We start from the raw sequence: 115,343 nt of genomic DNA on the forward strand, positions 1-115,343 counted from the left end.
GTTCCCGTTTGCCCACCTGCAGCACAGTGATCACCGACCCCGCCACACAGATCACGACCAGCAACACACCGAGCACCAGGTGCCCAGGAGCTCCCGGTGGCCGAACGCCTGGCAGCCGGAGGCGAAACCCGCCCTCCTGGGGCGGTCCTGCAGCAGGTGCGCGGCCGCGTGCACGTTGAGCAGCGCGGTCTGCTTGTAGTTGCAGTTGCCGTGGATGACGCAGTGCGCGCGACCGAGCGGACCCGAGGCGTGCACGGAGTCCAGCGAGGTGTTGATCCGCGGGTTCTCCCTCGGCGGCATCTCGCTTCGGACCTGCGCCGACGTGGCGTCGATGACCTCGTACTTCTCCTGCTCGGACTTGCCCTCCATCTGCTGCAGGGCGGCCGTGACGATCTGCGGCACGGCCTGCATCAGCTCGCGGTTGAACACCCCGCCCGACGCGCGGGCGTTGGCGACCCGGGGGTCGTTCTTGAACCACACCGGGTGCGAGGTTCCGCCCCACGGCAGCGCGAGCGCGAGCTCGTGCTGGCCCGGAACGACGACCTCGGTCAGGCCACCGTCGGCGGGCCACGCCACGAACTGGTTCTGCTCCAGGTAGAAGGCTTCGGAGAACGCCGCGTTGGTCAGGATCGTGTTGGTCGAGGCGACGGTCGGGTAGCCCTTCCAGAACACCTGGATGTCGAGGGTGTCCAGCCCGGGGGTCTCCAGGCAGATGTTGGCCGCGATCTCGCCGATGGTGTACATCTGCGCCAGACCGGGGGACAGCAGCAGGCCCTGGGCCGCGAAGTCGGCGCCGTAGCGCCGTTCCACGTCGATCATCCAGTTCTGCTCGCCGTTGGGATCGGTGTAGTGCGCACCGATGTCCAGGCACGCCTGCACGACCTCGTAGCCGTAGCGGGCGAAGGGGCCGACGGTGTTGATCACGACCTTCGCGCCGCGGAACTGCTCGGCCAGCGCCGACGCGTCGTGCTCCACCTCGACGATCTCGTGCGGCACGGTCTCCACACCGGGAACCGCCTCGACGGCTTCCTTGACGCGCTGGTGATCGCGGCCGGCGGCAAGGAACGGGATGTTGTACTCGCGCAGGTATTCGCAGATGAGGCGTCCCGTGTAGCCGGAGGCCCCGTAGACGACGACAGGCTTGTCAGTGCTCACGAACTCGTCCTTTCGCAGTGGAGAAGCAGGTCACATGCCCATGCCGCCGTCGACCGGGAGCCCTGCTCCGGTGATGTACTTGGCGGCTCCCGATGCCAGGAACACGACGGCGTCGGCCATGTCGTCGACCTGCCCGAGCCGTCCCTGCGGCGTCAGGTCCACGACCGCCTTGGCGGCTTCCTCGGGGGAGGGGAAGAGCCCGATCTCCGCGCAGTCGACGGCGAGCTGGTTGCCCATCGCGGTAGGGGTCAGGCCGGGGTAGATGCAGTTGACGCGAACCCCGTAGCCGAGCTTTCCGGACTCCGCCGCCGCGACCCTGGTCAGCCGGTCGATCGCGGACTTCGTCGCGGAGTAGATCGAGATCCCGGGGAAGGCGATGGTGGCCGCGACGGAGGCGACGTTGACCACGGCTCCGCCGTTGCCGGCCGGACCGTCCGGGCGCATCGCGCGGAAGGCGTGCTTGAGCCCCAGCGCCGTGCCGAGCACGTTGACGTCGAGCATCTTGCGGACGTCGGCGGGGTCGAGATCGGCGACGAGACTGGTGATCTCGACACCGGCGTTGTTGACCAGCAGGTCGAATCCGCCGAGTGCGGCGATGACCTCCGGGACCGCTGCGGCCCAGCTGTCCTCGTCGGTGATGTCGAGCTTGATGAATTCCGCCGTGGCGCCCTTCGCTCGCAGCGACTCGGCGGTCTGCTTGCCCTCGTCGTCGAGCACGTCGCCGATGGCCACGGCGGCGCCCGCGGCGGCCAGCGCCTCGGCCATTCCGGCTCCGAGACCGCGCGCACCCCCTGTGACCAGTGCTCTTCTTCCGGACAGGTCGTAACTCGTCATGCGGAATCTCCTCCTTGAGATCACTGCTGAGCTCTGCCCTCGAACCTGGAGTGCGAGTTGGGTCACCATAGAAGCGTTCTTTGACAGTCGTCAAGAAATTCTTTGACAAGTGTCAAGGGAAGGGTGAGGGATAGACTGGCGGGCAGCCGCAACGCCGGATCCAGCCAGCCGACAGGGACGAACCCGTGACCGAGGTCGCTGAAACCAAGCAGGAGCGGATCGCTCGCCGCCAGGTCGACAAGTTCGAGACGCGACGCAGAGAGCTCGCCGTCGCGACGCTCCACACCCTCGCCGACCTGGGATACGCGCGCACGAGCCTGCGGGAGATCGCGCAGAACTCGGAGTTCTCGCACGGCGTCCTGCACTACTACTTCGCCGACAAGCGAGACCTGATCACCCAGGCGGTCCGGCAGTACGAAGAGGTCTGCGTGACCCGCTACGACGACGTCGTGGCGAACGCGGGTACCGCCGAGGAGCTCCGGAACGGCTTCGTCGACATGTTCTTCGGGACCCTCAAGGCCGACGCCCACCTGCACCGGCTCTGGTACGACCTGCGCAACCAGAGCCTTTTCGACGAGTCGTTCCGCAACGACGTGCTCGACATCGACGGCCGCAGGCAGGAGATGATCTGGCGCGTCCTGAGCCGCTACGGCGAGCTCTCCGGCACCGAACCGGCCACCTCGCGGGCGGCCGCCTACGCGACCCTCGACGGCGTCTTCCAACTCGCCCTGCTCCACCAGCTGTCCGAAATGGACGAACAGGTCGCCGACCTCGCGGACGAGCTCGCCAGGTTGCTCGACCTCCTGCTCGCTAAATAGCCCCCAGCGCGACGAAACCGGGCCGACCTCCTTCAGGAGGCCGGCCCGTTCTCGTGGGGTTGGTCAGCGGTGGTTGGTTCCTGCAGGGCCGTGTGTGGGCTGAAGATTCACGAATCGGACACTTACGAGAGATCGAAGGGGGCGGGGGAGTGCCCTTCCCAGATCTGGCGGGATGCCTGTTCGGGGTAGGGCAGCGTCTTCGACTCGGTGTCCAGGACGCGGGTGAGGTGCCCGCCGGGCCGGTGGGCGGACCAGCCCGCGTCGCCGGTGGTGACGAAGCGGACCCATGCCTCCTGGAGTTCGTGGGAGAGCGCGACGGCCTCGGGAGTGGGTTCCTCGCCGATGAGCTGGGTGCCGACGGGGCTGTCCAGCGTGCCGAACGCAAGGGGCAGGTCGAGGCTGTGGCAGGCGCCCAGGATGCCGCCGAGGGCCGGGGCGACCCAGCACAGTTCGAACAGGTACGAGGTGCCGCCGGCTGCGGCGTTCGCCTCGGCCAGCTTCTGTGACGGCATGCGGAAGAGGGCGTCGGAGTACACCGTCTCCACCAGCTCCTCCGGGCCTGCCTGCGGGAACGCGGCACGGTAGGCCCGCGCGCCGTCCGGCTGAGGGGCGTGCAGGTCCAGGGCTGCGTGGGCGTTCCCCTCGGTGAAGGTGCCGTACCGTCCGCTCATGACGCTGAAGTAGCGGAATTCGTCCCGGGTGTGGCCGACGAGCAGTTCGGTCCCGCTCGCGCGCGCGCCGGTCAGCGCGGGCCAGGGCGTTTCCGGAAGGACCTCGCCGTCGACGACGGGGCACAGCGCGGTGCCGGTCTCCGTGAGGCGTCCCCAGCTCTCCCGGTGCGCGTGGAGGCCGGCGTTGAAGGAGGTGAGCTCGGCGGCCAGGTGCCATGGGTCGATGGCGCGCAGGGCCTCGGCGGTGGGGGCCGCCGCGCCGAGCCGCTCCGCGAACGTGGCGGTGACCTGCCGTGCCAGCGCGGGGGTGCTGTGCAGCCCCGGCACCGAATGGGCGATGGCCCGCCGGAACAGGCCGCGCGCGGACTTCATCGTCAGCAGGGCGGCGACCGACCCCGCCCCGGCGGACACCCCGCCCACGGTGACCTGGCCGGGGTCGCCTCCGAAGGCGGCGATGTTGCGCTGCACCCACTCCAGCGCCGCGATCTGGTCGAGGAATCCGCGGTTGGGCGGCACGTCGTCGAGGAACGCGAATCCGTCCGCGCCCACGCGGCAGTTGATGGTCACCACGACGACTCCCGCCTCTGCCAGCGCTGCCGGGTCGTACATCGGGTCGCTCGACGCCGCCGAGAGGTAGCCGCCCACGGGGATCCACACCAGCACCGGCAGTCCCGCCGCGCCGGGATCCGGAGTAGCGACGTTGAGCGTCAGCCAGTCGGTGCCCTGCGGGGGCACGTCGATCGGAAGGGACAGCGGGACCACGGGGCCGAAGTCGACCGCCTGCCTCGTCCCCTCCCAGCGGTGTGGCGGCGAGGGCGCGGCGAAGCGGAGCGCTCCGACCGGGGGCTGGGCGTAGGGGATGCCGCGGAACACCGCATGCCCTTGCCTCCGGCGCCCCTGCACCACGCCTTCCGTGGTCCGTACCTTTGGCCGTTCGGACATGACGATCCCTTCCCTCGAGTGGGCCCCAGGGTTATGGGTCAGGTGTATTATGTCAACTGTATTGGAACAGTCCCGGGGTACGAGGGAGAGGCCGGCGATGCCGAAGCAGGTGGATCACCGCGGACGCCGCGAAGCGATCGCCCGCGCACTGTGGCGGGTGGTGGAGCAGCGCGGCGTCACACAGCTGACGATGCGCGTGGTGGCGCAGGAGGCGGGCATGTCACTCGGGCAGCTGCAGCACTACTTCGCCTCCCGGACCGCCATGCTCTCCTTCGCCATGGACTTCGCGTCCGAGCAGACCTCGGTGCGCGTGCACCAGGGGCTCGAAGAGCTCGGTGACCGTCCGCACCCCCGGGACGTGCTGCGACTGACGCTCGCGGAAATGCTCCCCCTGCATGCCGACGCCCGTGCGACCAGCCGGATGAGCGCCGCCTACGTCCTGGAGGCGCTGCACGACGAGGTCGTGCACGAGCAGGCGCGCCGCGGCCTCGTCCAAGGGCGGGACCTCGTCGAGCAGTTGGTCCGCCAGGCGATCGCCGACGGGCACATCGACTCCGGCCGCGACCCGGCGACCGAGACCGACCTGCTCCTCGCCCTCACCGGCTTCACCCCCCTGATCGAACTCGACGTGATCGAGCCCCAGGACGCGCTCGCCGCGATCGACGTGCACCTGGACCGGCTGTTCAGGAGTACGTGACCTGCCCCCGGACATGGGGGCAGGTGGGGACAAGACCAGCTCTGGTCCGGCCGCTTCCCGGCCTGGTGCCACCTGACCGGCCACCTCTGGCACGACGGGCCGACCTCCTTCAGGAGGCCGGCCCGTTCTCGTGGGGTTGGTCAGCGGTGGTTGGACTGCAGGGCTTCTCGCAGGACCGCCGGTTGGCCGTGGGTGGACTGGGTGCCCACCGCTTCCGGGGTGGGTTGCGGCAGCGGCTCGCACGTGGTGTCCGGGCCGTCGCCGGGCTGGCGGGCGGGGAGCTTGCCCGTCAGCAGGTAGTCCGCGATCTGGTCGTCCTCGCAGGCGTTTCCGCTCAGCGAGCCCGAGTGCGTGGTGCCGCCGGGGAGGCTGATCAGGCTGGAGTTCGGGAAGCGCTTGCGGGCTTCCAGGGCTCCCGGGAACGGGGTGGCGGCGTCGAGCTCTTCGCTGATGAGCAGCGCGCTCTCGACCTCGCTGCCGTCGACCTCGACCGGCTTGCCCGCCTTGGCCGGCCAGTTCAGGCACGGGGCGTTGTACCAGGCGTTGCCCCAGGTCTCGAAGGGCGCCTTGGCGTGGGTCTCCCAGTTGTCCTCGCGCCACTGCTCCCAGCTGGTCGGCCACTGGATGTCCGTGCACTGCACGCCCGTGTAGATGGCGTAGCCGTTGTCGTCGCCCGGGGCGTTGGTGTCGTCGTAGAGCGCCTTGGCCGGGGCCCAGTCGCCGTTGTTGACCCACGCCGAGAACGCCTGCGCGCGCTCCGGCCAGACCGACGTCGAGTACCCGGCCTGCAAGAACAGGTCCGTCCACTCCGACGAGCCGATCACGTCACCGGCGGGCTGCTGGTCGAGCCTGGCGAGCTGGTCGTAGTACTGCTTCTCCACGTCGGCCGCGGTGGTGCCCAGGTGGTAGGTCGCGTCGTTGCGGGCGACCCAGTCGAAGAAGATCTTGATGTTGCGGTCGAAGGCCACGTCCTGGTTCAGGTTCGCCTGGTACCAGATGTCCTCGACGTCGACCACGCCGTCCATCACCACGCGCCGCATCCGCTGCGGGTGCAGCGTGCCGTAGACCTGACCGAGGTAGGTGCCGTAGGAGAAGCCGTAGTAGTTGATCTGCTCCTGGCCCAGCGCCTTGCGGATGCTGTCCATGTCCTCGACCGAATCGGTGGTCTTGATGTGGTCGAGGAGCTTGCCCGCGTTGCCGCACGCCTTCGCGTAGCCCTCGGTGCGCTCCAGCCAGGTCTTCTCCAGCTCGGGCGTGGGCACGTAGTGCGGGCGGTCGTAGCCGAAGTAGTTCGGGTCGCACGACAGCGCGGGCTCACTGCTGCCCACGCCGCGCGGGTCGAAGCCGATCCAGTCGTAGGCCGCGCCTGCGTTCTTCGGCACGTACGAACCGAGCACGCTCAAGTTCAGCCCCGAACCGCCCGGGCCACCCGGGTTGACCAGCATGACTCCCTGGTACTGGTCCTCCGGAACGGTGTGCTTGATGCGCGAGACCGCGAGCTTGATCTGCTCGCCCGCCGGGTCGGCGTAGTCCAGCGGAACCGAGACCGCGCCGCACTCGGCACCGGCCTTCTGCAGGGACTCGCTGGCGCACGGACCCCATTGGATCGGCGCCGGGGTGAATTCGGGTGCCGGCGCGGCCGATGCCGAGCCGACCGTCGGCGATAAGCCGATCAGCAGCCCGAGCGCCAGCGCGGTGGTGGCGGCTTTTTTCACGAATCGTCCTCGTCTGTCCGAGTTCTCGCCGGTGACGGCGATGCAGTGTGGACAGTTAACGAGATCGAATCGGTTCAGAGATCGTGATTGGCGAAAAATGGTCGAACCGGCCGCGTTTCCGCTCGGTCACCTGCTCAGCCAGGGGGAGGGCTTGTCGGTGACCGGGCGGGTCGGGTCCTGGTGCAGCGGTGCCTCGGGCTCGTCGATGCGCAGCGGGATCAGGCCCTCGGTGATGGCGCGCATGATGCGGTCGCGGGCGCGCGCGGCGTCACCGACGCGATCGGCGGCCAGGTCGGAGAGGTCCACCGGGGAACCGAAGTGGACCCGCATCGTCGGCCGCCGCACGATCGCCCGCAGCCACGACGAGAGCAGAACCCACAGGTCGCGGGCGCTCTCCACGCGGACCATGCCGTAGCACATGGCCTCGTGCGCACCCCACTGGCTGATCGGGATCACCGGGGTCCCGGCGGCCAGCGCCATGCGCGCCACACCGGTCTTGCCCCGCTCGGGCCACATGTTCGGCTCCAGGGTGAGCCGCCCCTCCGGGTAGACCAGAACCGGATTCGGGTTCTCGGTGAGCGCGTTGACGACCTTGCCCAGCGCCTCGCCCGCGCTCGCCTTGCCCCGGTCGGCGCGGACGTGACGCCCGGCGCGCATGATCGAACCGATCACCGGCGCGTCGAACAGTCCTCCGGTGGCCACGAAGCGCGGCGAGATCTTGCGCTCCCGGCAGGCCGCGATGAGCACCAGAGGATCCAGGTTGCCGATGTGGTTGGCCGCCATCAGCAGCGGCTTCCCGCGCAGGTCATCCGGCACGTCGCCGGTGATGATCAGTCGCCCGGTCAACGCGATCACCGCGCGGTCCACGCCCATCAGCGCACGCCACAGCCTCGGCGTGGTGCCGAACAGGTTCTCGCGGTCGCTTCGGTGTGTCGGCTCCGGGCCGCTGGGCAGGGCAACCATGATGGGCAAGGATCTCATGGCTTGTGCGCCGGAAGGGCGCGAACCCCTGTGGTTGTTGTGACGGGAGAGGCGGGTGCCGATACCGTGTGGGGCATGGCGAGCCGGACAACTAACGGGGGGCGGGGCTCGTCGCGCGGCAAGGCGGCGACGCAGCGTAGCGGCTCCGCCGCGAAGCGTGGCAGCTCCGCTGCGGGGGCGAAGGGCAAGAGCAGCGCCTCCAAGGGGCAGAGCAAGCCGAATCCCCGATCGACGCACGCGCCGCGCAAGACGCCCGCGAAGCGCACCCCCGCCAAGAACACCAAGAAGCAAGGTGGCGGACTCGGCGGCGTGGTCCGCGCGGTCGGCAAGACCCGCGAGCTCGACCCCGCCCACCGCCGCGACGGAATCGCGCTGATCCACCTCGCGCTGGCCGTGATCGTGGCCGCGGGCGTGTGGTGGAAGGCGGGCGGGCCGGTCGGTCACTGGTTCGACTGGGCGCTGCGCTCGGTCATCGGCATCGGCGCGCTCGTGCTCCCCATCGTCCTGCTGATCACCGCGGTGATCCTGATGCGCACCGAGACCAGCCCAGAAGCCCGGCCGCGCGTGGTCATCGGCTCGGTTCTGCTGCTGTTCGCGACGCTGGGAACCATCCACGTCCTGTCGGGTTCCCCGTTGCAGTCCGAAGCATGGCCCGTAGCGGGAGGTGCGCTCGGATTCGTCGCCGGTGGCGCGCTGGCCTACGGCCTGACCGGCTACGTCGCCGTTCCCGTGCTCGTCCTCGCAGGACTGTTCGGGCTGCTCGTGCTCACCGGGTCCTCGGTCCGCGAGGTGCTCGCCAAGCTGCGCGGCGAGGGCCACGACGACGAGGGCGGCTTCGAACCCGCGCCCAGCAAGGCCGAGCTCGAGGGCGATCCGAATGCGGTCAAGCTGCGCCGCCCGTCCCGGCGCCGCCAGTCGGCGATGTCCGAGCAGGACGAGCAGCTCTCCCTCGACGACGTCCCGGACGAGCCGGCCAAACCCGCCAAGCCCAAGGCCGCCGAGGTCCCGGCCGCCAAGCCGGAGAAACCCGAGAAGCCGAAGAAGAGCGATCAGCCGCTGATCAGCCGCGACGTCGAGGGCGACTACCAGCTGCCGCCGCTGGACGTGCTCACCGACGGCGACCCGCCGAAGAGCCGCAGCAAGGTCAACGACTCGATGATCGAGGCCATCACCGCGGTCCTGGAGCAGTTCAACATCGACGCGCAGGTCACCGGCTTCACCCGGGGCCCGACGGTCACCCGCTACGAGGTGGAGCTCGGGCCCGGCGTGAAGGTCGAGAAGATCACCGCGCTGACCAAGAACATCGCCTACGCCGCCGCCACCGACAACGTGCGGCTTCTCGCCCCGATCCCCGGCAAGTCCGCGGTCGGCATCGAGGTGCCCAACAGCGACCGCGAGATGGTGCGGCTCGGCGACGTGCTGCGCTCCAGCGAAGCCGCGAAGGACACCCATCCGCTGGTCATGGGCTTGGGCAAGGACATCGAAGGTCACATGGTGACCGCGAACCTGTCCAAGATGCCGCACCTGCTGTGCGCGGGTTCGACCGGTTCCGGTAAGTCGAGCTTCGTCAACTCGATGCTGGTGTCGTTGCTGGCGCGCGCCACCCCGCAGGAGGTCAGGATGATCCTGATCGACCCGAAGATGGTGGAGCTCACGCCCTACGAGGGCATTCCGCACCTGATCACGCCCATCATCACCCAGCCGAAGAAGGCCGCCGCCGCGCTGGCCTGGCTGGTGGAGGAGATGGAGCAGCGGTATCAGGACATGCAGGCCAACCGGGTCCGGCACATCGACGACTTCAACGCCAAGGTGCGCTCGGGCGAGATCACCGCGCCGCTGGGCAGCGAGCGCGAGTACAAGCCGTACCCGTACATCCTGGCGATCGTCGACGAGCTGGCCGACCTGATGATGACGGCCCCGCGCGACGTCGAGGACGCGATCGTGCGGATCACGCAGAAGGCCCGCGCCGCGGGCATCCACCTGGTGCTGGCCACCCAGCGGCCGTCGGTGGACGTGGTCACCGGCCTGATCAAGACCAACGTGCCCTCGCGGCTGGCGTTCGCGACCTCGTCGCTGACCGACTCCCGGGTCATCCTCGACCAGCCCGGCGCCGAGAAGCTGATCGGCATGGGCGACGCGCTCTACCTGCCGATGGGTGCTTCGCGGCCGGTGCGCGTGCAGGGCTCGTTCGTCGCCGACGACGAGATCCACCGCATCGTCGCCTACACCAAGGACCAGGCCGACCCGGACTACACCGACGGGGTCACCGCGGCCAAGGCGGGGGAGAAGAAGGAGGTCGACTCCGACATCGGCGACGACCTCGACGTCCTGCTGCAGGCGACCGAGCTCGTCGTGACCAGCCAGTTCGGGTCCACTTCGATGTTGCAGCGCAAGCTGCGGGTCGGGTTCGCCAAGGCCGGCCGGTTGATGGACCTGCTCGAATCGCGCGGGGTCGTCGGTCCGTCGGAGGGTTCCAAGGCGCGCGACGTGCTGGTCAAACCGGACGAGCTGGAGAACGCCCTGTACTCGATCCGCGGCGGGCCACCGCCCGGCGAAGAGGAGTGAGCACGGTCCCGCGGCGAGGTTCAAGCCGCGGGACCGTTTCGTTTTCCGCGCTTTTCACATTGTTCATCACCGTTCGTTTCGCATTCTTTCCACTGCTCCGTTTGCGTTCTGCGAATTGCTCTGAACGGAATTTCCAGAGGGCTCGATTCAGATCCTTTCTGCGATAGCCTCTCCGCCGCTGACGGTTGATCCGCCCGCGGGTTGAGGGGTATCGCGCATGGTCTTTCGGAAAGTTCGCGCTTTGTTGGTCCTGTTTTTCTCGGCGGCATTGGTGGTCGCCGGATTGCAGCAAGCGGCGTTATCCGCACCCGCTCCCGGCGATGTCGGGACCCAAGACGTGGACAAGGGCGAGCTGCTGCGCGTCGGCGGCTCCAGCTATCCGCGGCTGGTGCGGCTGGAGAACTCCGGCGAGGCCAACGGTCGCGTGCTGTCGAGCATGACGACCTACCGGGACAACGCCGGTTTCGCGGTGATCTTCGAGAGCCGCGACGACGGGAAGACCTTCCAGCCGCTCTCCGAGATCCACGATCCCGCAGGTGAGGACACTAAGGGGATGTGCTGCTCGACGCTGTACGAGCTTCCGCAGCAGGTCGGCGACATGCCTGCCGGGACGCTGCTGTGGGCTGGTTCCGCGGGCATCGGTTCCGACGAGGACGAGCGGCGGACCAGCATCCGCGTGTGGCGCAGCGACGACCACGGCAAGACCTGGAGCTACCTCTCCGACGTCGTGCAGGCCCCGGTCGGGCCCGGCGTGTGGGAACCCGAGTTCACCGTTTCCGAGCAGGGCGACCTGGTCGCGTTCTATTCCGATGACAGCGACCCGAAGCACGATCAAAAACTGGTGCAGGTGCGTTCCTCGGACGGTCGTAATTGGACCGATGCGAAGGACATGCTGAAGAACGACGAGTTCACGGTGCGCCCCGGAATGTCGGGAGTTCGCAAACTCCCGGACGGCACCTACCTGATGGTCTACGAGGTCTGCAATTACGACCCGGTGCACACCTGCACGGTCTGGATCCGCAAATCCTCCGACGGCTGGGACTGGGGCGACTCCTACGACCTCGGCACCGAGATCGTCTCAGACACCGGCGGGCAGCCTCTCGGCACGCCGACCATCGCTCTCGCGCCCGGTCCGAACCCCAACGGACGACTGCTGCTGGGCTACCAGATGCTCGGCGGTGACAACGGCGGCTGGGCGCCCGGCAACGGCAAGACCGTGATGGTCAACGACGACCCGAAGGACCTCGACGGGCCGTGGAAGGAGATCCCGTCCCCGGTGCAGATCAGCTACAACCAGGGCAGCTCCTGCCGGAACTTCAGCCCCAGCCTGCTGGCCGGCGAGGACGGCAAGTCCATGATCCACGTGGCCACGGACTTCGAGCACTACATCGGCGGGCCGTGCGAGGCGTTCTACGGGGTCGGCCCGATCGACGGCGGGACCGCTGCGGCGAAGTCCGAACCCCGTCCGATGGACACCCGGATCGGCCGCTGACGGCCGACCAGCGGGAAAAAGACGGCCCTCACCCGGCGAGACGGTCCTCCCGTCGGGTGAGGGCTTTTCGAATTTCGCGCGAAATTTGAATCCGCCCACGCGGCCGGGCGTGTCTGCGCAGGTCAGTGGGGTGCGGTTGGTTTGGTTGTCAAACTTCGCGCGAAATTCGAGTCGGAACTTCGGGGCTCGAATTTCGCGCGAAATTCGAACAGGGCCGCTCAGCGCTGGGCGGCGCGCTCCGGGACGTTGGCCATCTCCACGGCTTCGGCGAGCGACGAGGCGGAGCCGCCGAACTGGCGAACGGCCTGGTAGTACAGGTCCGCGGTGGCCTCGCAGGCGTCCTCGCCGTCGCACGCCGAGTACATGTCGTCGCGGAAGTTGTCGTCGATCTTCAGCCGGTGGTCCTCGGTGAACCGGTCCTGCGACTTGTAGTTGCGGTAGCCGAAGTCGTGCCGGTCGCAGCTCTCCAGGAACTCGTAGCCGAACGGCGAATCCGGGGAATAGGAGCAGCCGTCGGAGGACCAGTCGAGCTGGTCGGGGTGGGGCTGCTCGGAGCGGGTCTGGGTGAACTCGTCGAGCGAGTACTCGTAGAGGTAGTTGTCGGTGGTCTTCTGCAGCTCTTCCGGCGTGAGGTCGGCGGCGAGCGCCGTTCCGCCGGTCAGCAGCAGGGCACCGGTGGCGGCCACGGTGGCGATCAGGCCACGGCGACGGTTGCGTTCCAAGGCAGGCTCCTCTGGGGGGAACGGATGACCACAGTTGTTTATAACCGGTACCAGAGGGGCTCGTGAGAAAGTTGCGAACTTACGAACGCGAACGGTTGATGAACGACGACAGGTGGAGTTCGGGCTCACGCGGAGCGGGGAGCGGAAACCCCGAAGCGGCTCCGTCGCGGCGTGTCGCCGTCACACCGGCAGTTCGAGGAGCATCCGGGTGTTGCCCAGGGTGTTGGGCTTGATGTTGGCCAGGTCCAGGAACTCCGCGACTCCGGCGTCGACCGACCGCCGCATCTCCTCGTAGACCTCGGGGCTCACCGGAGCGCCGTCGATGGTGCGGAAGCCGTGCCGCCCGAAGAACTCCGTCTCGAAGGTCAGGACGAACACGCGCGTCAGGCCCAGCTCGGTGGCCAGTTCGACGAGCCGCCGGACGACGCGGTGCCCGATGCCGCGCCCCTTGACCACCGGATCGATCGCCACCGTGCGGATCTCGGCGAGGTCCTCCCACAGCACGTGCAGCGCGCCGCAACCGACCACGCGACCGTCGTCCTCGGCCACCCAGAACTCCTGGATGTCCTCGTAGAGCGTGACGAGTTCCTTCTCCAGGAGCACTTCTCCCGCGTAGGTGTCGACCAGCGCCTTGATCGTCGGGACGTCGGCGATCCGAGCACGTCGAATCACTATCTCCGACGGCGCATAACCATTCATGCATCCATCGTAACTCCGCGCCCTCGGCGGAGCGCGCGAATATCAGGCCAGCTGCAACAGCATCCGCGTGTTGCCCAAGGTGTTCGGCTTGACGTGCGCCAGGTCCAGGAACTGGGCGACGCCCTCGTCCGGCGAGCGGCGGATCTCGTCGTAGACGTCCGGCGGGACGGGCGTGTCGGCGATCGGCCGGAAGCCGTGCCCGGCGAAGAACTCCGTCTCGAAGGTCAGCACGAAGATCCGGGACAGCCCCAGCTCCGCGGCGCGCTCGATCAGCCGGTCGACGATGAGGTGGCCGACCCCACGCCCCTTCTCCATCGGGTCGACGGCCACGGTGCGGATCTCGGCGAGGTCTTCCCACAGCACGTGCAGCGCGCCGCAGCCCACGATGTGCCCCTCGTCCTCGGCGACGCGGAACTCCTGGATGTCCTCGTAGAGGGCGACCAGTTCCTTGCCGAGGACCACCTTTCCCGCGTAGTGGTCGATCAAGGACTTGATCGCTCGCGCGTCGCGGACTCGGGCCGGTCGCACCTCGATGGCATTCACGTTAGGTAAGCCTAACCATTGCAACAGGACGATGGTCGTCCGGACAGTCGTAATCTTGGCCACCACTCGGAGGTATTCTGCGGTGGCAGGCTCGTTGCCGAGGGTCGACGGCAGGGACGTTAGGCTCGGCGTATGTCAACCGAGCAGCAACACCACCGAGTCGCCATGGTCACGCTCGGTTGCGCCCGCAATGAGGTCGATTCCGAGGAGCTCGCCGGCAACCTGCACGGCCGGGGCTGGGACCTCGTCGAACCCGACGACGCCGAAGTGGTCGTGGTCAACACCTGCGGCTTCGTCGAGTCCGCCAAGAAGGACTCCGTGGACACGCTGCTGGCCGCCTCCGACACCGGCGCGAAGGTCGTCGCCGTCGGCTGCATGGCCGAGCGCTACGGCGCCGAACTCGCCGAGCAGATGCCCGAAGCCGATGCCGTCCTGGGCTTCGACCACTACGACAACCTCGCCGACCGGCTCGATGACGTGCTCGCCGGTCGCGCCGTGCAGCCCCACCAGCCGCAGGACCGGCGCACGATGCTGCCGATCAGCCCGGTCTCGCGCCCGGCCGCCGCGGCCGAGGTCGCCGTCCCCGGTCACGGCTGGGTCCCCGCCGCGCGGGAGGTCTCCCGCCGCAGGCTCGACGACTCTCCGGTCGCCGCGCTCAAGCTCGCGTCGGGATGCGACCGCCGCTGCTCGTTCTGCGCCATCCCCTCGTTCCGGGGCTCCTTCCTGTCCCGCCCGCCGGAGGAGATCCTCGGCGAAGGCGCCTGGTTGGCCCGCAACGGCGCCAAGGAGCTGTTCCTGGTCAGCGAGAACTCCACCTCCTACGGCAAGGACCTCTCCGACCAGCGCGCGCTGGAAACCCTGCTGCCGAGGCTTGCCGAGCTCGACGGCGTCGAGCGGGTGCGGGTGTCCTACCTGCAGCCCGCCGAGACCCGTCCGGGCCTGGTGCGCACCATCGCCTCCGCGCCCGGCGTGGCGCGCTACTTCGACCTCTCCTTCCAGCACTCCAGCGAGTCCGTGCTGCGCCGGATGCGCCGGTTCGGCTCCACCGAGTCGTTCCTGCAGCTCATCGAGCAGATCCGGGAACTGTCCCCGGAAGCGGGCATCCGCAGCAACTTCATCGTCGGCTTCCCCGGTGAGACCGAGGAGGACTTCGCCGAGCTGCAGGACTTCCTCACCCGGGCCCGGCTCGACGCCATCGGCGTGTTCGGCTACTCCGACGAGGACGGCACCGAGGCCGCGGGCTTCGACGACAAGCTCGACCCGGACGTGGTCGCCAAGCGCGTCGAGCAGCTGACCGCCCTGGCCGACGAGCTGATCGCGCAGCGCGCCGAGGACCGCATCGGCACCGAGGTCAGCGTCATCGTCGAGCGCTTCGACGATGACGACGTCATCGGCCGCGCCGACCACCAGGGTCCCGAGGTCGACGGCGAATGCCTGATCGTCGAGTGCGACGAGCTCGCGGTCGGTGAGCTGGTGCGCTGCGAGGTCATCGACAGCGAAGGCGTGGACCTGGTGGTGCGACCGCTGGAGAAGTCCGGGGAGCAGCCATGACGGCAGAAGGCCAGGCGCCGCAGGCGCCCGTCCTCAACATCGCCAACGTGCTGACCATGTCCCGGCTGCTGCTGGTGCCGGTCTTCCTGGTCGCGCTGTTCTGGGGCGACGGGCACGACGAGCTGTGGCGCTGGGTCGCCACCGGTGTGTTCGCGCTGGCCTCCATCACCGACCGCATCGACGGCGAGATCGCCCGCAAGCGCGGGCTGGTCACCGACTTCGGCAAGATCGCCGACCCGATCGCCGACAAGGCGCTCACCGGCGCCGCGCTGGTCGGGCTGAGCCTGCTCGGCGACCTGTGGTGGTGGGCGACCTGGGTGATCATCGTTCGCGAGCTGGGCGTGACCCTGCTGCGGTTCTGGGTGATCCGGCACGGCGTGATCGCGGCCAGCCACGGCGGGAAGATCAAGACGCTGCTGCAGGCCATCGCCATCGGGCTCTACCTGCTGCCGCTGGGCTCCTGGATGGACATCCCGCGCTGGATCGTGCTCGCCGCCGCGCTGATCGCCACCGTCGTGACCGGCCTGGACTACGTGATCCGCGCGCTGCGGCTGCGGGCCGCGGGCGACGCGAGGGCCGGCGCATGATCCTCGAACCCATCGGCCTGCCGTTCTCGCAGGTCGCGGCGTTGATCGAGGCCCTGCGGCAGCGCGGTGAGACGGTCGCGACCGCGGAATCGCTCACCGCGGGACTCGTCGCGGCGGCGCTGACCGAGGTGCCCGGCGCCAGCGCCGTGGTGCGCGGCGGTCTCGTCGTCTACGCCACCGACCTCAAGGACCGGCTCGCCGGGGTGGACCCCGACCTGCTCGCCGAGCACGGTGCGGTTCACCCGGACGTGGCAGCCCAACTCGCCGTCGGCGCGTCGCGTCGGTGCGGAGCGGATTGGGGCATCGGGCTCACCGGCGTGGCGGGCCCGGATCCGCAGGACGGAGTCGCTCCCGGCACCGTTCACCTGGGCTTTACCGGTCCGCGAGGAACGCAGGTGCGCACGGTGGTGCTCGACGGTGATCGCCACGCGGTGCGCGCGGCGGCCGTTCGGGTGGCTCTGGAACACTTCGCCGCGCTGCTGCGTTGAACAATTTGCAGGAGGGGTCGTCATGTGTTCGCGTGCGCTGTGCGCTGCGTAAACATGGCCCAACGAGGACTAGGCCGATCGATCATGGACCGTTCGCCCTGGGCGGACTTCCGCTCGATCGTTCTCGTTCCGGCCCATCGATGAGTAACGTAGGGGGCGTTCACGCGTAGTGCACGCGGAAGGCGACGAAGGAAGGGAGGCGCGCGATGACCGTATTGTTGCGGGAGGCGGTCGGTGAACGGCTGCGCCGCGCCCGGACCGCACAGTCTCGGACGTTGCGGGACGTTTCGCGCGCTGCCCGGGTGAGTCTCGGATACCTGTCCGAGGTCGAACGGGGCCGCAAGGAGGCGTCCAGTGAGCTGCTGTCCTCGATCTGTGATGCCTTGGACCTGCCGCTGCCAGAGCTGTTGGTGACCGTGGCCGGTGACCTCGACGGGACGATGGTCGTGCCATCCGTCGTCGAGCAGCCGGCGACCGCGGACCTCGACGGTGGTCAGCTGGTGCCGAGCCTCATCGGTGCCGAGCTCGCCGACGCCGAGCAGCAGTTCGCCGATGCCGGTGACGCCCGCGCGGGGCTTCAGCCGGTGCTCAGCCAGCGCATCAGCGCTCCTGTGCGCAAGCAGGTAGTGGCCGCCTGAACGACTATGAGCTTTTGAGGAGTTGCTTCGCGCAGCGGTGCGGGTAGCAGAACCTGCGGCGGTGCGAGTTGAGTCCCACAACTGAAACAGCGGCTCCGCCGCAGTCCTCAACAGGGTCTTGACGAGACGACACACCCGACCGCCCCGCGTGCCACCGGCCCGCGGGGCGGTCTGGTTTTAGTTGATCACGGTTCAATGTCCGTTATGCCCCCGGAGCGGCGGCGGTCGGACGGGGCTGGTTCGATCAACGTTGAGCGGTCCGGGAAATACCCGGAGATCTGCCGTGTTTGGTGGAAGCGGACACAACTACCTGACACGATGGAACCAGCCGAGGCTCTTGATGCGTTGTATCGGCGAGAGATCGGCTGGGGGCAGCCGGCAAGCGGAGAGAAGGCAGGCGGAGGAGATGGCCAACCCGTTCGTGAAGGCCTGGAAGTACCTGATGGCGTCGTTCTCGTCGAAGGTCGACGAGCACGCCGACCCGAAGGTGCAGATCCAGCAGGCCATCGAAGAGGCCCAGCGGCAGCACCAGAGCCTCTCCCAGCAGGCCGCGTCGGTGATCGGCAACCAGCGCCAGCTGGAGATGAAGCTGAACCGCCAGCTCGGCGAGGTCGAGAAGCTGCAGGCCTCGGCCAAGCAGGCGCTGGTGATGGCCGACCAGGCTCGCACCGAAGGGGACGAGGCCAAGGCCCAGAAGTACGAGGAGACCGCGACGCAGCTGGCCAGCCAGCTGGTCACCGCGGAGCAGGGCGTCGAGGACCTCAAGACGCTGCACGACCAGTCGCTGGGTGCCGCCGAGCAGGCCAAGCAGGCCGTCGAGCGCAACGCGCAGGTCCTGCAGCAGAAGATCGCCGAGCGCACCAAGCTGCTCAGCCAGCTGGAGCAGGCCAAGATGCAGGAGCAGGTCTCGGCGTCGATGAAGTCGATGACCGAGGTGTCCGCTCCCGGCAACACGCCCTCGCTGGACGAGGTCCGGGACAAGATCGAGCGCCGCTACACCACCGCGCTCGGCGAGGCGGAGCTCGCGCAGAACAGCGTGCAGGGCCGGATGATGGAGGTCGAGCAGGCCTCCGTGGACGCGGCCGGCGCCAGCCGCCTCGCCCAGCTGCGCGCCTCCATGGGTGGCGGCGAGCAGCAGCAGGTCACCGGCGGTGCGCAGCAGCAGCTCTCCAGCGGCGGTGAGCAGACCCCCGCCGAGACGAAGAAGCAGGAGAAGCCGCAGGCTGACCAGGCCTGATCGAGGCGGAGGCGCCATGTCCCGGAAACAGGAGCTCGCGCAACTGGGCGAGGCGGCCCTGGAGACCCTGCGCGGGCCGGTGGCGACCGAGGTCCGGCGCAAGTGGGCCGACTGGCGCGATCCGCGTGCCCGCCTGGTCCGCCGGCGCAAGGCGGCCAAGCGGATCGCGGGCACCAGCGGCGCCACCGCCGGTGTCTTCGGGCTGGGTGCCGTCGCTTCGTGGATGACGCCGATCGTGGATTCGGTCTTCCTCTGGCAGTGGGCCGGGGAGACCGCCGCGGTCGGTCTCGGCGGTGTCGCCGTGGCCGGTGGTGTGGGCGCGGTCAGCGCCGGCTTGAAGTACCGGAAGTTGAAGAACACGCCGCTGCCGGAGTCCACCGCCGGCGAGCCCCTGCCGGCTCCGGGTTCGGCCGCGCGACCGCCGATGCAGCGGTTGCGGGAGGCGGAGCAGACGCTCAACAACGCGCTGGTCGAGCTCACCTCGGCCGGTGCGGGTGCTTCGGCGGCCGAGGCGCGGGCGACGGCGGACACGGCTGCGGCGGAGCTGCGCCGGGGCGCCAAGCGGCTGGTGGCGGTGGAGTCGGCGATGCGCTACGCGCCGCCCGCCGAGCAGCAGGAGCTCCGCGCGGACGTCGACCGCCTGCGGGCGGAGCTGGACGAGGGCGTGTCGGGCTACGGCGGCGTGGTGGCCGCGGCCGGGCGCGCGGTGGCCGCGAGCGGTTCGGGTGAGCAGCGGCACCTGCTGCAGGACGCCACGGACCGGTTGGCCGGTCTTGCCGCCGGGATGCGCGAGGTCTTCGGCGAAGTGGACGGGTCCAGTCAGCACTGATCTTCACCACGCGCTGCATGCGCATCACTAGTGGTAGTCGATAATTTCTCACATTCGACGGACCGGGTGCCTTGATTGCGTGATGCCGAATAGTAATCTTTCCCCAGTCATCACATGCCGTGACAGTAGTTCCACCTGAACGGTGGCTCGGGGAGGCCAATGTGGCGTTGTGGGCCGTGCACGGCAACGGTCGACGACTGCTGCGCGATTCCGTCGTTTCCTCCGAGGAGCGCCTGAGCTGGCCGCTCACGATCGGCTTCGGCGTGCAGCACCTGCTCGCGATGTTCGGCACCACCACTCTCGTGCCGCTGCTGACCGGATTCCCGGTCGCCACCACCCTGCTGCTGTCCGGTGTGGGCACGCTGCTGTTCCTGGTGATCACCCGCAACCGGGTGCCGAGCTACCTGGGTTCCTCGGTGGCGTTCGTGGTGCCGATGAGCGCCGCGGTCAGCGAGGTCGGCGCCGGTCCGGCGGCCCTGCTCGGCGGGATCATGGTGGTCGGACTGGTGGTGCTGGCCTTCGGCGTCGCCGTCAAGGCGCTGGGCGTGCGCCTGCTGGAGACCGCGATGCCGCCCGTGGTCACCGGCGCGATCGTGCTCATGATCGGGCTCAGCCTCGCCCCGCAGTCCGTCTCGTCCTTCGACCAGCAGCGGGTTCCCGCCGCTCTGACGCTGGGAACCGTCGTGCTGCTGACGGTGATCAGCCGCGGCATGGCGGGACGAGCGGCGGTGCTGATCGGCGTCCTGGTGGGGTGGCTGTACGCGGCCGGGATGGGGCAGCTGGTGCCCGAGCGGGTCGCCGAGCTGGCCGCGGCGCCGTGGATCGGCTTCCCGGAGATGATCACGCCGCAGGTGCACGTCTCGGTGGTGCCGTTCGTGCTTCCGCTGGCGATAGTGCTGGTCGCCGAGCACGTCGCGCACCTCAAGGCGGTCGCCGCCGTGTCGGGCCGCGATCTCGACCCCTACGTCGGTGACGCGCTCATCGGCGGTGGGCTGGCCACGATGCTGTCGGGTTCGGCCGGTGGCTCGGCGGTGAGCAGCTACGCGGCCAACATCGGCGTCATGGCCGCGACGCGCGTCTACTCCACGGCGTCCTGCTTCGTCGCGGCGCTGTCGGCGATCGTGCTGTCGTTCTCCCCGAAGCTCGCCGCCCTGATCAACACGGTGCCGATGGGCGTCCTCGGCGGAGCGACGCTCGTCCTGTTCGGGATGCTCGCGCTGGTCGGGGTCCGGATCTGGCTCGACGCCCGCGTCGACTTCGCCGACCCCGTCAACCTCGCGGTCCTCGGCACGGCCGTCATCGCCGGCGTCGGCGATCTGACGCTCAGCGTCGGCGACCTCCGCATCACCGGTCTCGTCTGGGGCTCCATCGGGATCGTCATCGTCTACCCCCTCCTGCGGAACCTCGCAGACCTCCGCAACGTCCCCTGACCAGCACCCCACCCTTGGTTCCTCGGCCCCGGGGACACACCCCTCGCGCACCCGTTTTCCCGATTTCAGTGGAAACCGGGGTTCCGATTTCCACTGAAGTCCATGTCCTGATTTCCACTGAAATCTGGGGGTGTCCGATTTCCACTGAAATCCGTGTCCTGATTTCCACTGAAATCCGGGGGTCAGGGTTGGCAGCGGGGGCAGTGGTAGGTGACGCGGTGGTCCGGGGGTTGGCCCTGGGATCCTCTTCGGACCGGGTTTCCGCAGCGCAGGCAGGCCCTTCTGGCGTAGACCCAGTGCTGATCGCCGCGGCGGAGGCTCTTGGTCGTGGTCTGCTCCGGGTGCCAGGCGTTGCGCAGGAGGAGGTCGTGGCTGAGCCGGACCGCCGCGCGGGCGTCGATCTCGCCCACCGGGGTCCGGGGGGAGCGGCCGAGGAGGAAGCAGACCTCGGTCTTGTAGAGGTTCCCGACGCCGGCCATGATCCGCTGATCCATCAGGGCCAGGCCGATCTCGCGGTCCGGGTCGGCGGTGAGCCTGCGCAGCGCCTCGTCCTCCTGCTCAGGACCCCAGTCCGGGGACAGCAGATCCGGGCCCAGGTGCCCGATGAGCTCCGACTCGCGCGAGGTGGGCAGCCAACGCAGGTCGTGCAGGGCGAAGCCGACCGCGACCCGGTCGGCCGTCGCCAGGATCGCGCGCGCCTGATGTCCGGGACGCCGCCACCGGCCGCTCGGCGGGTACAGGTGCCAGGCGCCGTCCATCCTCAGGTGGTTGTGCAGCGTGCGGCCGTGCTCGAAGCGGATCAGCAGGTGCTTGCCCGCCGGGCGGACCTCGTTCACCACCCGGCCCTTCAGCTCCACAGTGGACAGGCGGGGGTGCCGGATCTCGCCGCGGATCAGCTCCCGCCCGGCCAGGGCCTCGTTCAGCCGGTGGCAGGCGAGGAAGACCGTGTCGCCCTCGGGCACCGGGTCACTCGGCTTCCTCGGCGAAGTCCTCGTCCTCGGGCTCCGGACGGCGGGTCCGGCCCGCGCGCAGCGTGCGGGCGAGGATGAGGTTGAACGCCAGCGCGACCTCGCGAGCGCCCGGCGTGCCCCACTGGTGGATCGGCATGCACGCGCCCTGGGCCTGCTGAACCGCGAGCCGGTCCGGCAGCGCGACCGGCATCACCAGCGGGCCGAAGATGTCCCGGAGCTCGTCGATGCGGTACTGGTGCTCGTGCGACCTCGGCCGCACCCGGTTGACCACCACGCCCAGCGGCTGGAGGTCCGGGTTGGTGGCGCGCTCGGCCTGGACCGCCTCGAAAGCGCGCTGAACACCGGACACCGCGAAGATCGTCGGCTCGGTCACCAGCAGCGCTCGGTCGGCCGCCACCAGCGCGGACCGGGTCAGCCGGCCCAGCGACGGCGGGCAGTCCAGCAGCACCAGCTGGTAGGGGAGCTCGCCCTCGGCGATCAGATCGTCCAATTCGGACAGCGCGTCGTCGAGCCGGGACAGGTGGTCGCCGTCGGCGTGCCCGTTGAGGCTCTCGGCGTCCTCCGAACCCACCAGCACGTCGACCTCGTCGCCCCACGAACTGCCGGTCACCGCGGCCCGCAACACCTCCGGGCCGGGATCGGCGAGGACATCGCTCAGACCCTTCGCGGTCTTCTCCGGTTCCAGGGCGGCCGTGGCGTTGCACTGCGGGTCGAGATCGACCACCAGCGTCCGAACCCCGCGCCGCATGGCGGCCGAGGCAAGCCCGAGCACCACGGTCGTCTTGCCCACGCCACCCTTGAGACTCAGCACCGCAACCGTCTGCACGCGGTCAGCCTACGGAACCGACGTCGACATGAGCAGTGCTGGCCGTGTTTTGCCCAGGCGGTCCTGGTGCGGCACGCCGTTGCGGATCTCGGCTCGCCCGGCATTACGCTTTTGGCATGAGATCGGACGCCGTCCACCAGGTGCTGGAAACCGAGATCGCCGACGCGGCGCAGCGGCTCGGCCGCCGACCGCGCGTGCTCGACGTCGGCGGCGGCAGCGGCGTGTGGGCGGTGCCGCTGGCCGAAGCGGGCTGCGCGGTGACCGTCATCGATCCCAGCCCCAACGCTCTGGCGACTCTGCAGCGCCGCGCCGAGGACGCCGGGGTCGCCGATCGCGTCACCCCGCTGCAAGGGGACACCGAAGCCCTCGCCGCGCTCAGCCCCGACGGTGGTGCGGACCTCGTCCTCGCCCACGGTCTGCTGGAGGTCGTCGACGACGTCGACGCCGCCATCGCGGCGCTGGCCTCCTCCACCGCCCCCGGCGGAGCGGTGTCGGTGCTGGTCGCCAACCGCTACGCGGCGGTCCTCGGCCGGGCGCTGGCGGGCCGCGTCGGGGAGGCGCTGCGGCTGCTCAACGATGCCGACGGCGTCCTGGACGCCGGATCGGAGACCCTGCAGCGCCGGTTCGACACCGACGGGCTCCAGCGGTCGCTGAGCGCAGGCGGGTTCACCGTCGAGCTCGTCCAGGGCCAGGGGGCGCTGAGCGACCTCGTGCCGGGCTCGGTCACCGACGACAACCCGCGCACCGCCGACGCCGTCGCGGAGCTGGAGCAGGCCGCGGCCACCCGCTCGCCGCTGCGCGACATCGCCACCCGGCTGCACGCGATCGCTCGGAAGCCCGGCTGAGACCAGGGCGGACCGTGCGGTTTCGGAAATTTCGAAGATCGGCCGTACAGGTGACAAAATGATCACTGACCGCGACTACCCTGGGTGCCTCGGCTGATTACCGCTGGTCGTTGACCTCGTGGAAGATGTCGATCACAGCCCCGAACCGACGATGTCCGCAATGTCGCAGGTTTCCGGTGGCCGGACCGGGTAGTCGTCGCGTCTCTGGAACCGTATCCTCAGTGGTGACGCCCCCAAGCGTTCGCCGGTCGGCAAGCCCGGCGCCACCGAGAACCTGTGCCGGAGGAGGAGTCATGCCACTCTCCGAGCACGAGCAGCGACAGCTCGAGCAGATCGAGCGCGCGCTCTACGCCGAGGACCCCAAGTTCGCCTCCACCGTGCGCGGAGGACGGCTACAACGCCCATCCCGACGTCGGCGTTTGCAGGGCATCGCCGTCTTCGTGCTGGGCCTTGCTCTGCTGGTCGTCGGCGCGGTGATCCCCGCCCTCCGACCGGCGGAGATCCCGGTGTTGAGCGTGGTCGGCTTCCTCGTGATGTTCGGCGGAGCCGTGATCGTCCTGTCCGCGTTGCGCGGTGGCGGCGATGACGCCGAGGCCACGGATGACAAGAGCGGCGGCGGGGACAAGCCGAAGCGTGGTTCCGGCCGTGCCTCCGGGCGCGGATCGCTGGCCCAACGCATGGAGGAGCGCTTCCGCAAGCGCTTCGAGCAGTAGAACCCCACATCGACGATCGCCGCCGGGCCCCATGAGGACCCGGCGGCGATCTTCGTGCGTGCGGGCAGCGGTTCCGGCCGGCCCTCAGGAGGTGCGCCACGGGGGCAGCGCCGAGCGCGGGAAGAGGCGGGAGCGCAGGTCCAGGGGAGCGTTCTGCCGGAGGCTCGCGCTGATCGCCTTCAGCGTCTCCGGCAGGGTGCCGTCCGCCTGGGAGGCGGGCGCGTACCACTCCCGCTCGACGGCCTTGACCAGCTGTTTCAGCGCGTCGGCCCCCGTCGCGTCCAGGTCGTGGTCCTTGGCCAGCCGGTCGGCGAGCTGCCGGGCCGTGTGCGTGTCGCGCGGCTGGTAGCCGCGATCCCGGAACTCGTCCAGCACCTCCCGCCACGCGGTGTCCGCCGCACCCGCGCGGCCCTCGGTGATCGCCTGGAGGCGCTGGCCGCGGCGGATCTCGCGCACCGCCAACGGCGTCGCCGCGCCCGCGCAGGCCCCCAGCGCGATCAGCACCAGCACCACCACCGACCAGCTGCGATCGGCCGGCTCGCGGCGCTGCTCGGGCACGTCGCGGGCGTCGGGCTGGTCGGGCTGCGGCCCGGCCGCGGGCGGAACCGGTGCTCCCTGTTCGGGGGCGGGCTGCGGCTGACCGGGCAGCGGGGCGGGCGCCTGCGGCGGGTGCAGCGCGGTGTCGAGGAACTGCGGCAGCGCGGTGCGGCCGTCGCTGAGCGGCGTCGGGTCGAAGGTCTGCCAGCCCCAGCCGGGGAAGTACGCCTCCACCCAGGCGTGCGCGTCCTCGGTGGTGATGACCTGCTCGGTGCCGTCCTGGTAGCCGGCGGTGAAGCCGACCGCCACGCGCGACGGGATGCCGATCGAGCGCAGCAGCACCGCCATCGACGAGGCGTACTGCTCGCAGAACCCGCGCTTGCCCCGGAACAGGAAGTCGCTCAGCGCGTCCTGCCCGGTCGCGGGGGCCGTGGTCAGGTCGTAGCGAAACCCGTTGGCGGGGTCGGTGAAGTACCGGTTGACCGCCACGGCCTTGTCGAACTCGGTGGGCGCGTTCTCGGTCAGCCGCCGCGCGAGATCGGCGACCCCCGGCGCGATGCCCGAGGCGTCGACGTAGGTGGGGTCGATCGGCATCGGCCCGCGCGCGGCGCGCAGCTCCTCCGGCGAGGGATCCGGGACGATCACCTGCTGCGTGTAGGGCCGGGTCTCCTGGTTGGTCTGGGTGAACACGATCCCCGCGGCCGGGTCGTACCGCCAGTTCCGGCCCATGCCCGACACCGCGACCGGCGTGCCGAACACCGGTAGCCACGGGTCGCGGTATCCGATCGGCTGCACCTCGATCCGCTCGGGCCTGCCGCGTCCGATGGTGGTGCCCTCCGGCAGCGGCAGCGGGGCGTTCGCGTCGACGCCCTGCGTCAGGCCGTCGAGCTGCCAGCCGGAACGCGGGTCGAACTTGCGCAGCGTCATCGCGCGCAGGTAGCTGTCCTGCTGCAACCCCCGGACGCGGAAGAGCTCGACCACCTGGTCGCGGTTGAGCTGTCCGCGCAGCGAGGTGAACGGCTGCAGCCCGATCCCGTCGGTCCCGCCGAACTCCTCGGGGACCGAACCCGGCAGCCGGCCCTCGGTGCCGACCCCGGTGAACACCGAACCGGCCAGCACCGCGATCACCCCGGCCGTGCCCGCGACCACGGAGGTGGTCCGGCCGAACAGCGCGTAGGCGACCCGGTCCGGCTCCTCGTAACGCCGCCACCTGCGGTGATGGCCACCGGAGGCGAGCAGCAGCGCGTATCCGGCACCGCCCAGCGCGAACGACCACCACGGCAGCATCCGGTCCGACAACGACGCCGGGATCGCGAACACGCACAGCAGCACCAGGCCCGTCACCGCGGGCGTGCCGATGCCCACCGCGATCAGATCCACCAGCAGCGCCACCACGCCCAGGCCGAGGCACACCAGCGCCTGCAGCGGCGGTTCGGCCGCCACCGGCGGCACCCCGGTGCTGATCAGCTCCCTGGTGCCGCCCAGCAGCCGGGCCAGCTCGCCGAGCGCGGCGGGTCCCGGCAGCACCCCGAGGAACGCGCTGGACCCCGCGAACAGAACGGTCAACGTCACCAGCAGCACGGTCAGCTGCCCGGCCGCGATGCCCACGTTCGGCCAGCTCAGGTGCCTGCCCAGCACGCCGGCGCCCACGACGGCCGCGACCGTGATCAGCGCGGGCAGCAGCCAGCGCAGGTCCGCGAGCACCCCGGCGAACGCCGCCGAGGCGCACATGACGGCCACCGCTCCCGCCGCAGCGGCGACCAGCGAGGTGTCGAGGGAACCGGTCTCGTCGGTGCTCACTGCATCATTCCCGCGGTGTCGCCTGCCTTGGTCTGCCCGCACAGCTCCCGCCACACCTCGCTGATCGGCGTGCGCGGGCCGTCGGCCACCACGACGGTCCAGCCCGCCGCGCGCAGCCTGCGCGCGGCGTCGTCCACGTCGTTGCCCGCGCCGTCGCCGTTCCACGACCGGACCGCGAGCAGCACCGCGATGCTGCGGGTCTCCTGCGGGCGCAGCTTGGTCAGCTCCGCGACGGCGGCGGTGGTGGTCTCGCCGAGCACCGCGATGAGCTCGTGCCCGTCGCCGGGGTCGCGGCTGCACTCCAGATCGCGTTGCGGGGACGGGCGCACGGCGGCCAGCGAGTCCAGCAGCGCTTCGTCCCGCCCGCCGTCGTCGCCGCCGATGTTGCGGGTCAGCGGATGCCCGTCCTCGGTGACCAGCCGGACCTGCTGGCCGTGCTGGGCCAGGTGCAGGCAGATGCTGGCGACCGCGGAGATCGCCCACTCGACGCTGTTGCCCGCGCCGTTGCCCCGGTGCGCGGCCGAACGCCGGTCCAGCAGCACCGTGACGCCACCGTGCCAGGGTCGTTCCTCCACCCGCACCATGAGCTCGTCGCGTCGCGCGGTCGACTTCCAGTGCACCCGGCGGATGTCGTCGCCCTGCCGGTACTGGCGGACCATCGCGTCGTCCTCGCCGTGCCCGGCGCGCAGCCGCGCGGTGCCGTCCTCGCCGGTGCCCAGCCCGGATCCGGCGGGCAGCCCGGCCAGCTGGACGACCTGCGGCGTGGCCACCAGCCGGGAGCGCCCTGCCAGCTCGCGGTCGAACAGGGCCAGTCCGAACGGATCGCCGATCCAGGTGCGCAGCGGTCCGATGTGGTGGATGCCGCGCAGCGCCGGGATCACCGAGTAGGTCAGCACCTGGCCGCCGTGGCGGGGCACGATCGGCAGCCGGAACCGGGGGCGGCCGCCCAGCGCGTGCGGGGTGCCGTCCTCCAGGACCAGCCCGTCGGCGGGCAACCGGCCGCTGCCGCTGATGTGCAGCTGCACGTCAGCCCGCGATCCGACCTCCACGCGCGGTGGATCGATCACCCGCCGGGCCGCCACCCCGAACCTGACCTGGCCGGACAGCGCCAGGGCCAGCAGCGGCAAGGCGATCACGAACGCCGAGACCCGCAGCAGGTCCCGCTCGTCGAGGACCAGCGCGCAGATCCCGGCTGCCACGCCCGCGGCCAGCAGGCAGCGACCGCGGATGGTCAGCCCGGAAAGCATGTCAGCCTCGTTCGTCGTGCGTGTCGCCGCGCGGCACCGGGATGCGCTCCAGCAGCTGCCGCACCAGGTCGGTCGCCGAGCGGCGGGCGGCGCGGGCTTCGCTCGTCAGCACCAGCCGGTGCGCCAGGACCGGGACGGCCACGGCCTGCAGGTCGTCGGGGATGACGAAGTCGCGGCCGGCCAGCGCGGCCTGCGCGCGGGCGGCCCGCACGAGTTGCAGCGTCGAGCGCGGCGAGGCGCCCAGCCGCAGCTCGGCGAGGTTGCGGGTCGCGGTGACCAGCTCGATCGCGTAGCGGCGGATGTCGGTGGAGGTGTGCACCTGGGAGACCACGCGCAGCAGCTCCTGCACCTCTGCGGCGTCGGCGGCCGGGCGCAGCTGGCTCAGCGGGTCGTGCCCGGAGTGCTCGTCGACCATCGCCAGCTCGGCCTTGGCGTCGGGGTAGCCGATCGACACCCGCGCGGTGAACCGGTCGCGCTGGGCTTCCGGGAGGGCGTAGGTGCCCTCCATCTCGACCGGGTTCTGCGTCGCGATGACCATGAACGGCGAGCCGAGCGCGTAGGTGTCGCCGTCGACGGTGACCTGCTGCTCCTCCATGCACTCCAGCAGCGCCGACTGGGTCTTCGGCGAGGCGCGGTTGATCTCGTCGCCCACCACGATGTTGGCGAACACCGGGCCCGGCCGAAACTCGAAGCTCTCGGTCTGCCGGTTGTAGATGGACACGCCGGTGATGTCGCTGGGCAACAGGTCCGGGGTGAACTGGATGCGGCTGACGGTGCAGTCGATCGAGCGCGCGAGGGCCTTGGCCAGCGAGGTCTTGCCCACCCCGGGGACGTCCTCGACCAGCAGGTGGCCCTCGGCGAGCATGGTGACCAGCGCGATCCGGACCACCTCGGGCTTGCCGACGAGGACCTGCTCGACGTTGGCGGCGATGCGCTGGATGGTCCCGTGCACGTGATCGATGCCGGGCGCGGCGGCGACGGGCCCATCGGTCGTTGGTCCGACGGCACCGGTCAGCTGGGTTTTCGGCGTCACGCCACCTCCTGGATTGCGCCCTCCCGGTCATGTCTGGCCCGCAGACCGGGGGTGCCGGGAGGACACCCGGACCGGGCTGGCGGAGCGGGAGGCGGCACTGCCCCCACTTCACCCCACCACCGATGCCCGGCGGCTGCCGAACATCGAACGGACCTGAGCATAACCGCCTGCCCGACTAGTTGATCTACACGCGTGCTGACCGGCGGTTTTCGCGAATTTCCCACTCATCGTGGCTGGTGGACCGGCGGTGGTGCGTGGTGGGGTGGGGGCACAGCGGCGCCCCCGTTTTCCCCCACTCCGCCCCCACGGCGTGCTACCTGCGAAAACAGTCGCGACCTCGCCAGGGTGAAGGGGGCGTTTCGTGTTGACGGTGGAGCGAAGTGGGGTACTGTGGGGCGCGGTGGGGCAAAAGGGGGTCCTGCTGCCTTCGTCGGCAGTTGACTCCGCGTCGGATCGGCGTGGGGACCAGTCGTCGGCAGGGGCGATCCGGGCCGGGGGAGGTGGACCGGGATGTTTCTCGGCACCCATCACCCCAAGCTCGACGACAAGGGGCGCTTGACGCTGCCGGCGAAGTTCCGGGACGCACTGGCTGGGGGTCTGATGGTCACCAAAGGTCAGGACCACTGCCTCTACGTCTTCCCGCGCGACGAGTTCGAGCAGATGGCGCGCAAGGTCGCCGAGGCTCCGTTCACCAACGAGGCGGTTCGCGCCTACCAGCGGTACCTGTTCGCCGGAACCGACGAGCAGCGGCCCGACGGGCAGGGGCGGATCTCCATCGCGCCGGAGCTGCGGCGCTACGCGGAGCTGAACAAGGAGTGCGTGGTCATCGGCGCGATCACCCGCCTGGAGATCTGGGAGGCGGAGAGGTGGCAGAGCTACCTCGACGAGCACGAGGAGGGCTACGCCCAGGCTCGCGAGGAGGTGCTGCCCGGCGTGTTCTGAGCGCGACGGTCGGGTTTCGTGAGGCCTCGGTCCGCTCGGCTTTCGCCTCCTGGTGCATCTTCCCCGGTACCAGGAAGCGACGGGCGGGCGGGGACCTGACGGGATCCGGCGCAAGAGGGGGATCAACGCTGCGACGGTCGGTGCGCACTGCTGAGTGCGCGCCGATCGCTGGTTATGAGCAAGAACGGCACGCGGGAGGGAGGGACCGCAGTGGCCGACAAGCCGCATGAGACGGGCGGTTCCGCCCGCGACAGGCACGTGCCGGTGCTGTTGGAGCGCACGCTGGAGCTGCTCGCGCCTGCGCTGTCCCGGGACGGGGCGGTGGTCGTCGACGCCACGCTGGGCATGGGCGGGCACTCCGAGGCGATGCTCGCCGCGCACCCGGGGTTGACGCTGGTCGGGCTCGACCGCGACCCGGACGCGCTGCGCCTGGCGGGCGAGCGGCTGGCGCCGTACGCCGACCGGATCCACCTAATGCACGCGGTCTACGACGAGTGGGACCGGGTGCTCGACGAGCTCGGACTGTCCGCTGTGGACGCTGCGCTGTTCGACCTGGGCGTGTCCTCGTTGCAGCTGGACGAGGCCGACCGCGGTTTCGCCTACTCGCAGGACGCGCCCCTGGACATGCGGATGGATCCCGGTGCGCCGCGCACCGCCGCCGACGTCCTCAACACCTACGCGCACGAGGACCTGGCGCGGGTGCTGCGGGTCTACGGCGAGGAGAAGTTCGCGGGCAAGATCGCCTCGGCGATCCTGCGCGAGCGCGACAAGGAACCGTTCAGCAACAGCGCACGGCTGGTCGAGCTGCTCTACAACGCGGTCCCGGCCGCCAGCCGGCGCACCGGAGGGCACCCGGCCAAGCGCACCTTCCAGGCGCTGCGCATCGAGGTCAACGCCGAGCTCGACGTGCTGGAGCGGGCGCTGCCCGCGGCTCTGGAGTCGCTGGCCGTGGGCGGTCGGATCGCGGTCATGTCCTACCACTCGCTGGAGGACAAGATCACCAAGCGGGAGCTCGCCGATCGCGTGAAGTCCCGCACCCCGGTCGACCTGCCGGTCGAACTCCCCGGGCACGGGCCGGAATTCCGGCTGCTCACCCGGGGTTCCGAGCAGGCCGGTGAGGACGAGAGAGAAACCAACCCCAGGGCGGCTTCGGTGCGGCTGCGCGCCGCCGAGCGGATCCGCGGGGGCAACGGCGAGGAGGCGACATGACTGCACCTGCACGTGCCAACGCGGCTTCACGGACCGACAGCGCCCAGGCCGAGACCGTCGAGAAGACCCGCACGGCACCTCAGCCGACGGGGCTGAAGCCGCCGCCCAAGAAGGCTGACAAGCGCCGCACCCGCTCGGCCGCCGCCGAGCGCGCCTACGCGCGTCGCGAGGAGCGCCGCGAGCAGTCGGCCCGGCGTCCGCGCCAGGTCCGGCAGGGCATCGAGGAACGACGTCCCGTCGCGGCCATGCCGCGCGCCAAGCAGCTGGTGCACGACCGGGTCTCGACGCTGGCCCGGCTGCCGCTGGTCGTGGTCGTGATGGTCGTGCTGGCCACCGGCCTGGCGGCGACGCTGTGGCTGTCGATCTCGGCGGTCAGCGGCAGCTACCAGCTGCAGGAGGGCGAATCCCGGGTCAACGCGCTCAACGAGCGCAAGGAGCAGCTGCAGCGCGACGTCAGCACGATGGGTTCGACGCCGGAGATCCAGCGCCGCGCCGAGCAGGAGCTCGGCATGGTCAAGGCCCCGGCGCCGGCGCACCTGGTGCCGCAGCCGGACGGTTCGGTCGTGGTCGTCGGTGAGCCGGAGAAGGCCACCGCACCGCCGCCGCCCGCCCCGCCCGCGCCGCCGGCCGCGCAGGGTCAGGCGGTCGTGCCCGGTCAGCCGGTTCCGCCGGCGGCCCCGCAGACCGCGCCGCAGAACGACCCGGCCCAAGCGCAGGCGATGGGGCGCTGATGCCGCGCAGGCCCCAAGCACGAGGTCGCACCGCCCGCACCAACGTCGCCGGAAGCAACCGGCGGTTGTTGGTCGGGCGGTTGCTCATGGTGATCGCGTTGCTGGTCACCGGGGCCAAGCTGGTCCAGGTGCAGGGCGTGGAAGCCGGTGAGCTGTCCAGCCAGGCCGAGAAGCAGCGGATCACCAAGGACGCGATCCCCGCCGAACGCGGGTCCATCGTGGACCGCAACTCCAACGTGCTCGCCTTCTCCAGCGAAGCGCGCCAGCTCTACGCCAACCCGCGCCAGCTCACGCAGGCTTTCGACGAGCAGCACGCCAAGGATCCGAGCAAGCCGACCTCGGTGCAGCACAAGCAGGACATCGCCCGGTTCATCGCCAAGACGTTGCCCGGCCAGATCACCGAGCAGGAGGTGCTGGACGCGCTGTTCAAGGACGCCGCGTTCACCTACTTCGGCCCCGAGATCGATCCCAGCCAAGCCAACCTGATCACCGAGAAGTACCCGCACATCGGCGCCGAGTACCGCGCCACCCGCGAGTACCCGGCGGGCAACCTGGCGGCCAACGTCATAGGCGCGGCGAACTGGCGGATGGACGAGCGCAAGGTCCAGGGCCAGATCGGCCTGGAACTGGCGATGAACAAGGTCCTCGCCGGTCGCAACGGCACCAAGGTCTCCGACACCGCGATGGGGTCGAGCCTGGTCATCCCCGGCACCGAGCGAGAGCTGGAACCGGCCACCCCCGGTTCGGACGTGCAGTTGACGCTGGACTCCGACCTGCAGCACATGGTGCAGCAGGCGGTCTCCGACTACGCCGTCCGCGCGGGTGCCAAGAGCGCGAGCGCGGTGGTCCTCGACGCCAAGACCGGTGAGGTCTACGCGCTGGCCAACGACAAGACCTTCGACCCGCGCGGCCCGTGGGTCGGCAACCTCGGCAACCCGGCGGTCACCACGCCCTTCGAGCCCGGCTCGGTCAACAAGCTGATCACCGCGGCGGGCGCGATCGAGCAGGGCGTGGTCAAGCCCGAGACGGTGCTGCAGGTGCCGGGCAGCATCGAGGTCGCCGACCGCACGGTGGGTGACGCGTGGGAGCACGGCACCATCGGGCTGACCTTCGCCGGCGTGCTCGGCAAGTCCTCCAACGTGGGGACGCTGATGGTCGCCCAGCAGCTCGGCGAGCAGCGGTGGTACGACCTGGCCAAGGCGTTCGGGCTCGGCAAGCTGACCGGCATCGGCCTGCCCGGCGAGAGCGGGGGCAGCCTGCTCCCGCGCGAGAAGTGGTCGGGCTCGACCTTCGCGAACCTGCCCATCGGGCAGGGGCTCTCGATGACCGTGCTGCAGATGGCGGGCATGTACCAGGCGATCGCCAACGACGGCGTCCGCATGCCGCCGCGCATCATCGAGGCCGAGATCGGTCCGGACGGAACGAGGATCGAACGGCCGCGTCCGGAACCGGTCCGGGTCGTGAGCCCGCAGACCGCGCACACCGTCAAGGACATGCTGCGCTCGGTGGTGCAGAACGGTCCTGGCAGCGCCGACGACGGCACCGGCCCCGCCGCCGCGATGCCGGGCTACCAGGTGTCGGGCAAGACCGGTACGGCGCAGCAGATCGATCCCGCGTGCCGCTGCTACAGCCAGTCCAAGTACTGGATCACGTTCGCAGGCATGGTTCCGGCGGACGATCCGCGGTTCGTGGTCGGTCTGATGCTCGACGCCCCGTCCGGTTCCCGCGAATCCAGCTCGGCGGCACCGCTGTTCAACACCATCGCCAGTTCCCTCACCCAGCGCTACCAGATCCCGCTGTCCAAGGAGCAGGCCCCGATGCAGACGCTCCAGCTCCCTGAGTGAACCTCCAACCGGCTCTCCCCCTTCGGGGAGGGCGGTTCGGTGGTGTGGTGTGTTGGCAGGGGGCAGTTTTGGTCCGAACCGACACATGATCATGTCTGCTGTGCACGGTCAGTTCGGACCAGAACCGCCCACCGCGGGTCAGTTCGGCTCGAGGTTCTTCGGGCTTCGGGCGTTCTGCGGGGTCGTGGACCTCGTCGTGGTGGGGTCTTCGGACTTGGTGAGGGTGAGGAAGAGGGCTGCTGCGGCGAAACCGCAGAGGGCGAGGAGGTAGAGGCCTGCCGCGTCGGAGTCGAGGGTGGATTCGACCCAGGTCTTGGCGACCGGGGCGACGAAGCCGCCCAGGTTGCCCAGCGAGTTGATGAGGCCGATGCCGGCCGCCGCGGCGGTTCCCGTCAGGTAGGCGGCCGGGAAGGTCCAGAAGACCGGCTGAACTGTGATGTAGCCGGCCGCGGCCACCGACAGGCCCGCGATGGCCAGGACCGGGTTGCTGAAGGCCGCGGAGGCCGCGATGCCGACCGAGCCGACGGCGACGCAGGCGGCCGCGACGAAGCGCTTCTTCGGCTGGGCCAGGCGGTCCGCGGCCGTGTTGACCACGATGTTGACCACCAGCGCCACGGTCCACGGGATCGCCGTGACCAGCCCGACCAGCAGTCCGACCTCGCTGCCCACGGCTTCGGACACCTGCGTCGGCAGGTAGAAGGTCATGCCGTAGACGCTGCACTGGATCAGGAAGTAGATCAGGCAGAAGTACAGCACCCGGAGGTCCACCAGGGCCGAGAGCAGCCGGTGCGGTCCTCGCTTCGCCTCGTCCTCGGCGTCCAGCGCGGCTTGCAGGGTGGTGCGCTGCTCCTCGGTGAGCCACTTGGCGTGGGCGGGGGAGTCGTCGAGGTAGAAGAACGCCCACACGCCCACGACGCAGGCGATCAGGCCCTCGACGGCGAACATCCACTGCCAGCCCAGGAACCCGGCCGCGCCGTCGAGCTCCAGCAGTGCGCCCGACAGCGGTGCGCCGAGCACGGAGGCCAGCGGGATGCCGAAGTAGAACAGCGCGTTGCAGCGGGCGCGGTAGGCGTGCGGAACCCAGTAGGTGATGTAGAGGATCACGCCAGGGAAGAACCCGGCTTCGGCCACGCCGAGCAGGAAGCGCAGCAGGTAGAACAGGAACTCGCTGTTGACCAGCGACATCGCCGCCGAGATGAGTCCCCAGGTGACCATGATCCGGCACATCCACCAGCGGGCACCCACCCGCGTCATGATCAGGTTGCTGGGGACTTCGAACAGCGCGTAGCCGATGAAGAACAGGCCCGCGCCGAGCGCGTACGCGGCCTCGGAGATGCCGGCGTGCGCCTGGAACTCCTCCTTGGCGAAGCCGATGTTGACGCGGTCCAGGAACGCGATGACGTACATCAGGAACAGGAACGGGATCAGTCGGACCATGACTCGCCGTACCGCTGCGCGCAGCGCCGGGGCGTCGGATCGCACCGTGCCTCCTCGTCGAGGTTCGGTATGTCGAACGTTGTTCGTGATTTGGATCACGAGCGTAGGAGCGCCGCTCGGCGGCGTCAACGGTCCCGTTCGAAATGGCAACCACTGTTCGGTATTGCGGATGGGCTATTGCGCGCTGCCGCACGAGCTGGTTACGTCCCTTCCATCCGCTGGAAACCACAGCTCGGGAGGACGCGATGAGCACGCCGCGGCGCAGCGCCAGCTGGTTCGGGGCCTACGGGCGAGCAGGCATGACCGCTCGTTCCTGGGTGAAGAACCAGGGCTACAGCGACGAGGTGTTCGACGGGCGGCCGGTCATCGGCATCGGCACGACCTGGTCGGAGCTGGCCCCGTGCAACGCCCACCAGCAGCGCATCGCCGAATCGGTGAAGCGCGGGGTGTGGCAGGCGGGTGGATTCCCCCTGGAATTCCCCAACATGGCGCTCGGCGAGACGCTGATGCGGCCGACCACCATGCTCTACCGCAACCTGCTGGCCATGCAGGCCGAGGAGACCATCCGCGCCAACCCGCTCGACGGCCTGGTGCTGCTGTCCGGTTGCGACAAGACCACTCCGGGGCTGCTGATGGCGGCCTCCAGCGTCGACCTGCCCGCCGTGATGCTCACCGGCGGACCGATGCTCAACGGCAAGTACCGGGGAACCGACATCGGCTCCGGCACCGCCGTGTGGCAGGCCGAGGCCGACCTGGTCGCGGGTCGCATCGACCAGGAGGAGTGCTACTTCATCGAGGGCTGCATGTCCCGCTCCAACGGGCACTGCATGACGATGGGCACCGCCTCGACCATGGCCTGCGTCGTCGAGGCGCTGGGCATGCAGCTGCCCTACGCCGCGTCCTGGCCCGCCGTGGACGCCCGCCGCTACGCCACCGCCCAGCAGACCGGGCAGCGGATCGTGGAGATGGTTTCCGAGGACCTCAAGCCCTCCGACATCCTCACCCGCGAGGCGTTCCGCAACGCCATCCGCGCCAACGCCGCCATCGGCGGCTCCACCAACGCCGTGGTGCACCTGATCGCGATCGCCAAGCGGGTCGGCGTGGAGCTCACCGTCGACGACTTCGACCTCGACACCCGCGAGGTGCCGACGCTGGTGAACCTGCAGCCCAGCGGCAAGTTCCTGATGGAGGACTTCTGCTACGCGGGCGGGCTGCCCGCCGTCCTCAAGGAGCTCGGCGGACTGGTGGATCGCGAGGCGATCACCGTCAACGGCAAGACGATGGGCGAGAACATCGCCGACGCCGAGGTGCACAACCGCGAGGTCATCACCTCCTTCGACGAGCCGTTCCAGGCCGTGGGCACCGGCACCGCGGTGCTGCGCGGATCGCTCGCGCCCGGTGGTGCCGTGATCAAGCAGTCCGCAGCCTCGCCCCGGCTGCTGGTGCACCGGGGCACGGCGATGGTGTTCGAGGACGTCGACGAGTACTACGCGGTGTGCAAGGACGACGATCTCGACGTCGACGAGAACACCGTGCTGGTGGTCCGCAACGCCGGGCCGAAGGGCTACCCGGGGATGCCCGAGGTCGCCAACGTCCCGGTGCCGAAGAAGGTGCAGGACGCCGGGTTCGACGACATCGTCCGCATCTCCGACGGCCGGATGAGCGGTACCGCCTACGGCACCGTCGTCCTGCACGTCACGCCCGAGGCCGCGGCCGGAGGACCGCTGGCCTTCGTCCGCACCGGCGACACCATCAGCATCGACGTGCCCAACCGGCGGCTGGACCTGGAGATCCCGGACGAGGAGCTCCAGCGCCGCCAGGCCGAGTGGAAGGACCCGGACAACCCCTACGAGCGCGGTTGGCAGCGGCTCTACTACGACCACGTCCTGCAGGCGTCCGACGGTGCCGACCTGGACTTCCTCGTCGGCAAGTCCGGCAGCTACGTCCCCCGCGACGGCCACTGACCGAGCGACGAACCGCGCTGAGCGACCTACCCGGACGCTCAGCGCGGTCAGGCGCGTGGCGTTCGAATTTCGCGCGAATTTCGAGTCCGAACTTCAGCCCCCGAATTTCGGGCGAAGTTCAAATCCTCCGGTCGCCCGGACGTCCGCGCGAAGTCCCAGCGCGCCTCCGTCTCGGCGGGAAGTGCGTGGTCAGGAGGGGTGCCTTACGAATTTCGCGCGAAATTTGAGTCGGAACTTCGGCGTTCGAATTTCGCGCGAAATTCGAAGGGGCTGGTGGTGTCAGAGGCCGGCGGGGACCTGCGGGTCGCTCCAGCCGAGGTAGTCGCTGAAGTAGGAGGTGCTGTCGGCGTGGCCGATGGCGCCGTTGACGCTGCTGCTGTGGAAGCCGCCGTTGCCGTCGGCGATGCCGACGTGGCCGTACTCGCTGATGTTCCAGTAGACGAAGGCGCCGGCCGGGGGAGTGGAGCCGTCGGTGTGGGCCTTGCCCGCGGCGACCGCGCCGTTCCAGTGGTCGATGGCGGAGGGCCAGACGCCGGTGACGCCCCAGGCGTTCTCGGCGGCCATCTCGCACATGCCCTCGTAGGAGGTGTCTCCCGCGTGGGCCTCGTACCACTCGACGGCGCCCTGGGCGGTGCCGTCGCCGGCGTCGAGCGGGGTGACGGCGGCCGGTGCGGTGGCGGCGGGTTCGGCGGTCGGCGCGGGCGCGGCCGACGCGCTCTGGGCGGTCAGCGGAGCGAGGAGCAGTGCGGCGGCGAGACCGGTGGCGGCCACGCGGCCGGGACGATGGTTTCTCACGACTTCCTCCAGAGACTGGTGAATCTCCAACGGGCATCGGAACGTTATAGGTCCGGAATGTCGTGAGCCAGGGGTGCGTCCACTTCTCGCCACGGCGCCTGCCGAGCCTGAAAGCGGACAACCTGCCCGGCGTCCGTCACGCTTCGGAACGGGCGTGCACGGGGCGTCGAAACGCGCGTCCCGAACCGCGCAGCGCCCGGAGCGCCACTGCTCGGTTCAGCGCAACGGTCGTGCCGCCGAACGGGTGGGCGACCATGGAGATGCGGCCGACAGTGCTACCGGTAGCCTTGCGCGACGTGCCTTCCGCGGTCGCGACTGCCCCGCCTCGACCCACCCGCGTCGAGCCGGTGCAGATCAACAAGCTCGCCGATGAAATCGGCGCGCGCGTGGTGCGCGTACCTGGTCATCCCGCCTTCGAAACGGCGGTCACCGGTGCCACACTCCGCGCTCAACACGTGCGTCCCGGCGACCTCTTCGCCGCCCTACCCGGCATCCGCGTGCACGGCGCCGACTTCGCCGAGCAGGCGCTCGACGCGGGCGCGCACGCGGTGCTCACCGACGCCGACGGAATCCTCCGCGCGAACCTGACCGAGCATCCCGCGGTCCGCGCGGGCCGCGTGGTGCTGCTGGAGCACGACGACCCGCGCGGCGTCCTGGGCAGGGCGTCGGCGCTGATCTACGGGGACCCGTCCAGCAAGCTGAAGATCCTCGGCGTCACCGGCACCTCCGGCAAGACGACCACCAGCTACCTGCTGGAATCCGCGCTCAACGCCGCCGGCCTCACCACCGGCCAGATCGGCACGGTGGAGACCCGGATCGCCGGTGAGCGCCTGGACAGCGCGTTCACCACGCCCGAGGCCCCCGACCTGCAGGCGCTGCTGGCGGTGATGGTCGAGCACGACGTGACCACGGTCGCCATGGAGGTCTCCAGCCACGCGCTGGCCATGGGCCGCGTGTCGGGCACCCGCTTCGCCGTCGGGGCCTTCAGCAACCTCTCCCAGGACCACCTGGACTTCCACCGCGACCTGGAGGACTACTTCCAGGCCAAGGCGCTGCTGTTCGACGGGCGCGCCGAGCGCGAGGTGGTCTGCGTGGACGGCGACTGGGGTCGCAGGCTGGTCACCGCCGGCACGGTCACCGTCTCCACCGAGAGCACCGGCGCCGACTGGACCGCCACCGACGTCACCGCCTACCCGACCGGTGAGCAGACCTTCACCGCGCACGGTCCCGGCGGCATCGAGATGCCGATCCGGCTGCGCCTTCCCGGCCCGTTCAACGTCGCGAACGCGCTGCTGGCGATCGGTGTGCTGCACGCCGCCGACGTCCCGCTGGTCGCGATCGAGAAGGGCCTCGCCGAGGTCGACGTGCCCGGTCGGATGGAGCGTGTCGCGCTGGGGCAGGACTTCACCGCTGTGGTGGACTACTCGCACAAACCTGGTGCGGTTTCGGCCGTGCTGGACGCCGCGCGAGCGCAGGTCGACGGCGACGTCGTCGTCGTGCTCGGCTGCGGAGGTGACCGGGACACCGCCAAGCGCCCGCTGATGGGCGAGGCCGCCGCACGGCGGTCGGAACTGCTGATCGTCACCGACGACAATCCGCGGAGCGAGGACCCGGCCGACATCCGGGCCGCGATGCTGGCGGGGGCCCAGGAGGTGCCCACCGGCGAGCGTGGTGAGGTGATCGAGATCGGCGACCGCCGAGCGGCCATCATCGCGGCGGTCGAACGTGCCAAGCCCGGCGACATCGTGGTCGTCGCGGGCAAGGGCCACGAGACAGGACAGGATGTGGCGGGCGTGGTGCACCCCTTCTCGGACCGGGAGGAGCTGGCCGCCGCGCTGCGCCATAGGCTTGGCCACAACGAAGAAACCCAAGATCGTCGGGGGCGGGACACGACAGCGGGCGCGTGAGCGCCGAAACGCTGGCGAAGCAGCAGATCAGGAGGCCGGGTGACAACCCGGCCTGCCGGACGCGGATGTCCCGCAAGAACACCGAGGAGGCAGGTTGATCCGGCTCAGCCTTGCTGACATCGCTTCGGCGGTGGACGGCAGGCTTCACCGTGCGGAAGGTTCGGAGATCGTCAGCGCCGGGGTCGAGTTCGACTCGCGCAAGATCACCGACGGCGGGCTTTTCGTGGCCGTGCCGGGAGAACGCGTCGACGGGCACGACTTCGCCGCGCAGTCCATCACCGACGGCGCGACCGGCGTGCTCGCCGCGCGCGAGGTGGACGCCCCCGCAGTGCTGGTGCCGACGGTGCCGGTCGAGGAGCGCTCCAGCGCCATGGCGCTGGCCGGCGACACCGACGGCACCGGAGCGGCCGTGCTGGCCGGGCTGGCGAAGCTGGCCCGCCACGTCGTGGACCGGCTGCCGGAGCTCGCCGTCGTCGGCGTGACCGGCTCGTCCGGCAAGACGTCCACCAAGGACCTGATCGCGCAGCTGCTGGCCCCGATGGGGCCGACGGTCGCGCCGCCCGGCTCGTTCAACAACGAGCTCGGCCACCCGTGGACGGTGCTGCGCGCCGACGAGCAGACCCGGCACCTCGTGCTGGAGCTGTCGGCTCGCGGTGTCGGCCACATCGCGAGCCTCTGCGAGGTCGCCCCGCCGCGCATCGGCGTGGTCCTCAACGTCGGTCACGCCCACCTGGGCGAGTTCGGCTCGCAGGAGGCGGTCGCGCAGGCCAAGGGCGAGCTCGTGGAGTCGCTGCCCGCCGACGGAGTCGCGGTGCTCAACGCCGACGACCCGCTGGTGGCGGCGATGGCCGAGCGCACCCGGGCGCGGGTGGTCTTCGTAGGCGAGTCCCCGAAAGCCCACGTGCGCGCCGAGGACGTCGAGGTCGACGAGCTCGCGCGGCCGACGTTCACGCTGGTCACCGGAGAGGGAACCCCGGCCGGGCGGACCACGGCGCGCGTGACGCTGCCGCTGTTCGGCGAGCACCACGTCGGCAACGCCCTGTCGGCCGCGGCCGTGGCGCTTGAGCTGGGCGCGACGCTGCCGCAGGTCGCCGAACGGCTGGGCTCCATCCAGCGGGTCTCCGCGCGACGCATGGAGGTCGCCGAGACCCCGAACGGCGTCACCGTGGTCAACGACGCCTACAACGCCAACCCCGAGTCGGTGCGCGCCGCGCTGAAGACGCTGGCCGCGATGACCAGGGGCCGCCCCGCGCGGGCGTGGGCCGTGCTCGGGCCGATGGCCGAGCTCGGCGACGCCGACGTGGAGGCGCATGACGAGATCGGGCGGCTGGCCGTCCGGCTGAACATCGACCGGCTCGTGGTGGTCGGCGAACAGGCCCAGGCGATGCACCAGGCCGCATCGCTGGAAGGGTCGTGGGGAGAGGAATCGGTGCTCGTTGCGGACATCGACGAGGCCGTCGCGCTGCTGCGCGCCGAGCTGCGTCCGGGTGATGTGGTCTTGACCAAGGCGTCCAACTCGGCCGGGCTGTGGCGAGTCGCGGAAGCCTTGTTCGCCGATGGCGGTAATGGAGAGCAGCAGCAGTGAAGCCGATTCTGATTTCCGCCGCGGTGGCGCTGGTGGTCTCGATCCTGTTCACGCCCTACCTGATCCGGGTGTTCTCCCGGCAGGGCTTCGGTCAGGAGATCCGCGAAGAGGTGCAGGGCCAGCACGCCGCCAAGCGCGGCACGCCGACGATGGGCGGCATGGCCATCCTGGTCGCGATGTGGTGCGGCTACCTGGTCACCCACCTGGTGATGGGCGAGCCGCCCACCGCCACCGGGCTGCTGGTGCTGGGGCTGACCACGGCGCTGGGCATCGTCGGGTTCCTCGACGACTTCATCAAGATCCGCAAGCAGCGCAACCTGGGTCTGAACAAGACCGCGAAGCTGGTCGGCCAGCTGGTCGCCTCGGTGCTTTTCGCGATCCTGGCGATCCAGTTCCCGAACCAGAACGACGTCACCCCGGCGTCGGTGGACCTGTCGTTCCTGCGGGACATCACGGTGATCTCGTTCGGCGCGGTCGGGTTCGTGATCTTCGCCTACATCGCGATCAGCGGCTGGTCCAACGCGGTCAACTTCACCGACGGCATGGACGGCCTTGCCGGCGGCACGGCGGCGATGGTGCTGGCGACCTACGTGCTCATCGCGTTCTGGCAGCTGCGCAACGACTGCTTCGGCGCCGGCCCGGCCCCGGGCTGCTACACGGTGCGCGACCCGCTGGACATCGCGGTGGTCGCGGCGGCGGCGATGGCCGCCTGCGTCGGGTTCCTGTGGTGGAACGCCGCGCCCGCGAAGATCTTCATGGGTGACACCGGCTCGCTGGCGCTGGGCGGTCTGCTGGCGGGCCTGTCGATGGCGACCCGCACCGAACTGCTGATGATCATCATCGGTGGCGTGTTCGTCGTCGAGGCGCTGTCGGTGGTGCTGCAGATCGTGGTGTTCCGCACGACTCGCCGCCGCCTGTTCCGGATGGCCCCGTTCCACCACCACTTCGAGCTGGCGGGCTGGGCCGAGACCACGGTCATCATCCGGTTCTGGGTGCTGGCGGGCATCAGCTGCATGTTCGGCGTGGGGCTCTTCTACGCCGACTGGCTGGCGCTGGCGCGGTAGGGATCTCCGCGTGGCGGAAACCTGAGGGCTCCGCGGACCGCGGGCGCCGCTGTCCCACGCACGGCGGAGTGGCCGTCCTCGCCACGAAGCCGCTCAGGACCCGCGGCGGTGCCGGTGCCTAGGGTGGGCTGAGCGGCTTCGCCGCTCGAAGACGATGAATCGCACGACGACGAGGCAGGGAGGCGGGCCGTGAGCCGGTACCGAGGGTTGCGGGTGCTGGTCGCCGGTGCCGGGGTGTCCGGGCGGTCGGCGGCGGAGGCGCTGCTGGCGGCGGGTGCCGAGGTGACGGTCACCGACGGTTCGGCGGACCGGCTCGCCGCGCTCGCCTCGCTGGAATCCCAGGGCGCGCGGCTCGTTCCCGGGCTCAACACCCCGCCGGAGGGAACCGACCTGGTGGTCACCAGCCCCGGCTGGCGGCCCGACGCACCGCTGCCCGCCGCGGCCGCCGCCGGCGGGATCGAGGTGATCGGTGAGGTCGAGCTCGCCTGGTGGCTGGACCAGGAGCGGCCCGAGGGCCCCGCGACGTGGCTCGCGGTGACCGGCACGAACGGCAAGACGACCACGGTGAGCATGCTGGAGTCGATCCTGCGCGCCGCCGGTGCCGACGTCGTGGCCTGCGGGAACGTCGGGCTGCCCGTGGTGGACGCGGTCCGCGCTGGGCACCGGGTGCTGGCGGTGGAGCTCTCCAGCTTCCAGCTGCACTGGCAGCGGGCGCTGCGCCCGAAGGCCGGTGCGGTGCTCAACCTCGCCGACGACCACCTCGACTGGCACGGCTCGCTGGAGTCCTACGGCGAGGCGAAGGCGAAGGTGTTCGCGGGCAACGACGTCGCGGTGTTCAACGCCGACGACGAGTGGTCCCCCCGGCTCGTCGAGGCCGCCGGGGGACGGCGCGTGTCGTTCACCCTCGGTGTCCCGCAGGCCGGTCAGCTCGGCGTCGACGAGGACCGGCTGGTCGACCGCGCTTTCGGTGATGACGTGGAACTCGCCCGGCTGTCCGAGGTCCGCCCGGCGGGCCCGCACAACGTGGCGAACGCGCTGGCCGCGGCGGCGCTGGCCCGCGCGCACGGCGTCGAACCGGCGGCCGTCGCGGCGGGCCTGCGCGACTTCGAGCCCGGAGCGCACCGCTCGGTGCTCATCGCCGAAGCCGACGGTGTGTCCTATGTGGACGACTCCAAGGCCACCAACCCGCACGCCGCCGACGCCGCCCTGCGCGCCCACGACTCCGTCGTGTGGATCGCGGGTGGCCTGCTCAAGGGCGCCGACGTCGACGAGCTGGTCCGCGCCAACGCCGGACGGCTCGCGACCGCGGTGCTGATCGGCCGGGACCAGGGCGAGTTCTCCGCCGCACTCGGCCGACACGCCCCGGATGTGCCCGTGCACGAGGTCGCATCGGGGGACGATGCGGGCATGCTCGAAGCGGTTCGCCTGGCGCACGACAGCGCGCGGCCCGGCTCGGTGGTGCTGCTCGCCCCCGCGGCAGCGTCGATGGACATGTTCACCGACTACGCCCACCGCGGCAGGGCTTTCGCCGACGCGGTGCGCGACGTGCTGTCCGAAACCCCGGCGGCGACGACGCGCGGTGGGTGATCCGGTGACCACCGCTGCGACGAAGGGCGCTGCCGCGCGAGATCCACGCAGGCGAGCCGGGGTGACGGTGCTGTCCACGCTGACCGCCTGGCTGACCCGCCCGCTGGCCTCGTTCCACCTGCTGCTGGCCGTCTTCGGCCTGCTCACGGTGTTCGGCCTGGTGATGGTGCTCTCGGCGTCCAGCGTCGACTCGTTCAACCGGGACGGCTCGTCCTACAGCGTGTTCGTCAAGCAGGTCATGTACTGCGGCGCGGGGCTCGTGCTGTTCTACGTCGCGCTACGCGCCCCGGTGCGCCTGCTGCGCCGCTACAGCCTCGGCATCCTGGCCTTCTGCCTCGGACTCCTGGTGCTCGTGCTGATCCCCGGCGTGGGCACCGAGCTCAACGGCGCCCGGAGCTGGTTCTTCGTCGCCGGCGTGTCGTTCCAGCCCGTCGAGTTCGCCAAGATCGCCTTCGCGCTGTGGGGCGGGCACGTGCTGGTCACCAAGCGCGGCCTGATGACCCAGTACCGCCACCTGCTGGTCCCCGTGGTGCCCGCCGCGCTGCTGATGTTCACGCTCGTGATGATGCAGCCCGACCTCGGCTCGACGATCACGCTGTTCGTCGTGCTGCTGGCGCTGCTGTGGTTCGCCGGAGCGCCGCTGCGCCTGTTCCTCGTGATGGCGCTGGGCGCGGTCACCGGCGGCATCGTGCTGGCGATGATCGCCGAATACCGGATGGCGCGGCTGACGTCCTTCCTCGACCCGGCATCGGACCCCTCCGGCAACGGCTACCAGGCCATGCAGGCGCTGTTCGCGCTGGCCGATGGCGGACTGGTGGGCCGCGGCCTCGGCCAGGGCTGGTCGAAGTGGCAGTACCTGCCCAACGTGCACAACGACTACATCTTCGCGGTCATCGGCGAGGAGCTCGGGTTCATCGGCTGCGCCATAGTGCTGATGCTGTACGCCACCACGGCCTACGTGGGCATGCGCATCGCCTTCCGCAACACCGACCCCTTCATCCGGCTGGTCGCGGCGACCCTGACCACCTGGCTGGTCGGCCAGGCCGTGATCAACATCGGCTACGTGGTCGGCCTGCTGCCCACCACCGGCCTGCCGCTGCCGCTGATCTCCTCGGGCGGGTCCTCGGTGGTGACCAGCATGCTGGTGTTCGGCCTGCTCGCGAACTTCGCCCGGCACGAACCCGAAGCCATCGCCGCGCTACGGTCTCTGGGACCGGGACGGGTCGGCAAGCTGCTGCGACTGCCCACCCCGGCGCCCTACCGCCCGCCGGCGAGGCGGAAGACTTCCCGGCCCGTTCCCCGGACCCGGCCCGGCGCCAAGAGCTCCGGCGCGTCCGGAACGCGCCGGAGCGGAGCAGAACCCCGCGCACGAGGTGCGCGCAGCGGGCCCGGCTCCCGGGCTCAGACACGAGGAGGACACCGTTGAGCGGGGACGAGACGGTCCGCATCCAGCACCTGGGCGGACCGCAGGGCGCTGCGATGGGCATGCGCCGGCTGTCGGTGGTGGTCGCCGGAGGCGGCACTGCGGGGCACATCGAACCGGCCCTGGCGCTGGCCGACGCGGTACGACGCATCCGCCCCGACGCCCAGATCACCGCGTTGGGCACCGAACGAGGACTGGAGAACCGGCTGGTCCCGGCTCGCGGATATCCGCTGGAGCTGATCCCGCCGGTGCCCATGCCCCGCAAGCCCAACGCCGACCTGCTCAAGCTGCCGCTGAAGGTGCGCGAATCGGTGCACCAGACCCGCGACGTGCTCGACAAGGTCGGCGCTCACGTCGTCGTCGGCTTCGGCGGCTACGTCTCGCTGCCCGCCTACCTGGCCGCCCGCGGCCGGGTGCCGATCGTGGTGCACGAGGCCAACGCCCGCGCCGGACTCGCCAACAAGGTCGGCGCCAAGCTCGCCGCCCGGGTGCTGGCGGCGACGCCGGACAGCGGCCTGCCCGGTGCCCAGGCCATCGGCATCCCGCTGCGCGAATCGATCACCCGGCTGGACCGCTGGAAGCTGCGGATGCAGGCCCGCCAGCACTTCGGGCTGCACCCGCACGCCCCGACGATCCTGGTCTTCGGCGGTTCGCAGGGCGCGCAGACGCTCAACACCGCCTTCTCCGGTGCCGCGCAGGCGCTCGGCCGCGCCGGCATCGGCGTGCTGCACGCGCACGGACCCAAGAACAGCGTCGCCATCCAGCAGGTCATGGGCGCGCCGATCTACCGGACCGTGCCGTACCTGGAGAAGATGGACCTCGCCTACGCCGCCGCCGACCTGGTCGTGTGCCGGTCCGGTGCGATGACCGTCGCCGAGGTCTCGGCCGTCGGCCTGCCCGCCGTGTTCGTGCCGCTGCCGCACGGCAACGGTGAACAGGCGCTCAACGCTCAGCCGGTGGTCAGCGCCGGGGGAGCCCGGCTGGTCGCCGACGCAGAGCTGACGCCGCAGCGGGTCATCGACGAGATCATCCCGATGGCGCTGGACGCGCAGCGCCTGCAGATGATGAGCCAGGCCACCATGGGCAGCGGCCACCGCGAGGCCGACCAGGTGCTCGCCCGCATCGTGATGGAGGTGGCGGGTCAATGACCGCCGACATGGACCGACTGCTCGATCGGGTTCACCTGGTGGGCATCGGTGGGGCCGGGATGAGCGGCATCGCCCGCATCCTGCTCGCCCGCGGCCGCCAGGTCTCCGGCTCGGACGCGCGCGACTCGCGCACCGTCATGGCGCTGCGCGCCCAGGGCGCGAGCATCGGGATCGGGCACCACGCCGAGAACCTCGACCTGCTCGACCAGGAGCCGACGGCCGTGGTGGTCTCCACCGCGATCCGCCCGGACAACGCCGAGCTGGTCGCCGCGCAGGAACGCGGCATCACCGTGCTGCGGCGGGCCGAAGCGCTGGCCGGGCTGATGTCCGACCACCGCGTCGCCTGCGTCGCGGGCACGCACGGCAAGACCTCGACCACCTCGATGCTCACCGTGGCGTTGCAGCACTGCCGGATCGACCCGTCGTTCGCCATCGGCGGCGACCTCAACGAGTCCGGCGCCAACGCCCACCACGGCGACGGCGGGGTCTTCGTCGCCGAGGCCGACGAGAGCGACGGATCGTTCCTGGTGTTCGCGCCGTCGGTGGCGGTGGTGACCAACGTCGAACCCGACCACCTGGACCACCACGGCACCGCCGAGGCCTACACCAAGGTCTTCGAGGACTTCATCGGCCGCATCGAACCGGGCGGCGTGCTCATCGCCTGCTCCGACGACCCCGGCGCGGAAGCCCTTGCGGTGCAGGCGGAATCCGCCGGCGTGCGGGTCCGCCGCTACGGCGCGAACGCGACCGCCGGCGGCGACGCCCGGCTGGCCGGCTACCGCGCCACCCAGGGCATCGGCGTGGTGTCGGTGGAGCTGGTGGGCGTGTCCGGCGAGCTGGTCGACGTGCAGGTCGCCGTCCCCGGCGAGCACATGGCGGGCAACGCCGTCGCGGCCCTGCTGGCCGGTCTGGAGCTCGGCGCCCCGCTGGAGGGGATGCTGGAAGGTCTGGCCGCGTTCGGCGGTGTGCGGCGCCGCTTCGAGTTCAAGGGCCGGGTCAACGGCATTCGCGTCTACGACGACTACGCGCACCACCCGACCGAGGTCGCCGCACAGCTGCGCGCGGCCCGCCCGGTCGTCGGTGCGGGCCGGTTGATCGTGGTGTTCCAGCCGCACCTGTTCTCCCGGACCGCGACGTTCGCCGCCGAGTTCGCCGAGGCCCTGGGCATGGCCGACGAGGTCGTCGTGCTCGACGTCTACGGCGCGCGGGAGGACCCGCAGCCGGGCGTGACCGGCAAGCTGATCTCCGACGCGATCCCGCTGTCCGCCGAGAACGTGCACTTCGAGCCGTCCTTCACCGACGCGGGCCCGCGCGTCGCGGGCCTGGTGCGTCCCGGCGACCTGGTGCTGACCATGGGTGCGGGTGACGTGACGATGCTCGGTCCGGAGATCCTCGGCGAGCTCGACCGGGCCCTCGCTTCCGGCGGCAACGGCAACGGGGAGGACCACGGGTGACGGACCGGAGCGCGGCGGAGCGAGCGCGGCGCCGTCCGGTGCGCCGGAGCGCGCCGCCCGCTCCGGCCTGGCGGCGCTTCCTGCTGCCGGGCGTGCTGGCGGTGGCGACCATCGGTTTCCTGGTCGTCTACTTCTCGCCGCTGCTGGGCGTGCGCGCGGTGCGCGTGGAGGGCAACGAGGGTCTGCCCTCCGACGCGGTGGTCCAGGCCGCCGGGGTCGCCGAGGGCACGCCGATGCTGCGGGTGGATCCGGGGCAGATCCGGGAGCACCTGCGCGGCTTGCCGAAGGTCGCCGACGCGACGGCGGTGCTGGACTGGCCGTCGACCGTGATCATCCAGGTCACCGAGCGGACCCCGGCGGCGTACTTCCGCGCCACCGACGGGATCCGGGTGCTCGACCTGGCAGGGGTGCCGTTCGAGACGGTCGCCCAACCGCCCGCCGGTGTGCCGGAACTGCGCGCGCCGAAGGCCGCCGCCGACGACCCCACCACCCGAGCCGCGCTGTCGGTGCTGGTGGCACTGCCGGTCCCGGTGCGGGGCGAGGTGACCGCGGTGGTGGCGGGCAGCCCGAGCGACGTGCGGCTGGAGCTCACCGGCGGTCGCACCGTCGACTGGGGTTCGTTGAAGGACACCCAGCGCAAGGCGCTGATCCTGACGCCGCTGCTGACCCGCCCCGGCAAGGTCTACGACGTTACGACACCCGCGCTGCCCACGGTCGCCTGAACGGCCGTCAACGAACGGCACCGGATCAAGATCGTTTCCGTCGCGCTAACGTGGCGGCGTGTTCAGGGTGAGTGGTGAAGCGCCGGAGGCGGTCTTCTCCGGGGGATCCGGTGCGGCGGAACGGACCCGCCGATTACGACCCGTCCCACCGCCACCCGCGCCCAGAGCACCCGCGATCGACCTCGCCGAGGCCGAGGAGTTCCTGCGGCTGTTCCACGCCGAGAACCGCGTCGAGGCCCCGATCCAGCAGCGGCTGGCGCGGATGCGCTACGAGGTCGAGACGACCGGCACCTACCGGCACACCCCCGACGAGCTCTCCTACGGCGCGAAGGTCGCCTGGCGCAACAGCGCCCGCTGCATCGGCCGGTTGTACTGGCGCAGCCTCAAGGTCCGCGACCTGCGCGACGTGCACACGGTCTCCGGGGTGGCCGCGCACTGCGTCGAGCACCTGCGGATGGCCACCAACGGCGGCAAGATCCGCCCGGTGATCAGCGTCTTCCCGCCGGAAACCCCGCAGCGGCCCGCGCCGCGGATCTGGAACGAGCAGCTCATCCGCTACGCCGGTTACCGCGACCAGGACGGCAAGGTGCTCGGCGACCCGCGCTACGCCCGGTTCACCGAGACCGTCACCGGTTTCGGCTGGCGGGCACCGGCCCGCCGCACGGGGTTCGATCCGCTGCCGCTGGTGGTGGAGACCCGCGAGGAGGGGGCGCACATGTTCGCGCTGCCCCCGGACGTGGTGCACGAGGTCCCGATGACCCATCCCGAGCTGCCGTGGTTCGCCGAGCTCGGGCTGCGCTGGCACGCGGTTCCGGTCATCAGCAACATGCGGCTGAGCATCGGCGGCGTCTCGTACCCGGCCGCGCCGTTCAACGGCTGGTACATGGGCACCGAGATCGGCGCCCGCAACTTCGCCGACACCGACCGCTACAACCTCGTCCCGGTCGTCGCCGAGCGCCTGGGCCTGGACACCTCGCGCGAGGACACCCTGTGGCGGGACCGCGCGCTGGTCGAGCTCAACCGCGCCGTCCTGCACTCCTACCAGCGGGCCGGCGTGACGATCACCGATCACCACACCGAATCGCACCGCTTCCTGACCCACCTGGAGAGGGAGGAGTCGGCGGGGCGCAAGTGCCCGGTCGACTGGTCGTGGATCGTCCCGCCGATGTCGGGCGCCCAGACCCCGGTCTTCCACCGCTACTACGACGAGGAAGCCCCGGGCCCGAACTACTACGCCGACGACGAGGCCACCCAACGCGCCCTCACCGGAGGCCCACCCCACTTCGCCTGAGCCGCCGGGTTTCAGCGCAGGTATGAAGGGTTCTTCATTGGCCTGCGCAGTTGCGACCGGAGTGGGTGACGCAGAACGGTGATCGCAGGGGCTCTGGGTTCATCTTGCTGACTGAGCGTTGTGGATTTGCAGTGAAATCACTTTCGTGCGGTGTGTAGCGAAAGTGGTTTTCCTGCAACAGAACATCGATCCGATTGATGCATGAAGCTCCGGTACAAGTTCCGCTCGTACCCGAATCCTGGTCAGCAGGCGCCGTTGGCCCGGAGGTTCAACAGCCGGAACACCCCGGTAGCAGGGACCCGGATTGCCGCGGTATTCGGTGGCCTGATCACGGCGGTAATCCGGGTCCACGAGTCGCGGCGCGGTCGGGTTGTCGGGGTGCGGTCGTAGGCTCCGGGGGTGCGGGCTGCTCGGTTGGTGTCGTTGTTGTGCTTGTTGCAGGTCCGGGGGTCGATGAACGGGCCTGAGCTGGCGCGCGAGCTGGAGGTCTCCGAGCGGACGGTGGCGCGCGACGTGCTGGCGCTGGCCGAGGCCGGGGTGCCGGTCTACGCCGAGCGCGGGCGCGGTGGCGGGTACCGGTTGCTCGGCGGCTACCGGTCGAAGCTCAACGGTCTGCACCGCGAGGAAGCCGAGGCGCTGTTCCTGTCCGGGGTGCCGGGAGCCGCGATCGACATGGGGCTGGGCGAGGCGGTCGAGGCCGCCCGCCTGAAGGCGGCCGCGGCGCTGGCGCCGCCGTTCCAGGACGCGCCGCAGCGGGTCGGGCAGCGGTTCCACCTCGACGCTCCCCGCTGGTTCCGGGAAGCCGAAACACCCGCCCTGCTGGCGGAAATCGGCCGCGCGGTGTGGCGCGACCTGCGGATCACCGTCGGCTACCAGCGCGGTGAACGCCTCGTCCGGCGCGAGCTCGAACCGCACGGTCTCGTCCTCAAGGCCGGTGTCTGGTACCTGGCCGCGCGCTGCGACGGGCGGTTCCGGACCTACCGGGTCGACCGGTTCCGCGAGGTCGACGAGGGGGAGGAGTTCGTCCGCGACGAGACCTTCGACCTCGCCGCGTTCTGGGACCGCACCGCCGAGGAGTTCTCCCGCTCGCTGCTCACCCTCGACGTCGAGGTCCGGCTCAGCCCCACCGGGCTCCGCCGGCTGCGCGGCACCGTCGACGGCCCGGCCGCTGCCGAAGCCGAGGCCGCCGCCGGAGAACCCGACGAGCACGGCTGGGTGCGCACCACGTTCCGGGCCGAATCGCTGCAGGTCGCGTTCTCCCAGATCCTCGCGCTCGGACCCGAAGCAGAGGTCCTGGCACCGGAACCGCTGCGCCAGGACCTCGCGAGCGCCGCCGAGCGCTTCGCCGCGCTCTACCGGTAGTCGGCCGCGTCTCCCTGCCCGCCGACCCACTCGACCTCCAGCGCGAACCGCCAGCAGTCCGGCTGCGAGCCGTCGGTGTCGGTGAATCCGTACTCCTTGGCCAGGAATCCGCTGGACAGCGACCGGGTGTTCCAGCGCGCCACGTCCGGGTCGTTCGCCAACGCCACCACCGCGCGGCCCACGAAGGCGGGGGATTCGGCGATAGCGAAACCCGGTGGGGCGATGGTGGACTCGCGCCAGTTCTCCTCGGTGACCCCGTAGTGCTCCAGCATCATCTCCGAGCGCAACCAGCCGGGCGTCAGCGAGACCGCGGTGCCGCCCAGCGGCGCCAGCTCCTCGCCCTGCGCGCGGGCCAGCCGGTGCAACGCCGTCTTGGCGACGTCGAAGAACGCGCCGCACTCGTTGCGGTAGAACCGCTCGTTCACCTCGGCCGTGCCGTCGGTGAGCTCCACGACCAGTCCGCCCGAGCGCCTGCTCAGCAGGGCGAGCGCGAAGTGGCTGGTGATCATGTGCGCCTCGATGCCGGTGCGCAGCCGTTGCAGGCCCTTGGTCAGGTCCTGCTCCCAGATCGGCTTGTTCCAGTCCATCAGGTGCTCACCGCCGAGGTCGTTGACCAGGACGTCCAGCCGCCCCTGCTCGGACTCCACGCGCCGCACAAGGTCCCGGACCTCGTCCGGGACGGTGTGGTCGACCCGGACCGCGATGCCCGTCCCGCCCGCGCGCGTGACCATCTCGGCGGTGTCCTCAATGGTCTCCGGGCGGTCGTAGTCCGAGCGCTGGGTCCGGGTCGTGCGCCCGGTGCAGTACACCGTCGCGCCCGCCGCGCCGAGCTCCACCGCGATCCCGCGTCCGGCTCCCCGCGTCGCCCCGGCGACCAACACGACCCTGTCTCGCAGATCCGCTGCCATGGCTTCCTTCCTGACGTCTCGTTCCCTGAGAACGGAGACGGTCGCAGCCAATCCAGACACCTGCAGTCCGGATTCCCCGGCGCTGTCCGCTGCGAAGAAGCCCGTTGTCGAATCTCGACTGCCTCAACCGGGTGAGCGGGTGGCCAGGTACGGTGTTCGTTGTGGTGATCACGTTCGCGGACGCGTTCATCGCAAGGGGAGGAACGAGAAACTGGGCTCGCTGCGGCAACGGGCGGACCCGCTGAGCTACACGGACGACGTCGGGCGGAAACGACGAGGTGCACAGCACAGAACTGCTGCTACCGAAACCGGCGTGGCTGCTGGACGCAAGGGTGCGATCGCGCCTACGGTCCGGACCGGGCACGGGGTCGGATGCACGTCGAATCCCGCGCCGACGACCAGGGGGAGCCGCATCGGCGGCACCGGCTCAGCGGCCGTCCCGGCGGTCGATGCAGAGAGCACACCAGCCACGATCAGGAAGGCGGATCCGATGACGCCCCCGCACAACTATCTCGCGGTGATCAAAGTCGTCGGCATCGGTGGCGGCGGCGTCAACGCCGTGAACCGCATGATCGAGGTCGGGCTCAAAGGTGTTGAGTTCATCGCGGTGAACACCGACGCGCAGGCCCTGCTGATGTCCGACGCCGACGTCAAGCTCGACATCGGGCGCGAGCTCACTCGCGGTCTCGGTGCCGGCGCGGCGCCGGAGGTCGGTCACAAGGCCGCCGAGGATCACGCCGAGGAGATCGAAGAGGTCCTCAAGGGCGCCGACATGGTGTTCGTGACCGCCGGTGAAGGCGGTGGCACCGGAACCGGTGGCGCCCCGGTGGTCGCCAACATCGCGCGCAAGCTCGGTGCGCTGACCATCGGTGTGGTCACCCGGCCGTTCTCCTTCGAGGGCAAGCGCCGCGCGTCCCAGGCCGAACAGGGCATCAAGGAGCTGCGCGACTGCTGCGACACCCTGATCGTCATCCCGAACGACCGGCTGCTGCAGCTCGGCGACATCGGCGTGAGCCTGATGGACGCCTTCCGCTCGGCCGACGAGGTGCTGCTCTCCGGTGTCCAGGGCATCACCGACCTGATCACCACGCCGGGTCTGATCAACCTCGACTTCGCCGACGTCAAGAGCGTCATGTCCGGAGCGGGCAGCGCCTTGATGGGCATCGGCTCGGCGAGGGGTGATGGCAGAGCCGTCGAAGCCGCGCAGAAGGCGATCAACTCGCCGCTGCTGGAGGCGTCGATGGAAGGCGCCCACGGAGTGCTGCTGGCCATAGCGGGCGGTTCGGATCTCGGTCTGTTCGAGATCAACGAGTCGGCGTCGCTGGTGCAGGAGTCCGCGCACCCCGAGGCCAACATCATCTTCGGTACGGTCATCGACGACTCGCTCGGCGACGAGGTCCGAGTCACCGTGATCGCCGCCGGGTTCGACTCCGGTACGCCGACGCACAAGAAGCTCGAACCGACGCGCGTCGGCGGTCGCAGCGAGGAGGCGGAGGCTCCCGCGCCGAGGACCGAGAAGCCCGCTGCGCCTGAGAGCACCGAGACCCAGCAGGCCCCGGCGCAGCCGAGCGCTCCGGCGCCCGCGCAGCCGGCACCGGCTCCGGCACCGGCTCAGCCGGTCCAGCAGTCGGCGCCCGCACCGGCTCCGGAGGCTCCGCAGACAGAGCAGCAGCCCCCGGCTCCGCAGCAGCCGACCACGCCGCAGCAGACCGGTTTTCAGCAGCAGAGCCAGCAGCAGAGCCCGCAGCAGAGCCCGCAGCCGCGGTCCTACGGCGGAGACGGTTCGACCACCGGGCAGCAGGGCGCGTCGGTGCCCGGCCGCCCCAGCAGCGGCTACCCGACGCACTCCACCGGCGCCTCGCGCCCCGGTGGGCTGCCGAACCGGGCCGTGCCGGTGGGTGACGACACCGACGACGACGTCGACATTCCGCCGTTCATGCGGCGCTGACGCATGAGCGAGAATCGACACCGGGGACCGCGGGTTCCCGGTGTCGATTTTTCTTTTCAGGAGGCTGGGCAAGTGCGGATTCGGCGCGTGACCACCACGCGGGAGGGCGGTAGCTCCAAGGCGCCGTTCGACTCCTTCAACCTCGGCGGCAGGGTCGGCGACGCGCCGGAGGCGCTCGCGGCCAACACGCGCAAGCTCGCGGAGGGAATCGGCCTGCCCGAGGACCACCTCGTGTGGATGGAGCAGATCCACGGCCGCACCGCGACCATCGTGGACGGCCCGCAGCCGGCGGCGGTGGAGGCCTCCGACGCGCTGGTGACGGCTCAGCCCGGGCTCGCGCTGGTCGCCCTGACCGCCGACTGCGTTCCGGTGCTGCTGGGCGACCCCGAGGCCGGGGTGATCTCCGCGGTGCACGCCGGGCGCGTGGGCGCGCGCGTGGGAGTCCTGCCCGCGGCGCTGAAGTCGATGCGCGAGGCCGGTGCCCGGCTCGACAGGGTGGAAGCGCTGATCGGGCCCGCGGCCTGCGGTGCCTGCTACGAGGTGCCGCCGGAGATGCAGGCCGACGTGGAGGAGCACCTGCCGGGCAGCGCCTGCAAGACCCGCAAGGGCACCACCGGGCTCGATCTGCGGGCGGGGTTGTTCGAGCAGCTCGCGCAGATCGGCATCGCCAAGATCGGCGTCGACCCGCGCTGCACCATGGAGACCCGGGAGCTGTTCAGCCACCGCCGCGACAACGGCAAGACCGGGCGCTTCGCCTCGGTGATCTGGATGGACGAGCAGTCGTGACGCCCGAAGAACGTCGCGCGGAGCTGGCCGAGTCGCTGGCGGAGGTCCGGGAGCGCTTGGCGGAGGCGTGCCGCGCCGCCGGTCGGTCTCCGGAAGAGGTCGAGCTGCTCGCTGTGACCAAAACCTTCCCCGCATCCGATGTGGCTCTTCTCTCCGATCTCGGGCTGTCGGCCTTCGCGGAGAACCGGGAGCAGGAGGCGCGCGGCAAGGTGGCGGAGTTCGCCGAGCTTCGGCCGCAGGCCCCGCGGCGCTGGCACATGGTCGGCCAGTTGCAGCGGAACAAGGCTCGCGCGGTGGCCCGCTGGGCGGACGTGGTCGAGTCGGTCGACAGCGAACGGCTCGCCGAAGCTCTCTCCCGCGCGACCGCCAACGCCCTCGAAACGGGCGAGCGGGAGCGCCCTTTGGACGTGTTGGTGCAGGTCAGCTTGGACGGAACCACTGGCAGGGGCGGCTGCGCGCCGGAGGACGTGCACCGACTCGCCGACATGATCACGCGAACGAGCGGTCTTCGGTTGCGAGGAGTGATGGCGGTGGCTCCGCTCGGTGGCGACGCTGCTGTGTCGTTCGACACACTTTTGTCGATCTCCGAGCGCTTGCGCATTGATCACCCCGAAGCTGTGGATGTGTCGGCGGGGATGTCCGGTGACCTGGAAAGTGCCGTTGCCCACGGCTCGACCAGGGTGCGTGTCGGAACCGCGCTGCTCGGTGGGCGGCGGTTAACCTCGCCGTAGCCGTCAAAAGGGGGTCGAAGGCCGGCCACCTCGTGCTCGGTGTCAGGGAGCCGCAGAGGAAGGGCATGCCGATGAGCGCTCTGCACAAGTTGAAGGCCTACTTCGGCATGGTCCCGGCCGACGAGGTGGACGAGTACGAGGACGAGATCGCCTACCGCGAGCGGTACGACGATGATCGTCCTGCGTACGACTCCCGTCCGACCTACGGCGACCGGGGCGCGTACGACGACGACCGGGCAGTGCCCCGGCGCAGGTCGGCGGGCACCCGCGGCGGATTCCAAGCCGACGCGGAGACCGAGTCCTACGCCGAGGAGTTCCGGGAGCCGCCGCGACCGCGGCGGCAGTGGGCGTCCGAGACGCCGTCGCGCAGCACTCTGCCCAACGATCAGCCGCGAAGTGACAGCGTTTCGCGTCTGCGGGCGGTGACCGACACGGGCACCCAGTTCAACTTGAGCAAGATCACAACTCTGCATCCGCGCAGCTACAGCGAAGCGCGGACCATCGGCGAGCAGTACCGAGACGGCACGCCGGTGATCATGAACCTGACCGAGATGGAGGAGGCCGACGCGAAGCGTCTGGTCGACTTCGCCGCAGGTCTGGCGTTCGCGATGCGGGGTTCGATCGAGAAGGTCACCAACCGGGTGTTCTTGCTCTCACCGCCGAACGTCGACGTCGCGGCGGAGGACAAGCGACGGCTAGCAGAGGGGGCCTTTTTCAACTACGGGTGAGTGGTGGCACAGTTGAAGGTGTGAACCCGGTGCAGATCGTCCTGTTCTACGTTCTGTTCTTCTTCTGGCTCCTGCTCACGGCGCGTATCGTGGTGGAACTCGTGAGAGTGTTCGCCCGCGATTGGCGACCCGTTGGGGGGGTTGCAATCGCGTTGGAGAGCATCTACACAGTGACCGACCCACCCGTAAAGTTGGTGCGTCGGGTGATTCCGACAGTCCGGATCGGCGGCGTCGGACTGGACCTATCGATTATGGTGCTGCTGCTGGTCGTGTTCATACTGATGCGACTGGTGCAACCGGCCGGGTGACGGGGAACCCGACCGACCCGCAGCTGCCGAAGGAGTGCGTGAGGTGATCTTGTGGGCCTGACCCCCGCCGACGTGCATAACGTCGCGTTCAGCAAACCTCCGATCGGCAAGCGGGGCTACAACGAGGACGAGGTGGATGCATTCCTCGACCTGGTTGAAGCCGAGCTTGCCCGGCTGGTTGAGGAGAACAACGACCTGCGTGGCCAGGTGGAGCAGCTGGAGTCCCAGCTGCAGTCGGCCCAGGTCGACCTGGACGACGCCCGTAGCCAGGCTGCGTCCGCTGCTGCCTCGACCCCAGCCGCCCCACCGGAGGAACCGCGCCGGCTCACCCCGGTCCCGGCGCCGACCGCTGCCGAGCAGACCTCTCCGGGCGGTGATCACCACGTGCAGGCCGCCAAGGTTCTGGGCCTCGCGCAGGAGATGGCCGACCGGCTGACCGGTGAGGCCAAGGCCGAGGCCGACGGCATGTTGTCCGAGGCCCGGACGAAGTCGGAGCAGCTGCTGTCGGAGGCTCGTTCGAAGTCCGACAGCATGGTCAACGAATCTCGGACCCGAGCCGAGACGATGCTCAACGACGCCCGAACCCGGGCGGAAACGCTTGAGCGGCAGGCGCGCGACAAGGCCGCCAGCCTGGAACGCGATGCGCAGCGCAAGCACGCTGAGGTGATGGGCAACATCACCAACGAGAAGAACGCCCTCGAGAAGAAGATCGAGACTCTCCGCACGTTCGAGCGCGAGTACCGCACTCGACTGCAGACCTACCTGGAGTCTCAGCTTCGCGAACTGCAGGACCGAGGCTCTGCCGCGCCAGCGGAGAGCAGCAGCAGCGGAAGCCGTTCCGGTCAGCAGGCCACCAGCTACAGCTTCGGGGCCAGGGCGGCCGAAGCGGGCTGATTCCCCGTTCAAGACTTGGCACACCGGCGGTGATGGGTCATGGCCCGTCACCGCCGGTGTCTGTCGAGAGGGGAACGGCGAGAGACGGGAAAGCTAGTGCTGCTGGTCGTTCTGCTGCTGGTCCTGGTGGCCGCCGCGACGTTGGTGGCGGCCGTGCTCGGCGGAGGCTCCGGCCTCGCGTGGATCTCGGTCCTGGCCAGCGCCCTCGGGGCGGCGCTGCTGATCGCCGACCGGATCAGGATCCGCCGGAAGGGCAGGAAGACCACCCGGGCCCGGCCGTTGGGCTCGGAGCCGGGTGAGGAACGCAGCAACGCGGCCGAGGCGGCCGATCCGGACGCCGAGGTCGTGGTGGTCGACGAACGTCCGCGCTACCACGTGCGGACCTGCGAGTGGCTCGGTGAAGCGGAGACGCTGCCGCTGGAGCTCGGGGAGGCTCGGGAGCTCGGCTTCACGCCGTGCGCCCGGTGCGCGCCCAACGCGACGATCGCGGCGGAGTCCGGCCGGAGCCGGTGAAAACAACTGGCGAGATCCCGGTACTCTGTGAAGACCAGGCGTTGATCCGGCCATCACCGGGGAGCCTCCGGAAGAACGGGCGCCCGCGGGCGCCTCAGTAGAACCGGACGGGTCCGGCCCGTCACAGCCGGCAATCGAGTGGCCGTCGGCGTTCGCGCCATCGGCAAGCGGGGTGGTACCGCGGTGCCCGGTGAGTCCGGGACGTCGTCCCCGTCCTCCAGGGCGGCAACGACACATTGCGAGGAGCAGCTCCGCGATGGCATACCCCAAGGTTTCCTTCGGCGCGTCCGACGAGCGCGGCGTGGCGGCCCAGCCCGCGTTCCCGGCGATCGAACGCCAGGTGCTGGACTTCTGGGCCGACGACAAGACCTTCCGCGCCTCCATCGACGCGCGCGAGGCGGGCCACAACGGCTCCAACGAGTACGTCTTCTACGACGGCCCGCCGTTCGCCAACGGCCTGCCGCACTACGGCCACCTGCTCACCGGCTACGTCAAGGACGCGGTTCCGCGCTACCAGACGATGCGCGGCAGGCGGGTCGAGCGCCGGTTCGGCTGGGACACCCACGGCCTGCCCGCCGAGGTCGAGGCGGAGAAGCAGCTCGGCATCACCTCGAAGGCCGAGATCGACAACATGGGCATCGCCGCGTTCAACGAGGCGTGCAAGACCTCGGTGCTGCGCTACACCGCGGACTGGGAGGACTACGTCACCCGCCAGGCGCGCTGGGTGGACTTCGAGAACGACTACAAGACGCTCGACCTGGACTACATGGAAAGCGTCATGTGGGCGTTCAAGACCCTGTGGGACAAGGGTCTGGTCTACGAGGGGTACCGGGTCCTCTGGTACTGCTGGCGCTGCGAGACGCCGCTGTCCAACACCGAGACCCGCATGGACGACGGCTACCGGCCGCGCCAGGACCCCGCGGTGACGGTGGGCCTGCGCCTGACCGCGCCGGGGAAGGACCTCGACGGCGCGCTCGCGCTGGTGTGGACGACGACGCCGTGGACCCTGCCGTCCAACCTGGCCGCCGCCGTGCACCCCGACGTGGACTACGCGCTGGTCGCGCCCGCCGAGAGCACCGAGCGCTACCTGCTCGCCGAAGCCCGCCTGTCGGCCTACGCCCGCGAGCTCGGCGAGGACGTCGCCGACCGCGTGGTGGCCCGGTACAAGGGTTCCGACCTGCTGGGCACCCGCTACGAGCCGCCGTTCGACTTCTTCGCCGGCCGGGAGAACGCCCACCAGGTGCTGGCCGCCGACTACGTCACCACCGACGACGGCACCGGGATCGTGCACATCGCACCGGCTTTCGGTGAGGACGACAAGCTCGTCACCGACGCCGCCGACATCGTGCCGGTGGTGCCGGTCGACTCGCACGGCAAGTTCACCGCCGAGGTGCCGCCGTACGAGGGCGTGCAGGTCTTCGACGCCAACAAGCACATCGCCCGCGACCTCAAGGAACGCGGACTGCTGCTGCGCCACGAGACCTACGATCACCAGTACCCGCACTGCTGGCGCTGCGACAACGCGCTGATCCAGCGGGCGGTGTCGTCCTGGTTCGTGGCCGTGAGCCAGTTCAAGGACCGGATGGTCGAGCTCAACAAGCAGATCAACTGGGTTCCCTCGCACATCCGGGACGGCCAGTTCGGCAAGTGGCTGGAGAACGCCCGCGACTGGAACATCTCCCGCAACCGGTACTGGGGTTCACCGATCCCGGTGTGGGTCTCCGACGACCCCGAGCACCCGCGCACCGACGTCTACGGTTCGTTGGACGAGCTCGAACGCGACTTCGGGGTGCGTCCGGCGAACCTGCACCGCCCGGAGATCGACGAGCTGACCCGGCCCAACCCGGACGACCCGACCGGCAAGTCGACGATGCGCCGGGTTCCGGAGGTGCTGGACTGCTGGTTCGAGTCGGGCTCGATGCCGTTCGCGCAGGTCCACTACCCGATGGAGAACGCCGAGTGGTTCGAGCACCACTTCCCGGGTGACTTCATCGTCGAGTACCACGGGCAGACCCGCGGCTGGTTCTACACGCTGCACGTGCTGGCCACGGCGCTGTTCGACCGGCCGGCGTTCAGCAACGTGGTGGCGCACGGCATCGTGCTGGGCCACGACGGGCTGAAGATGTCGAAGTCCAAGAAGAACTACCCGGACGTCAACGAGGTCTTCGACCGCGACGGTTCCGACGCGATGCGCTGGTTCCTGATGTCGAGCCCGATCCTGCGCGGCGGCGACCTGGTCGTCACCGAGCGGGGCATCCGGGACGCGGTGCGCCAGGCGGTGCTGCCGCTGTGGAACTCCTGGTACTTCCTCGCGCTCTACGCCAACGCGGAGGGCGTCAGCGGGGAGTTCCGCACCGACAGCCAGCACGTGCTCGACCGCTACGTGCTGGCCAAGACCCACGAGCTGGTCGGCGACGTGCAGTCCTCGATGGACTCGCTGGACCTGGCGACCGCGACCGCGAACGTGCGGGAGTTCCTGGAGGTGCTGACCAACTGGTACGTGCGCCGCTCCCGGGACCGGTTCTGGGCGGGCGACAAGGACGCGATCGACACGCTGCACACCGTGCTGGAGGTGACCTGCCGGGTGGTGGCCCCGCTGCTGCCGCTCACCGCCGAGGCGGTGTGGCGCGGGCTCACCGGTGGCCGCTCGGTGCACCTGACCGACTGGCCGCTCGTCGACGAGCTGCCCGCCGATGCCGCGCTGGTGTCGGCGATGGACCAGGTGCGGCAGGTGTGCTCCTCGGCGCTGGCCCTGCGCAAGTCCAACAAGCTGCGGGTCCGGCTGCCGCTGGCCAAGCTGGTGGTGGCCACGCCGGAGGCCGAGGCGCTGCGCCCGTTCGCCGACCTGATCAGCGACGAGGTCAACGTCAAGGGTCTGGAGCTGAGCACCGACGTGGCCGCGCACGGTCACTTCGAGATCGCGGTCAACGCCCGCGCGGCCGGTCCGCGCCTGGGCAAGGACGTGCAGACCGTGATCAAGGCCGTCAAGGCCGGTGATTGGCAGCACCGCGGGTCCGCAGTGGTCGCCGCGGGCATCGAGCTGCAGGAGGGCGAGTTCACCGAGCGGCTGGTCTCGACCGACTCCGGTGCCGCGGCGGCGCTGCCGGGCGGTGACGGGCTGGTCGTGCTCGACACCGACGTCACGCCGGAGCTGGCGGCCGAGGGCCTGGCCCGCGACGTCGTCCGGGTGATCCAGAACGCCCGCAAGGACGCCGGTTTCGAGGTCTCGGACCGCATCACGGTCGTCGTCGAGGCCCCGGCCGAGGTGGTCGAGGCGGTCGAGGCTCACCGCGAGTTCATCGCGGGCGAGACCCTGGCCGACGCGGTCAACCCCGGCGACGCGGCCGAGGCCGCCACCGGCACCGTCGGCGACGGTGTGGAGGTCAAGGTCGCGGTCTCCCGCGTCTGACCCCGCTTTCGCGCGTCGAGGCCCCGGGAGTCCGCTCCCGGGGCCTCGTTCGCACGCCGTGCCCACCAAGTGGGACGGCGTTGTCGTCGAGCGCGGCGAGGCGCTAGCCTTCACCGCGAAGGTCATGAGTGCCAGCGTCAAGCCCCGGCTTGCTGGCCGGCAACCCTCCTACCGCGGTGGGGTGCCCCGGGTGAAGACCTGGCCGATCGCGCAGTGCGGCTCGGCAAGCGCGGGCCCGCCGAGGGCCCTCGAGGCCCCGGGAGGGTCGCGATGTCTTCAGCCGTCATCGATGTTCCGAGCCAGTCCGTCGCCGTTCCCGGCGTTGTCGGATCCGGACTGCGGGTTCCCCTGGTCACCGGCGGAACCGCGAACTACGCCAACCTCGACCACGCCGCCAGCGCCCCCTGCCTGTCGGCCGTGCGCGACGCCGTGGACGAACTGCTGCCGTACTACGCCAGCGTGCACCGGGGCGCCGGGTTCGCCTCGCAGGTGTGCACCCGGGTCTACGAGGGCGCGCGCCAGGTGCTGCTGGACTTCGTCGGGGCCCGCCAGGGCGACGAGGTCGTGTTCACCCGCAACACCACCGACGCGCTGAACCTGCTGGCCTCCGCCGTGCCGCGCGGCACCTCGGTGGTCGTGTTCGACACCGTGCACCACGCCGCGCTGCTGCCCTGGCGCAACGTCCGCCGCATCCCCGCCCCCGAGACGCCCGCCGACGCGGTCGCCGCCCTGGACGCGGCGCTGGCCGAGTGCCCGGAGGGTCCGCGGCTGGCCGTGCTGACCGGGGCCTGCAACGTCACCGGCGAGCTGTGGCCGGTCGCCGAGCTCGCCCGCGTGGCGCGCCGCAGGGGAGCCCGGACCGTGCTGGACGCCGCGCAGCTCGCGCCGCACCGCCCGATCCGCCTCGCCGAGCTCGACGTCGACTACGCCGCCCTGTCCGGTCACAAGCTCTACGCCCCCTTCGGCGCCGGAGCCCTGATCGGCCGCGCCGACTGGCTCAACGCCGCAGAACCCCACCTCGCCGGGGGCGGCGCGACTCGCGCGGTCAACGAGCGCGCGGTCAGCTGGACCACCGGACCCGAGCGGCACGAGGCCGGCTCGCCCAACACCGTCGGCGTGCACGCCCTGGCCACCGCCTGCCGCACCTTCGCCACCCGCTGGGAGGGCGTCGTCGAGCACGAGTCGTCGCTGCTCGGGCGCCTGCGCGCGGGGCTGGCCGAGATCCCCGGGCTGCGCGAGCTGAGCCTGTTCGGCACCGGGCACGACCGGGTCGGCGTCGTCAGCTTCACCATCGACGGGCAGGACCCGGGCCTGATCGCGGCCGCGCTGTCGGCCGAGCACGCCATCGGAGTCCGCGACGGACTGTTCTGCGCTCACCTGGGCACCAAGAACCTGCTGGCCCGAGCGGGCGCGGACGCCGAACGCGCGCTGCGCGTCAGCATCGGCCTCGGCACCACCACCGAACACGTCGACCACCTCGTCGAGGCCCTGAAATCCCTGGTCAGCGACGGTCCCGCAGCGACCTACCGGCAGGTGGACGGCCGCTGGGAGCCCACCGAGGACCACCGCCCCCTCCCGCCGTTCCTGCCCTGAACGAGGGTGCGGGATTCGAATTTCGCGCGAAATTCGAGTTCGAACTTCGGGAGTCGAACTTCGCGCGAAATTCGACCGGTGGTCCTGGTGCACCGGTGGTCGTCCGGGTCGGGGACAATGACGGGGTGAGCACCGAGCACCCACCTCCTGAGCAGGCGGCCTCCGCGTCGGAGTCCGCCGAGTCGAACCCGGCCTCCGGCGCCCGCAAGGGCGGGTCGGGGAAGCTGCTGGCGCTGCTGTTCGGAGTGGCGGCGGTGGGGCTGGCCCTGGACGTGGTGACCAAGATCGCCGTGGTCGCGAACCTGGAGGGCAACCCGCCGGTGAAGGTGCTCGGCGGCCTGTTCTACCTCGACGTGCTGCGCAACCCCGGTGCCGCGTTCTCGATGGCCACCGGCCTGACCTGGCTGCTCGCCCTGCTCGCCATCGCCGTGGTCGGCGTGATCGTGTGGCTGGCGCCGAAGCTGCGCTCGCCGGGCTGGGCCGTGGGCCTCGGCCTGGTGCTCGGCGGTGCCTGCGGCAACCTCGGCGACCGGCTGTTCCGGGCGCCCGGCCCGCTGCAGGGGCACGTGGTGGACTTCCTGTCCTTCCTGGCGCCCGGCGGCCAGGTGTTCCCGGTGTTCAACGTCGCCGACAGCTGCATCACCTGCGGCGGCATCCTCGTGGTGCTGCTGTCGCTGCTGGGCCGCGACTTCGACGGAACGGTCCACCGCAAGCAGAAGGCCGGCAAGTCGTGAGCGAACTCCGAAACCTCCCCGTGCCGGAGGGCTTGGAAGGCATGCGGATCGACGCGGGCCTGTCCAAGCTGCTCGGCCTGTCCCGCAACGCCGTGGCCGGACTCGCCGAGGCCGGTGACGTGCTGGTCGACGGCAGCCCGGCGGGCAAGTCCGACCGGCTGATGGCCGGTTCCTGGCTGGAGATCACCCTGCCGGCCGCCGAGCAGCCGCTGCAGGTGGTGGCCGTGCCGGTCGAGGGCATGAAGATCCTCCACCAGGACGACGACATCGTCGTGATCGACAAGCCGATCGGCGTCGCCGTGCACCCCAGCCCCGGCTGGGAAGGCCCGACCGTCGTCGGCGGCCTGGCGGCGGCGGGCGTGCAGATCGCCACCTCGGGCGCGGCCGAGCGCCAGGGGGTGGTGCACCGCCTCGACGCGGGAACGACCGGCGTGATGGTGGTGGCCAAGAGCGAGCACGCCTACACGGTGCTCAAGCGCGCGTTCAAGGAGCGCACCGTCGAGAAGCGCTACCACGCGGTCGTGCAGGGCCTGCCCGACCCGAGCCGGGGCACCATCGACGCCCCGATCGACCGGCACCCCCGGCACGACTACAAGTTCGCGGTGGTCACCGGCGGCAAGCCGAGCATCACCCACTACCAGACGGTGGAGGCGTTCCGCGCCGCCTCGCTGATCGACGTCAAGCTGGAAACCGGCCGCACCCACCAGATCCGGGTGCACTTCTCGGCGATCAAGCACCCCTGCGTCGGCGACCTCACCTACGGCGCCGACCCGGTGCTGGCCCGGCGCCTGGCCATGACCAGGCAGTGGCTGCACGCGCGGAGCCTGTCCTTCGAGCACCCGTCGGGAGGCTGGGTGCAGTTCGAGAGCGAGTACCCGGAAGACTTGCAGAGCGCGCTGGACGAGTTGCGCGATCAGGACGGCTAGGAATTGGTCGCTCCGCTGACGAAGCGGCTGGAGAACCCGTGGCGGTGCCGGCTGAGACCTGCACCTGAAACAGCGGTTCCTCCGCGAGAACAGCTCGTGAACCAGGTACCGTGGTGATCGGATCGTGCGACGAAGGGGGTCCGATGGCTCAGGAATTTCAGGGATCGGACACGCCGACCCCGCCACGCGGCATGCCGGTGATCGACCCGCAGGCCGATCTGGACACCCCGCCGGAGGGGTTGAACAGCCTCGGCGAGGTGATCAGCGCCCAGGACGTCGGCCCGGCCACGCCCTCGGTGATCGGCGAGCCCGAGCCCGAACTCCCCAAGAACGACGCCGGCGACTGGCCGACGCTGCAGTACCGCAGCAAGCAGCGTCCCGAGAAGTCCAGGCGCAACCCGCTGGACTTCTTCCGCCGCGACTCCTGATTCGCACTCGCTCCGCTCGGCGGTGCGAAGGGGAGAGCGCAGCGGTTCTCGCCTGAAGCAGCGGCTGCGCCGCGCTCCTCGCACGGTCCCTAGAGGTCGGTGATGTCCCAGAGCAGCGTGCGCTGCTGGTCGCCCGGTTGCGGGGTCCAGCGGACCGCCGAGAGCTCGGTGGACTCCGGGAGCACGTAAACCGTGTGACCACCGGCTGTTTCGCCGGGCTGCACGCCCATCCGGTGCGGTGGGCGGGACGACATCGACACCGGGGCCTTGGCCACCGGAGAGCCGTCCTTGGTGACCAGTTCCAGGTACATGTCGGGCAGCGACGCGAACGGGACCTGGCCCTTGTTGGTCAACTCGGTGTGCACCACGACGGAGCGCTCACCGGGCTGGAGCTCGTACCCCGCTGCGGTGAACAGGAAGTCCGCCGGGTCGACGACCTCGATGAGCTGGATGCTGATCTGCTCGCCGGACACGCCCTGGACGTCCAGCTTGGTGCCGACCTTGCCGGTCGGGGCGGGTGCCGGAGCGGCCGGCTGATCACCGCGAGCCCACGCGGCCGAGCCGGGAGGCCCCCACGTGCTCATCGGCGGCGTCGGCGCGACCGGCTGCTGCGGGTGGGGCATCTGATGTGGACCGGAGACCTGGTGCTGCCCTGAGACCTGGTAGGGCCCGGAGACCGGGTACGGACCGGAGACTGGATACGGGCCGGACACCTGGTGCGGGCCCGAGACCTGGTACGGGCCGGACATCGGGTGCGGGCCGGTGTACTGACCGGGCGCCACCGGATGCGGACCGCTGGCCGCGTTCTGCGCAGCCCACTGCTGAGCTGCGGCGACGGCGTTGCGGATGCCCTGCTGATCGCATTCGACCCCGACGATCAGGGGCAGCCCGGTGGTCGACAGCGCGGCGAGTCGCGCCGCGACGTCGCGCACGTCCATGCCGAGCCGCCCGGCGATGTCCGGGACCGCCGCTCGGCCCATCTCTGCCACGACGCTCAGCAGGCGCACATCCACGGGATCAGGGCCAGTCACGTCGTCCCACGCTACCCGGTCGGGCTGGCGCGTGGTGGTGAGGCGCGAGTTCTGCGACACCGACGCCGACCTGCGCATGATCTGCGACACGCCGGGTGCGTGGAACTCCGCGCAACGCCACGGCGAATCGGCGGTGACGTCGGTGCCCGGAGTTAGGCTGGCAGCTCTCGAACACCGCCGCGAAGGAGGACTTCTCCGTGTCTGTCGACCCCTTCGTTCACCTGCACGTGCACACCGAGTACTCCATGCTCGACGGTGCGGCGAAGGTGGGTGCGCTGTTCGCGGAGGCGCAGCGGCTCGGGATGCCCGCGGTCGCGATGACCGACCACGGCAACATGTTCGGCGCGGACGAGTTCTACCAGCAGGCGCGCAGGACCGGCATCAAGCCGATCATCGGCATCGAGGCGTACCTGGCGCCGCACAACCGATTCCACAAGAAGCCGGTGTTCTGGGGCGAGGCCAAGCAGCGCGGCACCGACGAGTTCGGCGAGGGCGGTGACGTCTCGGGCGCGGGCGCCTACACGCACATGACGATGTTCGCCCGCAACGCCACCGGCCTGCGCAACCTGTTCACGTTGTCCAGCCGCGCGAGCTTCGAGGGCATGTACCGCAAGCCGCGCATGGACCGGGAGCTGATCAGCGAGCACGCCGAGGGGATCATCGCGACCACCGGGTGCCCGTCCGGCGAGGTGCAGACGCGGTTGCGCCTGCGGCAGTACGACCAGGCGTTGCAGGCCGCGGCCGACTACCGGGACATCTTCGGCAAGGACCACTTCTTCCTGGAGCTGATGGACCACGGGCTGCCGATCGAGCGGTCCGTGCGCGAGGGGCTCTTGAAGATCGCCCAGGAGCTCGATCTCAAACCGCTGGCCACCAACGACAGCCACTACGTGACCGTCGACCAGGCCGATTCGCACGGCGCGCTGCTGTGCGTGCAGTCGGGCAAGACGCTGTCCGACGACAGCCGGTTCAAGTTCGACGGCGACGGCTACTACCTCAAGTCCGCCGAGGAGATGCGCGCGTACTGGGACGCCGAGGTCCCGGGCGCGGCGGACAACACGCTGCTGGTCGCCGAGATGGTGGAGTCCTACGAGGACGTCTGGTCCTTCCAGGACCGGATGCCGCGCGTCACCGACGGCAGCGGCAAGTCCGAGCGGGAGCTGCTGGAGGCCGAGGTCGAGCAGTACCTGCCGACGCGCTACCCGGACGGCGCGAGCCAGGAGTGCCTGGACCGGATCAAGACCGAGCTCGACGTCCTCGACACCAAGGGCTACTGCGCGTACTTCCTGGTGGTCGGGGACCTGACCCGGTGGGCGAAGTCGCAGGGCATCCACGTCGGACCGGGGCGTGGTTCGGCCGCGGGATCGCTGCTGGCCTACATCCTGCACATCACCAACCTGGACCCGCTGGAGCACGGCCTGATCTTCGAGCGGTTCCTGAACCCGGAGCGCGACTCCCCGCCCGACATCGACCTCGACTTCGACGACCGCCGTCGCGACGAGGTGCTGCAGTACGCGATCAACAAGTACGGCCGTGACAAGGTCGCCCAGGTCATCACCTTCGGCAAGATCAAGACGAAGGCGGCGATCAAGGACGCCGCCCGCGTCCACCACGGACAGCCGGGCTTCGCGATCGCCGACAAGATCTCCAAGGCGCTGCCGCCGCCGATCGCGGCCAAGGACATCCCGCTGTCGGGCATCGTCGACCCGCAGCACGAGCGCTACACCGAGGCGGCCGAGGTCCGCGCGCTGATCGAGACCGACCCGTCGGTGTCGCAGATCTTCGACACCGCGCGCGGGCTGGAGGGCCTGATCCGCAACGCCGGTGTGCACGCCTGCGCGGTGATCCTGTCCTCGCAGCCGCTGATGGGCACGGTGCCGCTGTGGGCGCGCGACGACGGTTCGATCATCACCGGCTGGGACTACCCGTCGTGCGAGGCCATCGGCCTGCTGAAGATGGACTTCCTGGGTCTGTCCAACCTCACCATCCTCGGCGACGCGCTGGAGATGGTGAAGGAGAACCACGACCTGGAGATCGACCTCTCCAAGCTCGCGCTCGACGACGCCAAGACCTACGAGCTGCTGGCGCGCGGTGAGAGCCTGGGCGTGTTCCAGCTCGAAGGCGGCGGCATGCGCGAGCTGCTCAAGCGCATGCAGCCCACCGAGTTCGGCGACGTGGTGGCGGCGAACGCGCTGTACCGGCCGGGCCCGATGGAGGTCAACGCCCACCTGGACTACGCCGACCGCAAGAACGGCAAGAAGCCGGTCGAGCCGATCCACCCGGAGCTCGACGAGCCGCTGAAGGACATCCTGGCCGAGACCTACGGTCTGATCGTCTACCAGGAGCAGATCATGGCGATCGCGCAGCGGGTCGCCGGGTACAGCCTCGGTCGAGCGGACATCCTGCGTCGCGCGATGGGCAAGAAGAAGAAGGAGGTCCTGGACCAGGAGTTCGAGGGCTTCCAGGCCGGGATGCGCGACCAGGGCTTCTCCGACGAGGCCATCGACAAGCTGTGGGCGACGGTCCTGCCGTTCGCCGGCTACGCGTTCAACAAGTCGCACGCGGCCGGTTACGCCTTGGTGGCGTACTGGACGGCCTACCTCAAGGCCAACCACCCGGCCGAGTACATGGCCGCGCTGCTGACCTCCAACGGTGACAACAAGGACAAGATGGCCGTCTACCTGGCGGAATGCCGCCGGATGGGCGTGCAGGTGCTGTCCCCGGACGTCAACGAGTCGAAGGAGACCTTCGCGGCCGTCTCCGGCAACATCCGCTTCGGCATGAGCGCGATCCGCAACGTCGGTTCGAACGTGGTGGCCTCGATCGTCAAGAGCCGCGAGGAGCAGGGGCGCTACACCTCGTTCACCGACTTCCTGGACAAGTCGGAGATCCTGGCGTGCAACAAGCGGGTCATCGAATCGCTGATCAAGGCGGGCGCGTTCGACTCGCTGCAGCACACCCGGATGTCGCTGTCGCAGCACCACGAAGCCGCGGTGGACGCGGTGATCGGGCTCAAGCGGCAGCAGGCGATGGGCCAGTTCGACCTGTTCGGCGCGGAGAACGACGCCGAGACCGCTCAATCCTCATCACCACTGGCACACCTGCAGTTCACCGACGAGGAGTGGCCGCGCAAGCAGCTGCTCGCCTACGAGCGCGAGATGCTGGGCCTCTACGTCTCGGCGCACCCGCTCGACGGTGCGCAGCGGTTGCTGGCGCCGTACCAGGACACCGGGATCGCCGAGCTCGTCGGCGGTGAGCGGGAGTCCGGCGGCAAGGAGCAGATCAAGATCGCGGGGATGATCTCGGGGATCCAGCGCCGCATCAACAAGAGCGGCCACCCGTGGGCGATCGTGACGCTGGAGGACCTGGACGCCTCGGTCGAGGTGCTGTTCTTCCCGAAGTCCTACGAGATGTTCGCCGACTGCCTGGTGGAGGACACCGCGCTGGCGGTCAAGGGCCGCATCAACGAGCGCGAGGGCACGATCAGCATCTTCGCCTCCGACGCGGTCCCGGTGGACATCTCGGCGGCCGAGACCGATCAGGGCGGCGATTCGGCGTTCGTGATCAAGGTGCCGGTGGGCAGGGTGGACCAGTCGCTGGTCAACGAGCTCAAGCGGACCCTGCAGGCGCATTCCGGGACGACTCCGGTGCACCTGAAGCTGCAGAGCCCGCGCGGGACGACGCGTCTGGCGCTGTCGAGCGACTTCTTCGTGTCGACGGAGAACGGCTTGCAGGGCGAGCTCAAGGGGCTGCTCGGGGCGGGTTGCTTCGAAGTCGCGTGATTCGTCGGGTTTGCGCTGAGAGCGCCCTCAGTCCGGTGTGACAAGCCGTTGTGAACGGTGTTCACTGGATTTGAGGGTTCTCCCCGCCTACCCGAAGGAAACTCCATGTCCACCACTGAGGCGCACCTCGACGCCGTGCCGTTCGACAGCGCATTCGTCTCGAACCTGTACGACCGATACGGCGAAATCCGTTCCGCCACACCGGTTCAGCGCATGATCACCCCGCACGGCCTGCCGGTCTGGACGATCACGCGACACGACGACGTCAAGGCGGCGCTGACGGATTCGCGGCTGGCCAAGGACTTCCGCCGAAGTCGCGAGGTGATCCTGGCCAAGGCCGGCGGAACCGGTCGGCCCTTCAACAGCGACGACCTCAGCGAGCAGATGCTCAACCTGGACCCGCCGGACCACACGCGGCTGCGGAAGCTGGTGGTCAAGGCGTTCACCGCTCGCCGGATCGAGTCGCTGCGGCCTCGCGTGGAGGAGATCACCGCCGAACTGCTGGACGCGATGGCCGGGTCCACAGAGGTCGAACTGCTCGACGCGCTGGCGTTCCCGCTGCCGATCCGGGTGATCTGCGAGCTGCTGGGCGTCGACGAGAGCCGCCGCGACGACTTCCGGCAGTGGACCAACACCCTGCTGGACGCCTCCGACGACGAATCGCGGGAGCAGGCAGGCACCGCGATGGCCGCCTACCTGGTCGAGCTCGTCGCCGCCAAGCGCCAGAACCCGGCCGATGACCTGCTCACTGCGTTGATCGAGGTGTCGGAGGACGAGGACCGGCTCAGCGAGGGCGAGCTGATCTCGATGGTCTTCCTGCTGCTGGTGGCAGGTCACGAGACCACGGTGAACCTGATCGGCAACGGTGTGCTGGCGCTGCTGCGCAACCCCGAGCAGTGGGCGGCGCTGGTCGCCGACACGAGCCTGGTGACCGGCGCGGTGGAGGAGGTGCTGCGCTTCGACGGCCCGGTGATGCACGGGACCTTCCGGCACACCACCGAAGCCGTGCTGATCGGTGACGTGGAGATCCCGGCCGGCGAGATCGTGTGGGTGGGCCTGGCTTCGGCCAACCACGACCCGGAGAAGTTCCCGGAGCCGGAGCGGTTCGACATCGGCCGCGACCCGCACGGGCACCTGTCGTTCGGGCACGGCATCCACTTCTGCCTGGGCGCGCAGCTCGCCCGCATGGAGGCGCAGATCGCGCTGCGCCAGCTCGCCGAGCGCTTCCCCGGGCTGAGCGCGGCCGGGGAGCTCGACGACGTCGAATGGCGGTTCTCCACGCTGATCCACGGCCTGCAGCGGCTGCCGGTCCGGTTGGCGTAGTTCCCCGTTTGCCCGGCGAGGGTCGGTGCGCGCGCGGTTTACTGGTCGCAGAACCCGTTCCCGGACTCGTTCTGCGTGTGGCCTTCGCGGCTCGCGGCTCGCACGCGGTTCAGGAACGCGCTCTCACAAATCACGGATGGGGGTTCCATGACGGCGCACACCGACCCGATTCCCTTCGACGCCGGGTTCGCGCAGGACCTGCACGCCCGCTACGCGGAGCTGCGAGCCGCCGGACCGGTGCACCGGCTGGTCAACGAGAGCGGCCTGCCGGTCTGGGTGGTGACCCGGTACGACGACGCCCGCGCGCTGCTGGCCGATCCTCGGCTGGGCAAGGACGCGCAGACCATCTTCCGGCTGGTCATGGACCGCATCGCGCCCGGCGCCGAGCGGCCGGACCCGTCGGAGTCGGAGGACGGCAGGTTCGCCGGCGGCGGGTTCGACATGCACATGCTCAACATGGACCCGCCGGACCACACGCGGCTGCGGAAGCTGGTGGTCAAGGCGTTCACCGCCCGCCGGATCGAGTCGTTGCGACCGCGGATCGAGCAGATCACCGAGGAACTGCTGGCCGCGATGGCCGGTCGGTCCGAAGTGGACGTCCTGGACGCGTTCGCGTTCCCGCTGCCGATCCGGGTGATCTGCGAGCTGCTGGGCGTCGACGAGAGCCGCCGCGACGACTTCCGGCTCTGGACCAACCGGCTGCTCGACGACCTCGACGCGGAGGCATCCGTGCAGGCCGCAGGCGAGATGTCGAAGTACCTGACCGAACTGCTCGCCGCCAAGCGCGAGAACCCCGGTGACGACCTGCTCACGGCGTTGATCGAGGTGTCGGAGGATGAGGACCGGCTCAGCGAGCCCGAGCTGATCTCGATGGTGTTCCTGCTGCTGGTGGCAGGTCACGAGACGACGGTGAACCTGATCGGCAACGGCGTCCTGGCGCTGCTGACCAACCCGGACCAGTTCGCCGCGCTGCGCGCGAACCCGGACCTGGTGGAAGGCGCGGTGGAGGAGATGCTGCGCTTCGACGGCCCGCTCATGCACACCACGTTCCGCTTCACGACCGAGCCGATCACGATCGGCGGAACCGAGATCCCCGCAGGCGAATTCGTCTGGGCGGGACTGGCCGCCGCCAACCGCGACCCGGACCGCTTCCCGGACGCCGACTCGTTCGACATCTCCCGGGACGCCCAGGGGCACCTGGCCTTCGGGCACGGCATCCACTTCTGCCTCGGCGCCCCGCTGGCCCGGATGGAGGCGCAGATCGCGCTGCGCGGCCTGGTCGCGCACTTCCCGGACCTGACGCCGGCCACCTCGCCGGAGAAGCTCGGCCGCCGCAACTCCAGCCTCATCCACGGGCTCCGCGCGCTCCCGGTCCGCCCGGCTTCTCATCCGTGAGGAGGAGGTGGGGCTCGTCCCCACGCGCCTACGGTGGGCCGATGCTCACCTCGTGGCGGCTCGACCAGCGGTTGGCGCTCGACGGCGTCGCGGCCGCGCTCGTGCTGGTCCTCGCCGCCGGCGCGTCGCTGAGCGCGCTTCGGGGTGCGGCACCGTGGCTGTGGATCGCCTCGGTGATCGCGCTGATCGGTCTCGCGGTGTGCGTGGCGCTGCGCAGGATCCGGCCCTTCGCGACGCTGCCGCCGGCCAGCGCCTGCATGCTCGCGCTCGTCGTCCTGCCGGACCTGCCCGGTGGCGTCCCGCCCGTGCTGCTGCCGTTCACGGCGATCTACCCCGTGCTGCTGTACTCGGTGATCGCCCACACCGACCACCAGGTGCTTCCCGTGGCCTGCGGGCTGATCGGCTCGGCGCTCGTGGTGGCCCGCACGGTGGTGAGCTTCCCGGGAACCGGAGCGCCGCCGGTCGTGCTCGGGGCCGTCGCGGTCGCCTCGGTGCTCTCGGCGTGGGCGCTCGGGCGGTACCGGCGGATCCGCGTGTCCTACGTGCGCGCGCTGGAGGAGAACGCCGAGCGCGCCGAGCAGCTGCGGCAGGAGCAGGTGCGCGCGGCGATCGCGGCGGAGCGGCGGTTGATCGCCCGCGAGATCCACGACGTGGCGGCGCACTCGCTGGCGGTCGTGCTCACCCAGGCCGACACCGCGCGCGTGCTGTTCGACCGCGATCCCGAACGCGCGCGGGAGATGCTCTCGACCGCGCTGGAGGTCGGGCGCGACGCGATGCAGGAGATGCGCGGGATGCTCGGAGTCCTGCGTTCGGGTGACGACCCGGTGAGTGGGGACCAGGACCGCGATCTCGATTCGCTGATCGGTTCCTTCCGCCAGGCCGGGACGGACGTGGAGCTGCGCAGCTCCGGGACCAGGCACGATCTCGGAACCGCCGAGCGGCACGCGGTGTACCGGGTGGTCCAGGAGTCGGTCACCAACGCCCTCAAGCACGTCGGCCCGGAGGTGAGGTGCCGGATCTGCCTGGTCTGGGAACCGCAGCGGCTTACCGTGATCGTGACGGACGACGGCCCCGGGACCACCGACGACCTCACCGCGCGCGGTGGGTACGGCCTGGTCGGGATGGCCGAGCGGATGCGGCAGATCGGAGGGCGATTCGTGGTGCGCAGCGAGCCCGGTGCGGGCACGACGGTGCGGGCGGAGTTCGAGTTGGGGGAGCGGTGACCGCGATCCGCGTGGTCGTCGCCGACGACCAGGAGCTGATCCGCTCCGCGCTCGGGATCGTGCTCGGCCTGCACGAGGACATCGAGGTCGTGGCCGAGGTGGATTCGGGTTCGGCGGCGGTGGAGGCCTGCCGGAGGCACCGGGTCGACGTGGTGCTGATGGACATCCGGATGCCCGGGATGGACGGCATCGCCGCGACCGAGCTGATCAGCGCCGAGCAGCCGGAGACCCGGGTGCTGATCCTGACCACCTTCGACCTGGACGAGAACCTCTTCGCCGCGCTGCGGGCGGGCGCGGGCGGTTTCCTCACCAAGGACACGCCGGGGGAGGAGGTCGCGGCCGCCGTGCGGGAAGTCCACAAGGGACATTCGATCGTCTCGCCGCGCGCCACTCGCACCCTGCTGGAGGTGGCCCGGCGGGCGGCGCCGCGCGGTCCCGATCCGCGCTGGGACTCGCTGACCGGCCGGGAGCGGGACGTGCTCGCGGCCCTGGCGCGCGGGTCGTCCAACGCCGAGATCGGCGCCGAGCTGCACCTGGCGGAGACGACGGTGAAGACCCACGTCGCGGCCATCCTGCGCAAGCTGGACGTCCGCGACCGGCTGCACGCGGTCATCTGGGCCTACGACAACGGCGTCGTCTGAGGGCTCCTCGCGGATCGTCCGCGAGGTCTCCGAAATCTCCTCCGCGAGGAGGAGAAGGTCTCTTCGTCGTGGTGGAGGTCGCGCGCCGCCGGAATCACGACCATTGCCGTCATGACTGAACAACGGAAGTTCGCACGAGGTTTCGTCCTCGTCGGTGGTGCTCTGCTGGTGCTGGTCGCGTCGGTGTGCGCGATCACCGGTGCGGTCAGCCCGATGGCAGACCCGTCCGACCTCTTCGCCTCCGCGTTGACCCTGCTGCCGCAGCCGGCCGCGAACCTGGTGGTCGCGGTGATCGGTGCGGTGACCGCGGCGACCGCGCTGGTGTCCGCGGGCCGCGCTGCCGTCCCGCTGCGGACGGCCTCGATCGTCGGCCTGCTGGTGCTGCTCGGCCCCGGCGTGCTGGCCGCTGTCGGGTACTTACCGTTCCTGCTCGTCTCGGCGCTGGCGGGAGACCCCGATCCGCTGCGGAAGTACCTGTCGGTGGCGCTGGTGCTCCAGCTGGTCGTCGTCGCGCTGGTGGTGACGATGCTGTGGACCTGGATCGAGCAGGCGGCGTGCGGCGGCGGAGCGACGAGGTCGGGCCGAGGGCGGCTGTGGACGTGGATCGCCATCGCCGTGCCGCTGGCGTACGCCGTGAGCCGGGTGCTGATGGCGACCGGGTTCCCCGGCCTGTCGATGGAGAACACCAGCGCCGCAGGTGGTCTCGGGCTCGCGGCGGCCGCTGCGGGCGGTGCCGTCCTGACCTGGGGGCTGATCCGCCCGTGGGGCGAGCGCTTCCCGCGCTGGATGGTCGGGCTGGCGGGCAGGCCGGTACCGGTGCGGATGGCGGTGCTGCCCGCGCTGTTCGTCGCCGTGCTGATGCTGGCGGGCAGCAGGCTGCTGGTGCTGCAGGTGCTCGCCGACAGCCCCGGTATCCCGAACCACCCGCTGGTCTGGCTGCCGATCGTGCTGTGGCCGCTGTGGTCGGTCGCGCTCGCCGCCGCCGCGATGCACTACCGGTTCCGCCGGGCACGGTCCGCGGTGGAGGTCGTCCGATGAACGTCCTCGAAAGGCCGTGCCCGGCCGCCGGATCAGCGCAGCGCGATGATCGTGTACGGGCCGACGTCGCGCTTGACGAAGGCCGGGGAGTCGAAGAGCTCGCGGTCGAAGTAGACGTGGTAGTCGCGCACGTTCGGGTTCTGCGGGAACGAGTCTCCCTTGAGCTGCAGGGCGAGATCGCCCTCGTGCTCCGGCGGGGCCTCCACGTCGGAGTAGCGGCTCTGCGGGTTGTCGAGGATGAACACGTTGGGGCTCTTGAACTTCGAGCCGCGCACCATCCGCAGCAGCTCGTCGCTGCTCTTGGCCTCGGTCCAGCGCTCGATCTCGGCCGCCCGGTCGTCGTAGTCGGCCAGCGGGTTGGCGTAGTGCGGCGTCTCCTGCTGGAAACCCCAGTACGGCTGGAAGGACATGAGCTTGTAGTCGGTGCTCAGCAGCACGTTCTGGTCGGGCTCGCGGCCGGTGAGCGAGGCGATCGCGCGGATCTCGTCGTCGAACCAGGAACCGCGCTGCCCGGGATCCTCGTTGCCCTTGGCGTTGTCGCCGGTCGGGTAGTAGTCGGTGTAGGCCTGCTCGGTGTTGGCGAGGAGCTTGTCGCTGATCGCCTCCTGGGTGACGCTCACCGCGCCGACCAGGCCGAGCGCGCAGGCGACGAGACTGATCTGCACCGCGTACCGCGGGTCGATCCTGCGCCGCAGGTAGCCGATGAGCTCCAGCAGCCCGAGCACGCCGGCGACCGCGAGCGTCAGGTCCAGGACGACGTTGAGCCGGAACGCCAGCAGCGTCGTCTTGGCCAGCAGGGCGAGCGTGGACAGGGCGAACCAGCCGTAGATCGCCAGCACGATCGCCAGCATCGAAGCGGCGATCTCGCTGTGGCGGCAGCGCAGCAACAACCACACGAAGCCCGCCAGGCACAGTCCGCCGAACGCGGTCGCCTCGGTCATCGGCACCGGCAGGAGCGCGCCGTCCTCGGGCAGGTAGTGCTGCGCGGCGCTGCGCGGGTTGTTGAGCAGGAAGCCGGTGGACAGCACGTAGGGCAGCCACACGATCAGCGCGATCAGCAGGCTGACCACGCCGATCGGCAGCAGCCGCAGGAACAGCTGCTTGACCACCGGTCCCACGCCTGCGCCCTGGCGGACCCGGCGCACGCCGGTGATCAGCGCCATCAGCATGATCATCACGACGGCGAAGCCGAAGTGCAGCGTGTAGGTGATCGCGGCGAACCCGACGTAACCGCCGATGCAGATCAGCGTCCAGCGCGGTGTGCCCTCGGTCGTCCGCAGCGAGCGCCAGGCCAGCACGGCGACCGGCACCAGCCACGCGGCCGACGGCCAGGCGTAGGGCTCCACGATGCCGTGCAGCATGCCCGACAGCGCGGTCACGACGGCGGCCAGCAGCGCGAGCCGGCGACGCAGCACCACGCTCCAGAGCGTGAACGCCACGACAGCAGTCACCGCGACCCAGCACAGCGCGTAGAGCTTGTAGGCCGCCCAGCCCTCCCAGCCCAGGAGGTTGGCGAAGCGGCCGCCGAGCCAGAACCAGCCGCTCGGGTAGTAGGGAGCGGTCTCCGCGTAGTTCATGTCGGCCAGGCCCAGCGTCGAGGCCATGCGCGTCATCAACTGCATGCGGAAGCCGTTGTCGGTGGACGATCCGCCGTAGTAGAAGCGCGAGGACTGCAACGGGATGGCCAGCGACAACGTGCTGAAGGCGCTCAGCGCGACCCAGGTCGCGGCGAGCTTGCCCCAGCGGCCGATGCGCGTGGCGCGGTATCCGAACGCCAGCAGCGCGAACAGGGCTGCCAGGACCAGACCGCTGCTGAGCATGGTCAGCGCCTCGGGCGCGTAGCTGGGTTCGCTGATGCTCAGCCGCGCGGCGGCGAACTGCAGCACCAAGCTCACCACTGCGGCGACCGCGGAACCGGCGACCAGTTCGGCTACGGTGTTGCGCAGCGGGAGCCGGACGGCCGAGTTCTGCCGCGGCTCGTCGATCGGGCTCGGTCCGGTCAACTGGGGAGACGGCAGGATTCCCACCACTTCACTCGTCCTTCGGCGTAGCCGACATGAGGGCTCGCGCAGAATAGTTGATGTGCGCACCGCGCCCGTCCATCGGGTGACTGGGAGGGGTGCGAAGAAACGCTATGGTGACCGGAAAATTTCGCAAGCCGGGCCGGTGGCGGCGAACGCGAGGAGGAGGTCGGCGGGTGTCCGACAGCCCAGTGGACGATCCGGGCACGACGCGTGCTCTCCCGGAGCGGATCGAGCCCGAGGAGGCCGCGCTGCTCTCGGTCCTGACGCCACCCAGTCCGAAGGTGGTGGTCAAGGCCGACCTGCTGCCGGCGATCAGCGCGATCTCGCTGATCGCGTTGCTGGGGTTGCCGATGGGCTGGTTGTGGTCGCGGCTGGCACCTCCGCAGGAGAGCGTGCTGGGGCGTGGCGGCACGGTGAGCCCGCTGCTGGTGGAGAGCTACCACGAGTTCGACGGCATCGCGATCTTCACGCTGCTGGCCTTCGCCGCCGGTCTGCTCACCGCCGCGGTGCTGTGGCGGATTCGCGGCAGGCGCGGCCCGGTCCTGCTCATCGGCGGTGTGCTGGGCTCGCTGGTGGCGTCCTGGCTGGGGATCCAGATGGGCGGCTCGCTCGCGGCCGGGCTCTACCCGATGCCGCCGAACCCGCAGCTCGGCGACCTGATCACGGTCGCCCCGGAGATCACCACGATGTGGGTGCTGGTCGCCATGCCGTTGGCGCTCTCCCTCGGCTACGGCATCGCGACGTCCTGGAACGGCTTCGACGACCTGGGAAGACGTCTGAAGTAGGGGCGGGTTTAACCCGAACTGACCCATGATCAAGTCCGCTTTGTCCGGTCGGTTCGGACCAAGACCACCGCCCTCACCGCGGACGCAGCGATCCGCCGATCGCGTTCAGCGTCTCGGGCGTGACCGCGCCCGGGACGTCCTGGTCCGCGGCGGCGAGGAAGACCACCGAGCTCTTGCCGTCGCTGTTGGTGGCCACGGTCGTGACCGCGACCGAGCGGGCGTCGCAGCCCGCCGGAGCGGGCAGGGTGACCCGGGCGTTGATGCGCGTGGCGGGGAGCCCGTCGCTGAGCCGCAGCTGCTCGGGCGGTGACTGCTCGACGAGCGGGGCGACGCCGTCGCGGGTGAACGCGTGGCCGATGAACCTGCCGATGGCCTCGCCGGCGACGGCGGTGTTGTCCGGCCCGAGCCGGGCGCTGGCGCCCGCCATCGCGCGGAAGCTGTTGTCGTCCCCCGGGCAGAAACCCAGTTGCTGGTGCGACACCCCGGTGAGCGTGACCGCGTCCTCCGGAGGTCCGACGGCGTGCACGTTCTCCGAGTTCGGGTCGACCTCCCAGTCCGGCGGCACGTCGTAGGCGGCGTGGCGTTTGGGCACGCCGACCACGTGCCACCCGGGCACCAGGGGCTCCGCCGAGGACGGGGGCACCGGAGCCGGGCCGGGCGGCTGCGATCCCGCCTGCTGGCTCCGGAGGCCGAACACCAACACCGCCGCCATCGCGCCGATCAGCACGACGGCACCGAGCGAGAGGGCGAAGATCAACCACCTGCGCTTCTTCCTGCGAGGCGGCTCGAACCCCTGCTGCGGCTGCTGGAAGGCGTCGAAGCCCCGGTACTGCCTTTGCGGCCCCCAGGGGCCACCAGGTGAGGACATGCGCCGATCCTAGATCGGGCGGACCCCCTACCGGCCCCTGCTAGTTCAGGCTGGGTTGTTGCGCGAACTCGGCCAGCGGCGCCGGAACCGCGCGCAGCTCGCGCAGGAACTCGGCCTCCCGCAGCAGCAGCTTGCGCACGGTGCGCAGTCGGATCAGCGGGTCGGTCTCCTCCAGCAGGGCCTGGCGGTCCTCGGCGGTCAGCACGCAGTCGTCGGCCAGCAGGTACGACAGGTCGGCGGATTCGGAGTCCTCGCCGGGGACCTCGCGGGGCCCGCTGCGCATGCCCGAGGCGTGGTAGCGCTGGTGGGCGTCGCGCGCCCCCGCGGTGAGCCGTTCGCGGCGGCCAGGGGTGTCGGGCTCCGGTTCGGTGTCGGGCAGCCACTGCACGCGGGCCAGCAGGTAGGGCGCGGACTCGCGGTCGATCTGCAGCAGCCGGAAGCGCCGCTCGCCGAAGGCGGTGACGTCGTAGCGCCCGCCGGGCAGCTGCCGGGCCTCATCGAGCACGGCCGTGCAGCCGACGTCGTACAACGAGTCGACGTTGTCCTCGCCGACCTCCCATCCCTGCCGGATGGTGACCACGCCGAACCGGCGGTCGGGCACGGCTTCGTTGAGCAGGTCCTGCACGAGGTCGCGGTAGCGCGGCTCGAAGATGTTCAGCGGAAGGTGCCCGCCCGGGAGCAGCACGGACCCCAGGGGGAACAGCGGCAACGTGTCCAACACGCCTCCCAAACTACTTCGATCGACGCAACGAGGCTGCTCCAAGTGAAACAGGCGATGTTCAGGCTGGGGGGCGGAACACCGCGAACGGGTCGGTCACCTGCAGGTCTCGCGAGGTGAAGCGGAACAGCGCGGGCGGTCTGCCCCCGGAGCGCCCGGCGGGCACGGTGTGGCCGGTGGGCTCCAGGACACCCCGCCGGGAGAGCACGCGCTGCAGGTTCGTCGCGGCGACCTGGTAGCCGAGCGCGGCCGAGTAGATCCCGCGCAGTTCGGAGACGGTGAACTCGGCCGGGGCCAGCGCGAACCCGATGTTGGTGTAGGAGAGCTTGGCGCGCAGCCGGTCTCGCGCGACGAGCACGATCTCCTCGTGGTCGAAGGCCGTCGCGGGCAGGTCGTCGACCGGGAACCAGCGGGTGTCGGCGGGCACTTCGGGGTCGACGTCGGCGGGCACCAGGCACAGGAACGCGGTGGCGATCACCCGCCGGTCGGGCACCCGGCCGGGGGCGCTGAACACCGAGAGCTGCTCGACGTGGGAGAGCTTGTGCACGTCGACCTTCTCGGCGAGCTGCCGCCGGATCGACGCCTCGACGTCCTCGTCGGCGGCCAGCCAGCCCCGGGGGAGCGACCAGCGGTGCAGCGCGGGCTCTTTGGCGCGTTGCCACAGCATCACCTGGAGTCGTTCGTCGCGGATCTGCAGGACCCCGGCGAGGACTTCGTGAGCTGCGTCTCTGCCATCCGCCATGGCCGCGGTGTTACGATGTGGCACGTTTTCGATTATAAGGCGAAAACCTCGGGGCCGTTGATCCGGGGTGAGTTGCGGGGTCTCCGGTTCGTCTCGGAGCCCCCGGCGAGGAGGACGACATGGCGACTGCGACGTGGCAGCGGACCGATGCCGGCTACACCGGTGTCGAAGCCGATGCCGCCTGGGCCGAGGAGGTCCGGCGGTTGGCCGAGGAGCGCGACGCCGTGCTGCTGGCGCACAACTACCAGCTGCCCGAGATCCAGGACGTCGCCCACCACACCGGTGACTCGCTGGCGTTGAGCCGCATCGCGGCCAACAGCGACGCGAGCACGATCGTCTTCTGCGGCGTGCACTTCATGGCCGAGACGGCCAAGATCCTCGGCCCGGAGAAGACGGTGCTGATCCCCGACGAGCGGGCGGGATGCTCGCTGGCCGACTCGATCACCGCCGAGCAGCTGCGCGCGTGGAAGGACGAGCACCCGGGCGCGGTCGTCGTCTCCTACGTCAACACCACCGCGGAGGTGAAGGCCGAGACCGACATCTGCTGCACCTCCTCCAACGCGGTCGACGTGGTGCGCTCGATCCCGGAGGACCGCGAGGTGCTGTTCTGCCCGGACCAGTTCCTGGGCGCGCACGTCAAGCGCGAGACCGGCCGGGAGAACCTGCACATCTGGGCCGGTGAGTGCCACGTGCACGCCGGGATCAACGGGCCGGAGCTGGCCGAGCGCGCCGCCGCGTCGCCGGAGGCGGACCTGTTCATCCACCCCGAGTGCGGCTGCGCGACCTCCGCGCTCTACCTCGCGGGCGAGGGCACCGTGGAGCCGGAACGGGTGAAGATCCTGTCCACCGGCGACATGCTCACCGCGGCGAGGGACACCGGCGCGCGCTCGGTGCTGGTGGCCACCGAGGTCGGCATGCTGCACCAGCTGCGGAAGGCCGCTCCGGAGATCGACTTCCGCGCGGTCAACGACCGGGCCTCCTGCCGCTACATGAAGATGATCACCCCCGCGGCCCTGCTGCGCTGCCTGCGCGAAGGCGCCGACGAGGTGCACGTGCCCACCGACGTCGCCGACCGCGCTCGGGCCTCGGTGGAGCGGATGATCGCCATCGGCAAGCCCGGCGGTGGCGAGTGACCTGGGAGGCCGGTGCCGACCTGCTGGTCGTCGGCACCGGTGTGGCCGGGCTGACCGCCGCGCTGCGCGCCCGCGAAGCCGGTCTGCGCGTGCTGGTGCTGAGCAAGGACTCCGTCGCGGCGGGCAACACCGGCTGGGCGCAGGGCGGCATCGCCGTGGTGCGGCCGGGCGAGCTCGACCCGGGCGACAGCCTGCACAAGCACGTCGAGGACACGCTGACCGCGGGGGTCGGTCTGTGCTCGCCGCAGGCGGTGCGCGACATCCTCGCCGACGGTGCGCAGGCCATCGGCCGGTTGCGCGCGGCGGGCGCGGAGTTCGACGCAGTCGACGGCGCGCTGGCCCGCGCCCGCGAGGGCGGGCACCAGGCTTTCCGCGTCATCCACGCAGGTGGGGACGCCACCGGCGCCGAGGTGCAGCGGGCGCTGGTGTCGGCCGTGCGCGGTGGCGGGATCCCGGTGCTGGAGCAGCACTGCGTGGTCGAGCTGCTGCGCGGCGAGGGCGGTGCGATCGCCGGGGCGCTGGCGATGGACTCCGAGAGCCGACCCGGTGTGCTGCACGCGCCCGCGGTGCTGCTCGCCACCGGCGGTCTCGGCCAGCTCTACGCCGCGACGACGAACCCCGACGTGTCCACTGCGGACGGTGTCGCGCTGGCGCTGCGCGCCGGAGCGGGAGTGGCGGACCTGGAGTTCGTGCAGTTCCACCCGACCGTGCTCTACGCCGAGGGCGAAGCGCGCGGACGTCGGCCGCTGGTCACCGAGGCGGTGCGCGGCGAAGGCGCGGTGCTGCTGGACGTGCGCGGCGACCGGGTGATGGACGGGGTGCATCCGCTGGGCGACCTGGCGCCGCGCGACGTGGTGTCGGCGGCGATCACCCGCCGCGCCGCGGAGACCGGTGCCCAGCACGTCTTCCTGGACGCCACCGGGATCCCCGGTTTCGCCGAGCGCTTCCCGACCGTGCACGCCTCGTGCCGGGAGGCGGGGATCGATCCGGAGGCCGAGCCGATCCCGGTGGCCAGCGCGGCGCACTACTCGTGCGGCGGGGTGGTGTCCGATGTGGATGGTCGCACCGCGGTGACCGGTCTGTACGTGGCGGGAGAGGTGGCCTGCACGGGCCTGCACGGCGCGAACCGGCTGGCCTCCAACAGCCTGCTGGAAGGGCTGGTCGTGGGCGGGCGAGCGGCCTCAGCCGTGGCCAAGGACCTCGGGTGCGGCCTGCTGTCGCGCACGCCGGTGGGCGAGGTCGAGCCGCCCGCGTTCGCGGTCGTCGAGCGAGACCTGCTGCAGCGCACCATGAGCAGGCACGCCGGCATCGGCCGCAGCGAGGACGGGATGACCGAGGCGTGCTCGGTGCTGGACCGCGCCTCCGTCGTCCGTCCGCTGCGGACGCGTCAGGCGGTGGAGGACGCGTCGCTGACGCTGACCGCGCAGGCCCTGCTGGCGGCGGCCAGGCTCCGCGTGGAATCGCGCGGCTGCCACCGGCGCACCGACTTCCCGGACACCGACGACCTGCGCTGGCGGCGCAGCACGGTGCTCCGGCTGGACGCCTCGGGGTGGTTGATCCACGCCGAGACCGGAATTGCGAGGACTGCGGCATGACTTTCGACTTCGACGGCGCTCGCGAGATCGTCCGCACGGCGCTGGCCGAGGACCTGCGCTACGGGCCGGACGCCACCACCGAGGCCACGGTCGCGGAGGACGCGGTCGCCGAGGCGGGCTTCAACACCCGCAAAGCCGGTGTGCTGGCGGGACTTCCGGTGACGCGCCTGGTGCTCGACGAGGTGCTGGGCGCCGACGCCTACCAGGTGCTCGACGAACGCGCCGACGGCGATCGGCTCGCTCCCGGCGACTGCGCGCTGCGGGTGAAGGCGCCGGTCCGGGGTCTGCTCACCGCCGAGCGCACGGCGCTCAACCTGCTGACCCACCTCTCCGGCATCGCCACCGCGACCTCGGCGTGGGTGGACGCGGTGGCCGGCACGGGATGCCGGATCCGGGACAGCCGAAAGACCCTCCCGGGCCTGCGCGACCTGCAGAAGTACGCGGTCCGCTGTGGTGGCGGGGTCAACCACCGCATGGGTTTGGGCGACGCGATCCTGATCAAGGACAACCACGTGGTCGCCGCGGGTTCCCCGGCGGCCGCCGTCCGAGCCTGCCGCGCCCACGCCCCGGAGCTCCCGATGGAGGTCGAGGTCGGCGACCTCGCCGAGCTCGAAGAGGTGCTGGCGGAGAACGTCTCCCTGGTCCTGCTGGACAACTTCACCCCGGACCAGTGCGCCGAAGCGGTGACCCGCACCCGGGCGCTGTCGCCTGGCACGGAGCTGGAAGCCTCCGGCGGCCTGACCCTCGACGTGGCAGCGGCCTACGCCCGAACCGGCGTCCACTACCTCGCGGTGGGAGCCCTGACCCACTCCTCCCCGTCCCTGGACCTCGGCCTGGACATGTGACCCGGACCAGCATCACCCTCCCAGGTGCTCGAATTCACCCGGCTGCGCAACCCTTTTCGAATTTCGCGCGAAATTCGAGCCCGAAACTCGGCGTTCGAACTTCGCGCGAAATTCGAACGCCCCTGGTCAGGAGGCGTGTGGGGCGGTGGGGGTGTTCGTGTTGCGGCATGATCGGGTGGAACGGGAGGTGCGTGGTGGATTCGGCTTTGTTGGGCGGGGCCTCGGCGGCGCGGCGGCCCACCGGTCCGGTGCTCGGACTGCTGGTGGTGGTCGTGTGCCTGCTGGTGGGGCCCGCGGTGGTGACGCTGGCGCTGTTGCCGGTCTTCGGGATTTCCGCGCTGGCCCTGGTGGGCGGGCCCATGGGGATCGGGACTCAGCTGGTGCTGCTGCTGAGCTTCCTCGGAGCCAGCGGCTTGCTCGCGCTCTGGGTGCTGGTCAAGGAGCGGCGTCCGCTGGCGAGCCTCGGGTTCTTCCCGGCTTCTCGGATCGGCACGCACCTGGCGTTCGGTGCCGGTGCGGCGGTCGTGCTGCTGGCGGTGCCGGTGGCGGTGAACCTGGTCAGCGGGCAGTACCTGGTCGGGCCCGTGCGGTTCGCGCAGGTCGGGGCGGTGCTGCTGGCGCTGGTGGGGTTCGCCGTGCAGGCGTGCACCGAGGAGGTCGTCAGCCGCGGGTACCTGCTGCAGACCGCCTACCGGAAGTGGGGGCTCACGGCGGCGGTCATCTTCCAGGCGTTGGTCTTCGCGCTCCTGCACGGAGCCAACTTCGAGGTCGGTGTGCTGCCGCTGGTCAACGTCCTGCTGGTCGGTCTGATGCTGGGGCTGTGGGCGGTGGCCGAGGGTTCGCTGTGGGGCGTGTGCGCCTTCCACGTCGTGTGGAACTGGTGCCAGGGCAACGTGGCCGGGATCCAGGTGTCCGGGATGGACATCCAGGCCACGCTGATGAGCCTCGACCCCGAGCCGGGAACCGCTGAACTGCTCACCGGCGGCGGCTTCGGCGTCGAGGGCAGCATCATCACGACGGTCGTCCTGTCTCTCGCGACGGCGCTGGCGTTCCGAGCGGTTCAGAACCGCCGGTTGGTGAGCACCGGAACGGCCTGACGGGCTCCTTCGACCGCGTCCGGGTCGACGTCGACGACCTCGACGCCGGGTTCGGCGCCGAGCTGCGCGTGGACCAGGCCGAGGGGAGTGGCGACGAGGCTGTGGCCGATGCCGGTGGGGGCCTTGCCGGAGGGTTCGCGGCCGATGCTGCGCGGGTCCGCCTGGCCGCAGGCCACGATCCAGGAGGTCGAGTCGAGCGCGCGGGCGCGCACCAGCAGCTCCCACTGCTCGCGCTTGCCCTCGCCGGAACCCCACGAGGCGGGGGTGACGATCACCGACGCGCCCTCGTCGGCGAGCTTCTGGAACAGCCCGGGGAACCGGACGTCGTAGCAGGTGGTGAAGCCGATGCCGACGCCGTCGAGGGTGATCACGACCGTTTCCGCGCCGGGGGCGACGGTGTTCGACTCGGCGAAGCCGAACGCGTCGAACAGGTGGATCTTGTCGTAGGAGGCGTCCACGCCGCGACCGGCGATCAGCAGCGTGTTGGTGACCCGCCCGTCGTCGGCGGGGGTGAACATGCCCGCGACCACGGCGATGCCGGCTTCCCGCGCGAGGCGGCGGACCTCGGTGGCCCACGGGCCGTCCAGCGGCTCGGCCAGCGGTGCCAGCTTCACGCCGAAGCAGGCCATCGTCGCCTCGGGGAACACCGCGAGGTCGGCGCCTTCCTCGGCGGCCCGGCGGATCCCGTCGGCGACCAGTTCCAGGTTGGCCTTCGGGTCGGGGCCCGACACGATCTGGCACAACGCGATTCGCATAGCCACAACCATCCTTCGACGAGTCTGCTTCGAAGTGGCGGAGCCACTTTCTCCTTCGGTGAGTGCTCTCGCGGCCGGCGCTACCGGGGTTCTGCGCGGCTTCGTGGCGAGTGCGCCGTGACGCCGCGTTCTCACGTGCTGAGGCGCGGCGCACGCTCAGGTTCCCCGCCCGCACCGCGTTGCACAACGAGTGGTGCGGCGTGAACCGATACGATGCTTGTATACCGATGATATGCAAGCAAGGGGTCAAAGTGCCGTCCGGACGTGAACTCGCTTACGCCCACCTCAAGGACACCGTCCTGAGCGACCCCAGCATGCAGGGGCAGTTCGTCAACGAACAGGCCCTGGCCGACGAGATCGGCGTGTCGCGCACGCCCATCCGCGAGGCCCTGCTGCTGCTCGCCGCCGAGGAACTGGTCCAGCTGGTGCCCAAGCGCGGCGCCTACATCGCCCCGATCGGCGGCCGGGAGATCGGGGAGCTGTTCGAGATCCGCACGATGATCGAGTGCTACGCCGCCCGCCGCGCCGTCGAGCTCGGCGCGGTGCCGCTGGACGAGATGCGCGAGCAGCTCGACCAGCAGCGCGAGCTCGGCGAGGACCAGGCCCGCGAGTTCATCGACCACGACCACCGGTTCCACTCCGCGCTGGTGGCCGCCGTCGGCAACGAGATGCTGTCCAAGACCTACGACGGTCTGCGCGCCCGGCAGATCCGCGCCGGTGTCGAGGCGCTGTTCCGGTCCGACGGGCGGCGCAAATCCGTGCTGGCCGAGCACGAGGCGATCTGCTCGGCGCTCGCCGCGGGCGACCCGGAGGCCGCGACCGCGGCGATCACCGAACACCTCAGCGCGACCCGGCGGGTGTTGCAGTCCGGCTGAGCCACAGGCCGATCAGCGTCACCACGCAGGTCGCCGCCAGGTAGCAGGCGGGGGCGACCCAGGTGTCGAAGTAGGCGTACAGCGAGGTGAACAGCAGCGGGGCCAGAGCTCCGCCGATGATCCCGGCGAGCGTGTAGGCCAGCGAGGCGCCGGTGGCGCGCAGCGCCGGGCTGAACTGCTCGGCGATGAACGCGGCCTGCGGCCCGTACATCAGGGCGTGCCAGATCAGCCCGACGATCACGCCGAAGATCAGCAGCCCCGCGGATCCGCCCCCGACCAGCGGGAAGAACACGAACGGCCACACCAGACCGCCGACGGCACCGACCGCGTAGACGCGGCGGCGGCCGAAGCGGTCCGACAGCGCCCCGGCCAGCGGCATCAGGAACAGCTGCAGCGAGGAGCCGAGCATGACGCCGGTGACCGCCCAGCTCTTGGGCATGTCCAGCTGCTGGGTGGCGTAGGTGAGCACGAAGACGGTGAACAGCGCGTAGAGCACGTCCGGGCCGACGCGGGAGAGGATTCCGGCGATCAGCGCGCGCGGTTCCCGGGTGAGGACCTCGCGCACCGGGGCGCCTGCCTGCTCGCCCTTCTGCTGGATCTCCTGGAAGACCGGGGTCTCCTCCAGCTTCACGCGGATCCACAGCCCGAAGATCACCAGCACGGCCGACAGCAGGAACGCGATCCGCCAGCCCCAGGACATGAACTGCTCGGAGGTCAGTCCGGCGGCCAGTCCCGCGAGAACGCCGTTGGCCAGCAGGTTTCCGGCCGGCGGCCCGATCTGGGCGGCGGAGGCCCAGAAACCGCGGTGCTTCTCGCTGCCGTACTCGCTGGACAGCAGGACCGCGCCGCCCCACTCGCCGCCGATGCCCACGCCCTGGGCGAATCGCAGCACCACCAGCAGCACCGCACCGAGCGCGCCGACCTGGTCGTGGGTGGGCAGCAGTCCGATGAAGACGGTGGAGATGCCGGTGATCAGCAGCGTGATCACCAGGACCTGCTTGCGGCCGAGCACGTCGCCGAGGCGGCCGAAGACGAATCCGCCCAGCGGGCGCGAGACGTAGCCGACGGCGTAGGTGGAGAACGCCAGCAGCGTTCCCGACAGCGGGTCGTGGCTGGGGAAGAACAGCTGGCCGAACACCAGCGCCGAGGCGACCGAGTAGGCGGCGAAGTCGTACCACTCCAGTGAGGTGCCGCTCAGGCTCGCCACGAATGCCTTGATCAGGTCCTTGCGCGCCGGTCTTGCGGCGGTCGCGGTCGCGTTCGTCATGGACTCCCTCGATTTCCAGGTGGACCGGCAAAGTGTGATACGAACTGTATACAAGAGGTATGCCAAACGGGAGGGTGTTGTGTTTCCACTTCATTTCGATGTCGGTGGCCGGACGGTCGAGGTCTCGGTGACCACGCTGCTCAACGCCGGATACGCCGGTCGCAGCCAGGAGGACGTCGCCGCCCACGTGGCGGAACTGGCCGAGCTCGGCGTCCCCGCTCCGACCCGCACGCCCTGCCTCTACCCGGTCGCGCCCTACCTGGCCATGCAGACCGACGTGGTCCCGGTGCAGCACGGCCGGACGTCCGGTGAGGCCGAGTGGGCGTTGGTGATCACCGAGGACGACGTGCTGCTCACCGCGGCCTGCGACCACACCGACCGCGAGCTGGAGGTCCACGGTGTGGCCTGGAGCAAGCAGGCCGGGCCGGACGTCCTCGGTCGCAAGGCGTGGCGGCTGGCCGAGATCGAGGACCACCTCGACGAGATCACGCTCACGGCCTGGGCCGGCGGCGAGAAGATCCAGGACGGCACCCTCGCCGACCTGCTCACCCCGCACTACTGGCTCGAAGAGCTCCGCACCCGAGGGCTGGCCCGACCCGGCACGATCCTGATCTCGGGCACCATCCCGATGACCCCCGAGGTCGACCAGTTCGCCACCACCTGGCGCGTCGACCTCACCGATCCCCGCACCCACGACACGATCACCTGCACCTACGCGGTCGACGTCATGCCGGAACCCGTCGCCTGACGATCACCGGGACCGGTCACCTCCGGAGCGTCCCCGGCTTCGGGGGACGGATTACCCCGGTATTCCGTCCCCCGATTGCGGGAGTTTTCCGGGTTCCGAATACCGCCGTGTTCCGGGACCCACCTGCGGTCGGGCGTGCAGGTGGAGGTGGCGAGGAAGATCTCAGGTTATTGAGAAGAAGTTGCAATAGCCCTTATGGTGCGTGAGTGCTGAAACGTCGGAGTTTGGTCGTCGGGTTATCGGTCGTGGTGGGGGTCGTGGCCGCCGGGTGCGCGGCGCCTTCGCAGCCCGGGGATTCCGGCGCGATGTTGCTCGCCGACGGGTACGAGCCGGAGAGCTTGAACCCGCTGCTCGGGTACGGAGCCGAGGGGGCGGCGAAGTTCTACGACGGGCTGCTGGCCTTCGACGGGCGCGCGCAGCTGCGGCCCGCGCTGGCGGTGGAGCAGCCGCAGGCCAACGCCGACGCCACCAGCTGGACCGTGAAGCTCCGCGACGGCGTGAAGTTCCACGACGGAACACCGTTCGACGCCGAGGACGTCGCTGCCACCTACCGCGCGGCCGTCGACCCCGCCTACGCCTCCACGGTCTCCTCCGACTACGACATGCTCGCCGATGTCCAGGCCGTCGACCCGCACACCGTGCGCTTCGACCTGAAATTCCCCTACTCCGCTTGGCCTTCCAAGATGGTCCTGGGCATCGTCCCGAACGAGGCGCTGAAAACCCCGTCCTCGCAGGAGAACTCGCCGCTCAACACCCGGCCCGTCGGCACAGGCCCGTACCGGCTCGTCGAATGGCGTCAAGGCGACCAGATGACCTGGTCCGCCAACCCCGACTACTGGGGCGGCGCACCGACCGTGCACGACATCACCGTCGTGTTCGCCAAGGACGACAACACCCGCGCGCAGCGATTAGCGGCGGGAGAGTTCGACGGCACCGTGCTGCCCCCGGTGCTCGCCGAAGGAGCCGCGCGCGACGGGTTCCGCGTCGTGCACCACGAGACCGCCGACTACCGCAGCATCGCGCTGCCCAACACCCACCCCGTCGCCGGTGATCGCGCCGTGCGCACCGCGCTGAACCTCGCCGTGGACCGCGAAGGCATGATCAAGGCGCTGCTCGGCGGGCGCGGAAAACCCGCCTACGCCCCGATCCCGCCGTCGATGGGCGCTCACCACGAGCCCGCGGCGACCTTCGCCCACGACCCGCGGCGGGCGGGCCGGATCCTCGACGACGCGGGCTGGCGAGTCGGCGCCGACGGCATCCGCGAGCGCAACGGGACCCGCGCCAAGTTCACCGTGATGTACTTCGCCGACGACAGCCTCCGCCGGGACCTGGCAACGGGTTTCGCCTCCGACGCCCGCAAGGTCGGCATCGAGGTCGAGCTCGCCGGGGTGGACCGCTCCGCGGTCGCCGGGAGGCTGGCCACCGACGGCATCGTGCTCGGCAACGGCAACCCGATGGACCCCGACCCGCAGGTCTACTCCAGCCTGAGCTCCTCGGCGATCGGCACCGGCACCTACAACAACCCGGGCCAGTACCGCAACGCCGAGGTGGACGCCGCCCTCGACTCGGCACGCCGCGAGCTGGACCCGGTCAAGCGCGCCGAGCTCTACCGGCAGGCCCAGCGCGCCTACGTCGCCGACCCCGGCCTGGTCTACCTGGCGTTCATCGACCACAGCTACGTGCTGCGCGACGGCGGTTTCAGCGGTTACCAGCCGCCCGTCGAACCGCACACCCACGGCATCACCTGGGGCCCGTGGTGGAACGTCGAGACCTGGAAGCCCAGCGCGTGACGCGAGCGATCTCGCGCCTGGTGCTGCGGCGGCTGGCGTTCGCCGTCCCGGTGCTGGCGATCGTCGCGCTCGGCGTGTTCCTGCTGGCCTCGGCCTCGCCGTTCGACCCGATCGACCAGTACTTCGGGGTGCGGCTGTTCACCGCCTCGGCCGCCGACGTGGCCCGGGTGCGCGCCGAGCTCGGCCTCGACCGGCCCGTGCTGGAGCAGTTCTGGCAGTGGTTCAGCGGTGTGCTCACCGGCGACCTCGGGATCTCCCGGTCGCTGCGCCAGCCCGTCGCGCAGGTCGTCGCCGAACGGCTGCCCTGGACCGCGCTGCTCGCGGCCACCGGCCTCGCCCTGGCCGTCCTGTTCGCGCTGATCGGCGGAACCATCGCCGCGTGGCGGCAGGGCGGCGCCGTGGACCGGCTGATCACGGCGGTCGGGCACGCGCTGGAGGGCGTCCCGCCGTTCGTGCTGGCGCTGCTGTCCATCGCGGTGTTCTCGCTCGGCCTGGGCTGGCTGCCCGTGGCGGGACTGACCGACGCCGGGCAGGACGTCTCCTTCGGGCAGGTCGCCGAACACCTCGCGCTGCCCGCGCTCGTGCTCGGCGTGTCCCAGACCCCGTGGCTGGTGCTGCACGTCCGGCAGTCGATGCTGGGCTCGCTGGCCGAGGACCACGTCACCGGCGCCCGCGCGCGCGGCCTGGCCGAGCGGGTCGTGGTGCTGCGCCACGCCCTGCCCACCGCGCTGCTGCCGTTCGTGACGCTCATCGGCGCCCGCATCCCGGAGCTGGTCACCGGAACGGTGCTGGTCGAGGAGGTCTTCTCCTGGCCGGGGCTGGCGGGTGCGGTGGTCACCGCCGCGACCGCCGTGGACTACCCGCTGCTGGCGATGGTGACCCTGGTGGCCACGGCGGCGGTGCTGCTGGGCTCGCTGCTGGCCGACGTCGCCGCGATCCTGCTCGACCCGAGGGTGGCCGCGGATGGCTGAGCTGACCTGGAAACCGGCCGGCCGCGCGGGGATTTCCCGTGCGCGCCCGCGCACCCGCCTGCGCGCGTCCCTGGCGGTCCTGGTGCTGCTGGTGCTCGGCGCGGTGTTCGTGCCGATGCTGCTGGGCGGTCAGGCCGTGAGCTATGACGAGATCCGCCTCGCACCCGGTCTCGCGCACCCCTTCGGCACCGACTCCAACGGCCGCGACCTGTTCGTGCAGTCGATGGCAGGACTGCGGGTGTCGTTGCTGGTCGCCGCGTTCAGCGCGCTGGTGTCCACAGTGCTCGGTTCGCTGGTGGGGGTCGTGGCCGGAGGGCTCGGCGGCTGGGCCGATCGGTTGCTGATGCGGCTGGTCGACACCGTCAACTCGGTGCCGCACCTGCTGCTCGGCGTGGTCATCGTCGCGCTGTACAGGGGAAGCCTCGTCGCGGTGATCTGCTCGATCGCGCTGACGCACTGGACGACGGTCGCGCGCGTCGTGCGCTCCGAGGTCTTGTCGCTGCGGCAGCGCCCCCACGTCGATGCCGCCATCGCCGGTGGTTCATCGCGGACGCGCGTGCTGCGCAGGCACCTGCTGCCGGCGATCGTGCCGCAGGCCGCGCTGTCGGCGGTGCTGCTGGTGCCGCACGCCGTGTGGCACGAGACCGCGCTGAGCTTCCTCGGGCTGGGGCTGCCGCCGCACCTGGCCAGCATCGGCAACATCCTCGGCGACGGCCGCGACGCCGTGCTGCTCGGCGCCTGGTGGATCGTGCTGTTCCCGTCGTGCCTGCTGGTGGCCACCACGCTGGCGGTGTCCGGGCTGGCCGCGACCTGGCGGGACCGGATCGTGCCTCGACGACGATCGGAGCTGTCGCTGTGACCGACATCAAGGCGCCAGAGGAGATCGATCTGCTGACGCTGCAACGCCTTTCGGTCCGCTTCCGGTTGCCGCGCGGAGTGCTGGTGCGCGCCGTCAGCGACGCCGCGCTGCGGCTGCGCCCCGGACGCGTGCTGGCGCTGGTCGGTGAATCCGGTTGCGGCAAGTCCGTTCTGGCCTCCGCGCTGCTGGGTCTGCTGCCCGGCAACGCCGAAACCCGCGGCCACGCGCTGCTCGACGACGGGACCGACCTGCTCTCGGCTCCGGAATCGGTGCTGGCAGGGCGGATTCGCGGCCGTCGCATCGGCCTCGTCCCGCAGTCGGCGAGCACCCACCTGACCCCGGTGCGCAGGGCTCGCGCGCAGCTCGTCGAGACCATCGACGCCCTGCGCGGCCCCAGCGGTGCCGATGAACTCGCTCGCCGCGTCGGGCTCGACCCGGCCGATCTCGACCGCTACCCGCACGAGCTGTCCGGTGGCATGGCGCAACGCGTCGCGCTCGCGCTGGCGCTGGCCGGGGACCCGCGGATCGTCCTCGCCGACGAACCGACAACCGGCCTGGACCGGCCGCTGGTGCACCGCACCGTCGACCTGCTCGCCGAGGCCGCCACCGACGGTCGCGCGGTCCTGCTGATCACCCACGACCTCGCCGCCGCCCGCCGGGTGGCCACCGACGTGGCCGTGATGTACGCCAGCCGCATCGTCGAGGCCGGACCTGCCGACGAGGTGCTCAACGATCCCTGGCACCCCTACACCGCCGGTCTGCTGGCCGCACTGCCCGAGGGCGGGTTCGAACCGATCCCCGGCCACCCGCCGTCGCTGACCGAACTCGACCGCATCGAAGGGGAGTGGGGCTGCGTGTACTGCCAACGCCGTCCGGAACAGTCCGGTTTCGCGCCCTGCACGGGAGATCCGGAACTCCTCGCCCGGGGCGAGCGGTGGATCGCCGCTCACGCGCCGTGCTGAGCGCCACCGACGTCGTCGTCGGCTACCGGCGTGGCGAACCGGTCCTCGACGGCGCGAGCATCGACGTCGCCGCAGGTGAAGTGCTGGGTCTCGCCGGTCCCAGCGGTTCGGGCAAGTCAACGCTGGGACGTGTTCTGGCGCTGCTGCACCGGCCTTGGTCCGGACGGGTGTCCCTCGATGGCGGCGACATCAACGGTTTTCGGCACCGCACACCCCCGGAAACGCGAAAGGCGATCGGAATCGTCTTCCAGCACCCGCGACCCGCCGTCGACCCGCGCTTCACGCTCCGCGACATCATCGCCGAACCCCTGCTCGCCCGCGGCGAAGCGGGCGACATCAGCGAACTGGCCGACGAAGTCGGGCTCACGGCAGAACTGCTCACCCGCCGGCCGCACGAGGTCAGCGACGGCCAGCTGCAACGCGCCTGCCTGGCACGCGCGCTCGCCCCGCAGCCCCGCTACCTGGTGTGCGACGAGATGACGGCCATGCTCGACGCCTCCACCACCGCCGCGCTCGTGCGCGTCGTCGACCGGCGAACCCGGGAGAACGACACCGGAGTCCTGGCCATCAGCCACGACGAGGCCCTGCTGGCCCGCTGGGCGCACCGTGTGGTTCACGTATCCGAGTTGATATGACATTGTGGCGCAATGCGGTACTCGGGGAGCCGCTTCGAAGACGTACGAACGACTCTCAGGAGCTGAAGTGAGCGAGCAAGAAGGCACCACGTTCGTCCAGTGGCGAGAGCGCGCGCAGAGCGAGGTCGCCGACGACCGCCCCCAGATGCGCATGCTGATGATCGTCGCAGCGGCCGTAGTGGTCGCGGGCATCGTCATCGGCTCGATCGTGCTGATGCTCTCGTAATTCTTCTCAACTACTCAGTGGTATTGCTGCGTAGCGGTGCGGGTAGCGGAACCTGAGCGGCTCTCTGGCTCCGGGATCCGAGACTTGTGCATGTCCAATTACACGGCGCTACGGCTGTCCTCACCAGAGAGCCGCTCAGAACCCGCGGCGGTGCCGGTTGCTTTGTGGGGGTAGTGAGAAAGCACCTTCGGTACTTGCCTGACGTCTGAGCGTGTCCTGCCTGACGGTGGCTGACTTCTCAGTCCACGCGGCGCCAGTACTGCTTGCGGTGGCCGTCCCTGAGGACGATTCCTCGTTGTGCCAGTTGGGTTCGCAGCAGCGCGGCCTCCTTGTGGTCGCGCCTGCGCAACGCTCGGTCGCGCTCGGTCATCAGCGCGTTGACCCGCAGCGAGAGCTCACCGGTGTCCTCGGTCCAGAGCACGTACCGGCCCGCGTAGGGATCGGAATCGCGCCAGGCGTAGCCGTGCTCGCGGAACGCGTCGCGCAGCGCCAGGCGGTCCAGCCCCGACTTGCGGCGGGCCAGCTCGGCGCCGGTGTCGTCCAGCAGCACCAGGTGCCCGCGCTCGGTGAACACCGCGTCCACCTCGTCACCGGCGATCTCGTGCGCGTTGCGGCCGGTCGCCAGCACCACCTGCTCAGGCCCGACCGTCACCGTCAGCCGCTCCTGCGCGAACAACCCCGCGAACCCCAGGCCGATGATCAGGCCCAGCGCGATCGCCACCAGCATCCCCCACGGATCCGCCCCGGACGCGGCCAGCTCGAACACGCCCTGGAACGGGGCCCACTGCAGGCCCGCCACCCACGCGGCGACGATCCGCAGCAGGAACCCCGCCACCGCACCGAGCAGCGGGCAGTAGATCCACGAACCCCGGCGCACCAGCGCGGGCGGATGAATCGTCGTCGCGGTGCTCATGGCCTCATTATCGCGAGAGGAAGGGCCCGGGGTGCGCACACCCCGGGCCCTTCCGATCCCCCTCCTGGACTGGTCAGGCACCCGCCTCGCGCAGCAGGATGTCCACCGCCGCGTCGTTGCGGGCCGTCTCCCGCTCGATCACGTCGCCCGGCGGGTAGAAGCCGTCGAGACCACCGCTGCTCGACGGGTACATCTCGAAGGTGAACGCCAGGATCTTGTGCTGGCCCCACATCCAGTCGAGGCTGTCGCCGTCGGTGACGTACAGGTCGCTGGACTGCTGCGGCGTGTAGCCGTTGGTCTGCGCCATCTCGGTGCCGACCTTCGCGAACCGGTCGTACTCCTGCTGGGTCATGCCCTCGGTGACGTTGTCCGGGGTGTGACCGAACGGCCACAGGACCAGCTCGGAATAGGTGTGGAAGTCCACCGCGGCCTTGATCTGCTGGGTGCCGCCCACCACGCGCGAGTCGATGAAGTCGCGCATCGCCGCCGCCTCCGGCGAGGACCACGCTGCGGTGCCCCGGTAGGTCTCGTCGGCCGGGTCATCGCTGGAACCACCGCAGCAGCCCCACTTGTGGCCCCAGTTGCGGTTGGTGTCGGTGCCCTGGTCCTGGCGGTTCTTGCGCCAGCCCTGGTACTCGCCCGACTCCACGTCGAAGGACGAGCCGTCCGGGTTGACCGACGGGATGATCCAGATCTCGCGGTTGTCGACCGAGTCCTTCACGGCCGGGTCCGCGTAGTTGTCGGTGAACCGCTGGGCGACGTGCAGGCACATCTCCGTGGTCAGGTGCTCACGGGCGTGCTGGTTGCAGTCGAAGAGGACCTCCGGCTCGTCCTCGTCGGTCGCCACGTTGTCGCTGACCTTGAGCACCGGGATGTCGCGGCCCTCGAACGACTTGCCCGCGCTGACCTTCGCCGCGATGTCCGGGTGGTCGGCGACGGTCTTGTCGAGCTCGGCGACCATCTCGTCGTAGTTGTGGTACGCCTCGTCGCCGGGCGGGAAGTCGCCCGGAGCCTTCGGCTGCGCGCCGTTGCGGCGCTGCAGCGCGTCGGCGGTCTTCGTCTGCTCGGTGAGCTGGAAGCCGCGAGCGCGCAGCTGCTCGGCCTCCGCTGCCGTCGCCTCCACGCTGGCGACCCGGTCCTTGGTGACGCCGAGGACCTCCGCGCCGCTGCGGTTGATCTCCGTGCGGGATGCGCTGTCGGTGTTGGGGACCGTGTAGATCGCACTGCCCTGCGCGGACGCACCGGTCGGTTCTGCGGCCAGGCCCGCCTGAACCGGTGCCAGCAGGACCAGACCGGTGGCCGCGGCCACCAGTGCTGCCTTGCGCCGTGAACTGAACATCGGATCTCCGATCGATCACTGGAGGTGACGTTGGCAGAGTCCAGGAGGTTGTGACCGTTAGCAACTGTCTGGCGAACTCTGGTCGGAGTTGAACATTTTCCCGGTTCGCATCGGTGGTCCGCGATTCGTCCGTGTGTCGTTCCGGGGGCTCTGCAACTACTCAGTGGTCTTCTTGCGTGGCGGTGCGGGTAGCGGAACCTGACACGCCTTCTGGCTCCGGGATCCGAGACTGATGTATGCCAATACACGGCGCTACGGCTGTCCTCCCCAGAAGACGTGTCAGAACCCGCGGCGGTGCCGGTTGCTCAGGTGGGGCACTGATGAAGCACCTTCGGCGCTTGCCTGACGTTGGTTGCTTGTTCTTCTGCTTCTGTGACCCTGGGCTGGGTTCTCGGACGGGTGGGGTGGGCTGCGATTACCCTGGTGGGTGTAGTCCCGAGGTGTTGGAAGGATGCTCATGCTCACCCGTACCGACCTGCGCGGTCGTGTTCCGTCCACCGCTACGCTGCGCGCCACGCTGCCGCGCGCCGAGATGGACGTCGAGCACGTGCTGCATCGGGTCCGTCCGGTGATCGAGGACATCCGCGACCGCGGTGTCGACGCCGTGCTCGACTACACCGACAAGTTCGACGGAATTCGCCCCGAACGGGTGAGGGTGCCCGCCGCGGAGCTCAGCCGCGCGCTCGACGAGCTCGACCCGGCCGTGCGCTCCGCGCTGGAGGAGTCCATCGCCCGAGCTCGCCGCGTCCACGCCGACCAGCGGCGCACCGACAGCACCACCCAGGTCGTGCCCGGCGGCACCGTCACCGAGCGCTGGGTGCCGGTCGAGCGCGTCGGCCTCTACGCGCCGGGCGGTCTCGCCGTCTACCCGTCGAGCGTGGTCATGAACGTAGTCCCGGCCCAGACCGCCGGTGTCGAATCGCTGGTGGTGTGCAGCCCGCCGCAGGCCGAGTTCGGTGGCCTGCCGCACCCGACGATCCTGGCCGCCGCGCAGCTGCTGGGCGTCGAGGAGGTGTGGGCGGTCGGCGGTGCGCAGGCCGTCGCGCTGCTGGCCTACGGCGGTCGCGACACCGACGACGGTGAGCTGCTGCCCGCCGACATGGTCACCGGCCCCGGCAACGTCTACGTCACCGCCGCCAAGCGCCACCTGCGCAGCCTCATCGGCATCGACTCGGAGGCCGGGCCCACCGAGATCGCGGTGCTGGCCGACGGCACCGCCGACGCGGTCCACGTCGCCGCCGACCTGATCAGCCAGGCCGAGCACGACACGCTGGCCGCCAGCGTGCTGGTCACGACCTCGCCCGAGCTGGCCGACGCCGTCGACGCCGAGCTGGAGCGCCAGGTCGGCCGGACCAAGCACGTCGAGCGCATCCGCACGGCCCTGACCGGGCAGCAGTCCGGCTGCATCCTGGTCTCGGACATCGACGACGGCGTGCGGGTGGTCAACGCCTACGCCGCCGAGCACCTGGAGATCCAGACCGCCGACGCCGACGCGGTCGCCGCGCGGGTGCGCAACGCGGGCGCGATCTTCGTCGGCCCGTACGCGCCGGTCTCGCTCGGCGACTACTGCGCCGGCTCGAACCACGTGCTGCCCACCGGTGGCTGCGCCCGGCACTCCTCGGGCCTGAGCGTGCAGAGCTTCCTGCGCGGCATCCACGTCATCTCCTACAGCGAGCAGGCGCTCCGCGACGTCGCGGACCAGGTCGTCGCCCTCGCCGACGCCGAGGACCTGCCCGCCCACGGCCAAGCCGTGACCGCCCGCTTCTAGAGACGATGCAGACCTCGGCCGCCGCGACGACGCAGGTAGGAGCCTCCGGCCGTGCCGGCCGCCGAGGTGGCGACAAGACGATGAAGGACACCCATGAGTGACGTGCTCGGCGCCGACACGACGCTGGCCGACCTGCCGCTGCGGGACGACCTGCGCGGCCGCAGCCCCTACGGGGCGCCGCAGCTGGACGTCTCGGTCCGGCTGAACACCAACGAGAACCCCTACCCGCCGCCGCCGGAACTCGTCGCCGACGTGACCGCAGCGGTCCAGGAAGCGGCGGTTGACCTGCACCGGTACCCGGACCGCGACGCCAGGGAGCTGCGCGGCGACCTCGCCGCCTACCTGACCACCGCGACCGGTGTCGGGCTCGCGACGGACAACGTGTGGGCCGCCAACGGCTCGAACGAGGTCCTCCAGCAGATCCTGCAGGCGTTCGGCGGCCCCGGACGCAGCGCGCTGGGCTTCGAGCCCTCGTACTCGATGCACCCGATCCTGTCCGCCGGCACCCGCACCGACTGGCTGCCCGCGCCGCGCCGCCCGGACTTCAGCCTCGACGGTGCCGAAGCGGCCCGCCTGGTCGCCGAGAAGCAGCCCGACGTGGTGTTCGTGACCAGCCCGAACAACCCCACCGGCGCGTCCATCTCGCCGGACGACCTGCTGGCCGTCCTCGACGCCGCGCCCGGCGTGGTCGTGGTCGACGAGGCCTACGCCGAGTTCTCCGCGCAGCCCAGCGCGGTCGAGCTGATCGAGCGCTACCCGGCGAAGGTCATCGTCAGCCGCACCATGAGCAAGGCCTTCGCCTTCGCGGGCGGTCGGCTGGGCTACCTGGCAGCGGCCCCCGCGATGATCGAGGCATTGCTGCTGGTCAGGCTGCCGTACCACCTCTCGGCGGTCACCCAGGCCGCCGCCCGCGCGGCGCTGCGGCACGCCGACGCCACGCTGGGTTCGGTGCGCGCGCTGATCGACGAGCGCGAGCGGGTCGTGGCCGCGCTGCGGGAGCTCGGGTTCACCCCGGCCCCCAGCGACGCCAACTTCGTGCTGTTCGGACGCTTCACCGACGCGCACCGCGCGTGGGAGCGCTACCTGGACTCCGACGTGCTGATCCGCGACGTCGGCATCCCCGGCCACCTGCGGGTCACCATCGGCACGCCCGCCGAGAACGACGCGTTCCTGGCGGCGAGCAAGGCAGTCATTGAGGAGATCGAACGGTGAGTTTTCAGCCAGGCACGCGGGTCGGTCGCGTCGAGCGCACCACCAAGGAGTCGTCGGTGCTGGTCGAGCTCGACCTCGACGGCACCGGGCAGGTCGACATCGACACCACGGTCCCGTTCTACGACCACATGCTCACCGCGCTGGGCACGCACGCGGCCTTCGACCTGAAGGTCAAGTCCACCGGCGACATCCACATCGACGCCCACCACACCGTCGAGGACACCGCGATCGTGCTCGGCCAGGCGCTGCGCCAGGCGCTGGGCGACAAGAAGGGCATCCGCCGCTTCGGCGACGCGTGGATCCCGATGGACGAGACCCTCGCGCACGCCGCCGTGGACGTCTCGGGCCGCTCCTACTGCGTGATGACCGGTGAGCCGGAGGAGTACAACTCCTTCACCATCGGCGGGAACTACCCGTTCGTGCTCAACCGGCACGTGTTCGAGTCGCTGGCCTTCCACTCCCAGATCAACCTGCACACCCGGGTTATCCACGGCCGCGACCCGCACCACATCGCCGAGGCCGAGTACAAGGCCATCGCCCGAGCCCTGCGCGCGGCCGTGGAACCCGACCCCCGCTTCGCCGGAGTGGTCCCCTCCACCAAGGGCGCCCTGTAACGACCACCCACCACGAGCGTCACCCGGGCGGGGCCCTCTTCGAATTTCGCGCGAAATTTGAGTCGGAACTTCGGGCTTCGAATTTCGCGCGAAATTGGAATCCCCCAGGGCAGCACCGCAGGTAGTCGGGTTTCGACGGAGGGTCATGTCGCTTCGCGGCGAGGTCTGGTTCACCTCGTGGGCATCGGGAGTCCGCCTTCCGGTGCCTTGACGGGGTGACGATCGGGCGTGTGCGCGCTTCCTCCCGTTCCGAAACCCCGGTGACGGAGCGGCTCGGCGTGGGCGCGACGTCCCAGCCTCAGGTCGGCGGAGTCGTGGACGGGGAAGCCGTCTCGCTGCGCTTGGGCTACATCGGCCCAGACTTCGCGCGCTTCGCGATCCGCAACCGCCACAGCGAGCCGGCCGAGCCGAGCCACGTGGACGTCCTCGGCGAGAAGTTCGTGGCCGTCCCGGTCACCGCGCACTACCAGTTCACGATCGAAGGCCCCGGTGACATCCGGATGGAGCTCAGCGGTTCGCTGCGCGGCCACGCCGCCGCGGTCGACGTCCAGGCCCGCCACACCGAGCGCGGCCTCACGCTCGAGCTCCGCAACAACGGCCCGCACGAGGTCGTGCTCGACCTGCGCGCCCTCGCCCACTCCGAGCACGAGAAGCGCATCCGGGTCGCGGCGGGCGGAGCCGTGCCGCTCATCTGGCCCGCCCCGCACGGCCACTACGACCTGGAGGTCACCGCTGCCGAGGACGAGACCTTCCACCGCAGGATCGTCGGCGAAGCCGAGCCGGGCGTCGCCTAGTGGTCCTCGGGATACGCGAAACCGCCCCTCGCGCAAGGCGAAGGGCGGTTTCGCGTCGAGGATCAGACCTTCTCGGGGGTCTGGGTCTTCTCCTCGGTGACACCTCCGTCGTCGACGAAGGTCTGCTCGTTGAACGGCGAGTCGCCGGCGAAGACCTGCGCCATCTGGCCGCGGTCGAGCTCCTTGGTCCACGATCCGATGAGGACGGTGGCCACCGCGTTGCCCGCGAAGTTGGTCAGCGCGCGGGCCTCCGACATGAACCGGTCGATGCCCACGATCAGGCCGACGCCGTCGAGCAGCTCCGGGCGGTGCGACTGCAGACCGCCGGCCAGGGTGGCCAGGCCGGCGCCGCTGACGCCCGCCGCGCCCTTCGACGCGACCATCATGAACAGCAGCAGACCGACCTGCTCGCCGATCGACAGCGGGTCGCCCAGGGCGCTCGCGATGAACAGCGACGACATCGTCAGGTAGATCATCGTGCCGTCGAGGTTGAACGAGTAGCCGGTGGGAACCGTGATGCCCACGACCGGCTTGCTCACGCCCAGGTGCTCCATCTTCGCGATCAGCCGCGGCAGCGCCGCCTCCGACGAGGACGTCGACAGGATCAGCAGGAACTCGCGACCCAGGTAGCGCAGCAGCGAGAAGATGTTCACCCGCGCGAACAGCCACAGCACCGCGCCCAGCACGACGAAGATGAACACCGCGCAGGTCGTGTAGAAGCCGAGCATGATCACCGCGAGGCCCTTGAGGGCGTCCACGCCGGTGGCGCCGACCACGGCCGCGATCGCGCCGAACGCGCCGATCGGGGCGACCCACATGACCATCGCCAGGATCTTGAACACCAGGCGCTGGACGTGCTCGATGCCGCGCAGGATGGGCTGGCCCTTCTCGCCCATGCCCTGCAGCGCGAAACCGGCGAGCAGCGCCACCAGGAGCGTCTGCAGCACTTCGCCCTCGGTCAACGCCGAGATCAGCGTCGTCGGGATGATCCCGATCAGGAACTCGGTGGTGCTCTGCGCTTCTTCACCGGCCTGCTCGGCGCCCGAGCCGCGCAGCTCCTCGGTGATCTGCAATCCCTCGCCGGGGTGCAGCACGTTGCCGACCATCAGTCCGATGACCAGCGCGACCACCGACATGATCATGAAGTAGCCGAGCGCCAGACCGCCGACTCGGCCGACCTTGGCGGCCTTGCGGACGCTGCCGACGCCGAGGACGATCGTGCAGAAGATGATGGGCGAGATCATCATCTTGATCAGGTTCACGAAGCCGGTGCCCAGCGGTTTGAGCGCCTTGCCGACGTCGGGGGCCACGAATCCGACGGCGATGCCCGCCACCACGGCGACGATCACCGCGATGTAGAGGTAATGCGTTCTGTCCCGACGTTTCGTCGGCGCAGCATCATTGCTAGCCACAGTTGAACTCCTTGCGGGGCCGGTTTCTCCGGGTCACATACGATTCACCGTGCGTGTCCCAGGTCACGGGAAGATCTGGACGGAGACTATGCGAGCTTTGCACCGACCCCGTCTCGCTTTCGTTCATTGTGTTCACGTCGTCGACATGAGTAAGTGATGTCCAGGTACCGAAACCAGCTCCGCCCGCGTTGGAGCCTCGCGCGACAGCTGTTCGTGCTGCAGGTCATCGTCGTGGCCGTCGTCGTGCTCGCCGGAGCCGCGTTGGCCTGGTACGACGCCGACCGCCGGACCGAGGAGGCCGCGCGCGACCAGGTCGTGGCGGTGGCCCGGACCCTGGCCGCCCAGCCGGGCGTGGCCGACGCCATGGCTTCGCCGGATCCCACCGCGACGCTGCAGCCGCTGGCCGAGCGGGTCAGGGCCGACACCGGGGTCGACTTCATCACGATCATGTCGCCGCAGGGCATCCGCTACACCCACCCCGACCCGTCCCGCATCGGCAAGCCCTTCCGCGGCAACATCGACCCCACGCGGACGCTCGTCGAGACCTACACCGGGACGCTGGGGCCGTCGGTTCGGGCGGTCGTCCCGGTGCACCGCGGTTCCCAGATGGTGGGACTCGTGGCCGACGGCATCGCCGTGCGCGTGCTCACCGACGAGATCCGCAGGCAGGTGTTCGTGCTGGTGCTGGTCGCGGGCGGCGCGCTGCTGCTCGGCGGGGTGCTGACGTACCTGGTGAACGCGCGGATCCGGCGGCACACCCACGGCATGCGACCGGCGGAGCTGTCCCGGATGTACGAGTACCACGACGCGATCCTGCACGCGGTGCGCGAGGGTCTGCTGCTGGTGGCGCCGGACGGGCACGTGACCTTGTGCAACGATGGTGCCGCTGTGCTGCTTTCGCTGGAGTCCGCCGAGGTCGAAGGTGAGCAGGTGTCCGAGCTGGACCTGCCGCCGTCCCTTGTGGACGCCCTCGGCCGCCGCGCGGTCCGCGACGAGGTGCACCTGACCGATGACCGGGTGCTGCTGGTCAACGTCTCCGCGGTGCGCAGCGGCGGCCGCGACCTGGGCAGCGTCGTCACGCTGCGGGACCACACCGAGCTGCAGGCGCTCAGCGGTGAGCTCGACTCGATGCGCGGCTTCGCCGAATCGCTGCGCTCCCAGGCCCACGAGTCCGCGAACCGGCTGCACACCGTCGTCTCGCTGATCGAACTCGGCCGCACCGAGGAGGCCGTCGGGTTCGCCACCTCCGAGCTGGACCTCGCGCAGCGGCTCACCGACCAGGTCGTCGGCGCCGTCGGCGAACCGGTGCTGGCCGCGCTGCTGCTGGGCAAGAGCGCGGAGGCCGGGGAGCGGGGCGTCGAGGTCGTGCTCAGCGAGGACACCGAGGTCGACGACGCCGCGCTGGAGCACCTCGACACCCGAGACCTGGTGACCATCCTCGGGAACCTGATCGACAACGCCGTGGAGGCCGTGGCCGACCGGCCGCGCCCGCGCGTCGAGGTGACCATTCAGTCCACAGCGGACGGACTGCTGATCCGGGTCGCCGACAACGGGCCCGGCGTCCCCGCCGACACCTCCGAGCTGTTCCGGCGCGGCTGGTCGACGAAGTCCGACGACCGCGGCCTCGGGCTGGCGCTGGTCGGGCAGAGCGTGCGGCGGCACGGCGGCACCGTCGACGTCGGCGGCGACGAGGGTGCGGTGTTCACCGTCCGGCTCCCGGGGGCGTCGCGGTGATCTCGGTTCTGGTGGTCGAGGACGACCCCGTGGCCGGCGAGGCGCACGAGGCCTACGTCAACCGCGTCGAGGGCTTCGCCGTGGCCGGGCGCGTCCGCACCGGTCAGGCCGCGCTGCGGTTCGTCGAGCACACCTCGGTGGACCTGGTGCTGCTGGACCTGCGGCTGCCGGACATGGACGGACTCCAGGTGGCCCGCGCGCTGCGCACCGCCGGACTGCCCATCGACGTCATCGCGGTGACCTCGGCGCGGGATCTGAAGGTGGTGCGCGCGGCGGTGTCCAGCGGCGTCGTGCAGTACCTGCTCAAACCGTTCACCTTCGCCGCCATGCGCGAGAAGCTGGACCACTACGCCCGCTTCCGCGCCACCCTCGGCCAGGACCGCGAGGTCCAGGGCCAGGCCGAGATCGACCGCGCCTTCTCCACGCTGCGGGGAGTGGATCGAGCGGCCCTGCCCAAGGGCATGGGCGAGGAAACCCTCGCCGCGGTCGTCACCGCCCTCCGGGCCATGCCCTCCGGTGGCTCGGCGGGCGCCGTGGGCGAGGCCGCCGGCGTCTCCCGCGTCACCGCCCGCCGCTACCTCGAATACCTCTCCGGCACAGGGATGGTCGAACGCCTCCCCACCTACGGCGCGGTCGGTCGCCCAGAAATGACCTACACCTGGACAGGCGAATCCTGACCGATCCCAGGTGTTCGACCCCACCCGCTCCCCTCCCGACACCGGATTTCAGTGGAAGTCCGGTACGGGGTTTCAGTGGAAGTCCGGTACGGGGTTTCAGCGGAAGTCTGGTACCGGGTTTCAGTGGAAGTCAGACACCGGATTTCAGTGGAAGTCAGAATCCCGATTTCCACTGAAATCCTGGTGATCGACCGGTGGGGGCGTCGTTGGTGACCCGCTGGTGGGGTGTTGTTCGGTCGGGGCGGGGTCATCCCGTGTGGTCGGTCTTGGGGCGGAGGAGGGGAGCTCCTGGGCCGTTCTCGGCTTGGAGGTCGTCGGGGTTGTTGAGGATGCAGGTGCGCAGCGACAGGCAGCCGCAGCCGATGCAGCCGGTGAGGTTGTCGCGGAGTCGCTGCAGGCCGTCGATGCGGGCGTCGAGCTCGTCGCGCCAACGCCGGGAGAGCCGGGACCAGTCGGTCTTGGTGGGCGCGTGGTCGTCGGGGAGCGTGGCGAGGGCCTCGGAGATCTGCTCCAGGCTGAGCCCGACCCGTTGCGCGGCGCGGATGAACGCCAGCCGGCGCAGCACGGCCCGCTGGTAGCGGCGCTGGTTACCGGTGGTGCGGGTGGAGCTGATCAGGCCGCGTTCCTCGTAGAAGCGCAGCGCCGTCTGGGCGACTCCGCTGCGGTGCGCGACCTCCCCGATGGTCAGCAGGGCGGGTAGTTTCGTCACGCTGGCCAGATTAGCCGAAAACCTCCAGCTAGGTGGAGATATTCCGCCCTTGACTTCGACTTAACTCGAAGTCCCATCCTGGTCCGCATGGCGATCAAGACGGACTACCAGTACGCGGACCTGCGTCCGCTGATGACCAGGATGACCGGCGACGAGAAGCACGACTCCGCCGCCACCTCCACCCTCGACGTGCTGTGGGTGCTCTACGACCATGTCCTCTCGGTCGGCCCGGACCGCGTCGACGACCCGCAGCGAGACCGGTTCCTGCTGTCCAAGGGGCACGGTCCGATGGCCTACTACGCGGTCCTGGCCGCCAAGGGCTTCCTGGACCCGGCCGAGCTCGACCGCTTCGGCGAGTTCGACTCGCGGCTGGGCTTCCACCCCGACCGGGTGCTGGCGCCCGGCGTGGAGATCGGCAGCGGCTCGCTCGGGCACGGCCTCCCGCTCGCCCTCGGCATGACGCTGGGGCTGCGCGCGCGGGGGCTCGACCGGCCGCGCGTGGTCGTGCTCGTCGGCGACGCCGAACTGGACGAGGGCAGCAACCACGAGGCCATCCAGGTCGCCGGGCGCTGGGGACTGGGCCGGCTGACCACCGTGGTGATCGACAACCGCTCGTCGAGCACCGGCTGGCCCGGCGGCATCGCCGATCGCTTCGCGCGCGAGGGCTGGGCGACCCGCGTGGTCGACGGCCGCGACCACACCGCGCTCCACCAGGCGCTGAGCGCCACCTTCACCGACCGCCCGCTCGCGGTGGTCGCCGAGGTCGAACCCCGAGGAGGGAACCGATGAGCATGCGCGAGCAGTTCGTGCGCACCACCACCGAAGCCATGGAGACCGACCCGAGGGTCGCGCTGGTGCTGGCGGAGATCTCCGCCGACCGCTTCACCGACGCCCTCGACCGGCACGCCGACCGGGTGTTCAACGTCGGCATCCGGGAGCAGGCCATGGTCGGCGTCGCCGGGGGACTGGCCCTGGCGGGGATGCGGCCGGTGCTGCACTCGATCACGCCGTTCGTCGTGGAACGGCCCTTCGAGCAGCTCAAGCTCGACCTCGGCCACCAGGGCGTCGGGGCGATCGCCGTCAGCACCGGAGCCTCCTACGACTACCCGACGGCCGGGCGCACCCACATGGCCCCCGGTGACGTCGCGCTGATCGACACGCTGCCCGGCTGGACCGTGCACGTGCCCGGCCACCCCGACGAGGTCGACGCCCTGCTGAGCCGCGAGTTCGGCCACGACGACCCCGCCTACCTGCGACTTTCCGATCGCGCCAACGCCGAACCGCTGGTGACCGGGCCCGGCTGGCACCCGGTGCGACACGGCCGCGACGGCGTGGTGCTGGCCGTGGGCCCGATGCTCACGCCGGTGCTGGCGGCCACCGCCGCGATGGACGTCACCGTCCTCTACGCCGCCACCATCCGGCCCTTCGACGCCGACGGCCTTCGTGCCGCCGTCCGCGCCGCGAGCCCGGACGTCGTGCTCGTCGAGCCCTACCTGCGGGGCACCTCCACCCACGAGGTCGCCGAGGCGCTCGCCGACACCCCGCACCGGGTGCTGTCGCTGGGCGTGCGCCGGGACCGGGAGCTGCGCGCCTACGGCACCGCGGACGAGCACGAGGCCGCGCACGGGCTCGGCCCGACCGGCATCGCGGGCGAGGTGGCGCACTTCCTGCACGGGGTCGGGAAGCGGGTCGCGTGAGGCCGGTAGCCTGAACCCGTGGCACGAGTCGTCATCTTGGACTACGGATCAGGCAACCTCCGCTCCGCCGAACGCGCTCTCCAGCGCGCGGGCGCCGACGTCGAGGTGACCGCCGACCATCGTGCCGCCGTCGAGGCGGAGGGCCTGGTGGTCCCGGGCGTCGGCGCGTTCGCGGCCTGCATGGAAGGACTGCTGGAGGTCGGCGGCGACAAGATCATCGACCAGCGGCTCTCCGGTGGTCGACCGGTGCTGGGCATCTGCGTGGGCATGCAGGTGCTGTTCGGGCAGGGCGTGGAGCACGGCGTGCAGGCCGACGGCTGCGGCCAGTGGCCCGGCACCGTGGAGCGGCTGCACGCCGACGTGCTGCCCCACATGGGCTGGAACACCGTCCAGGCGCCCAGCGACAGCGTGCTGTTCGCCGGCCTGGACGCCGACACCCGCTTCTACTTCGTGCACTCCTTCGCGGTCCGCAAGTGGGAGCTGGAGAGCTCCGACACGATCGCCACTCCCAGGGTGACCTGGGCCGAGCACGGCGAGCCGTTCGTGGCCGCCGTGGAGAACGGAGCCCTGATGGCCACCCAGTTCCACCCGGAGAAGTCCGGCGACGCCGGTGCCCGGCTGCTGCGCAACTGGCTGGAGGCCCTGTGACCCGCCGGCACGGGCTGATGGGCCCGAACACGGTTCGCGTGGTGGCGCTGGTGCTCGCGGTCGGCATGGCCTCGACCGTCGGCGGCCCGTACCTGGTCCAGGCCGGGGTGCCGCTGCTCGTGGTGATCGCGCTGAGCGTCCTGGTGCTCGCGGTCCCGCTGCTGGCCATCGTCCGCAGCGAGCGTTCCCGCCGCTGACCTGCGGAAACGTCGCGTCATTCGAATTTCGCGCGAAATTCGACTCCGAACTTCGGGAGTCGAACTTCGCGCGAAATTCGAAATCCCTCGTCCGTTCGGGGGAGGCGGAGGTGGTGGCCGGGTGCTCGGGCTCGGTGCGGCGTCATTAGGGTTGTGGGCGTGAGCTTCACTCTTCTTCCCGCTGTTGACGTTGCCGATGGGCAGGCCGTCCGCCTCGTGCAGGGCGCCGCCGGTACCGAAACCTCCTACGGTGATCCGCTGGAGGCCGCGCTGACCTGGCAGCGCGCGGGTGCGGAGTGGGTCCACCTGGTCGACCTCGACGCCGCGTTCGGCCGCGGCAGCAACCGCGAGCTGCTGGCCGAGGTCACCGGGAAGCTGGACGTGCAGGTCGAGCTCTCCGGCGGCATCCGCGACGACGCCTCCCTGGAAGCCGCGCTGGCCACCGGCTGCGCGCGGGTCAACCTCGGTACCGCGGCGCTGGAGAACCCGGAGTGGGCCGACCGCGTCGTGGCCGAGTACGGCGACCGCGTGGCCGTAGGGCTGGACGTGCGCATCACCGAGCAGGGCCACCGCCTGGCCGCGCGCGGCTGGACCAAGGACGGCGGCGACCTGTGGGAGGTGCTGGCCCGCCTCGACGCCGCCGGCTGCCGCCGCTACGTCGTCACCGACGTCGGCAAGGACGGCACCCTGCAGGGCCCGAACACCGAGCTGCTGCGCGAGGTCTGCTCCCGCACCGACGCCCCGGTGATCGCCTCCGGCGGTGTCTCCAGCGTCGACGACCTCGTCGCGCTGTCCGAGCTGGCCTCGGCCGGCCTGGAGGGCTCGATCGTCGGCAAGGCCCTCTACGCCCAGAACTTCACCCTCGAAGAGGCGCTGGCGGCCGTTCGCTGAAACCCCGGATCTTCTCCGGGAAAGCCCTGATCGACTTCCTCGCGTGAGATCACCACGGTGGTGGTCGTGATCCGAAACGCGGATCCGACCATCACTGGAGGAACTCGATGCGACGAATGCTGGGGGCGTTGCTGGCGGTCGGGGTGATCGCGGGCGCGGCCGCACCGGCCCACGCCGAACCCGCCCTGGACTGGCAGCCCTGCGCGGAGAACGCCGAGGTCGAGTGCTCGACCGTGCGCGTCCCGCTGGACTGGGCGAACCCGCGGGGCGAGCAGATCGACATCGCGGTGGCCCGGCGTCCGGCGACGGATCCGGCCCGCCGGATCGGCACGCTGGTCTACATGCCGGGCGGCCCGGGCGGCACCGGCGTGAGCTCGCTGGTCGCGGGCAACCCCTTCGCCGCCGACCTCGCCGCCCGCTTCGACGTGGTCAGCTACGACCCGCGCGGCTTCGGCGGCAGCCACCAGCTGCGGTGCGATCCGGCGCTGATCGCGGAACGTCCGGACGTCCGCCCGGACGGGCCCGAGCACTTCGAGCGGCTGCTCGACCACAACCGCCGCGCCTCCGACGACTGCCGGGCGCGCAGCGGCGCGATCGTCGACCACATGGACACCGCGAGCGTCGCCCGCGACATCGACGCGTTCCGCGCGGCCCTCGGCGAGCAGCAGCTGAGCCTCTACGGCATCTCGTACGGAACGCTGACCGGCCAGATGTACGCCGAGCAGTTCCCCGAGCGCGTCCGGTCGCTGGTGCTGGACAGCGTCTTCGACCACAGTCAGGACACCGCCGGGTTCCTGGTCACCCAGGCCGAGGCGGCGGAGGACTCGTTCGGCGAGTTCGCGAAGTGGTGCGATCGGGACGCGGCGTGCGCGCTGCACGGTGAGGACGTCGGCGCGGTCTTCGACGAGCTCTACGAGCGGGCGGACGCCGGGGAGCTGCCGCAACCGGGCGGTTCGAAGCCGATGACGCCGCAGGACCTCACCCGCAGCACGATCAGCGCCTTCTACGGGCCGGACTGGCACGCGCTGGCAGCCGAGCTCGACGAGCTGCGCAACAGCGAGCCGATCGCCGCGGCGCGGCAGCAGGAACCGATCCCGAACCCCGCGGCGGCCTTCTGCGGCGACCACCGCATCGAGGCCGGATCCGCCGAGGACTACGCCCAGCTGTGGAAGCGGCAGGAGCAGGCCGCTCCGCACCTGCGCGGCGGCGTGGGCGGCGCGCTGGCCCCGCACTGCCTCGACTGGCGGGCACCGGTGCAGAACCCGCAGCACGTTCCGGAAATCCGCACCGCCGCACCGATCCTCATCCTCAACGCGCTGCACGACCCGGCGACCGGCTACAACTGGGCGACCACTGTGGACTCCCACGTCGAGCGGGCCACCTTGCTCACCTACGACGGTTGGGGCCACGGCGTCTACGACCGCAACGAGTGCACGCTCGACGCCGCGCACGCCTACCTGATCGACGGCGTGATGCCGCCCGAGGGCGCTCACTGCCCAGCGGTCCAGCCCGAACCGGTGCAGACCGCTGTGCGACCCGTCGCACCTTGGTGACCGGCGTCCCCACCCCGGCCTCGTCCGGGGTGGGGACGTCTACCCTGGTGCGCATGGGCGTAGCTGTGCGTGTGATCCCGTGCCTGGACGTGGACCAGGGACGGGTCGTCAAGGGAGTCAACTTCACCGATCTCCGCGATGCCGGTGACCCGGTCGAGCTGGCGAACGCCTACGACGCCGAGCACGCCGACGAGCTGACCTTCCTCGACGTCACCGCGTCCTCCTCGGACCGCGAGACGACCTTCGACGTGGTCCGGCGCACCGCCGAGCAGGTGTTCATCCCGCTGACCGTCGGTGGCGGCGTGCGCAGCACCGAGGACATCAACCGGCTGCTGCGCGCCGGGGCCGACAAGGTCAGCCTGAACACCGCGGCGATCGCGCGGCCCGAGCTGCTCAACGAGTCCTCGAAGCGGTTCGGCGCGCAGTGCGTCGTGCTGTCGGTCGACGCCCGCCGGGTTCCCGAGGGCGGGCAGCCCACGCCGTCGGGCTTCGAGGTCACCACGCACGGCGGACGCCGCGGCACCGGCATCTGCGCCGTCGAGTGGGCCGCGAAGGGCGAGCAGCTGGACGTCGGCGAGATCCTGCTGAACTCGATGGACGCCGACGGCACCAAGGCCGGCTTCGACCTGGAGATGATCCGCGCGGTGCGCGAGGTCGTCGACGTGCCGCTGATCGCCAGCGGCGGTGCCGGCGCGGTCGAGCACTTCGCTCCCGCCGTGCACGCCGGGGCGGACGCGGTGCTGGCCGCCAGCGTCTTCCACTTCGGACAACTGCGCATCGGCGAGGTCAAGGACGCGATGCGGGCGGAAGGGATCACGGTCCGATGAGCGAGCTCGACCCGAAGATCGCCGACCGGATCAAGCGCAACGCCGACGGGCTCGTCGCCGCCATCGCGCAGCAGCGCGGCACCGGCGAGGTGCTGATGATGGCGTGGATGGACGACGAGGCCCTGCACCGCACCCTCACCACCCGCCGCGCCACCTACTTCTCCCGCAGCCGCGGCACCTACTGGGTCAAGGGCGAGACGTCCGGGCACACCCAGCACGTCCACGAGGTCCGCCTCGACTGCGACGGCGACACCCTGCTGCTGGTCGTCGACCAGCAGGGCGCGGCCTGCCACACCGGCGACCACACCTGCTTCGACGCCGACGTCCTGCTCTCCTAGTGGCTGCGGTCACTGCGCCGGTTCACGGGCAGTGGCGCGTGTCCAGGGAAACCGAGCCCGTGGCGCAGCCGCGTTCGTCCAGGAGACGGCCCACCAGCTTGACCGGGCGCACGGCGATGCTGCGGTCGATGACGTCGAGGTGGGGGAGGCCTCGGGTCATCTGGGTCTCGAGCTCCTGCACGTCGACCAGGGAGCGCAGCCAGACGGAGATGATGAGGTTGTAGGGCCCGGCCGTGGACGTCACGGAGCGGACCTCGGGGATCCGGGCCAGGGCGCGCCCCGTTTCGTCGAGGTGGGCGGTGGCGACCTTGGCGAAGAACCAGGCGTAGACGGGCCACCCGGTCAACGTGCGGGCGAGCTCGCAGCGCAAGCGGAGCTGCTGGCTCGCGGTCAGCCGCGCGAGTCGTCGGCGGACCGTGCTGGCGCTGGTCGAAGCGGCTTCGGCCAGCTCGCTGATCGCCGCCCGCCCGTTGGCGGCGAGGGTGACCGCGATGGCCCAGTCCTCCTCGCTGGGCCGGCCGGCCGGCTGCTCTCCGGAGTCATCGGCTTCGCGCGCCATCGTCGCCAGCTGCTCCTGGTCGAGGGCGCGCAGCCGCCAGCGGCTGCCCTCGGTGTAGGTCTTGATGACCAGGTGGCTGCGCACGTGCCGCAGGTGCCGCACCCGGCTCATGCGTTCGAGCAGGTAGCTCGACAGCACCTCCGGGTTCGGCGCGCACACCGTGACCAGCACGTCCCGTCCGCCCGCGGTGACGTCCACCGTCATGGCCTGGGGATCCTCGGCGAGCTCCTCGGCCACCGGCACGCCGCGTCCCGGTTCGCACTCGATCTCGACGAAGGCGTTCGCCTGGTTGGGCGTGATCGGCGGGTACGCCGAGATCCACGCCTGCCCGTTGCGCTCCAAGCGCTCCCACCTGCGCGCGGCCGTGACGGGATCGATCCCCACCACTCGGCCGACCAAGGACCACGAGGCGCGCGGCCGGATCTGCAAGGCGTTGACCAGAGCGAGGTCGACTTCGTCAACGGTGGCTGAATCCTGCATCTGATCTCGAATACTGGTGTGTTCCTGCACTTGTTGGGGGAGAAGGGTCTCATCGCTGACCCTGCGTGTCCAGGTTGGAAAGCGGACCGGAGGAGCGGTAGTGACTGATCAGGGCCGAGAGTGCGCGCAGCGGGTGCGCGCCGAGCAGCAGGCGTGGCGGGACCGCCTCATCGAGCTCAGCCACAGCTTGCACGCCGAGCCCGAGCTGGCCTTCGCCGAACACCGCTCGGTGGAGAAGATCACCGCGGTTCTCCGCGAGGCGGGCTTCGACCTGGAACCCGGACCGGCCGACGTGCCGACGGCGTTCTCGGCGGTGCGCGGCTCCGGGGAGCTGACGGTGGGCATCTGCGCCGAGTACGACGCGCTGCCCGACATCGGGCACGCGTGCGGCCACAACGTGATCGCCGCCGCGGCGGTGGGTGCCGCGATCGGGCTGGCGGCGGTCGCCGACGAGCTCGGTATCCGCGTCAAGCTGATCGGCACGCCCGCCGAGGAGCACGGCGGCGGCAAGGTGCTGCTGCTCGAACGGGGCGTGTTCGACGACGTCGCCGTGGCGATGATGGTGCACCCCTCGCAGCAGGACCTCCACCCGGCGGAGTTCTCCAGCCAGGCGGTGAGCAGGTTCGCCGTGACCTACACCGGACGCGCCTCGCACGCCGCCGCGGCCCCGCACCTCGGCGTCAACGCCGGCGACGCCGCCGTGGTGGCCCAGGTCGCGATCGGCCTGCTGCGCCAGCAGGTTCCCGATGAGTGCCGGATCGGGCTGTTCGTGCGCGAAGGCGGCACCGCCACCAACATCATCCCCGAGACCTCCGTGGTGGACTGCGAAGTGCGCTCCACCGACATCGAATCGCTGTCGGGGCTCAAGGAGCGCGTGCTGTCGTGCTTCCGGGCCGGCGCCGAGGCGACCGGCGCGTCGATGGACGTGGCGCCGACCGAACCGGAATACGCCGAGCTGTGGCAGGAACCGGCGATGTCGGACCTCTTCGCGGGCCACATCAAGTCCCTCGGCAGGGAACTGCAGGTCAACCGCACGATGCGCGGTGGATCGACCGACATGGGCAACGTGTCCCAGGTCGTTCCCAGCATCCACCCGTGCATCGCGATCGTCGGGTCGCAGAACCCGCCGCACACGCGGGGTTTCGCCGAGGACGCCGGCACCCCGGCCGCGGACGACGCCGTCGTGGACGGGGCCGCCGCGATGGCGCTCACCACCGTGGACGTGGCCTCGGACGCCGTGCTGCGGGAGAAGTTCCTCGGCGAGCTCGCCGCCCGCACCAGCTCGGCAGCGGAGGGCGGCAAGCCGTGAGCATCAGCGCGTTCGACCTGTTCAGCGTCGGGATCGGCCCGTCGAGCTCGCACACCAACGGCCCGATGATCGCGGCCCGCCGATTCGTCGTCGAGCTCGACGAGACCGGTCTGCTGGCCGGTGTCCGGTCGGTGCGGGTGGAGCTGTTCGGCTCGCTCGGCGCGACCGGACGCGGTCACGGCTCGGACAAGGCGGTACTGCTGGGGTTGCTCGGCGAGCACCCCGGCACGGTCGACCCCGACGTCGTGGACGGGCAGGTCCGGCGCATCCACGACAGCGGGCGGATCGAGCTGCTCGGCGCCCGCGGGATCGACTTCGACCCCGGCAGCGACCTGGTCCTGCACCGCGACCGGAGCCTGCCCGGGCACCCAAACGGGCTGGTCTTCACCGCCTGGACCGAGGACGGCGTCACCGAGCGGACCTTCTACTCGATCGGCGGCGGGTTCGTGGTGGCCGACGGCGAATCACCTGCCCAGGACGCAGAAGTCCTGCCGCACCCGTTCGCCACCGCCGACGAGCTCATCGGGTGGTGCCACCGGACCGGGTCCTCGATCAGCGACGTGGTGCTGGCCAACGAGACCGCGCGCCGCCCGGAAACCGAGGTGCGGCAAGGGCTCCTGGAGATCTGGGCGGCGATGCGCGACTGCGTGCGGCGCGGTTGCGAGCGCGACGGCGAGCTTCCGGGCGCGCTGCGGGTGCCGCGCCGGGCGGCCCGCTTGCGGACCCGGCTCGACCAGGGCGACGGTTCCGCCGACCCGCTGGGCGTGCAGGACTGGGTGAGCTTGTACGCGCTGGCGGTCAACGAGGAGAACGCCGCAGGCGGTCGCGTCGTGACCGCGCCCACCAACGGCGCCGCCGGCATCATCCCGGCCGTCCTGCACTACTACGTGCGGTTCGTGCCCGGCGCCGACGAGGACGGCGTGATCCGGTTCCTGCTGACCGCCGCGGCGGTCGGCTCGCTGTGCAAGCAGGCGGCCTCGATCTCCGGCGCCGAGGTCGGTTGCCAGGGCGAGGTCGGCTCCGCCTGCTCGATGGCGGCGGCGGGACTGGCCGAGGTGCTGGCCGGAACTCCCGAGCAGGTCGAGAACGCCGCCGAGATCGGCATGGAGCACCACCTCGGCCTCACCTGCGACCCGGTCGGCGGCCTGGTGCAGATCCCGTGCATCGAGCGCAACGCCGTGGCCGCCAACACCGCGATCACGGCCGCGCGCATCGCGCTCAACGGCGAGGGCACGCACGTCGTGTCGCTGGACACCGTGCTGAAGACGATGCGCGAGACCGGCGCCGACATGAGCCACCGCTACAAGGAGACGGCGCTGGGCGGGCTCGCCCTCAACGTCGTCGCCTGCTGAAACCCAAGCCCCTTCCAGAACGTCCAGGGAGGACAAAGATGTCCGACAACACCAG

The 115,343-nt window shown here is 70.5% G+C and carries 104 protein-coding genes and 1 riboswitch (1 of these 105 running past the window's edge); of the genes, 76 read left to right on the plus strand and 28 right to left on the minus strand.

The window, feature by feature from the left end; genetic code table 11:
• Nucleotides 1-51: 51 nt before the first annotated feature.
• Nucleotides 52-1,155: a DUF5938 domain-containing protein gene (locus AB0J91_RS16340; protein ID WP_363869175.1), complete on the minus strand. Its 1,104-nt coding sequence runs from the start codon at nt 1,153-1,155 to the stop codon at nt 52-54.
• 30 nt (nt 1,156-1,185) lie between these two features.
• On the minus strand, nt 1,186-1,989 hold the full coding sequence (locus AB0J91_RS16345; RefSeq protein ID WP_363869178.1) for an SDR family oxidoreductase: 804 nt from the start codon (nt 1,987-1,989) through the stop codon (nt 1,186-1,188).
• Nucleotides 1,990-2,174: 185 nt separating this feature from the next.
• On the opposite strand from AB0J91_RS16345, the gene AB0J91_RS16350 reads away from it, so the two are divergent.
• Nucleotides 2,175-2,807, plus strand: coding sequence for a TetR/AcrR family transcriptional regulator (locus AB0J91_RS16350; RefSeq protein WP_363869181.1), 633 nt, complete (start codon nt 2,175-2,177; stop codon nt 2,805-2,807).
• A 122-nt stretch (nt 2,808-2,929) separates the two neighbouring features.
• Here the strand turns inward: AB0J91_RS16350 and AB0J91_RS16355 are convergent, their stop codons facing one another.
• Complete coding sequence (locus AB0J91_RS16355; protein WP_363869185.1) at nt 2,930-4,420, minus strand: carboxylesterase family protein; 1,491 nt, start codon at nt 4,418-4,420, stop codon at nt 2,930-2,932.
• A gap of 97 nt (nt 4,421-4,517) precedes the next feature.
• Between AB0J91_RS16355 and AB0J91_RS16360 the strand changes: the two genes are divergently transcribed.
• Nucleotides 4,518-5,117: a TetR family transcriptional regulator C-terminal domain-containing protein gene (locus AB0J91_RS16360; RefSeq protein ID WP_363869188.1), complete on the plus strand. Its 600-nt coding sequence runs from the start codon at nt 4,518-4,520 to the stop codon at nt 5,115-5,117.
• 140 nt (nt 5,118-5,257) lie between these two features.
• Here the strand turns inward: AB0J91_RS16360 and AB0J91_RS16365 are convergent, their stop codons facing one another.
• Nucleotides 5,258-6,796: an alpha/beta hydrolase gene (locus AB0J91_RS16365; protein WP_363869416.1), complete on the minus strand. Its 1,539-nt coding sequence runs from the start codon at nt 6,794-6,796 to the stop codon at nt 5,258-5,260.
• Nucleotides 6,797-6,958: 162 nt separating this feature from the next.
• Nucleotides 6,959-7,705, minus strand: coding sequence for a lysophospholipid acyltransferase family protein (locus AB0J91_RS16370; RefSeq protein ID WP_363869419.1), 747 nt, complete (start codon nt 7,703-7,705; stop codon nt 6,959-6,961).
• A gap of 183 nt (nt 7,706-7,888) precedes the next feature.
• Here AB0J91_RS16370 and AB0J91_RS16375 point away from each other — a divergent pair, with 183 nt between their 5' ends.
• Complete coding sequence (locus AB0J91_RS16375) at nt 7,889-10,378, plus strand: DNA translocase FtsK (RefSeq protein WP_363869191.1); 2,490 nt, start codon at nt 7,889-7,891, stop codon at nt 10,376-10,378.
• Between the two features lie 241 nt (nt 10,379-10,619).
• Nucleotides 10,620-11,870: a sialidase family protein gene (locus AB0J91_RS16380; RefSeq protein WP_363869194.1), complete on the plus strand. Its 1,251-nt coding sequence runs from the start codon at nt 10,620-10,622 to the stop codon at nt 11,868-11,870.
• A 218-nt stretch (nt 11,871-12,088) separates the two neighbouring features.
• Here AB0J91_RS16380 and AB0J91_RS16385 read toward each other — a convergent pair whose 3' ends face one another.
• The 3 genes from AB0J91_RS16385 to AB0J91_RS16395 form a co-directional block, all read right to left on the minus strand.
• Nucleotides 12,089-12,592 (minus strand): phospholipase, encoded by a 504-nt coding sequence (locus tag AB0J91_RS16385; protein ID WP_363789131.1) that lies wholly within the window; start codon nt 12,590-12,592, stop codon nt 12,089-12,091.
• 180 nt (nt 12,593-12,772) lie between these two features.
• Nucleotides 12,773-13,291 (minus strand): amino-acid N-acetyltransferase, encoded by a 519-nt coding sequence (locus AB0J91_RS16390; RefSeq protein ID WP_363869196.1) that lies wholly within the window; start codon nt 13,289-13,291, stop codon nt 12,773-12,775.
• A 42-nt stretch (nt 13,292-13,333) separates the two neighbouring features.
• The gene (locus AB0J91_RS16395; protein WP_363869199.1) at nt 13,334-13,834 is read right to left on the minus strand and encodes an amino-acid N-acetyltransferase; all 501 of its coding nucleotides are present in this window, start codon (nt 13,832-13,834) and stop codon (nt 13,334-13,336) included.
• A 132-nt stretch (nt 13,835-13,966) separates the two neighbouring features.
• On the opposite strand from AB0J91_RS16395, the gene rimO reads away from it, so the two are divergent.
• The 7 genes from rimO (at nt 13,967) to AB0J91_RS16430 (ending at nt 20,594) form a co-directional block, all read left to right on the plus strand.
• Entirely contained in the window at nt 13,967-15,385 is a 1,419-nt protein-coding gene (gene rimO / locus AB0J91_RS16400) for a 30S ribosomal protein S12 methylthiotransferase RimO (RefSeq protein ID WP_363869202.1), read from the plus strand.
• On the plus strand, nt 15,382-15,972 hold the full coding sequence (pgsA, locus tag AB0J91_RS16405; RefSeq protein ID WP_363789135.1) for a CDP-diacylglycerol--glycerol-3-phosphate 3-phosphatidyltransferase: 591 nt from the start codon (nt 15,382-15,384) through the stop codon (nt 15,970-15,972). Before rimO ends, pgsA begins: the two co-directional genes overlap by 4 nt.
• A complete protein-coding gene (locus AB0J91_RS16410) occupies nt 15,969-16,460 on the plus strand; it encodes a CinA family protein (protein ID WP_363869205.1) in 492 nt (163 codons plus the stop codon). The genes pgsA and AB0J91_RS16410 overlap by 4 nt, the downstream gene beginning before the upstream one ends.
• A gap of 206 nt (nt 16,461-16,666) precedes the next feature.
• Nucleotides 16,667-17,098, plus strand: a complete 432-nt coding sequence (locus AB0J91_RS16415; protein ID WP_363789137.1) for a helix-turn-helix transcriptional regulator — start codon at nt 16,667-16,669, stop codon at nt 17,096-17,098.
• A 406-nt stretch (nt 17,099-17,504) separates the two neighbouring features.
• Complete coding sequence (locus tag AB0J91_RS16420; RefSeq protein ID WP_363789138.1) at nt 17,505-18,335, plus strand: PspA/IM30 family protein; 831 nt, start codon at nt 17,505-17,507, stop codon at nt 18,333-18,335.
• Nucleotides 18,336-18,351: 16 nt separating this feature from the next.
• Nucleotides 18,352-19,164: a hypothetical protein gene (locus AB0J91_RS16425; RefSeq protein WP_363869208.1), complete on the plus strand. Its 813-nt coding sequence runs from the start codon at nt 18,352-18,354 to the stop codon at nt 19,162-19,164.
• Nucleotides 19,165-19,325: 161 nt separating this feature from the next.
• On the plus strand, nt 19,326-20,594 hold the full coding sequence (locus AB0J91_RS16430) for a solute carrier family 23 protein (RefSeq protein WP_363869211.1): 1,269 nt from the start codon (nt 19,326-19,328) through the stop codon (nt 20,592-20,594).
• A gap of 182 nt (nt 20,595-20,776) precedes the next feature.
• On the opposite strand, the gene AB0J91_RS16435 is transcribed toward AB0J91_RS16430, so the two are convergent.
• Both AB0J91_RS16435 and AB0J91_RS16440 read right to left on the minus strand, forming a co-directional pair.
• The gene (locus tag AB0J91_RS16435; protein ID WP_363869214.1) at nt 20,777-21,556 is read right to left on the minus strand and encodes a DNA-formamidopyrimidine glycosylase family protein; all 780 of its coding nucleotides are present in this window, start codon (nt 21,554-21,556) and stop codon (nt 20,777-20,779) included.
• A 4-nt stretch (nt 21,557-21,560) separates the two neighbouring features.
• Entirely contained in the window at nt 21,561-22,391 is an 831-nt protein-coding gene (locus tag AB0J91_RS16440) for a ParA family protein (protein WP_363789142.1), read from the minus strand.
• A gap of 116 nt (nt 22,392-22,507) precedes the next feature.
• On the opposite strand from AB0J91_RS16440, the gene AB0J91_RS16445 reads away from it, so the two are divergent.
• A complete protein-coding gene (locus AB0J91_RS16445; protein WP_363789143.1) occupies nt 22,508-23,236 on the plus strand; it encodes a class I SAM-dependent methyltransferase in 729 nt (242 codons plus the stop codon).
• 293 nt (nt 23,237-23,529) lie between these two features.
• The gene (locus AB0J91_RS16450; protein ID WP_363789144.1) at nt 23,530-23,949 is read left to right on the plus strand and encodes a DUF3040 domain-containing protein; all 420 of its coding nucleotides are present in this window, start codon (nt 23,530-23,532) and stop codon (nt 23,947-23,949) included.
• 84 nt (nt 23,950-24,033) lie between these two features.
• Here the strand turns inward: AB0J91_RS16450 and AB0J91_RS16455 are convergent, their stop codons facing one another.
• Genes AB0J91_RS16455 through AB0J91_RS16465 form a run of 3 tightly spaced genes read right to left on the minus strand, consistent with a single transcriptional unit; the run spans nt 24,034 to nt 28,494 of the window.
• A complete protein-coding gene (locus AB0J91_RS16455) occupies nt 24,034-26,286 on the minus strand; it encodes a transglutaminaseTgpA domain-containing protein (RefSeq protein WP_363869218.1) in 2,253 nt (750 codons plus the stop codon).
• Complete coding sequence (locus AB0J91_RS16460) at nt 26,283-27,533, minus strand: DUF58 domain-containing protein (RefSeq protein ID WP_363869221.1); 1,251 nt, start codon at nt 27,531-27,533, stop codon at nt 26,283-26,285. Before AB0J91_RS16460 ends, AB0J91_RS16455 begins: the two co-directional genes overlap by 4 nt.
• A gap of 1 nt (nt 27,534) precedes the next feature.
• Entirely contained in the window at nt 27,535-28,494 is a 960-nt protein-coding gene (locus tag AB0J91_RS16465) for a MoxR family ATPase (RefSeq protein WP_363869422.1), read from the minus strand.
• A 582-nt stretch (nt 28,495-29,076) separates the two neighbouring features.
• Between AB0J91_RS16465 and mraZ the strand changes: the two genes are divergently transcribed.
• The 4 genes from mraZ to AB0J91_RS16485 all read left to right on the plus strand — a co-directional run bounded on the left by mraZ (nt 29,077) and on the right by AB0J91_RS16485 (nt 33,292).
• Nucleotides 29,077-29,508: a division/cell wall cluster transcriptional repressor MraZ gene (mraZ, locus tag AB0J91_RS16470; protein WP_363789147.1), complete on the plus strand. Its 432-nt coding sequence runs from the start codon at nt 29,077-29,079 to the stop codon at nt 29,506-29,508.
• Between the two features lie 210 nt (nt 29,509-29,718).
• On the plus strand, nt 29,719-30,717 hold the full coding sequence (gene rsmH, locus AB0J91_RS16475; RefSeq protein WP_363869224.1) for a 16S rRNA (cytosine(1402)-N(4))-methyltransferase RsmH: 999 nt from the start codon (nt 29,719-29,721) through the stop codon (nt 30,715-30,717).
• Entirely contained in the window at nt 30,714-31,448 is a 735-nt protein-coding gene (locus tag AB0J91_RS16480) for a hypothetical protein (protein WP_363789149.1), read from the plus strand. Before rsmH ends, AB0J91_RS16480 begins: the two co-directional genes overlap by 4 nt.
• Nucleotides 31,448-33,292: a penicillin-binding protein 2 gene (locus AB0J91_RS16485; RefSeq protein WP_363869227.1), complete on the plus strand. Its 1,845-nt coding sequence runs from the start codon at nt 31,448-31,450 to the stop codon at nt 33,290-33,292. The genes AB0J91_RS16480 and AB0J91_RS16485 overlap by 1 nt, the downstream gene beginning before the upstream one ends.
• Before the next feature lie 138 nt (nt 33,293-33,430).
• On the opposite strand, the gene AB0J91_RS16490 is transcribed toward AB0J91_RS16485, so the two are convergent.
• Nucleotides 33,431-34,774, minus strand: coding sequence for an MFS transporter (locus AB0J91_RS16490; RefSeq protein WP_363869230.1), 1,344 nt, complete (start codon nt 34,772-34,774; stop codon nt 33,431-33,433).
• Between the two features lie 200 nt (nt 34,775-34,974).
• On the opposite strand from AB0J91_RS16490, the gene AB0J91_RS16495 reads away from it, so the two are divergent.
• On the plus strand, nt 34,975-36,693 hold the full coding sequence (locus AB0J91_RS16495; RefSeq protein ID WP_363869233.1) for an IlvD/Edd family dehydratase: 1,719 nt from the start codon (nt 34,975-34,977) through the stop codon (nt 36,691-36,693).
• Between the two features lie 279 nt (nt 36,694-36,972).
• Here AB0J91_RS16495 and AB0J91_RS16500 read toward each other — a convergent pair whose 3' ends face one another.
• Complete coding sequence (locus AB0J91_RS16500) at nt 36,973-37,488, minus strand: CHAP domain-containing protein (protein WP_363869236.1); 516 nt, start codon at nt 37,486-37,488, stop codon at nt 36,973-36,975.
• A 260-nt stretch (nt 37,489-37,748) separates the two neighbouring features.
• On the opposite strand from AB0J91_RS16500, the gene AB0J91_RS16505 reads away from it, so the two are divergent.
• The 10 genes from AB0J91_RS16505 (at nt 37,749) to AB0J91_RS16550 (ending at nt 51,031) form a co-directional block, all read left to right on the plus strand.
• Complete coding sequence (locus AB0J91_RS16505; protein ID WP_363869425.1) at nt 37,749-39,395, plus strand: UDP-N-acetylmuramoyl-L-alanyl-D-glutamate--2,6-diaminopimelate ligase; 1,647 nt, start codon at nt 37,749-37,751, stop codon at nt 39,393-39,395.
• A gap of 94 nt (nt 39,396-39,489) precedes the next feature.
• Nucleotides 39,490-40,980: a UDP-N-acetylmuramoyl-tripeptide--D-alanyl-D-alanine ligase gene (gene murF / locus AB0J91_RS16510; protein WP_363789155.1), complete on the plus strand. Its 1,491-nt coding sequence runs from the start codon at nt 39,490-39,492 to the stop codon at nt 40,978-40,980.
• Nucleotides 40,977-42,044 (plus strand): phospho-N-acetylmuramoyl-pentapeptide-transferase, encoded by a 1,068-nt coding sequence (gene mraY, locus AB0J91_RS16515; RefSeq protein ID WP_132675152.1) that lies wholly within the window; start codon nt 40,977-40,979, stop codon nt 42,042-42,044. The genes murF and mraY overlap by 4 nt, the downstream gene beginning before the upstream one ends.
• A 189-nt stretch (nt 42,045-42,233) precedes the next feature.
• A complete protein-coding gene (gene murD, locus AB0J91_RS16520) occupies nt 42,234-43,631 on the plus strand; it encodes a UDP-N-acetylmuramoyl-L-alanine--D-glutamate ligase (RefSeq protein ID WP_363869238.1) in 1,398 nt (465 codons plus the stop codon).
• 61 nt (nt 43,632-43,692) lie between these two features.
• Nucleotides 43,693-45,057 (plus strand): putative lipid II flippase FtsW, encoded by a 1,365-nt coding sequence (gene ftsW / locus AB0J91_RS16525; RefSeq protein WP_363869428.1) that lies wholly within the window; start codon nt 43,693-43,695, stop codon nt 45,055-45,057.
• Nucleotides 45,058-45,110: 53 nt separating this feature from the next.
• Complete coding sequence (murG, locus tag AB0J91_RS16530; protein WP_363789321.1) at nt 45,111-46,202, plus strand: undecaprenyldiphospho-muramoylpentapeptide beta-N-acetylglucosaminyltransferase; 1,092 nt, start codon at nt 45,111-45,113, stop codon at nt 46,200-46,202.
• Nucleotides 46,199-47,656 carry a UDP-N-acetylmuramate--L-alanine ligase gene (gene murC / locus AB0J91_RS16535; protein ID WP_363869241.1) on the plus strand — a complete coding sequence of 486 codons (1,458 nt, stop codon included), beginning with the start codon at nt 46,199-46,201 and terminating at the stop codon, nt 47,654-47,656. The genes murG and murC overlap by 4 nt, the downstream gene beginning before the upstream one ends.
• Nucleotides 47,653-48,378 carry an FtsQ-type POTRA domain-containing protein gene (locus AB0J91_RS16540; RefSeq protein ID WP_363789158.1) on the plus strand — a complete coding sequence of 242 codons (726 nt, stop codon included), beginning with the start codon at nt 47,653-47,655 and terminating at the stop codon, nt 48,376-48,378. Before murC ends, AB0J91_RS16540 begins: the two co-directional genes overlap by 4 nt.
• Before the next feature lie 58 nt (nt 48,379-48,436).
• Nucleotides 48,437-49,669, plus strand: coding sequence for a nitric oxide synthase oxygenase (locus AB0J91_RS16545; RefSeq protein ID WP_363869244.1), 1,233 nt, complete (start codon nt 48,437-48,439; stop codon nt 49,667-49,669).
• Nucleotides 49,670-50,086: 417 nt separating this feature from the next.
• On the plus strand, nt 50,087-51,031 hold the full coding sequence (locus tag AB0J91_RS16550; RefSeq protein ID WP_363869431.1) for a transcriptional regulator: 945 nt from the start codon (nt 50,087-50,089) through the stop codon (nt 51,029-51,031).
• Here AB0J91_RS16550 and AB0J91_RS16555 read toward each other — a convergent pair.
• Nucleotides 51,022-51,939 (minus strand): SDR family oxidoreductase, encoded by a 918-nt coding sequence (locus tag AB0J91_RS16555; RefSeq protein ID WP_363869247.1) that lies wholly within the window; start codon nt 51,937-51,939, stop codon nt 51,022-51,024. The genes AB0J91_RS16550 and AB0J91_RS16555 overlap by 10 nt on opposite strands.
• Nucleotides 51,940-52,429: 490 nt before the next feature.
• Between AB0J91_RS16555 and ftsZ the strand changes: the two genes are divergently transcribed.
• The 12 genes from ftsZ (at nt 52,430) to AB0J91_RS16615 (ending at nt 64,937) form a co-directional block, all read left to right on the plus strand.
• On the plus strand, nt 52,430-53,887 hold the full coding sequence (gene ftsZ / locus AB0J91_RS16560) for a cell division protein FtsZ (protein WP_363869250.1): 1,458 nt from the start codon (nt 52,430-52,432) through the stop codon (nt 53,885-53,887).
• Nucleotides 53,888-53,959: 72 nt separating this feature from the next.
• Nucleotides 53,960-54,673: a peptidoglycan editing factor PgeF gene (gene pgeF, locus AB0J91_RS16565; RefSeq protein ID WP_363869253.1), complete on the plus strand. Its 714-nt coding sequence runs from the start codon at nt 53,960-53,962 to the stop codon at nt 54,671-54,673.
• Entirely contained in the window at nt 54,670-55,404 is a 735-nt protein-coding gene (locus AB0J91_RS16570; RefSeq protein WP_363789164.1) for a YggS family pyridoxal phosphate-dependent enzyme, read from the plus strand. Before pgeF ends, AB0J91_RS16570 begins: the two co-directional genes overlap by 4 nt.
• 71 nt (nt 55,405-55,475) lie before the next feature.
• Nucleotides 55,476-56,132, plus strand: a complete 657-nt coding sequence (gene sepF / locus AB0J91_RS16575) for a cell division protein SepF (protein ID WP_363789165.1) — start codon at nt 55,476-55,478, stop codon at nt 56,130-56,132.
• 20 nt (nt 56,133-56,152) lie between these two features.
• Nucleotides 56,153-56,440: a YggT family protein gene (locus AB0J91_RS16580; protein ID WP_093413156.1), complete on the plus strand. Its 288-nt coding sequence runs from the start codon at nt 56,153-56,155 to the stop codon at nt 56,438-56,440.
• 51 nt (nt 56,441-56,491) lie between these two features.
• Nucleotides 56,492-57,334, plus strand: coding sequence for a DivIVA domain-containing protein (locus AB0J91_RS16585; protein WP_132675130.1), 843 nt, complete (start codon nt 56,492-56,494; stop codon nt 57,332-57,334).
• Between the two features lie 96 nt (nt 57,335-57,430).
• Nucleotides 57,431-57,847 (plus strand): hypothetical protein, encoded by a 417-nt coding sequence (locus AB0J91_RS16590; protein ID WP_363869256.1) that lies wholly within the window; start codon nt 57,431-57,433, stop codon nt 57,845-57,847.
• Nucleotides 57,848-58,103: 256 nt separating this feature from the next.
• Complete coding sequence (gene ileS, locus AB0J91_RS16595; RefSeq protein WP_363869259.1) at nt 58,104-61,256, plus strand: isoleucine--tRNA ligase; 3,153 nt, start codon at nt 58,104-58,106, stop codon at nt 61,254-61,256.
• Nucleotides 61,257-61,376: 120 nt separating this feature from the next.
• A riboswitch (SAM riboswitch) is annotated at nt 61,377-61,492 on the plus strand.
• A gap of 34 nt (nt 61,493-61,526) precedes the next feature.
• Nucleotides 61,527-62,849 carry an aminotransferase class V-fold PLP-dependent enzyme gene (locus tag AB0J91_RS16600; protein ID WP_363869262.1) on the plus strand — a complete coding sequence of 441 codons (1,323 nt, stop codon included), beginning with the start codon at nt 61,527-61,529 and terminating at the stop codon, nt 62,847-62,849.
• A 224-nt stretch (nt 62,850-63,073) separates the two neighbouring features.
• Entirely contained in the window at nt 63,074-63,583 is a 510-nt protein-coding gene (lspA, locus tag AB0J91_RS16605) for a signal peptidase II (protein ID WP_363789324.1), read from the plus strand.
• 41 nt (nt 63,584-63,624) lie between these two features.
• Nucleotides 63,625-64,509 (plus strand): RluA family pseudouridine synthase, encoded by an 885-nt coding sequence (locus tag AB0J91_RS16610; protein ID WP_363869434.1) that lies wholly within the window; start codon nt 63,625-63,627, stop codon nt 64,507-64,509.
• Between the two features lie 143 nt (nt 64,510-64,652).
• On the plus strand, nt 64,653-64,937 hold the full coding sequence (locus tag AB0J91_RS16615; protein ID WP_363789170.1) for a hypothetical protein: 285 nt from the start codon (nt 64,653-64,655) through the stop codon (nt 64,935-64,937).
• Nucleotides 64,938-65,026: 89 nt separating this feature from the next.
• Here AB0J91_RS16615 and AB0J91_RS16620 read toward each other — a convergent pair whose 3' ends face one another.
• Nucleotides 65,027-65,968 (minus strand): AsnC family protein, encoded by a 942-nt coding sequence (locus AB0J91_RS16620; RefSeq protein WP_363869437.1) that lies wholly within the window; start codon nt 65,966-65,968, stop codon nt 65,027-65,029.
• A 197-nt stretch (nt 65,969-66,165) separates the two neighbouring features.
• Between AB0J91_RS16620 and dnaE the strand changes: the two genes are divergently transcribed.
• The 6 genes from dnaE (at nt 66,166) to AB0J91_RS16650 (ending at nt 75,370) form a co-directional block, all read left to right on the plus strand.
• Nucleotides 66,166-69,750 (plus strand): DNA polymerase III subunit alpha, encoded by a 3,585-nt coding sequence (gene dnaE / locus AB0J91_RS16625; RefSeq protein ID WP_363869265.1) that lies wholly within the window; start codon nt 66,166-66,168, stop codon nt 69,748-69,750.
• A gap of 105 nt (nt 69,751-69,855) precedes the next feature.
• Nucleotides 69,856-71,073: a cytochrome P450 gene (locus tag AB0J91_RS16630; protein WP_363869268.1), complete on the plus strand. Its 1,218-nt coding sequence runs from the start codon at nt 69,856-69,858 to the stop codon at nt 71,071-71,073.
• A gap of 147 nt (nt 71,074-71,220) precedes the next feature.
• Nucleotides 71,221-72,468: a cytochrome P450 gene (locus AB0J91_RS16635; protein ID WP_363869271.1), complete on the plus strand. Its 1,248-nt coding sequence runs from the start codon at nt 71,221-71,223 to the stop codon at nt 72,466-72,468.
• A 41-nt stretch (nt 72,469-72,509) separates the two neighbouring features.
• Nucleotides 72,510-73,691, plus strand: a complete 1,182-nt coding sequence (locus AB0J91_RS16640; protein WP_363869274.1) for a sensor histidine kinase — start codon at nt 72,510-72,512, stop codon at nt 73,689-73,691.
• Nucleotides 73,688-74,332, plus strand: coding sequence for a response regulator transcription factor (locus AB0J91_RS16645; RefSeq protein WP_363869277.1), 645 nt, complete (start codon nt 73,688-73,690; stop codon nt 74,330-74,332). Before AB0J91_RS16640 ends, AB0J91_RS16645 begins: the two co-directional genes overlap by 4 nt.
• Nucleotides 74,333-74,443: 111 nt before the next feature.
• Nucleotides 74,444-75,370, plus strand: a complete 927-nt coding sequence (locus AB0J91_RS16650) for a hypothetical protein (protein ID WP_363869280.1) — start codon at nt 74,444-74,446, stop codon at nt 75,368-75,370.
• Nucleotides 75,371-75,402: 32 nt separating this feature from the next.
• Here the strand turns inward: AB0J91_RS16650 and AB0J91_RS16655 are convergent, their stop codons facing one another.
• Entirely contained in the window at nt 75,403-77,373 is a 1,971-nt protein-coding gene (locus AB0J91_RS16655; protein ID WP_363869283.1) for an arabinofuranosyltransferase, read from the minus strand.
• Between the two features lie 194 nt (nt 77,374-77,567).
• Here AB0J91_RS16655 and AB0J91_RS16660 point away from each other — a divergent pair, with 194 nt between their 5' ends.
• Nucleotides 77,568-78,179: a DUF2567 domain-containing protein gene (locus AB0J91_RS16660; protein ID WP_363869286.1), complete on the plus strand. Its 612-nt coding sequence runs from the start codon at nt 77,568-77,570 to the stop codon at nt 78,177-78,179.
• 73 nt (nt 78,180-78,252) lie between these two features.
• Here AB0J91_RS16660 and AB0J91_RS16665 read toward each other — a convergent pair whose 3' ends face one another.
• The 3 genes from AB0J91_RS16665 to AB0J91_RS16675 are packed head-to-tail and all read right to left on the minus strand — an operon-like array spanning nt 78,253 to nt 80,507.
• Nucleotides 78,253-79,047, minus strand: coding sequence for a hypothetical protein (locus AB0J91_RS16665; RefSeq protein WP_363869289.1), 795 nt, complete (start codon nt 79,045-79,047; stop codon nt 78,253-78,255).
• Nucleotides 79,048-79,087: 40 nt separating this feature from the next.
• The gene (locus AB0J91_RS16670) at nt 79,088-79,768 is read right to left on the minus strand and encodes an LON peptidase substrate-binding domain-containing protein (RefSeq protein ID WP_363869292.1); all 681 of its coding nucleotides are present in this window, start codon (nt 79,766-79,768) and stop codon (nt 79,088-79,090) included.
• Nucleotides 79,769-79,826: 58 nt separating this feature from the next.
• Nucleotides 79,827-80,507, minus strand: a complete 681-nt coding sequence (locus AB0J91_RS16675) for an NUDIX domain-containing protein (RefSeq protein WP_363869295.1) — start codon at nt 80,505-80,507, stop codon at nt 79,827-79,829.
• A gap of 119 nt (nt 80,508-80,626) precedes the next feature.
• On the opposite strand from AB0J91_RS16675, the gene nadA reads away from it, so the two are divergent.
• The 4 genes from nadA to AB0J91_RS16695 all read left to right on the plus strand — a co-directional run bounded on the left by nadA (nt 80,627) and on the right by AB0J91_RS16695 (nt 85,177).
• A complete protein-coding gene (nadA, locus tag AB0J91_RS16680; protein ID WP_363869298.1) occupies nt 80,627-81,640 on the plus strand; it encodes a quinolinate synthase NadA in 1,014 nt (337 codons plus the stop codon).
• A complete protein-coding gene (locus AB0J91_RS16685; RefSeq protein ID WP_363869301.1) occupies nt 81,637-83,235 on the plus strand; it encodes an L-aspartate oxidase in 1,599 nt (532 codons plus the stop codon). The genes nadA and AB0J91_RS16685 overlap by 4 nt, the downstream gene beginning before the upstream one ends.
• Nucleotides 83,232-84,080, plus strand: coding sequence for a carboxylating nicotinate-nucleotide diphosphorylase (gene nadC, locus AB0J91_RS16690; RefSeq protein WP_363869304.1), 849 nt, complete (start codon nt 83,232-83,234; stop codon nt 84,078-84,080). The genes AB0J91_RS16685 and nadC overlap by 4 nt, the downstream gene beginning before the upstream one ends.
• A gap of 194 nt (nt 84,081-84,274) precedes the next feature.
• Nucleotides 84,275-85,177 (plus strand): type II CAAX endopeptidase family protein, encoded by a 903-nt coding sequence (locus tag AB0J91_RS16695; RefSeq protein ID WP_363869307.1) that lies wholly within the window; start codon nt 84,275-84,277, stop codon nt 85,175-85,177.
• Here AB0J91_RS16695 and AB0J91_RS16700 read toward each other — a convergent pair.
• Nucleotides 85,141-85,932: a carbon-nitrogen hydrolase family protein gene (locus AB0J91_RS16700; RefSeq protein ID WP_363869310.1), complete on the minus strand. Its 792-nt coding sequence runs from the start codon at nt 85,930-85,932 to the stop codon at nt 85,141-85,143. The genes AB0J91_RS16695 and AB0J91_RS16700 overlap by 37 nt on opposite strands.
• 251 nt (nt 85,933-86,183) lie before the next feature.
• Between AB0J91_RS16700 and AB0J91_RS16705 the strand changes: the two genes are divergently transcribed.
• Nucleotides 86,184-86,807: a GntR family transcriptional regulator gene (locus AB0J91_RS16705; protein ID WP_363789187.1), complete on the plus strand. Its 624-nt coding sequence runs from the start codon at nt 86,184-86,186 to the stop codon at nt 86,805-86,807.
• On the opposite strand, the gene AB0J91_RS16710 is transcribed toward AB0J91_RS16705, so the two are convergent.
• A complete protein-coding gene (locus tag AB0J91_RS16710; protein ID WP_363869313.1) occupies nt 86,773-88,074 on the minus strand; it encodes an MFS transporter in 1,302 nt (433 codons plus the stop codon). The genes AB0J91_RS16705 and AB0J91_RS16710 overlap by 35 nt on opposite strands.
• Nucleotides 88,075-88,153: 79 nt before the next feature.
• Between AB0J91_RS16710 and AB0J91_RS16715 the strand changes: the two genes are divergently transcribed.
• The 7 genes from AB0J91_RS16715 to AB0J91_RS16745 all read left to right on the plus strand — a co-directional run bounded on the left by AB0J91_RS16715 (nt 88,154) and on the right by AB0J91_RS16745 (nt 94,265).
• Nucleotides 88,154-88,822 carry a DUF2848 domain-containing protein gene (locus tag AB0J91_RS16715; RefSeq protein WP_363869316.1) on the plus strand — a complete coding sequence of 223 codons (669 nt, stop codon included), beginning with the start codon at nt 88,154-88,156 and terminating at the stop codon, nt 88,820-88,822.
• A 245-nt stretch (nt 88,823-89,067) separates the two neighbouring features.
• Nucleotides 89,068-90,612: an ABC transporter substrate-binding protein gene (locus AB0J91_RS16720; protein ID WP_363869319.1), complete on the plus strand. Its 1,545-nt coding sequence runs from the start codon at nt 89,068-89,070 to the stop codon at nt 90,610-90,612.
• Nucleotides 90,576-91,583 (plus strand): ABC transporter permease, encoded by a 1,008-nt coding sequence (locus AB0J91_RS16725; protein ID WP_363869322.1) that lies wholly within the window; start codon nt 90,576-90,578, stop codon nt 91,581-91,583. Before AB0J91_RS16720 ends, AB0J91_RS16725 begins: the two co-directional genes overlap by 37 nt.
• Nucleotides 91,576-92,442 (plus strand): ABC transporter permease, encoded by an 867-nt coding sequence (locus tag AB0J91_RS16730; protein ID WP_363869325.1) that lies wholly within the window; start codon nt 91,576-91,578, stop codon nt 92,440-92,442. Before AB0J91_RS16725 ends, AB0J91_RS16730 begins: the two co-directional genes overlap by 8 nt.
• Nucleotides 92,439-93,404: an ABC transporter ATP-binding protein gene (locus AB0J91_RS16735; protein WP_363869328.1), complete on the plus strand. Its 966-nt coding sequence runs from the start codon at nt 92,439-92,441 to the stop codon at nt 93,402-93,404. The genes AB0J91_RS16730 and AB0J91_RS16735 overlap by 4 nt, the downstream gene beginning before the upstream one ends.
• A complete protein-coding gene (locus tag AB0J91_RS16740) occupies nt 93,377-94,039 on the plus strand; it encodes an ATP-binding cassette domain-containing protein (RefSeq protein ID WP_363869331.1) in 663 nt (220 codons plus the stop codon). The genes AB0J91_RS16735 and AB0J91_RS16740 overlap by 28 nt, the downstream gene beginning before the upstream one ends.
• 67 nt (nt 94,040-94,106) lie before the next feature.
• Nucleotides 94,107-94,265: a hypothetical protein gene (locus AB0J91_RS16745; protein ID WP_165944629.1), complete on the plus strand. Its 159-nt coding sequence runs from the start codon at nt 94,107-94,109 to the stop codon at nt 94,263-94,265.
• 238 nt (nt 94,266-94,503) lie between these two features.
• Here the strand turns inward: AB0J91_RS16745 and AB0J91_RS16750 are convergent, their stop codons facing one another.
• Both AB0J91_RS16750 and AB0J91_RS16755 read right to left on the minus strand, forming a co-directional pair.
• A complete protein-coding gene (locus AB0J91_RS16750) occupies nt 94,504-95,178 on the minus strand; it encodes a hypothetical protein (protein WP_363869334.1) in 675 nt (224 codons plus the stop codon).
• 73 nt (nt 95,179-95,251) lie between these two features.
• A complete protein-coding gene (locus AB0J91_RS16755; RefSeq protein ID WP_363869337.1) occupies nt 95,252-96,517 on the minus strand; it encodes a M14 family metallopeptidase in 1,266 nt (421 codons plus the stop codon).
• Nucleotides 96,518-96,974: 457 nt separating this feature from the next.
• On the opposite strand from AB0J91_RS16755, the gene hisD reads away from it, so the two are divergent.
• From hisD to AB0J91_RS16775, 4 genes are all read left to right on the plus strand, one after another.
• Nucleotides 96,975-98,285 carry a histidinol dehydrogenase gene (gene hisD / locus AB0J91_RS16760; RefSeq protein WP_363869340.1) on the plus strand — a complete coding sequence of 437 codons (1,311 nt, stop codon included), beginning with the start codon at nt 96,975-96,977 and terminating at the stop codon, nt 98,283-98,285.
• Between the two features lie 93 nt (nt 98,286-98,378).
• Nucleotides 98,379-99,497, plus strand: a complete 1,119-nt coding sequence (locus AB0J91_RS16765; RefSeq protein WP_363869343.1) for a histidinol-phosphate transaminase — start codon at nt 98,379-98,381, stop codon at nt 99,495-99,497.
• A complete protein-coding gene (hisB, locus tag AB0J91_RS16770; RefSeq protein WP_132686197.1) occupies nt 99,494-100,111 on the plus strand; it encodes an imidazoleglycerol-phosphate dehydratase HisB in 618 nt (205 codons plus the stop codon). The genes AB0J91_RS16765 and hisB overlap by 4 nt, the downstream gene beginning before the upstream one ends.
• 215 nt (nt 100,112-100,326) lie before the next feature.
• On the plus strand, nt 100,327-100,905 hold the full coding sequence (locus AB0J91_RS16775) for a phospholipase domain-containing protein (RefSeq protein ID WP_363869346.1): 579 nt from the start codon (nt 100,327-100,329) through the stop codon (nt 100,903-100,905).
• Between the two features lie 62 nt (nt 100,906-100,967).
• Here AB0J91_RS16775 and AB0J91_RS16780 read toward each other — a convergent pair whose 3' ends face one another.
• Entirely contained in the window at nt 100,968-102,317 is a 1,350-nt protein-coding gene (locus tag AB0J91_RS16780) for a cation:dicarboxylase symporter family transporter (protein WP_363869349.1), read from the minus strand.
• A 156-nt stretch (nt 102,318-102,473) separates the two neighbouring features.
• Here AB0J91_RS16780 and AB0J91_RS16785 point away from each other — a divergent pair, with 156 nt between their 5' ends.
• Together AB0J91_RS16785 and AB0J91_RS16790 are read left to right on the plus strand one after the other, a co-directional pair.
• Nucleotides 102,474-104,051: a sensor histidine kinase gene (locus AB0J91_RS16785; protein ID WP_363869352.1), complete on the plus strand. Its 1,578-nt coding sequence runs from the start codon at nt 102,474-102,476 to the stop codon at nt 104,049-104,051.
• On the plus strand, nt 104,048-104,728 hold the full coding sequence (locus AB0J91_RS16790; RefSeq protein WP_363869355.1) for a response regulator: 681 nt from the start codon (nt 104,048-104,050) through the stop codon (nt 104,726-104,728). Before AB0J91_RS16785 ends, AB0J91_RS16790 begins: the two co-directional genes overlap by 4 nt.
• Before the next feature lie 247 nt (nt 104,729-104,975).
• Here the strand turns inward: AB0J91_RS16790 and soxR are convergent, their stop codons facing one another.
• Complete coding sequence (soxR, locus tag AB0J91_RS16795; RefSeq protein ID WP_363869358.1) at nt 104,976-105,437, minus strand: redox-sensitive transcriptional activator SoxR; 462 nt, start codon at nt 105,435-105,437, stop codon at nt 104,976-104,978.
• A gap of 87 nt (nt 105,438-105,524) precedes the next feature.
• Here soxR and AB0J91_RS16800 point away from each other — a divergent pair, with 87 nt between their 5' ends.
• From AB0J91_RS16800 to hisI, 8 genes are all read left to right on the plus strand, one after another.
• Complete coding sequence (locus AB0J91_RS16800) at nt 105,525-106,226, plus strand: thiamine pyrophosphate-dependent enzyme (RefSeq protein WP_363869361.1); 702 nt, start codon at nt 105,525-105,527, stop codon at nt 106,224-106,226.
• Complete coding sequence (locus tag AB0J91_RS16805) at nt 106,223-107,134, plus strand: transketolase C-terminal domain-containing protein (RefSeq protein WP_363869364.1); 912 nt, start codon at nt 106,223-106,225, stop codon at nt 107,132-107,134. The genes AB0J91_RS16800 and AB0J91_RS16805 overlap by 4 nt, the downstream gene beginning before the upstream one ends.
• Nucleotides 107,135-107,152: 18 nt before the next feature.
• On the plus strand, nt 107,153-107,782 hold the full coding sequence (hisH, locus tag AB0J91_RS16810) for an imidazole glycerol phosphate synthase subunit HisH (protein WP_363789206.1): 630 nt from the start codon (nt 107,153-107,155) through the stop codon (nt 107,780-107,782).
• The gene (locus AB0J91_RS16815) at nt 107,779-107,979 is read left to right on the plus strand and encodes a hypothetical protein (protein ID WP_207918954.1); all 201 of its coding nucleotides are present in this window, start codon (nt 107,779-107,781) and stop codon (nt 107,977-107,979) included. The genes hisH and AB0J91_RS16815 overlap by 4 nt, the downstream gene beginning before the upstream one ends.
• A gap of 159 nt (nt 107,980-108,138) precedes the next feature.
• Nucleotides 108,139-108,870 (plus strand): bifunctional 1-(5-phosphoribosyl)-5-((5-phosphoribosylamino)methylideneamino)imidazole-4-carboxamide isomerase/phosphoribosylanthranilate isomerase PriA, encoded by a 732-nt coding sequence (priA, locus tag AB0J91_RS16820; protein WP_363869367.1) that lies wholly within the window; start codon nt 108,139-108,141, stop codon nt 108,868-108,870.
• 107 nt (nt 108,871-108,977) lie between these two features.
• Nucleotides 108,978-110,423 (plus strand): alpha/beta fold hydrolase, encoded by a 1,446-nt coding sequence (locus AB0J91_RS16825; protein ID WP_363869370.1) that lies wholly within the window; start codon nt 108,978-108,980, stop codon nt 110,421-110,423.
• 53 nt (nt 110,424-110,476) lie between these two features.
• The gene (hisF, locus tag AB0J91_RS16830; RefSeq protein WP_363869373.1) at nt 110,477-111,250 is read left to right on the plus strand and encodes an imidazole glycerol phosphate synthase subunit HisF; all 774 of its coding nucleotides are present in this window, start codon (nt 110,477-110,479) and stop codon (nt 111,248-111,250) included.
• Complete coding sequence (gene hisI / locus AB0J91_RS16835; RefSeq protein ID WP_363869376.1) at nt 111,247-111,588, plus strand: phosphoribosyl-AMP cyclohydrolase; 342 nt, start codon at nt 111,247-111,249, stop codon at nt 111,586-111,588. Before hisF ends, hisI begins: the two co-directional genes overlap by 4 nt.
• A gap of 22 nt (nt 111,589-111,610) precedes the next feature.
• Here the strand turns inward: hisI and AB0J91_RS16840 are convergent, their stop codons facing one another.
• Nucleotides 111,611-112,627, minus strand: a complete 1,017-nt coding sequence (locus AB0J91_RS16840) for an Lrp/AsnC ligand binding domain-containing protein (protein WP_363869379.1) — start codon at nt 112,625-112,627, stop codon at nt 111,611-111,613.
• 100 nt (nt 112,628-112,727) lie between these two features.
• Here AB0J91_RS16840 and AB0J91_RS16845 point away from each other — a divergent pair, with 100 nt between their 5' ends.
• The 3 genes in view from AB0J91_RS16845 to AB0J91_RS16855 are tightly spaced (at most 38 nt apart) and all read left to right on the plus strand, a layout consistent with a single transcriptional unit that may run on beyond the window.
• A complete protein-coding gene (locus tag AB0J91_RS16845) occupies nt 112,728-113,936 on the plus strand; it encodes an amidohydrolase (RefSeq protein ID WP_363869382.1) in 1,209 nt (402 codons plus the stop codon).
• On the plus strand, nt 113,933-115,288 hold the full coding sequence (locus AB0J91_RS16850) for an L-serine ammonia-lyase (protein ID WP_363869385.1): 1,356 nt from the start codon (nt 113,933-113,935) through the stop codon (nt 115,286-115,288). The genes AB0J91_RS16845 and AB0J91_RS16850 overlap by 4 nt, the downstream gene beginning before the upstream one ends.
• 38 nt (nt 115,289-115,326) lie before the next feature.
• On the plus strand, nt 115,327-115,343 hold the beginning of the coding sequence (locus AB0J91_RS16855) for a DUF3100 domain-containing protein (RefSeq protein ID WP_363869388.1). It continues 1,294 nt past the right edge of the window; only the first 17 of its 1,311 coding nucleotides appear in the window; the start codon lies at nt 115,327-115,329; the stop codon falls past the right edge of the window.

Origin of the sequence: Saccharopolyspora sp. NPDC049357, assembly GCF_040677225.1 — a bacterium.
GTDB lineage: Bacteria > Actinomycetota > Actinomycetes > Mycobacteriales > Pseudonocardiaceae > Saccharopolyspora.

Bases quoted from the DNA above. Each gene is read 5' to 3' on its own strand.
- AB0J91_RS16345 (WP_363869178.1), bottom strand. From the start codon at position 1,989: ATGACGAGTTACGACCTGTCCGGAAGAAGAGCACTGGTCACAGGGGGT.
- AB0J91_RS16355 (WP_363869185.1), bottom strand. From the start codon at position 4,420: ATGTCCGAACGGCCAAAGGTACGGACCACGGAAGGCGTGGTGCAGGGG.
- AB0J91_RS16360 (WP_363869188.1), top strand. From the start codon at position 4,518: ATGCCGAAGCAGGTGGATCACCGCGGACGCCGCGAAGCGATCGCCCGC.
- AB0J91_RS16370 (WP_363869419.1), bottom strand. From the start codon at position 7,705: ATGGGCGTGGACCGCGCGGTGATCGCGTTGACCGGGCGACTGATCATC.
- AB0J91_RS16375 (WP_363869191.1), top strand. From the start codon at position 7,889: ATGGCGAGCCGGACAACTAACGGGGGGCGGGGCTCGTCGCGCGGCAAG.
- AB0J91_RS16390 (WP_363869196.1), bottom strand. From the start codon at position 13,291: ATGAATGGTTATGCGCCGTCGGAGATAGTGATTCGACGTGCTCGGATC.
- rimO (WP_363869202.1), top strand. From the start codon at position 13,967: ATGTCAACCGAGCAGCAACACCACCGAGTCGCCATGGTCACGCTCGGT.
- pgsA (WP_363789135.1), top strand. From the start codon at position 15,382: ATGACGGCAGAAGGCCAGGCGCCGCAGGCGCCCGTCCTCAACATCGCC.
- AB0J91_RS16410 (WP_363869205.1), top strand. From the start codon at position 15,969: ATGATCCTCGAACCCATCGGCCTGCCGTTCTCGCAGGTCGCGGCGTTG.
- AB0J91_RS16415 (WP_363789137.1), top strand. From the start codon at position 16,667: ATGACCGTATTGTTGCGGGAGGCGGTCGGTGAACGGCTGCGCCGCGCC.
- AB0J91_RS16420 (WP_363789138.1), top strand. From the start codon at position 17,505: ATGGCCAACCCGTTCGTGAAGGCCTGGAAGTACCTGATGGCGTCGTTC.
- AB0J91_RS16425 (WP_363869208.1), top strand. From the start codon at position 18,352: ATGTCCCGGAAACAGGAGCTCGCGCAACTGGGCGAGGCGGCCCTGGAG.
- AB0J91_RS16445 (WP_363789143.1), top strand. From the start codon at position 22,508: ATGAGATCGGACGCCGTCCACCAGGTGCTGGAAACCGAGATCGCCGAC.
- AB0J91_RS16450 (WP_363789144.1), top strand. From the start codon at position 23,530: ATGCCACTCTCCGAGCACGAGCAGCGACAGCTCGAGCAGATCGAGCGC.
- AB0J91_RS16460 (WP_363869221.1), bottom strand. From the start codon at position 27,533: ATGCTTTCCGGGCTGACCATCCGCGGTCGCTGCCTGCTGGCCGCGGGC.
- mraZ (WP_363789147.1), top strand. From the start codon at position 29,077: ATGTTTCTCGGCACCCATCACCCCAAGCTCGACGACAAGGGGCGCTTG.
- AB0J91_RS16480 (WP_363789149.1), top strand. From the start codon at position 30,714: ATGACTGCACCTGCACGTGCCAACGCGGCTTCACGGACCGACAGCGCC.
- AB0J91_RS16485 (WP_363869227.1), top strand. From the start codon at position 31,448: ATGCCGCGCAGGCCCCAAGCACGAGGTCGCACCGCCCGCACCAACGTC.
- AB0J91_RS16495 (WP_363869233.1), top strand. From the start codon at position 34,975: ATGAGCACGCCGCGGCGCAGCGCCAGCTGGTTCGGGGCCTACGGGCGA.
- AB0J91_RS16505 (WP_363869425.1), top strand. From the start codon at position 37,749: ATGCGGCCGACAGTGCTACCGGTAGCCTTGCGCGACGTGCCTTCCGCG.
- murG (WP_363789321.1), top strand. From the start codon at position 45,111: ATGGGCATGCGCCGGCTGTCGGTGGTGGTCGCCGGAGGCGGCACTGCG.
- murC (WP_363869241.1), top strand. From the start codon at position 46,199: ATGACCGCCGACATGGACCGACTGCTCGATCGGGTTCACCTGGTGGGC.
- AB0J91_RS16555 (WP_363869247.1), bottom strand. From the start codon at position 51,939: ATGGCAGCGGATCTGCGAGACAGGGTCGTGTTGGTCGCCGGGGCGACG.
- ftsZ (WP_363869250.1), top strand. From the start codon at position 52,430: ATGACGCCCCCGCACAACTATCTCGCGGTGATCAAAGTCGTCGGCATC.
- sepF (WP_363789165.1), top strand. From the start codon at position 55,476: ATGAGCGCTCTGCACAAGTTGAAGGCCTACTTCGGCATGGTCCCGGCC.
- ileS (WP_363869259.1), top strand. From the start codon at position 58,104: ATGGCATACCCCAAGGTTTCCTTCGGCGCGTCCGACGAGCGCGGCGTG.
- AB0J91_RS16600 (WP_363869262.1), top strand. From the start codon at position 61,527: ATGTCTTCAGCCGTCATCGATGTTCCGAGCCAGTCCGTCGCCGTTCCC.
- AB0J91_RS16610 (WP_363869434.1), top strand. From the start codon at position 63,625: ATGCGGATCGACGCGGGCCTGTCCAAGCTGCTCGGCCTGTCCCGCAAC.
- AB0J91_RS16615 (WP_363789170.1), top strand. From the start codon at position 64,653: ATGGCTCAGGAATTTCAGGGATCGGACACGCCGACCCCGCCACGCGGC.
- AB0J91_RS16630 (WP_363869268.1), top strand. From the start codon at position 69,856: ATGTCCACCACTGAGGCGCACCTCGACGCCGTGCCGTTCGACAGCGCA.
- AB0J91_RS16635 (WP_363869271.1), top strand. From the start codon at position 71,221: ATGACGGCGCACACCGACCCGATTCCCTTCGACGCCGGGTTCGCGCAG.
- AB0J91_RS16640 (WP_363869274.1), top strand. From the start codon at position 72,510: ATGCTCACCTCGTGGCGGCTCGACCAGCGGTTGGCGCTCGACGGCGTC.
- AB0J91_RS16650 (WP_363869280.1), top strand. From the start codon at position 74,444: ATGACTGAACAACGGAAGTTCGCACGAGGTTTCGTCCTCGTCGGTGGT.
- AB0J91_RS16665 (WP_363869289.1), bottom strand. From the start codon at position 79,047: ATGTCCTCACCTGGTGGCCCCTGGGGGCCGCAAAGGCAGTACCGGGGC.
- AB0J91_RS16675 (WP_363869295.1), bottom strand. From the start codon at position 80,507: ATGGCGGATGGCAGAGACGCAGCTCACGAAGTCCTCGCCGGGGTCCTG.
- nadA (WP_363869298.1), top strand. From the start codon at position 80,627: ATGGCGACTGCGACGTGGCAGCGGACCGATGCCGGCTACACCGGTGTC.
- nadC (WP_363869304.1), top strand. From the start codon at position 83,232: ATGACTTTCGACTTCGACGGCGCTCGCGAGATCGTCCGCACGGCGCTG.
- AB0J91_RS16700 (WP_363869310.1), bottom strand. From the start codon at position 85,932: ATGCGAATCGCGTTGTGCCAGATCGTGTCGGGCCCCGACCCGAAGGCC.
- AB0J91_RS16710 (WP_363869313.1), bottom strand. From the start codon at position 88,074: ATGACGAACGCGACCGCGACCGCCGCAAGACCGGCGCGCAAGGACCTG.
- AB0J91_RS16730 (WP_363869325.1), top strand. From the start codon at position 91,576: ATGGCTGAGCTGACCTGGAAACCGGCCGGCCGCGCGGGGATTTCCCGT.
- AB0J91_RS16750 (WP_363869334.1), bottom strand. From the start codon at position 95,178: ATGAGCACCGCGACGACGATTCATCCGCCCGCGCTGGTGCGCCGGGGT.
- AB0J91_RS16755 (WP_363869337.1), bottom strand. From the start codon at position 96,517: ATGTTCAGTTCACGGCGCAAGGCAGCACTGGTGGCCGCGGCCACCGGT.
- hisD (WP_363869340.1), top strand. From the start codon at position 96,975: ATGCTCACCCGTACCGACCTGCGCGGTCGTGTTCCGTCCACCGCTACG.
- AB0J91_RS16765 (WP_363869343.1), top strand. From the start codon at position 98,379: ATGAGTGACGTGCTCGGCGCCGACACGACGCTGGCCGACCTGCCGCTG.
- AB0J91_RS16785 (WP_363869352.1), top strand. From the start codon at position 102,474: ATGTCCAGGTACCGAAACCAGCTCCGCCCGCGTTGGAGCCTCGCGCGA.
- AB0J91_RS16800 (WP_363869361.1), top strand. From the start codon at position 105,525: ATGGCGATCAAGACGGACTACCAGTACGCGGACCTGCGTCCGCTGATG.
- AB0J91_RS16805 (WP_363869364.1), top strand. From the start codon at position 106,223: ATGAGCATGCGCGAGCAGTTCGTGCGCACCACCACCGAAGCCATGGAG.
- AB0J91_RS16825 (WP_363869370.1), top strand. From the start codon at position 108,978: ATGCGACGAATGCTGGGGGCGTTGCTGGCGGTCGGGGTGATCGCGGGC.
- hisF (WP_363869373.1), top strand. From the start codon at position 110,477: ATGGGCGTAGCTGTGCGTGTGATCCCGTGCCTGGACGTGGACCAGGGA.
- hisI (WP_363869376.1), top strand. From the start codon at position 111,247: ATGAGCGAGCTCGACCCGAAGATCGCCGACCGGATCAAGCGCAACGCC.
- AB0J91_RS16840 (WP_363869379.1), bottom strand. From the start codon at position 112,627: ATGCAGGATTCAGCCACCGTTGACGAAGTCGACCTCGCTCTGGTCAAC.